The sequence below is a fragment of the Paraburkholderia lebeckiae genome (assembly GCF_014201005.1).
Lineage (GTDB): Bacteria > Pseudomonadota > Gammaproteobacteria > Burkholderiales > Burkholderiaceae > Paraburkholderia > Paraburkholderia tuberum.
Genome location: NZ_JACHDK010000021.1, coordinates 1 through 101,789 on the forward strand (window position 1 = coordinate 1; position 101,789 = coordinate 101,789).

89 protein-coding genes and 2 pseudogenes are annotated in these 101,789 nt (G+C 64.4%); 40 read left to right on the forward strand and 51 right to left on the reverse strand.

Features of this window, described 5'->3' with window-relative positions; all coding sequences use genetic code 11:
• The 6 genes from HDG39_RS27865 to gltS all read right to left on the reverse strand — a co-directional run.
• A partial coding sequence (locus HDG39_RS27865) for an electron transfer flavoprotein subunit beta/FixA family protein (protein WP_184010518.1) occupies positions 1-566 on the reverse strand: 566 nt, incomplete at its 3' end.
• Positions 567-637: 71 nt separating this feature from the next.
• On the reverse strand, positions 638-2,440 hold the full coding sequence (locus HDG39_RS27870) for an acyl-CoA dehydrogenase (protein WP_184010520.1): 1,803 nt from the start codon (positions 2,438-2,440) through the stop codon (positions 638-640).
• A 212-nt stretch (positions 2,441-2,652) separates the two neighbouring features.
• On the reverse strand, positions 2,653-3,657 hold the full coding sequence (locus HDG39_RS27875; RefSeq protein ID WP_184010522.1) for an AraC family transcriptional regulator: 1,005 nt from the start codon (positions 3,655-3,657) through the stop codon (positions 2,653-2,655).
• A 122-nt stretch (positions 3,658-3,779) separates the two neighbouring features.
• On the reverse strand, positions 3,780-4,241 hold the full coding sequence (locus HDG39_RS27880; protein ID WP_018424770.1) for a hypothetical protein: 462 nt from the start codon (positions 4,239-4,241) through the stop codon (positions 3,780-3,782).
• 131 nt (positions 4,242-4,372) lie between these two features.
• On the reverse strand, positions 4,373-5,233 hold the full coding sequence (locus HDG39_RS27885) for a class I SAM-dependent methyltransferase (protein WP_184010524.1): 861 nt from the start codon (positions 5,231-5,233) through the stop codon (positions 4,373-4,375).
• 42 nt (positions 5,234-5,275) lie between these two features.
• Complete coding sequence (gene gltS, locus HDG39_RS27890; RefSeq protein WP_184010526.1) at positions 5,276-6,478, reverse strand: sodium/glutamate symporter; 1,203 nt, start codon at positions 6,476-6,478, stop codon at positions 5,276-5,278.
• A 342-nt stretch (positions 6,479-6,820) separates the two neighbouring features.
• Here gltS and HDG39_RS27895 point away from each other — a divergent pair, with 342 nt between their 5' ends.
• Positions 6,821-6,973 (forward strand): hypothetical protein, encoded by a 153-nt coding sequence (locus HDG39_RS27895; protein ID WP_184010528.1) that lies wholly within the window; start codon positions 6,821-6,823, stop codon positions 6,971-6,973.
• Positions 6,974-7,048: 75 nt separating this feature from the next.
• On the opposite strand, the gene HDG39_RS27900 is transcribed toward HDG39_RS27895, so the two are convergent.
• The gene (locus HDG39_RS27900; RefSeq protein WP_184010530.1) at positions 7,049-9,433 is read right to left on the reverse strand and encodes a glucose/quinate/shikimate family membrane-bound PQQ-dependent dehydrogenase; all 2,385 of its coding nucleotides are present in this window, start codon (positions 9,431-9,433) and stop codon (positions 7,049-7,051) included.
• Between the two features lie 468 nt (positions 9,434-9,901).
• On the opposite strand from HDG39_RS27900, the gene HDG39_RS27905 reads away from it, so the two are divergent.
• On the forward strand, positions 9,902-10,291 hold the full coding sequence (locus HDG39_RS27905) for a DUF6232 family protein (RefSeq protein ID WP_184010532.1): 390 nt from the start codon (positions 9,902-9,904) through the stop codon (positions 10,289-10,291).
• Between the two features lie 113 nt (positions 10,292-10,404).
• On the opposite strand, the gene HDG39_RS27910 is transcribed toward HDG39_RS27905, so the two are convergent.
• The gene (locus HDG39_RS27910) at positions 10,405-12,858 is read right to left on the reverse strand and encodes a glycogen/starch/alpha-glucan phosphorylase (RefSeq protein ID WP_184010534.1); all 2,454 of its coding nucleotides are present in this window, start codon (positions 12,856-12,858) and stop codon (positions 10,405-10,407) included.
• Positions 12,859-13,636: 778 nt separating this feature from the next.
• Here HDG39_RS27910 and HDG39_RS27915 point away from each other — a divergent pair.
• Positions 13,637-15,007, forward strand: a complete 1,371-nt coding sequence (locus HDG39_RS27915; protein WP_184010664.1) for an MFS transporter — start codon at positions 13,637-13,639, stop codon at positions 15,005-15,007.
• 141 nt (positions 15,008-15,148) lie between these two features.
• On the opposite strand, the gene ltaE is transcribed toward HDG39_RS27915, so the two are convergent.
• From ltaE to HDG39_RS27930, 3 genes are all read right to left on the reverse strand, one after another.
• A complete protein-coding gene (ltaE, locus tag HDG39_RS27920; protein WP_184010536.1) occupies positions 15,149-16,156 on the reverse strand; it encodes a low-specificity L-threonine aldolase in 1,008 nt (335 codons plus the stop codon).
• Positions 16,157-16,342: 186 nt separating this feature from the next.
• Entirely contained in the window at positions 16,343-17,137 is a 795-nt protein-coding gene (locus HDG39_RS27925; protein ID WP_184010538.1) for a peptidoglycan DD-metalloendopeptidase family protein, read from the reverse strand.
• Between the two features lie 164 nt (positions 17,138-17,301).
• A complete protein-coding gene (locus HDG39_RS27930) occupies positions 17,302-17,613 on the reverse strand; it encodes a cupin domain-containing protein (protein ID WP_184010540.1) in 312 nt (103 codons plus the stop codon).
• Between the two features lie 230 nt (positions 17,614-17,843).
• On the opposite strand from HDG39_RS27930, the gene HDG39_RS27935 reads away from it, so the two are divergent.
• Positions 17,844-18,164 carry a hypothetical protein gene (locus HDG39_RS27935; protein WP_184010541.1) on the forward strand — a complete coding sequence of 107 codons (321 nt, stop codon included), beginning with the start codon at positions 17,844-17,846 and terminating at the stop codon, positions 18,162-18,164.
• Positions 18,165-18,318: 154 nt separating this feature from the next.
• Here HDG39_RS27935 and HDG39_RS27940 read toward each other — a convergent pair whose 3' ends face one another.
• From HDG39_RS27940 to HDG39_RS27965, 6 genes are all read right to left on the reverse strand, one after another.
• Positions 18,319-18,654 (reverse strand): DUF4148 domain-containing protein, encoded by a 336-nt coding sequence (locus HDG39_RS27940; protein ID WP_184010543.1) that lies wholly within the window; start codon positions 18,652-18,654, stop codon positions 18,319-18,321.
• Positions 18,655-18,916: 262 nt separating this feature from the next.
• Positions 18,917-20,326 carry an NADP-dependent phosphogluconate dehydrogenase gene (gene gnd / locus HDG39_RS27945; RefSeq protein ID WP_184010545.1) on the reverse strand — a complete coding sequence of 470 codons (1,410 nt, stop codon included), beginning with the start codon at positions 20,324-20,326 and terminating at the stop codon, positions 18,917-18,919.
• Positions 20,327-20,592: 266 nt separating this feature from the next.
• A complete protein-coding gene (locus tag HDG39_RS27950) occupies positions 20,593-21,201 on the reverse strand; it encodes a DUF938 domain-containing protein (protein WP_184010547.1) in 609 nt (202 codons plus the stop codon).
• A gap of 56 nt (positions 21,202-21,257) precedes the next feature.
• Complete coding sequence (locus tag HDG39_RS27955; RefSeq protein ID WP_184010549.1) at positions 21,258-22,127, reverse strand: NAD-dependent protein deacetylase; 870 nt, start codon at positions 22,125-22,127, stop codon at positions 21,258-21,260.
• A 29-nt stretch (positions 22,128-22,156) separates the two neighbouring features.
• Positions 22,157-22,435: an oxidoreductase-like domain-containing protein gene (locus HDG39_RS27960; protein ID WP_184010551.1), complete on the reverse strand. Its 279-nt coding sequence runs from the start codon at positions 22,433-22,435 to the stop codon at positions 22,157-22,159.
• A 102-nt stretch (positions 22,436-22,537) separates the two neighbouring features.
• Positions 22,538-23,302: an SDR family oxidoreductase gene (locus HDG39_RS27965; protein WP_184010553.1), complete on the reverse strand. Its 765-nt coding sequence runs from the start codon at positions 23,300-23,302 to the stop codon at positions 22,538-22,540.
• Positions 23,303-23,574: 272 nt separating this feature from the next.
• Between HDG39_RS27965 and HDG39_RS27970 the strand changes: the two genes are divergently transcribed.
• Positions 23,575-24,408: a polysaccharide deacetylase family protein gene (locus HDG39_RS27970; protein ID WP_184010555.1), complete on the forward strand. Its 834-nt coding sequence runs from the start codon at positions 23,575-23,577 to the stop codon at positions 24,406-24,408.
• Positions 24,409-24,443: 35 nt separating this feature from the next.
• On the opposite strand, the gene HDG39_RS27975 is transcribed toward HDG39_RS27970, so the two are convergent.
• On the reverse strand, positions 24,444-25,856 hold the full coding sequence (locus tag HDG39_RS27975; RefSeq protein WP_184010557.1) for a DUF2252 domain-containing protein: 1,413 nt from the start codon (positions 25,854-25,856) through the stop codon (positions 24,444-24,446).
• A gap of 491 nt (positions 25,857-26,347) precedes the next feature.
• Here HDG39_RS27975 and HDG39_RS27980 point away from each other — a divergent pair, with 491 nt between their 5' ends.
• Both HDG39_RS27980 and HDG39_RS27985 read left to right on the forward strand, forming a co-directional pair.
• The gene (locus HDG39_RS27980; protein ID WP_409259212.1) at positions 26,348-26,848 is read left to right on the forward strand and encodes a Pr6Pr family membrane protein; all 501 of its coding nucleotides are present in this window, start codon (positions 26,348-26,350) and stop codon (positions 26,846-26,848) included.
• A gap of 181 nt (positions 26,849-27,029) precedes the next feature.
• Complete coding sequence (locus HDG39_RS27985; RefSeq protein ID WP_018424751.1) at positions 27,030-27,296, forward strand: CsbD family protein; 267 nt, start codon at positions 27,030-27,032, stop codon at positions 27,294-27,296.
• A gap of 96 nt (positions 27,297-27,392) precedes the next feature.
• On the opposite strand, the gene xth is transcribed toward HDG39_RS27985, so the two are convergent.
• A complete protein-coding gene (gene xth / locus HDG39_RS27990) occupies positions 27,393-28,202 on the reverse strand; it encodes an exodeoxyribonuclease III (RefSeq protein ID WP_184010559.1) in 810 nt (269 codons plus the stop codon).
• Positions 28,203-28,583: 381 nt separating this feature from the next.
• On the opposite strand from xth, the gene HDG39_RS27995 reads away from it, so the two are divergent.
• Together HDG39_RS27995 and HDG39_RS28000 are read left to right on the forward strand one after the other, a co-directional pair.
• Entirely contained in the window at positions 28,584-28,928 is a 345-nt protein-coding gene (locus HDG39_RS27995) for a zinc ribbon domain-containing protein YjdM (RefSeq protein ID WP_184010561.1), read from the forward strand.
• Between the two features lie 89 nt (positions 28,929-29,017).
• Positions 29,018-29,855 (forward strand): annotated as a pseudogene (locus HDG39_RS28000) (spermine/spermidine synthase domain-containing protein).
• A gap of 25 nt (positions 29,856-29,880) precedes the next feature.
• On the opposite strand, the gene HDG39_RS28005 reads toward HDG39_RS28000, so the two are convergent.
• Together HDG39_RS28005 and HDG39_RS28010 are read right to left on the reverse strand one after the other, a co-directional pair.
• The gene (locus HDG39_RS28005; protein WP_184010563.1) at positions 29,881-30,066 is read right to left on the reverse strand and encodes a ribbon-helix-helix protein; all 186 of its coding nucleotides are present in this window, start codon (positions 30,064-30,066) and stop codon (positions 29,881-29,883) included.
• Between the two features lie 81 nt (positions 30,067-30,147).
• Positions 30,148-30,809 (reverse strand): annotated as a pseudogene (locus HDG39_RS28010) (YoaK family protein).
• A gap of 194 nt (positions 30,810-31,003) precedes the next feature.
• Here HDG39_RS28010 and hyfB point away from each other — a divergent pair.
• From hyfB to HDG39_RS28070, 12 genes are all read left to right on the forward strand, one after another.
• On the forward strand, positions 31,004-33,010 hold the full coding sequence (gene hyfB / locus HDG39_RS28015) for a hydrogenase 4 subunit B (protein WP_184010565.1): 2,007 nt from the start codon (positions 31,004-31,006) through the stop codon (positions 33,008-33,010).
• A complete protein-coding gene (locus HDG39_RS28020) occupies positions 33,004-33,954 on the forward strand; it encodes a respiratory chain complex I subunit 1 family protein (RefSeq protein WP_184010567.1) in 951 nt (316 codons plus the stop codon). The genes hyfB and HDG39_RS28020 overlap by 7 nt, the downstream gene beginning before the upstream one ends.
• A complete protein-coding gene (locus HDG39_RS28025; RefSeq protein ID WP_184010569.1) occupies positions 33,955-34,614 on the forward strand; it encodes a formate hydrogenlyase in 660 nt (219 codons plus the stop codon).
• The gene (locus tag HDG39_RS28030) at positions 34,607-36,070 is read left to right on the forward strand and encodes a hydrogenase 4 subunit F (RefSeq protein ID WP_184010571.1); all 1,464 of its coding nucleotides are present in this window, start codon (positions 34,607-34,609) and stop codon (positions 36,068-36,070) included. The genes HDG39_RS28025 and HDG39_RS28030 overlap by 8 nt, the downstream gene beginning before the upstream one ends.
• Before the next feature lie 3 nt (positions 36,071-36,073).
• Positions 36,074-37,633: a hydrogenase large subunit gene (locus HDG39_RS28035; RefSeq protein ID WP_184010573.1), complete on the forward strand. Its 1,560-nt coding sequence runs from the start codon at positions 36,074-36,076 to the stop codon at positions 37,631-37,633.
• On the forward strand, positions 37,633-38,142 hold the full coding sequence (locus HDG39_RS28040; protein WP_184010575.1) for an NADH-quinone oxidoreductase subunit B family protein: 510 nt from the start codon (positions 37,633-37,635) through the stop codon (positions 38,140-38,142). The genes HDG39_RS28035 and HDG39_RS28040 overlap by 1 nt, the downstream gene beginning before the upstream one ends.
• Positions 38,143-38,410: 268 nt before the next feature.
• Positions 38,411-39,133, forward strand: coding sequence for a (2Fe-2S)-binding protein (locus HDG39_RS28045; RefSeq protein WP_184010577.1), 723 nt, complete (start codon positions 38,411-38,413; stop codon positions 39,131-39,133).
• Positions 39,134-39,144: 11 nt separating this feature from the next.
• Positions 39,145-40,146, forward strand: a complete 1,002-nt coding sequence (locus tag HDG39_RS28050; protein WP_184010579.1) for an FAD binding domain-containing protein — start codon at positions 39,145-39,147, stop codon at positions 40,144-40,146.
• Positions 40,143-42,356: a xanthine dehydrogenase family protein molybdopterin-binding subunit gene (locus HDG39_RS28055; protein ID WP_184010581.1), complete on the forward strand. Its 2,214-nt coding sequence runs from the start codon at positions 40,143-40,145 to the stop codon at positions 42,354-42,356. Before HDG39_RS28050 ends, HDG39_RS28055 begins: the two co-directional genes overlap by 4 nt.
• A 131-nt stretch (positions 42,357-42,487) precedes the next feature.
• Positions 42,488-43,075 carry a nucleotidyltransferase family protein gene (locus tag HDG39_RS28060; RefSeq protein WP_184010583.1) on the forward strand — a complete coding sequence of 196 codons (588 nt, stop codon included), beginning with the start codon at positions 42,488-42,490 and terminating at the stop codon, positions 43,073-43,075.
• 422 nt (positions 43,076-43,497) lie between these two features.
• Complete coding sequence (locus HDG39_RS28065) at positions 43,498-44,205, forward strand: PIG-L deacetylase family protein (protein ID WP_184010585.1); 708 nt, start codon at positions 43,498-43,500, stop codon at positions 44,203-44,205.
• A 128-nt stretch (positions 44,206-44,333) separates the two neighbouring features.
• Positions 44,334-44,486 carry a hypothetical protein gene (locus HDG39_RS28070; RefSeq protein ID WP_018424744.1) on the forward strand — a complete coding sequence of 51 codons (153 nt, stop codon included), beginning with the start codon at positions 44,334-44,336 and terminating at the stop codon, positions 44,484-44,486.
• 46 nt (positions 44,487-44,532) lie between these two features.
• Here HDG39_RS28070 and HDG39_RS28075 read toward each other — a convergent pair whose 3' ends face one another.
• The 3 genes from HDG39_RS28075 to aepX are packed head-to-tail and all read right to left on the reverse strand — an operon-like array spanning position 44,533 to position 48,514.
• Entirely contained in the window at positions 44,533-45,600 is a 1,068-nt protein-coding gene (locus HDG39_RS28075) for a 2-aminoethylphosphonate aminotransferase (protein WP_184010587.1), read from the reverse strand.
• 23 nt (positions 45,601-45,623) lie between these two features.
• Entirely contained in the window at positions 45,624-46,787 is a 1,164-nt protein-coding gene (gene aepY, locus HDG39_RS28080; RefSeq protein WP_184010589.1) for a phosphonopyruvate decarboxylase, read from the reverse strand.
• Positions 46,784-48,514 (reverse strand): phosphoenolpyruvate mutase, encoded by a 1,731-nt coding sequence (gene aepX / locus HDG39_RS28085; RefSeq protein WP_184010591.1) that lies wholly within the window; start codon positions 48,512-48,514, stop codon positions 46,784-46,786. The genes aepY and aepX overlap by 4 nt, the downstream gene beginning before the upstream one ends.
• A gap of 550 nt (positions 48,515-49,064) precedes the next feature.
• Between aepX and HDG39_RS28090 the strand changes: the two genes are divergently transcribed.
• A complete protein-coding gene (locus HDG39_RS28090; protein WP_184010593.1) occupies positions 49,065-50,606 on the forward strand; it encodes a methyl-accepting chemotaxis protein in 1,542 nt (513 codons plus the stop codon).
• Between the two features lie 321 nt (positions 50,607-50,927).
• A complete protein-coding gene (locus tag HDG39_RS28095; protein WP_184010595.1) occupies positions 50,928-52,667 on the forward strand; it encodes a peptidoglycan D,D-transpeptidase FtsI family protein in 1,740 nt (579 codons plus the stop codon).
• Positions 52,668-52,694: 27 nt separating this feature from the next.
• Here the strand turns inward: HDG39_RS28095 and HDG39_RS28100 are convergent, their stop codons facing one another.
• Positions 52,695-53,810 carry a GGDEF domain-containing protein gene (locus HDG39_RS28100; RefSeq protein ID WP_184010596.1) on the reverse strand — a complete coding sequence of 372 codons (1,116 nt, stop codon included), beginning with the start codon at positions 53,808-53,810 and terminating at the stop codon, positions 52,695-52,697.
• A 343-nt stretch (positions 53,811-54,153) separates the two neighbouring features.
• Between HDG39_RS28100 and HDG39_RS28105 the strand changes: the two genes are divergently transcribed.
• The gene (locus HDG39_RS28105; protein WP_018424737.1) at positions 54,154-54,408 is read left to right on the forward strand and encodes a DUF2866 domain-containing protein; all 255 of its coding nucleotides are present in this window, start codon (positions 54,154-54,156) and stop codon (positions 54,406-54,408) included.
• Positions 54,409-54,424: 16 nt separating this feature from the next.
• Here HDG39_RS28105 and HDG39_RS28110 read toward each other — a convergent pair whose 3' ends face one another.
• The gene (locus HDG39_RS28110; RefSeq protein WP_184010598.1) at positions 54,425-55,054 is read right to left on the reverse strand and encodes a 2-hydroxychromene-2-carboxylate isomerase; all 630 of its coding nucleotides are present in this window, start codon (positions 55,052-55,054) and stop codon (positions 54,425-54,427) included.
• Between the two features lie 111 nt (positions 55,055-55,165).
• Positions 55,166-55,792 (reverse strand): LysE family translocator, encoded by a 627-nt coding sequence (locus tag HDG39_RS28115; protein ID WP_013091224.1) that lies wholly within the window; start codon positions 55,790-55,792, stop codon positions 55,166-55,168.
• Between the two features lie 170 nt (positions 55,793-55,962).
• Between HDG39_RS28115 and HDG39_RS28120 the strand changes: the two genes are divergently transcribed.
• From HDG39_RS28120 to HDG39_RS28135, 4 genes are all read left to right on the forward strand, one after another.
• Positions 55,963-56,547, forward strand: a complete 585-nt coding sequence (locus tag HDG39_RS28120) for an IMPACT family protein (RefSeq protein WP_187613627.1) — start codon at positions 55,963-55,965, stop codon at positions 56,545-56,547.
• Positions 56,548-56,697: 150 nt separating this feature from the next.
• Positions 56,698-57,279: a hypothetical protein gene (locus HDG39_RS28125; protein ID WP_184010602.1), complete on the forward strand. Its 582-nt coding sequence runs from the start codon at positions 56,698-56,700 to the stop codon at positions 57,277-57,279.
• Positions 57,280-57,388: 109 nt separating this feature from the next.
• A complete protein-coding gene (locus HDG39_RS28130) occupies positions 57,389-58,009 on the forward strand; it encodes a LysE family translocator (protein ID WP_184010604.1) in 621 nt (206 codons plus the stop codon).
• A 257-nt stretch (positions 58,010-58,266) separates the two neighbouring features.
• Entirely contained in the window at positions 58,267-59,244 is a 978-nt protein-coding gene (locus HDG39_RS28135) for a 2-dehydropantoate 2-reductase (protein WP_018424732.1), read from the forward strand.
• An 86-nt stretch (positions 59,245-59,330) separates the two neighbouring features.
• Here HDG39_RS28135 and HDG39_RS28140 read toward each other — a convergent pair whose 3' ends face one another.
• The 3 genes from HDG39_RS28140 to oxlT all read right to left on the reverse strand — a co-directional run bounded on the left by HDG39_RS28140 (position 59,331) and on the right by oxlT (position 63,244).
• Positions 59,331-60,782 carry an aldehyde dehydrogenase family protein gene (locus HDG39_RS28140; RefSeq protein WP_184010666.1) on the reverse strand — a complete coding sequence of 484 codons (1,452 nt, stop codon included), beginning with the start codon at positions 60,780-60,782 and terminating at the stop codon, positions 59,331-59,333.
• A gap of 92 nt (positions 60,783-60,874) precedes the next feature.
• The gene (locus HDG39_RS28145) at positions 60,875-61,858 is read right to left on the reverse strand and encodes a LysR family transcriptional regulator (RefSeq protein WP_184010606.1); all 984 of its coding nucleotides are present in this window, start codon (positions 61,856-61,858) and stop codon (positions 60,875-60,877) included.
• Between the two features lie 30 nt (positions 61,859-61,888).
• Complete coding sequence (oxlT, locus tag HDG39_RS28150; protein WP_184010608.1) at positions 61,889-63,244, reverse strand: oxalate/formate MFS antiporter; 1,356 nt, start codon at positions 63,242-63,244, stop codon at positions 61,889-61,891.
• Positions 63,245-63,615: 371 nt separating this feature from the next.
• Here oxlT and HDG39_RS28155 point away from each other — a divergent pair, with 371 nt between their 5' ends.
• On the forward strand, positions 63,616-64,563 hold the full coding sequence (locus HDG39_RS28155) for a LysR family transcriptional regulator (protein ID WP_184010610.1): 948 nt from the start codon (positions 63,616-63,618) through the stop codon (positions 64,561-64,563).
• A gap of 96 nt (positions 64,564-64,659) precedes the next feature.
• Positions 64,660-64,980, forward strand: a complete 321-nt coding sequence (locus HDG39_RS28160) for an HAD family hydrolase (RefSeq protein ID WP_184010612.1) — start codon at positions 64,660-64,662, stop codon at positions 64,978-64,980.
• Positions 64,981-65,063: 83 nt separating this feature from the next.
• On the opposite strand, the gene HDG39_RS28165 is transcribed toward HDG39_RS28160, so the two are convergent.
• The 6 genes from HDG39_RS28165 to HDG39_RS28190 form a co-directional block, all read right to left on the reverse strand.
• Positions 65,064-65,918, reverse strand: coding sequence for an NAD(P)(+) transhydrogenase (Re/Si-specific) subunit beta (locus tag HDG39_RS28165; RefSeq protein ID WP_260328308.1), 855 nt, complete (start codon positions 65,916-65,918; stop codon positions 65,064-65,066).
• Between the two features lie 53 nt (positions 65,919-65,971).
• Positions 65,972-66,787: a fumarylacetoacetate hydrolase family protein gene (locus tag HDG39_RS28170; protein WP_184010614.1), complete on the reverse strand. Its 816-nt coding sequence runs from the start codon at positions 66,785-66,787 to the stop codon at positions 65,972-65,974.
• 9 nt (positions 66,788-66,796) lie between these two features.
• Entirely contained in the window at positions 66,797-68,044 is a 1,248-nt protein-coding gene (frc, locus tag HDG39_RS28175; RefSeq protein WP_018424724.1) for a formyl-CoA transferase, read from the reverse strand.
• 24 nt (positions 68,045-68,068) lie between these two features.
• Positions 68,069-69,832, reverse strand: a complete 1,764-nt coding sequence (locus tag HDG39_RS28180; protein ID WP_184010617.1) for a thiamine pyrophosphate-binding protein — start codon at positions 69,830-69,832, stop codon at positions 68,069-68,071.
• 456 nt (positions 69,833-70,288) lie between these two features.
• On the reverse strand, positions 70,289-71,008 hold the full coding sequence (locus tag HDG39_RS28185; protein WP_013091210.1) for a GntR family transcriptional regulator: 720 nt from the start codon (positions 71,006-71,008) through the stop codon (positions 70,289-70,291).
• Positions 70,986-71,204 (reverse strand): hypothetical protein, encoded by a 219-nt coding sequence (locus HDG39_RS28190; protein WP_184010619.1) that lies wholly within the window; start codon positions 71,202-71,204, stop codon positions 70,986-70,988. The genes HDG39_RS28185 and HDG39_RS28190 overlap by 23 nt, the downstream gene beginning before the upstream one ends.
• A gap of 374 nt (positions 71,205-71,578) precedes the next feature.
• Between HDG39_RS28190 and shiA the strand changes: the two genes are divergently transcribed.
• The 3 genes from shiA (at position 71,579) to HDG39_RS28205 (ending at position 74,857) form a co-directional block, all read left to right on the forward strand.
• On the forward strand, positions 71,579-72,898 hold the full coding sequence (gene shiA, locus HDG39_RS28195) for a shikimate transporter (RefSeq protein ID WP_184010621.1): 1,320 nt from the start codon (positions 71,579-71,581) through the stop codon (positions 72,896-72,898).
• Positions 72,899-73,314: 416 nt separating this feature from the next.
• Positions 73,315-74,718, forward strand: coding sequence for an L-lactate MFS transporter (locus HDG39_RS28200; RefSeq protein WP_184010623.1), 1,404 nt, complete (start codon positions 73,315-73,317; stop codon positions 74,716-74,718).
• A 10-nt stretch (positions 74,719-74,728) separates the two neighbouring features.
• Entirely contained in the window at positions 74,729-74,857 is a 129-nt protein-coding gene (locus tag HDG39_RS28205) for an MFS transporter small subunit (RefSeq protein WP_184010625.1), read from the forward strand.
• Positions 74,858-74,931: 74 nt separating this feature from the next.
• Here the strand turns inward: HDG39_RS28205 and HDG39_RS28210 are convergent, their stop codons facing one another.
• From HDG39_RS28210 to HDG39_RS28220, 3 genes are all read right to left on the reverse strand, one after another.
• On the reverse strand, positions 74,932-75,966 hold the full coding sequence (locus tag HDG39_RS28210) for an SGNH/GDSL hydrolase family protein (RefSeq protein WP_184010627.1): 1,035 nt from the start codon (positions 75,964-75,966) through the stop codon (positions 74,932-74,934).
• Positions 75,967-76,098: 132 nt separating this feature from the next.
• Complete coding sequence (locus HDG39_RS28215) at positions 76,099-76,524, reverse strand: DUF3830 family protein (RefSeq protein ID WP_184010629.1); 426 nt, start codon at positions 76,522-76,524, stop codon at positions 76,099-76,101.
• Between the two features lie 300 nt (positions 76,525-76,824).
• Entirely contained in the window at positions 76,825-77,736 is a 912-nt protein-coding gene (locus HDG39_RS28220) for an AraC family transcriptional regulator (RefSeq protein WP_184010631.1), read from the reverse strand.
• 182 nt (positions 77,737-77,918) lie between these two features.
• Here HDG39_RS28220 and HDG39_RS28225 point away from each other — a divergent pair, with 182 nt between their 5' ends.
• Positions 77,919-78,920 carry a helix-turn-helix transcriptional regulator gene (locus HDG39_RS28225; protein ID WP_184010633.1) on the forward strand — a complete coding sequence of 334 codons (1,002 nt, stop codon included), beginning with the start codon at positions 77,919-77,921 and terminating at the stop codon, positions 78,918-78,920.
• A gap of 82 nt (positions 78,921-79,002) precedes the next feature.
• Here the strand turns inward: HDG39_RS28225 and HDG39_RS28230 are convergent, their stop codons facing one another.
• The gene (locus HDG39_RS28230; protein WP_184010635.1) at positions 79,003-79,764 is read right to left on the reverse strand and encodes an ABC transporter permease; all 762 of its coding nucleotides are present in this window, start codon (positions 79,762-79,764) and stop codon (positions 79,003-79,005) included.
• Entirely contained in the window at positions 79,761-80,687 is a 927-nt protein-coding gene (locus HDG39_RS28235; RefSeq protein WP_090810431.1) for an ABC transporter ATP-binding protein, read from the reverse strand. Before HDG39_RS28235 ends, HDG39_RS28230 begins: the two co-directional genes overlap by 4 nt.
• Before the next feature lie 326 nt (positions 80,688-81,013).
• Between HDG39_RS28235 and HDG39_RS28240 the strand changes: the two genes are divergently transcribed.
• Positions 81,014-81,472, forward strand: coding sequence for a hypothetical protein (locus HDG39_RS28240; protein WP_184010637.1), 459 nt, complete (start codon positions 81,014-81,016; stop codon positions 81,470-81,472).
• Positions 81,473-81,571: 99 nt separating this feature from the next.
• Here the strand turns inward: HDG39_RS28240 and HDG39_RS28245 are convergent, their stop codons facing one another.
• Together HDG39_RS28245 and HDG39_RS28250 are read right to left on the reverse strand one after the other, a co-directional pair.
• Complete coding sequence (locus HDG39_RS28245) at positions 81,572-83,266, reverse strand: tannase/feruloyl esterase family alpha/beta hydrolase (RefSeq protein ID WP_184010638.1); 1,695 nt, start codon at positions 83,264-83,266, stop codon at positions 81,572-81,574.
• Positions 83,263-84,378 carry an OpgC domain-containing protein gene (locus HDG39_RS28250; protein WP_184010640.1) on the reverse strand — a complete coding sequence of 372 codons (1,116 nt, stop codon included), beginning with the start codon at positions 84,376-84,378 and terminating at the stop codon, positions 83,263-83,265. The genes HDG39_RS28245 and HDG39_RS28250 overlap by 4 nt, the downstream gene beginning before the upstream one ends.
• 385 nt (positions 84,379-84,763) lie before the next feature.
• Here HDG39_RS28250 and HDG39_RS28255 point away from each other — a divergent pair, with 385 nt between their 5' ends.
• The gene (locus HDG39_RS28255) at positions 84,764-85,888 is read left to right on the forward strand and encodes an acyltransferase family protein (protein ID WP_184010642.1); all 1,125 of its coding nucleotides are present in this window, start codon (positions 84,764-84,766) and stop codon (positions 85,886-85,888) included.
• A gap of 155 nt (positions 85,889-86,043) precedes the next feature.
• Here the strand turns inward: HDG39_RS28255 and HDG39_RS28260 are convergent, their stop codons facing one another.
• Positions 86,044-87,942 carry an ATP-dependent metallopeptidase FtsH/Yme1/Tma family protein gene (locus HDG39_RS28260; RefSeq protein ID WP_184010644.1) on the reverse strand — a complete coding sequence of 633 codons (1,899 nt, stop codon included), beginning with the start codon at positions 87,940-87,942 and terminating at the stop codon, positions 86,044-86,046.
• A gap of 565 nt (positions 87,943-88,507) precedes the next feature.
• Between HDG39_RS28260 and HDG39_RS28265 the strand changes: the two genes are divergently transcribed.
• Together HDG39_RS28265 and HDG39_RS28270 are read left to right on the forward strand one after the other, a co-directional pair.
• Positions 88,508-89,356: a shikimate dehydrogenase family protein gene (locus HDG39_RS28265; protein ID WP_184010646.1), complete on the forward strand. Its 849-nt coding sequence runs from the start codon at positions 88,508-88,510 to the stop codon at positions 89,354-89,356.
• Positions 89,357-89,484: 128 nt separating this feature from the next.
• Complete coding sequence (locus HDG39_RS28270) at positions 89,485-90,108, forward strand: ABC transporter ATP-binding protein (protein WP_184010648.1); 624 nt, start codon at positions 89,485-89,487, stop codon at positions 90,106-90,108.
• A 48-nt stretch (positions 90,109-90,156) separates the two neighbouring features.
• Here HDG39_RS28270 and HDG39_RS28275 read toward each other — a convergent pair whose 3' ends face one another.
• Positions 90,157-91,164, reverse strand: coding sequence for a zinc-dependent alcohol dehydrogenase family protein (locus HDG39_RS28275; RefSeq protein ID WP_184010650.1), 1,008 nt, complete (start codon positions 91,162-91,164; stop codon positions 90,157-90,159).
• Between the two features lie 129 nt (positions 91,165-91,293).
• Entirely contained in the window at positions 91,294-91,608 is a 315-nt protein-coding gene (gene hmuQ / locus HDG39_RS28280) for a heme-degrading protein HmuQ (RefSeq protein WP_018424703.1), read from the reverse strand.
• A 189-nt stretch (positions 91,609-91,797) separates the two neighbouring features.
• On the opposite strand from hmuQ, the gene copM reads away from it, so the two are divergent.
• Positions 91,798-92,193 (forward strand): CopM family metallochaperone, encoded by a 396-nt coding sequence (gene copM / locus HDG39_RS28285; RefSeq protein ID WP_184010652.1) that lies wholly within the window; start codon positions 91,798-91,800, stop codon positions 92,191-92,193.
• A 13-nt stretch (positions 92,194-92,206) separates the two neighbouring features.
• Here the strand turns inward: copM and HDG39_RS28290 are convergent, their stop codons facing one another.
• The 5 genes from HDG39_RS28290 to prpC all read right to left on the reverse strand — a co-directional run bounded on the left by HDG39_RS28290 (position 92,207) and on the right by prpC (position 99,374).
• Entirely contained in the window at positions 92,207-93,448 is a 1,242-nt protein-coding gene (locus tag HDG39_RS28290) for an MFS transporter (RefSeq protein ID WP_184010654.1), read from the reverse strand.
• Positions 93,449-93,583: 135 nt separating this feature from the next.
• Positions 93,584-94,198 (reverse strand): class I SAM-dependent methyltransferase, encoded by a 615-nt coding sequence (locus HDG39_RS28295; protein ID WP_184010656.1) that lies wholly within the window; start codon positions 94,196-94,198, stop codon positions 93,584-93,586.
• A 10-nt stretch (positions 94,199-94,208) separates the two neighbouring features.
• Positions 94,209-95,396 carry a 2-methylaconitate cis-trans isomerase PrpF gene (prpF, locus tag HDG39_RS28300; protein WP_184010658.1) on the reverse strand — a complete coding sequence of 396 codons (1,188 nt, stop codon included), beginning with the start codon at positions 95,394-95,396 and terminating at the stop codon, positions 94,209-94,211.
• Between the two features lie 98 nt (positions 95,397-95,494).
• Positions 95,495-98,092: a Fe/S-dependent 2-methylisocitrate dehydratase AcnD gene (gene acnD, locus HDG39_RS28305; protein WP_184010660.1), complete on the reverse strand. Its 2,598-nt coding sequence runs from the start codon at positions 98,090-98,092 to the stop codon at positions 95,495-95,497.
• A gap of 112 nt (positions 98,093-98,204) precedes the next feature.
• The gene (gene prpC / locus HDG39_RS28310) at positions 98,205-99,374 is read right to left on the reverse strand and encodes a bifunctional 2-methylcitrate synthase/citrate synthase (protein ID WP_090809234.1); all 1,170 of its coding nucleotides are present in this window, start codon (positions 99,372-99,374) and stop codon (positions 98,205-98,207) included.
• Positions 99,375-99,610: 236 nt separating this feature from the next.
• Between prpC and prpR the strand changes: the two genes are divergently transcribed.
• Positions 99,611-101,569 carry a propionate catabolism operon regulatory protein PrpR gene (gene prpR, locus HDG39_RS28315; protein WP_184010662.1) on the forward strand — a complete coding sequence of 653 codons (1,959 nt, stop codon included), beginning with the start codon at positions 99,611-99,613 and terminating at the stop codon, positions 101,567-101,569.
• Positions 101,570-101,789 lie beyond the last annotated feature (220 nt).

The window sequence follows — 101,789 nt, forward strand, 5'->3', positions numbered from 1 at the left end:
GGCAGCGTTACGTAGCGCGGCTCGTTCAGGCGCAGATCGGTCGTGACCACGGCCGGCAACGTCAGCGACAGCGTTTCCGCGCCGCCGTCCACTTCACGCGACACCGTCGCCTTGCCGTCCGCCACGACAAGCTTCGACGCGAATGTCGCCTGCGGCAGATTCGCGAGCGCGGCGAGCATCTGGCCGGTCTGATTGGAGTCGTCGTCGATCGCCTGCTTGCCGAGGATCACCAGTTGCGGCTGCTCCCTGTCGACGAGCGCCTTGAGCAGCTTCGCGACGGCGAGCGGCTGCAGGTCTTCGTTCGATTCGATCAGGATCGCGCGATCCGCGCCGATGGCGAGCGCCGTGCGCAGCGTTTCCTGCGCCTGCGCAACACCGGCCGACACGGCGATCACTTCGGTCGCGACGCCCGCTTCCTTCAGACGCACGGCTTCTTCAACCGCGATTTCGTCGAACGGGTTCATCGACATTTTCACGTTCGCGATATCGACGCCCGTACCGTCCGATTTCACGCGGACCTTCACGTTGTAGTCGACCACTCGCTTGACTGCTACAAGAACTCTCACGACACTCTCCTTCCCACACCGATAGGGCCGAGCCCTACCGCTTTGAATGACACATTACGTCCGTTGATCGATCAGAACTGGTCTTCGCGCAGCGCCAGCGCGCCTTCGCCATCGCGAGCACCGCGAACCGCCGCTTCGAGCGCGATTGCACGAGGCAGCACCTGCGTCGCGTAGCTATGCGCGGTCGCGATCTTCGCGTCATGGAAGGACGGATCTTCGTCGCGCTTGTCGGCCGCCAGCACGAGCGACCGTGCGACTTGCCAACCCGCGAGCACGATACCCGCGAGCATCAGATAGGACACACTGCCGGCGAACACCGCATTCGGATCGCTTTTGACGTTCTCGACCACGTAGCGCACCGCGCTGTACAACGCCTCGCGGCCGGCGGACAGATGACGATGCATCGCCTGAAAAGCCGCGCTCGAACCATACGAGGGGTGCGCTTGCACCGCGGCCAGGGTCGCGTCGATCTGCGCGAGCAGTATCCCGGTCACCTCGCCGTTGTCGCGCATGGTCTTGCGGCCGACGAGGTCGTTGGCCTGGATCGCCGTCGTGCCTTCGTAGATCGGCAGAATGCGCGCATCGCGGTAGTACTGCGCGGCGCCGGTTTCCTCGATGAAGCCCATGCCGCCGTGCACCTGCACGCCGAGACTCGTCACCTCCAGCGACATCTCCGTGCTCCAGCCCTTCACGATCGGCACCAGGTATTCGTAGATCGCCTGATGATTCGCACGCGTCGCGCCGTCCGGATGACGATGCGCGAGATCGCAGTGCGACGCCGACACATAGGCCAGAGCGCGTGCGCCTTCGGTCAGTGCGCGCATCGTCGAGAGCATGCGCCGCACGTCGGGATGCTGGATGATCGCGACCGACTGCTTCGCGGAACCATCCACGGGACGGCTCTGCACGCGCTCCTTCGCATACGCGACGGCGTGCTGGTACGCGCGATCCGAGATCGCCACGCCCTGTACCCCCACGGCAAAGCGCGCGGCGTTCATCATGATGAACATGTACTCCAGACCGCGGTTCTCCTCGCCGACGAGCTGCCCGATCGCGCCGCCGTGATCGCCGAACTGCAGCACGGCGGTCGGGCTCGCCTTGATGCCGAGCTTGTGTTCGATCGATACGCAGTGCGCGTCGTTGCGCTCGCCGAGCGAACCGTCTTCGTTGACGAGGAACTTCGGCACGACGAACAGCGAAATGCCTTTCACGCCTTCAGGAGCGCCCGGCGTGCGTGCGAGCACCAGATGCACGATGTTTTCCGTCATGTCGTGCTCGCCCCAGGTGATGAAAATCTTCGTGCCGAAGATCCGGTACGAGCCGTCGCCCTGCGGCTCGGCGCGGGTGCGCACGAGCGAGAGGTCGGAGCCGGCTTGCGGCTCGGTCAGATTCATCGTGCCGGTCCATTCACCGGATATCATCTTCGGCACGTAGCGCTGCTTCAGCTCCTCGCTACCCGCCGTCAGCAGCGCTTCGATCGCGCCGTCGGTCAGGAGCGGGCACAGCCCCAGCGACAGGTTGGCGGCGTTGAGCATTTCGATGCAGGGCGTCGACAGCAGCTTGGGCAGATCCTGACCGCCGTATTCAGACGGATGTTGCAAACCCTGCCAGCCGCCTTCGCTGAACTGGCGAAACGCGTCCTTGAAACCGGCCGTGGCGGTCACCACGCCGTCCTTCCAGGTGCTCGGGCTGCGGTCGCCGTCGACGTTCAGCGGCGCGAGCACGCCTTCGTGCAGCCGCGCGGCCTCTTCGAGCACCGCGCGAGCGGTGTCGGCGGTTGCGTCCTCGCAGCCGGGCAAGCCCGCCAGTTGGTCGATTCCAGCCAGTTCCGTGAGTGCAAACAACATTTCTTTGAGAGGCGCGACGTAGCTCATTACCATTCTTCCGATCAGATAGTCCGTAGGGAAAGTCACCCGTCTGGCACCGATGCGGCCGGGGTAACGTATGGCTGAATCGTAGCGTCGGACAGGCCCTGCCCGGTTGTCCAAACCGGACGATCTATTGACATCTCTGGCCACGTCGGAGGGAGTAAGCGCCCCGTGGGAACTGCGTCGGCGGGTGTTGCCGACGCATCGATATGACGCGATCAGCCACCCCGGCGATAGGCCGCCGGGGTGCTGCCGGTCCAGTGACGGAACGCTCTGTGGAATGCGGTGGGGTCGCCGAAGCCGACGTCGCCCGCGATGATGGCGATGGGCTCGCGCGTGCCCGTCAGGCGCTGGATCGCGATGTCGCGACGCAATTCGTCCTTGAGCACCTGGAACGCCGTGCCCTCGGCGGCGAGATGACGGCACAGCGTTCTGACCGAGCAGTGCAGGCCTTCCGCCGCCTCTTCGATGGACGGGACGTCGGGCAGCCGGGACGCAAGATGTTCCCGCACGCGATGACTGAACAGCTGCTCGTTGAACGAAACGAAGATCCAGTCTTCCGGCGCGCGAGCGAGAAACCTGCGCAGGTTCGCCTTGCGCTGACGCACGGGCAGGTCGAAATAGCTGCTGCTGAACTGCATCGAGGTCTGAGCGCAGTCGAACTTCGCCGGTCCGGGAAACAGATAAAGATACTCGAGCGCGTGAGCGGGACGGGGAAAGGCAAACTGCACCTGCAACAACGCAATCCGCTGACCGATCAGCCAGGACGCGATCCCATGCGCGAGCTTCAGCACCAGCTCCTGGCCCAGCATGCCGGGTGGCGCTCCCGTGCTTCCCGGACGCAGCGCCAGGCTCGCGACGAGGTCGCCGCGGCGCGACTCGAAGCGGAAGTCGTCCAGCACGAGATGGAAGAACTGGCCGAACCGGCGCATCGCGGTTTCGAGATTCGGCGCATCCAGCAGGCTCAGGCAGAGAAACTTGAGCGCGCCGCTGCGCAGCGGGCGCGAGAAAACGCCGGGCATCTCATCGTCGAGTTCGATCGCGAGCGAGCGGTAGAGCGTGGAGAACTGTTCCTCGGTGACGCGCGCTCCAGGCTGGTCCAGAAGCGCGCGCGGAATGTTCGCGCCCGACAGATGCCGGTCGACGATATCCGGCCGCGTCCCGACGCTGCCGAGGAACCCGTTGACGAGCGAGATCGGTACGGTTGCGCCAGGAGCTTGCATGAGAAGGTTCCGCGAGGCGAAGACGCATCAGCATAGCGCCTCCAGCCGCATCGTGGCGGGGGTTCAGCGAATCGCTACGCGAGTGCCGCGTTCGGGGCCCCGTGGTTCCGGTAGCTTGCCGCCTATTGCGCCGATGCGTGCGAGCGCAGATATGGCACGTAGCCGTTCTGAATCTTCAGGATCTTCTCGGCGCAGGCGTCATAGTCGTCGCCCTTCGCGCTGTCGGGCCCATACATGCCGCGGCACTGCGCGAACAGCGACAGCGTCGCGCCGCCCGTGCTCTTGTTCGCGCGGGTCGCTGAGAAAGCGGCTTTGCCCGAATCGTCGGGCACGTCGGTATCGATCGCGACCGCGTCCGCGCGGATCACGTGCGTGTCGGAATGCTGCTCGATATAGCGTTTCGTCGCCGCCCACGCGGCATCGCAATTCGCCGGTGTGCAGTCGATCACCGCGTCGCGTTGCGCGGCGCGGAGGTTCGGCTCGCTATGAAGGATCTCCTGCTGGGCGCGTTGCGTCTGCTTTTCCGGGGACGAGCAGGCGGCGAGCGCACATGCGACGAGTGCGAGGGCAGCGATCTTTTTCATGAGAAGACTTCGGAGGCCATGTTCGAGCGCGATTATAGCGGTGCGGGGAAAGAGATTGCGTATTCACCACTCACATGCTGGGTTGGTAACTTCAATTGGCGTCGTCGCCGCAAAACACAGTTCAGAGACCCCTAGGTATTCGCCACCAGCAATTCCTCCGCATTGCCCGGCGGCCGCAGCCCATCCGTCCGGTCCGCGAAATAGCGCTGCGTCAGATCGGCCGCGGACACGTGCCGCGCCTCGTCAAATCCGGCTTCGCGCGCCATGGCGATCATCTGCTGCGGCATGAAGAAGCTGATGAACGGTGTACCGCTCGCACGCGCGCCCTTCTCTGCCATTTCGAGTCCGGGGCGCACGTCCGGGTCCGCCATCTCCAGTGGCAACAGGAACGTCATCGCGAACGTCGAGCCGCGCGCCAGCCCGGCCACTTCGCGCAGCGTCGCCGCATTCGCCTCTTTCGTCAGATACATGCTGACGCCGGTCGACACGACGACGGCCGGCCTGCTTTCGTCGAAGCCTTCGGCGACGAGACGCTGCCGCCAGCTATCGCCCGCTTCGAAGTCGACCGGCACGAAACGCAGCCAGTCCGGCAGGCCGAAACCAAGCTCGCCGAGCCGCTGACGCTTCCACGTTTGCGGACCCGGCGGGTCGACCTCGAACACGGTGAGCCGCGACGCAATGTCGGGCCGGCGTTGCGCGAAGCTGTCGAGACCGGCGCCCAGAATCACGTATTGATCCACACCGCACCCGGTCTGCTCGACGACCAGATCCTCGATAAAGCGTGCGCGCGCGACGATCGACGCGCGAAACGGCCGCGTGAACCGCGGGTCCATGTCGCCACGGCTGCGCCAGTCTTCGGCGGGTGCCAGCAACTGCAAGCCGACTTCGTCTTCGAGCACGTGCGGCGGCGCGTCGGCCTGCACGTGCAGCGCACGCCATAACGCGACGCGCGCGGCGGTACTGTCGGGTGCGATGTGTCGTTGATCGCTCATGGTATTTGCCCGCTTGGGTTGATGTGCCAATGCCACCGCGGCTCAATGGAGAAACGGCAGCGCGAGAAACAGTTTGATGACGATCGCGTTGACGATGTCCATGAAAAACGCGCCCGTCATGGGCACGATCAGGAACGCGAGATGGGAATGGCCGAAGCGGTTCGTGATCGCCTGCATGTTCGCGATCGCGGTCGGCGTGGCGCCAAGTCCGAGCCCGCATTGCGCCGCGCACAACACGACCGCGTCGTAGTTACGGCCCATCGCGGGGAACGTGACGAATACCGCGTAGAGCGCCATCAGCAGCGTCTGTGCCGCGAGGATCGAGATGATCGGCACCGCGAGCGCGGCAAGCCCCCATAGGTCGAGCCGCATCAGCGCCATCGCGAGAAAGAGCGCGAGCGCGACGTTGCCGACAAGCGCGACCGCGTGCTGGTCGATCCGCACACGCACGAGCGGGAGCACGTTGTTCAGGATCACGCCGATGAACAGCGTGCAGACGAACGTCGGCAATTCGAACGCGGTGTCCGCGATCCAGTCGGCAAACATTTCGCCGCCCGCGAGGCAGATCGAGATCAGCGCGAGCGTCGTGATGATCGCGGCGGGCGTGGTGGCCTGCTGCGCCTTCGGTTCTTCGAAGACCAGCGTTTCGTCCTTTAGCTGTTTGACGCGCAGCAACTCGTCGGCGCTGATCCGCCGCATCAGCAGCCGTGCGATCGGACCGCCGAGCACGCCGCCCATCACGAGTCCAAACGTCGCGCAGCCGATCGCGATCTCGGTCGCCGACTCCAGTCCGTGACGCTCGGTAAAGACCTGGCTCCACGCGGCGCCAGTACCGTGGCCGCCCGACAACGTGACCGAGCCGCCGAGAATCCCAAGCAGCGGATCGACGCCGAGGGCGAAGGCGAGCAGCAAGCCGACCGTGTTCTGCAGGATCAGCAGCCCGCTGACCAGCGCCAGAAAGCGGATCAACACCGGACCGCCCGCCTTCAAACTTGATAGATGCGCATTCAGACCGATCGTCGAGAAGAACGCGAGCATCAGCGGCGCCTGCATCGTCGAATCGAACCTGACCTGCACGTGGGTGGTGAGGCGCGTGATCAGCACGCAGATCGCGACGATGAGCCCGCCTGCCACCGGCGCCGGAATCGAATAGGCCCTTAGCACGCCGATCCACTGCACGAGCTTTTCGCCGAGCAGCAGCACGAGCGACGTCGCGACCAGCGTGGCATATACGCCAATAGTCATGAATGGCCTCCGAGCGGGAGCGTGATAACGTTTTCTGTTTTCCCGGCGCGACGCCGCGGCGCATCGGGATGCGGCAAGGCTTTGTAATCATCCGGAGCGCGCGCGACCTTGCGACATCTTAGCCAATCCGTCCAGGCAAAGTATGATTTTCCTTGGGTTTTATCTGGCAAGGTCGGAGCCCAGATTGGGTTTCTCAGTACACGGAGTGACCGACAGATTCTCGCACTGACGTGAATTCAAAGTAGCGGGAATAGGAGATGCGTAGCTCTGCAGGATAGCCCGACGGGCGCTGTCTGATTGCGTCGCAAGTATTGATCGGATGCCACTCAACCAGGAGATGTCATGAAACCAATCCTCTACCGCCGGCTTCTCGCGAGCGCGATCACGATCGCTATCGCCGCGATGTGCGCGGGCTGCAAGCCCGCCGATAAGGCGGGTGGAACAGCCAACGCGGATTCGGCGGCGAGCAGTTCGCCGTCCGCCGCAAGTCAGTGACAAACAGATGACCGCATTGCCGTGCGTGGACGTGGCGGTCCAGTCCACGCACGTCCACCCTGCTTCACCGCTTTGCTATTGCGGCAACGCATAGGCAATCACGTAGTCGCCGAGCTTCGTACCGAATGAGCCGTGACCGCCCGCCGCAATCACCACGAACTGACGTCCGTTGACCGAATAGCTCATCGGCGTTGCCTGCCCGCCGGCGGGCAGACGCGCCTGCCAGAGCTGCCTGCCGTTGTTCACGTCGAAGCCGCGAATGTAGTTGTCGGCCGTCGCGCCGATGAACGCCACGCCGCCCGCCGTGATGATCGGGCCGCCGAGCATCGGCATCCCCATCTTGAACGGCAACGGAAGCGGCGAGCTGTCCCGCACCGTTCCGATCCGCTTCTTCCATACGATCTGGTTGGTCTTCAGATCGATCGCCGAAATGAAGCCCCAGGCAGGTTGCTTGCAAGGAAGACCGACCGGCGACATGAACGCATTCAGTGTCACGCCGAACGGAACGCCGTATTGCGGCTGAATTCCGGTCTCCGTCCCCGAACCTTTCGCGCCCGGTACCGGCTGAATCGGATTGCCCGGGCCACGCGGAATCAGCCGCGAAACGAACGGCAGCGCAATCGGATTGGCGAGCGCAATCTGGCGATCTGTGTCGACCGCCATGCCGCCCCACTCGAACATGCCGAGATTGCCCGGAAAGACCAGCGTTCCTTGCTCTGATGGAGGTGTGAAGGTGCCTTCATAGCGCAGCTTGTGGAACATGATCCGGCATACCAGCTGGTCGTACATCGTGGCGCCCCACATGTCGGCATCGGTGAGATCCTTCGATGGCCGGAAGGTCAGTCCGGAGAACGGCTGGGTAGGCGAAACATGGTCGCCGGGCGCCGCACCCTGCGGCACCGGACGCTCCGGCGCCGGCACCACCAGCACGCCCGTGCGCCGGTCGAGCACGAACAGGTTGCCGGTTTTGGCCGGCGCATACACGACAGGCACGGTATTGCCCTTGACGTCGGTAATGTCCGCGAGCGTGGGCTGCGATGGCAGGTCCATGTCCCACAGGTCGTGGTGGACCGTCTGATAGAACCACGCGAGCTTGCCCGTCGACGCGTGCAGCGCGAGCAGGCCGCTCGCGAAACGCTCCTGCTCCGCCGTCCGGTTGCCGCCCCAGATGTCCGGCGTGGTCACGCCCATCGGCAAATAGACGATGTCCAGCTTGGGATCGTATGCAGCGGGCGCCCACGAGTTCGGGGACGTGAGCGTGTAGTGACCGCCGGCGGGAGGATTCTGATTCGGGTCCTTCGCGCCCGGGTCGAACACCCACAGCAGTTCGCCGGAACGCACATCAAAGCCGCGGATCACGCCCGACGGCTCGCGCGTCGAATAGTTGTCCTCGACCGCGCCCGCGACGACGATCACGTCGTTCGTGATGACCGGCGGCGAGGTCGGCTCATACATGCCGGGGGTCGTCACCGGCTGGTTGTGCTGGAGATCGAGATCGCCGCCGTTGGCAAAGGTTTTGCACAGCGCCCCTGTCTCCGCGTCGAGCGCATACAGGTGGCCATCGTTGACGGGCAGATAGATGCGGCGCGTGCAGGCCGCGGCCGATGCGCCCGAGGGCTGATCAGCCGTCGGCGCGGGACCGGCCGCGGAAAGATCGACGTAAGCCACACCACGGCAGGTCACGTGCTGGAACGACGGATCGGCCTTCAGTTGCGGATCGAATTTCCATTTCAACTTGCCGGTCCGCGCATCCAACGCCCATAGGATCTGATGCGGCGAGCATAGAAACAAGGTCTCGCCGATCTTGATCGGCGTGACTTCGTCCGTAATCTCGACGGGGTCGTTGGGGCCTTTGCTATCCCCGGTCCGGAAGGTCCACGCGACCTGTAAGTCCTTGACGTTTGCAGGCGTGATTTGAGTCAGCGGGGAATAGCGGGTACCGGCCTGGGTGCGCGCGTAGGCCGGCCAGTCGGCGGCGCTATCACCGGTCTCTGCGGGGGCCGCCGATGCCGCACTGAAGCTCCCGTTGACCGTTTGCGGGTCGTTGAAGTTCGCGTAGATGAGCACGCCCGCCCAGACAGCCAATGCAACGACGAGCGAACCAATGCCGAGCCCGCGTGCGCCCTCCATCCGCCAGCTCACGAGCAGCAGTAGCCACACGCCGAAAATGACCAGCACCCCGGAGCGCGGAGCCAATGCCCAGAAGTCCGTGCCGGACTCCCACAGTGCCCAGACCGCCGTCGCAATCATCACGAGCGCATAGAGAACGAGCGCAGCGGGCTTGCGCCGGTAAAGCAACCACGTCACTACTGCGAGCAGCAGGCCCGTGATCAGGTAGTACCACGACCCGCCTACGGCGATCAGCCATGCTCCGCCGATCACGAGGTAAAGCGAAGTGAGCGCGAGAAACACAAGTGTGATTGCACCGATGACGACTGACCAACCGGGCTGTCTCGACATGATGATCTTCCACCCTAATCAAGAACGACGTGCGCGCGCAGACCGCAAAAGATGGGCCTGGTCTGTCCTGTTGTTCGATGCAGGCGCCTGACTTCTCGCGGGTTATCGCGCGTGCAGCGATGAGATCGAACCTGCCGCGGACATGCAACCGATACCTCGCTATCTGACCTGTTGGCCCAAGTGGTCGAGAGCGTAGCGTCGGCAATGCTCAAGATATGCCGCTTCGTTGGCGACGGTCAATTGAATCATGCTGCGCCACAGCGATGATGACGCATCGAGCGATCTGGGCCCCTTGCCTGTCAGCCCCGCATAAAAGCCCTTGGCGCCCGCGGGGCAGGAGGCCGGAGATCTTTTGAGGGCGCTTTTTTCACACAACACGGGCCTGAGAGGGGATAGAAAAGTCCGCAACTTTAGGAATTTGAAGGAAGTCTGCTACGCTGCGCGCTTCACCACCCTCGCATTGAAACGATGGAAACGCCTTTCAACGATCGCGGCGTGTCGGTCACGCGCAACGCCCTCTCATCCGCAGGTCAGGTCTTCCCGCTGCGCGATATCGTCGACGTGCGGGTCGTGACCGTGCAGAAGAACAAGTTCGTGCCGCTCGTGATCTCGGTGGCCGGGCTGATCGGCGCAATCGTCGGGGGCGTGCTGCACTCGGCGTCGGGACTCGTATGCGGGGCGATGCTGATCGTGGTCGGTTGGCTTACCTGGGTGACCCAGGACATCACGCATCGGCTGATGGTCAAGACGGCCGACGGCGAGCGCGAAGCGCTGATGAGTACGGATCGCGAGTTCGTCGAACGCGTCGGCGAGGCAGTGCATCGGGCGAAGGCCGCGGCTGCCGCGCCGAAGGCTTGACGCGGAGCGACGATCGAACATGACGAAGCCGTGCGCGACTGATCAGCACCAGCCTCGCACGGCTTTCGATCTGCTTTCCCGCAAGCAACGACTACGTTGCCGTCATCTCGCGCTCAGCCGAGACTGAGCGGACTCACGCGCCAGATATTGCGCGCATACTCGCCGATCGTTCGATCCGACGAGAACTGCCCCATCCCCGCGACGTTCTCGATCGCGCTTTCGGCCCACGCGTGCTTGTCGACGAAACGCGCATCCACTTCGTTCTGCGCCTTCGCGAACGCGTCGAAATCGGCGAGCACCATATAGTGATCGCCCCAGTCGACCAGCGTGTGAAAGATATCCGAGAAGCGCAGCGGATCGTCCGGCGAAAAGAAGCCCGTGCGAATCTGATCGAGCGCGGTGCGCAGTGTTTCGTTTTCCTCGTAAATCCGCCGCGGCCGATAGCCGCTTGCGCGCAAGTCGTCCACCTCGTCGGCGGAGTGACCGAAGATGAAGATGTTCTCGCGCCCCACCGCGTCGCAGATCTCGATGTTCGCGCCGTCCATCGTGCCGATCGTCAATGCGCCATTGAGCGCGAGCTTCATGTTGCCGGTGCCCGACGCCTCGGTGCCGGCCATCGAGATCTGCTCCGACAGATCGGCCGCCGGAATGATCAGCTCGGCCACGCTGACGCCGTAGTTCGGCACGAACACGACCTTCAGCCTGTCGCCGATCAGCGGATCATGATTGACCTTCTCGCTGACGTCGCCGATCAGCTTGATGATCGTCTTGGCCATCCGGTACGCGGACGCGGCTTTGCCCGCGAACAGCACGACGCGCGGCACCCAGTCGCGCTCCGGATTCGCGCGAATCTCGTTGTAGCGTACGATCACGTGCAGCAAGTTCAGCAACTGGCGCTTGTATTCGTGAATGCGCTTGACCTGCAGATCGAACAGCGCGTCCGGATCGAAGTGCTGCTTCGTGTGATGTGCGAGCCGGTGCACGAGCCGCAGCTTGCTCTGTCGTTTGGCCTCGCGGAACGCTTCGACGAACTCGTCGTCCTTGCGCAGATTACGCAGCTGCTCGAGCTCGAACAGATTGCTGCGCCAGTGTGTGCCGATGCGCGCGTCGATCAGCGACGACAGCGGCGGACTCGCCTGCGCGAGCCAGCGGCGCGGCGTGATGCCGTTGGTCACGTTGGTGAAGCGATCCGGATAGATGCGCGCGAAGTCGGCGAAGATGTCGCGCGTCATCAGCTGCGAATGCAGCTTCGACACGCCGTTCACCTTGTGACTCGCGACGATCGCCAGATACGCCATGCGCACGCGCCGCTGCCCATATTCATCGACGAGCGAAATGCGGCGGATCATCTCGGCGTCGTGGCCCGAGTGCTCGCTGACGTGTTTCAGAAACTGCGCGTTGATTTCGAAGATGATCTCGAGATGCCGCGGCAGCAGGCGTGACAACATTTCGACATCCCAGGTTTCGAGCGCCTCGGGCATCAGCGTGTGATTCGTGTACGAGAAGATCTGCGTCACGTGTTTCCACGCCTTGTCCCACGGCACATGATGCTCGTCGACGAGCAGGCGCATCAGCTCTGGAATCGCGAGCACCGGGTGCGTGTCGTTCAGATGCACCGCGACCTTCTCCGAGAAGCGCCCGAACGTGCTGTGCGTGCGCTGATAACGGCGGATCAGATCCTGCATCGTCGCCGACACGAAGAAGTACTCCTGGCGCAACCGCAACTCGCGGCCAGCCGGCGTCGAGTCGTCCGGATAGAGCAGCCGCGACACGTTCTCCGACATGTTCTTGGTGTCGACCGCGTTGCGGTAGTCGCCGCGGTTGAAAGCGCCGAGGTCGAGTTCCTCGGTCGCGCGCGCGGACCACAGGCGCAGCGTGTTGGTCGCGTCGGTCGCGTAGCCGGGGATCACGGTGTCGTACGCGGTCGCGTTCACATGCTCGGTGTCGATCCATTCGGTCTTGTCGCCGCGCTGCACGGTGCGGCCGCCGAAGTGCACCATGTACTTGATTTCGGGTCGCGGAAATTCCCATGGATTGCCGGCACGCAGCCAATAGTCGGGCGCCTCGACCTGCTCGCCGTTGACGATTTCCTGACGGAACATGCCGTACTGGTAACGGATGCCGTAGCCGAAGCCCGGAATGCCGAGCGTCGCCATCGAGTCGAGAAAGCACGCCGCGAGCCGGCCGAGGCCGCCGTTGCCGAGCGCTGCGTCGGGTTCGAGATCGATCAGTGCGTCCATGTCGACGCCGAGGCTCGCGAGCGCCTCCTTCATCTGATCGTGAATGCCGAGCGCGAGTAGCGCGTTGGTAAAGGTCCTGCCGATCAGAAACTCCATCGACAGGTAGTAGACCCGCTTCACGTCCTGCTCGTATTGCAGGCGCGTGGTCTTCATCCAGCGTGCGACGAGCCGGTCGCGCACGGCCAGCGCGGCCGCGTGCAGCCAGTCGTGCGGATGAGCGGTGACGGCGTCCTTGCCGACGCCGTACATCATGCGATTCGAAATTGAGCGCCGTAGCGCGTCGACGGTACTGTTGAGCTGGTCGAATTCCAGATCGACGGCTGTCATCGAAGCCTCCGGGAAGGTCGACATGGCAAACGCGAACCGCACGGGAGACGGACGGGAGGTGCGTGCCTGTCGGAGCGGTTTAAAAAAACAGAGTAGGACATTTTGGGGATCGCGCACACTGGCGCGCGAGAGGACGATGACGCATACGGCGTGCCCGGCGAGCTCGCCCGCTGCCGCGCGACCGGGCCGCGGCGGGTGCCCGGACACGGTGCAAAGCTGCGTGGCAGCGGCACTGTGGGTGGGCATCGGCGCGCGTGAGTCGGGTGACGAAAGCAGGTTAGGCATACGCCCGAAGCATCTGCGAGCCGCACATCGATTATTTTTCCGATGCGTGACGGGCGGATGAAGCTCCGAATAGCCTGATCTTGTGATCGAATCGGGCGGCCCGTTCTGCCGGGCGATTCTGTCGTATGCGTGTTGGATTTTGACGCGAAAAGCGCGCGCGCCGATTTGGAGATGGCGGGCGGGACTGGCGGTTAGTTGCGTTTCATTGAGATCAAAGCGCCTCATCTTCAAGCCGCCTCCCGGTCCCTGCCCGCCTCCCTGCACGATCGTGCCGTCTCTGCAACAATCGCGACGTTGCGCCGCACAAGCCGCCACGCTGATCCGCCGTGGACCGACCGCGCGCGCCTCACCCACGACGAAACCGCCGCCCGAGCGCGTCGCCTCCCCGGAAGCGACCGACACCGGCATGCCCAACCCCACGAGCCACGCCTTGTCCGATAAGCTCAGCCCCGCCGTCGGCGTCCCCACGCCGACTCTCCCCGCCGACGGCCCGATGTCGGCCGCCAACCGCCGCGCGATGGCCGCGATCATGCTCGCCGTCGCGCTCGCCACGCTGGATACCGCGATCGCCAACACCGCGCTGCCCGCGATCGCCGGCGACCTGCACGCGGCGCCGGCCGCCTCGGTCTGGATCATCAACGCATATCAGCTCGCGATGGTCGCGACGCTGCTGCCGCTCGCCGCGCTCGGCGATATCGTCGGACATCGGCGCATCTATATCGGCGGCATCGCGCTGTTCACGCTGAGCTCGCTCGGCTGCGCGATGGCGCCGACGCTGCCGCTGCTCGCCGCCGCGCGCATCGTGCAGGGCTTGGGCGCCAGCGCGATCATGAGCGTCAACACCGCGCTGATCCGCTATCTGTACCCGTCGCATCGGCTCGGTCGCGGGCTTGGCACCAATGCGCTGATCGTCGGCGTGTCGTTCGCGGTCGGGCCGACGGTGGCGTCGCTGATTCTGTCGGTCGCGACGTGGCCTTGGCTGTTCGCGGTCAACGTGCCGCTCGGTGTACTCGCGCTGAGCTTCGCGATGCCGGCGCTGCCGCATACCGCGCAGAGCCGGCACCCGCTCGATCCGGTGGCGGCGCTGCTCAACGTGGTCACGTTCGCCGCGCTGATCTTCGCGCTCGGCGAGGCGGCGCAACGCGCGTCGCTGCAGATCGTGCTCAGCGCCGCGGCGATCGCCGGCGTGTTCGGGCTGCTGCTGATCCGCCGCGAGGCGGGCCACCCCGCGCCGATGCTGCCTGTCGATCTGTTCAAGCGGCCGGTGTTCGCGCTGTCGGCGGTGACGGCCGTGTGCTCGTTCGCCGCGCAGGGCCTCGCGTTCGTGTCGCTGCCGTTCTATTTCGAGGACGTGCTGCTGCGCAGCCAGGTCGAAACCGGCTTCCTGATGACGCCGTGGCCCGTCGTGGTCGCGCTCGCCGCGCCGCTCGCGGGCGGCCTGTCGGACCGCTACCCGCCGGGGCTGCTCGGCGCGATCGGGCTCGCGGTGCTGTCGGCGGGGATGGCCTCGCTGGCGATGCTGCCCGCCCATCCGCACGTGCTCGACATCGGCATCCGTATGGCGATCTGCGGCGCGGGTTTCGGCTTTTTCCAGTCGCCGAACCTGAAGGCGCTGATGGCGAGCGCGCCGCCGGAGCGCAGCGGCGGCGCGAGCGGCATCGTGGCGACCGCACGGCTGCTCGGACAGGCGACCGGCGCGGCGCTGGTCGCGCTGTGCTTCGGCATTGCCGGCCGCCAGCATGGGCCGACGCTCGCGCTCGGCCTCGGCGCGTTCTTCGCCGGCGCGGCGAGCCTGGCGAGCGGCTTGCGGCTGCTCGCGCCGTCGCATCGCGCGGGCGTGCAGGCGAAGGCAGCGGTCAAGTGAGATATGCGCCGGACGGCGCGTGAGGCAGGGATGAAGCCTGAATGAAGCGCGCCTCGAACGAGCGCGCACGAGTTGAAGCCTGTGCGGGAAGACGAGGCAGCAACCACGGGAGCCGTCTCGCTTACGACCCATGCGGCGCGATCAACGCGCCGCGAAATACCCCTTCACCGCGGCAATGAACGTGTCGATATCGTCGCGCGACACATCCATGTGCGTGACGAAGCGCGACGCATACAGCATCTGCGTGAGGATGCCGCGCTCCTTGAGCCACGCCTCGAGCGGCGCGCAATGCTGCTGCGGAAACTGCGCGAACACCATGTTCGTCGCGACCGACTGCACCTTCACCTGCTCGATCGTCTCCAGTCCCGCCGCCAGATGCGCGGCGTTCGCGTGGTCGTCGGCGAGCCGCTCGACGTTGTGATCGAGCGCGTACAGGCACGCCGCCGCGAGCACGCCAACCTGGCGCATGCCGCCGCCGAGCACCTTGCGCCAGCGATGCGCGACGTCGATCAGCGCGCGGCTGCCGACCAGCACCGAGCCGACCGGCGCGCCCAGCCCCTTCGAAAAGCAGATCGACACCGAATCGAACGGCTCGGCCAGCGTCGCGACCGGCTTGCCCGACGCGACCGCCGCGTTGAACACGCGCGCGCCGTCGAGGTGAGTGGCGAGGCCGCGCTCGCGCGCGAGCCGCGTCGCGTCGGCGACGTACTGCGCCGGCAGCACCTTGCCGCCGATCGTGTTTTCCAACGCGAGCAACCGTGTGCGTGCGAAGTGATCGTCGATCGGCTTGATCGCGGCGGCGATCTTGTCGAGCGGGATCGAACCGTCGGCGGCGTTTTCGAGCGGTTGGGGCTGGATGCTGCCGAGCACGGCCGCGCCGCCGCCCTCGTATTTGTAGGTGTGCGCGAGCTGGCCGACGATGTACTCGTCGCCGCGCGCGCAGTGCGCCATCAACGCGGCGAGGTTGCTTTGCGTGCCGCTCGGGAAGAACAGCCCCGCTTCCTTGCCGGTGCGTTCGGCCAGCGTGGCCTGCAGCCGCAGCACGGTGGGGTCGTCGCCCCAGACGTCGTCGCCGACTTCGGCCGTCGACATCGCCGCGAGCATCGGCGGAGTCGGACGGGTAACGGTATCGCTGCGCAAATCGATCATTGTGTGTTCCTGTGTGTCCATGAATGACAGCCTACGGCAACCGGCCGCCCGTGCATTCCGGGAGGAACGCGCGCGCCGGCAAACGAGCCATACAGTGTATTCAATTCAGACGACGCTGAAAATCGGCGCATCCCGGAGAAGCGCGCCGATCCGGCTGCGATGATCCAACAGACGCGACGGGGACGCTCAGCCGCCAGGCTTCGGCAACCACTGGAGCGGATCGACCGGCTGGCCGTTCTCGCGCACTTCGAACTGGATCGACGCGACGCCGCGGCTATCGACACCGACCTCGCCGATCGTCTGCCCTTGCGCCACCGCGTCGCCTTCCTTGACGAGTAGCTGGCTGTTCTGGCCGTACGCGGTGATCAGCGAATCGTTGTGCTTGATGATGATGAGTGGGCCGTAGGCTTCGATGCCGCTGCCCGCGTACACCACGCGGCCGGTCGCCGCGGCCTTGACTGGATCACCGGCTTGGCCGCCGATCACGATGCCGTTGGATTTGCCCGGCGCGAACGCGCGCAGGATCGGTCCGCGCAACGGCCATTGCAGCACGCCCTGCTGCGGCACGGCGGCAAGCGCCGGCGCACCGGGTACGGCGCCCGGCGGCAGGTTCGCCGTCGCGCCCGGCGCACCCGGCGCCACCGCGACCGGCGGCGTGACCACGCTGCCCGAGGCCAGCGGCGGCGAAACGCGCAGCACCTGGCCGGGCGCGACCGCCGCGTTGACCGGCAAGCCGTTCCAGGCCGCGATTTCCTGCGGCCTTCGTCCATAGGCCGAAGCGATGCCGGACAGCGTATCGCCCGGATTGACGCGATAGTAGCCGGCGGGCACCTGGACGGTCGCGAGGCTGGTCGTGCTCGACGGCGCGTTGCTGTAGAACGGCGTGCTTTCCCACGGCATCGTCGTGCAGCCGGCGATCGCCACGCCGAACGCTGCCGCCGTCAGCAGGCGGATCGCCGTCGGTTGCCATTCTTGTGTCATCTGATTTTCCTCGACGTGTGTCTCAATCCGGTTCAATCGACGCCGTAGCAATTGCCGTGCCGTCACGCTTGCAGAAGGTCGCGGCTGTCCGCAGCCGCCTGGATATTATGCGCGACTGCCACACGCGCGCCGCGCTAGCGTGCGCCGTCCAACTGCCGTGTTCTTCAGACGCTGCCCTGCGCTTCGACGACGAGCACGCGTACCGCGCCGAGCGGATGCGCGACGTGCTCGGTGCCGACCGACGCATGGAACACGTCGCCGGTTTCGAGAACCGTCGTGCGTTCGACGCCGTCTTCGCGATAGCGCATTTCGACGCGGCCGTCGAGCACGGCGAATACCTCCTCGCCGTCGTTCACGTGCCACTTGTACGGCTGGTCGGTCCAATGCAGACGCGTGGTGATGCCGTTCATGTTCGCGATGTCGAGCGCGCCCCAGGCACGCGACGCGGTGAAGCTTCTGCTGCGGATGATCTTCATGGTCGATGAGCAATTGGCAAGCGCGCAAGCCCGGCGGGCGGCGCCGTCCGCCCACGGCGACGACGCTCGCGCGGCTGGCCCTATTATAGGTCGCGTGGCCCGCGCGTCTGGACGAGCAAGCCGCCACGGCCGTTCCGTCCGATAATTGCAGGCGATCGACCATCGCCTATACTCAGTCAAGCCGCGCGGAGCAGCTCACGACAACGTTGGGATTCTGGGAGGAATCGAGGATGAACAAAGCCACCTTTCTGGCCGTGCAACTCAACGTCGACGATGTGGCGGCGTCTGCCGGCCTCGTCGAACTGCTGAACACGCATCTGATCTTCGCCGCCGACGTCGCCGAGGCCGCCGATGCGCTCGTGCAACTGGCGAGCATCGCGAGGCTATCGAGCGGGGTCGAGGCGAGCGTCGAGCTGCCGGCGGTGGCGCTCGAACGGCTGCGCGAGGCGCTCGACAACCTGAGCGACTACGACGAATCGTGGCTCCTGGCGCTGGAGCCGAGCCGCGCGCTGTTCGATGACATCGGCCGGCGACAGCGAACGCTGCATTGACGGGAACCGTCGCAGCACGGCGCCGTAAACGACAAAACGCCATCCGATCGAACTGGATGGCGTTTTTTCTTGCCCGCCGCGTTCGCGCTATTCCACGAAGCGGCGTCTACAGCGCACTACAACTACCCACTACACCTGCGGACTTCTACTGCGATCAGTTGCCGAAGTACACCGAGTCACGGTTGGCTTTCGCCGGGAGGACAGCGTGGCCAGCTTGCGACGTGCCGGCAGCCGGAGCGCCGTAGCCGCTGGTGTCTGCGGGGTTGGCCGCGATGGCCGTGCCGCGTTGCGCATCGACGCGTGCTTGCGCTGCCTGGATGTCGGACGGGTAGTTCACGTCGTTGGCGCTCGGGTTGTAGCCGGCCTTTTCGAGTTGAATCAGTTCAGCGCGAACCTGAGCACGGGTCACCGGCTGATTCGCTTGAGCGAACGACGCGACGGGAACAAAGAGGGCGGCGGCGATAGCAACTGCGGAAATCAGGGTCTTCAAGATTAACCTCCAAAGGACTTGTTGTGGTGCGCTTCGGGGTTTCTGCTTATCCCTCAGCGATTGAAAACAAGTTTAGAGGTGTCTCGATCTAGGGTAAACCCTTAAACCAGTGAAACTATATTGCTGCCACCGCAATAATCATTTGAGTCAGCGTTTAGCCCGCGAGATATCTGGTAATAATGCGGCGTTTCCTTGCTGATCCAAACGCAGCAACGGCCGGCGCGCCCTATCACCATTGCGCGCCGGGCCGTTTTTCAACCGCTCAGCTCCACTGCGCGTGGAAGCTGCCCGGCTTGTCGATGCGTTCGAACGTATGCGCGCCGAAGAAGTCGCGCTGCGCTTGCACGAGGTTCGCGGGCAGACGCTCCGAACGGTAGGCGTCGAAATACGCGATCGCCGACGCGAATGCCGGCACCGGCACACCCGCCTTGACCGCGGCCACCACGACTTCGCGCAGCGCCGCCTGGTAGTTCTTCGCGATGTCGCGGAAGTACGGGTCGAGCAGCAGGTTCGCGAGCGCCTTGTCCTTCGAATAGGCGTCGGTGATCTTCTGCAGGAAGCGTGCGCGGATGATGCAGCCCGCGCGGAAAATCTTCGCGATCGTTCCGTAGTCGAGATCCCACTTGTACTCTTCCGACGCGGCGCGCAACTGCGCGAAGCCTTGCGCGTACGAGATCACCTTGCTGAAGTACAACGCGCGGCGCACCGATTCGATGAACGCGTCCTTCGCGCCTTCGGGCGGCCTGGCCTGCGGACCTTCCAGCACCTTGCTCGCGGCCACGCGCTGCGTCTTCAGCGACGACAGCACACGCGCGAACACCGCCTCGGTGATCAGCGGCAGCGGCGCGCCGAGGTCGAGCGCGTTCTGGCTGGTCCACTTGCCGGTGCCCTTCTGCGCGGCACGGTCGAGAATCACGTCGACGAGGTCCTTGCCGGTTTCGTCGTCCTTCTTGCCGAAGATCTTCGACGTGATTTCGATCAGATAGCTGTCGAGCTCACCCTGGTTCCACTCGGTGTAGACCTTGCCGAGTTCCTCGTTCGACAAACCGACTACCTGCTTGAGCACCGCGTAGCTTTCGGCGATCAGCTGCATGTCGCCGTACTCGATACCGTTGTGCACCATCTTCACGAAGTGGCCCGCGCCGTCCGGTCCCATGTACGCGACGCAGGGCTCGCCGTCCGGCGCCTTCGCGGCGATCTCGGTGAGGATTGGCGCGACGAGGTCGTACGCGTCGCGCGGGCCGCCCGGCATGATCGACGGGCCTTTCAGCGCGCCTTCCTCGCCGCCCGAGACGCCGGTGCCGATGAAATGCAGACCGGCCTTGGCGAGTTCCTGATTGCGGCGGATCGTGTCGGTGAAAGGCGTGTTGCCGCCGTCGATCAGGATGTCGCCTTTTTCGAGCAGCGGCTTGAGCGAGGCAATGGTTGCGTCGGTCGGCTCGCCGGCCTTGACCATCATCAGAATGCGGCGCGGCTTTTCGAGCGAGTCGACGAACTCTTCCAGCGTGAAAGCCGGCACCAGTTTGCGGTCCGGAAATTCGGCGATGAGTTCGTCGGTTTTCGCGCGGCTACGGTTGTAGACCGACACCGCGTGGCCGCGGCTCTCGATGTTGAGCGCCAGATTGCGGCCCATGACCGCCAGCCCCACCACGCCGATTGCCTGTTTGCCCATTTGAATTCTCCAGAGTCCAAAAAATGTCGTGGCGCCGCGCCATGAAAACGGCGGCGCGGCGTCGAGGGTGAAAGGATAAAAGAAATGCGCGCTTGCCGCTTGGGAGGGGGCAAGCACGCCAGTTGCCCGTGCTCCTGCCGTGCCCCTGATTGCGCGTGACGACAGGTATTGTGCGCGCGTCGGCGTTTGCGCGGCGGGTTCGGTTTGGGTTCGGACTGAGGTTAGGCGGAAGGCGTGGACGAATGCGCGGCCTGTCGGTGCACCCGCTACCCTGCCCGCTTCGTGAACACCAGGCTGAAGTTGTTCGCGGGCATCGCGACCACCCGCTCGCAGGTGAGCCCCGCCGTGTCGCCGAGTGCGACGACCGCTTCCATATCGCGCACGCCCCATTCGGGATCGCGGCTCTTCAACCATTGATCGAACGCTTCGTTGCTCGGTGCCGTGTGCGCTCCGCCGCGCCGGTAAGGACCGTATAGATACAGCACGCCGCCGTCGACGAGGCGCCGCCCCGCGCCGTCGAAAAGTGCCTGCGCCGCGCTCCACGGCGAAATGTGGATCATGTTGATGCAGACGACGGCGTCGAGCGCATCGACGCCCCAGTCCGGCTGATGCACGTCGAGCGCGAGCGGCGCGCGCACGTTCGCGAGCCCCGCGTGCGCGGTCCACGCGGCAATCGACTCGCGTGCTTCTTCGTCGGCATCGCTCGGCTGCCAGTCGAGACCGGGCAGCGCGCCGGCGAAGCAGATCGCGTGCTCACCGGTGCCGCTCGCGATTTCGAGCACGCGGCCGCTCGCCGGCAGCGCCTCGCGCAGCACGGCGAGGATCGGTTCGCGATTGCGTTCGGCGGATGGCGAATGTTGCCGGGAGTCGGTCATGATCGGCTCTGGGTGTTCCTGAGGTTTTGACAGTGATCCGTGGAGTCTACTCATTCTCAATCGCCAGCCAGCAGACCGGCGAGCGCGCTCAAGGTATCGCCGCACGGCGCGGCCACCTTCAGCGACAGCAGCGGATCGGCGCGCGTGCGGCCGAGGTTGATCGCCGCGATCGGCTTGCCCTGGCGCTGCGCCCACACGCAGAAGCGGTAGCCCGAATACACCATCAGCGACGAGCCGGCCACGAGCACCGCGTCGGCCGCATCGAGCGCATGCGACGCCGCTTCGACGCGCGCCTTCGGTACGTTCTCGCCGAAGAACACCACCGACGGCTTCAGCAACCCGCCGCAGTTCGCGCATGCCGGCACGCGAAAACCGCCGAGATCGTGCCACTCGAGATGCGCGTCGCCATCGGCGGCGGCTTCGGCCGTGACGTCGAGCAGAGCGGGGTTGTCGGCTTCGAGCGTCTGCTGGATCGCCGCGCGCGAGTGCTGCATGCCGCAGTCGAGACAACTGACGCCGTCGATGCCGCCATGCAGTTCGATCACGTCGCGGCTGCCCGCGCGCTGATGCAAGCCGTCGACGTTCTGCGTGACCAGCGTCGGCACGTGACCGGCCGCTTCGAGCCGCGCGAGCGCGACATGCGCGGCATTTGGCTGCGCGCGCGCGACGAGCGGCCAGCCGACCATGCTGCGCGCCCAGTAGCGCTGGCGCATCGCCAGCGTGCCAAGGAACTCCTGCAGCGTGATCGGCGGCGAGCGCTTCCATGCGCCGTTGTCGTCCCGGTAGCCGGGGATGCCGGAGTCAGTGCTGATGCCCGCGCCGGTCAGCACGAACAGGCGCGGATGACGCTGCACGAAACGATGCAGATCGTCGAGCGTGTGCGGATCGGTGAGAGATTCGGTCGGCGTGAGCTGAAGGTCGGTCATAACGGGGACGGTGGACGATCGTGCGCGAATCAGCGGCGAGGGCTCGGTTTGCCGCGCGTGGGTGTCGAGCGACGCGCGTCGGCTTGCGGTTTCGGCTTCGCGCCCTGCGTGTCCGATCGCCGCGCTGCTGGCCGCGCTTTCTGCGCCTGCCGCTTGTGCCACGCAGCCAGCGCGAGCTCGTAGCGCTCTAGCGCTTCGTCGTAGAGATCGAACACACACTGCGTGCAGCCGCTATGACAGCAGTCGTCGAGATCGGGCCGCACGGGCGGCTGCGGCGGCGGGTCGTCGCTGGATGTGGCACGGGGCACGGCGGCTTGCTTTGCGTGGAAAGACGGCGGAGCGCCCAGTATAAGTTGAACGCGCGCGCCCCGCTCCCCGCCCCGGCGTTGTGAGCCGGTGCCGCGCGCCGCTCAGCCGCGCCCGACGAACGGCATCTTGCTCGCCATGATCGTCATGAACTGCACGTTCGCCGACAGCGGCAGGCTCGCCATATGCAGCACCGCGTCGGCGACGTGCTGCACGTCCATCAGCGGCTCGACCGCGATCTCGCCGTTCGCTTGCGGCACGCCGCGCGCCATTCGCGCGGCCATCTCGGTCCCTGCGTTGCCGATATCGATCTGACCGCACACGATGTCGTACTTGCGGCCGTCGAGCGACACCGCCTTCGTGAGTCCGGTAATCGCGTGTTTGGTCGCCGTGTACGCGGCGCTGTTCGGACGCGGCGCATGCGCGGAGATCGAGCCGTTGTTGATGATGCGGCCACCGCGCGGGTTCTGCGTCTTCATCAGGCCGAACGCCGCGCGCGTGCACAGGAACACGCCGTTCAGATTGGTATCGACGATGGAACGCCATTCGTCGATGCTCACTTCGTCGAGATCGACGGGCGAACCGTTGCGTCCCGCGTTGTTGAACAGCACGTCGAGCCGGCCGAAGCGCGCGCGGATCGTGTCGAAAAGCGCGGCGACGCTATCGGCGTCGGTCACGTCGCACGATACCGCGAGCGCGTCGCCGCGCAGCGCCCGCGCTTCTTGCGCGACCGCATCGAGCGCGGCCTGGCGGCGGCCGGCGAGCACCACGCTATAGCCGTGCTGCGCGAGCGTCAGTGCGCACGCGCGACCGATGCCGCTGCCCGCGCCCGTCACCAGCGCCACTTTTCCATTTTCTGTTTCCGACATCACGCATCTCCTGTTGTGTTGGGTAGCGACGCGAGTTATGTGCGGCGATCAGTCCGATCGCCATCGACACGCGCGACTCTTTTCGCCCCGCACCATACAACAGCGAATCGGCGATCGCAAACCGCGCGACGTCTTTCAGCGCGCTTTCACCGCATACGTGGCCGCCGAACGGCAGGTCGACGAGCGCAACAGTGGTATCGTTCGCGGTTGCGCATCGCGCAAGATTCACGGCCTTCCCGGGACGGAAGGAAGGCGTACTGGAAGCACGTTCGATGAATGAATGCCCGAACCCGCCGCGCCGCTGGCCGCGTAGCCGCAACTCCGCACTGCTGAACGGCACGATCGGCTGGCACGTGATCGTGCTGATCGGCGTGGCTGTCGCACCGGCCGCGTGGCCATGGTGGCTCGCCGCGATCGTCGCGAACCACGCGCTGTTCACGATCGCCGGACTATTGCCGCGCACCACCCTGCTCGGGCCCAACTGGACCCGCCTGCCCGCGAACCCGCGCAACGCGGACGCAATCGCGCTGACCATCGACGACGGTCCCGATCCTGTCGTCACGCCGCAAGTACTCGATCTGCTCGACGCGTTCGACGTGCGCGCGACGTTCTTCTGCATCGGCGCGAAGGTCGAGCGTTATCCGCAACTCGCGCGCGAGATCGTCGCGCGTGGGCATGGGCTCGAAAATCACTCGCAGATGCACGTGCATACGTTTTCGGTCGCGTTTCCGCGCGCGTTGACGCGCGAGATCGCCGCCGCGCAACGCACGCTCGAAACCGTCAGCGGCGCGCGGCCGATGTTTTTCCGCGCGCCCGCCGGCCTGCGCAACCTCTTCCTGGAGCCGGTGCTGCGCAAGCTCGACCTACGTCTCGCGGCCTGGACGCGGCGTGGCTACGATACGCGCGAGCGTGACCCTCACATGGTTGCGCGGCGGCTGCTCGATGGTCTCGCCGCGCGCGACATCCTGTTGCTGCACGATGGCAACGCCGCGCTGACGATCGATGACCAGCCGCTGATTCTCGCGGTGCTGCCGAGCGTGATCGAAGCGGCGCGCGAGCGCCATCTGCGTTTCGTCACGCTGCGCGAAGCGCGCGCCGATGCTTGACGGTGCGCGTGAAGTGAGGCCATGCGCACGCAGCGCTACACACGGAAATCCGCCGCCATGTCCTCGTCGGTGCGCGCTTCGAGCTTGCCGTCGCGGCACGCTTTCATGAACACGTCGTAGTCGCGCTCGACCTGATCCGCGTAGGCGCTCGCGTAGCCGCTCAGCGCTTCGCCGAACTGATCGCCGCGGCCGATGTACGCGCTGATCTCGAGCGCCTGGCCGCTCGCCTTCGCATGCGCGCGCGCCATGATCCAGCCGCATAGCCGCGCATAGCCGTCGAGCAGATCGCTGTCGAACAGCTCGATATTCGCGGACAGCTTCATGTCGCGCAGCTGGCGGAAATAGAAATGCCGCCCGAGCGGCCCGGTCCCCCAGCCGAGGAAGACGTCGCTCGCGGCCTGCAGCAGCCGCTGTCCTTGCACGACGCGCTCGCCCTGATGCTTGACCGCCGGCGACTTGTAGAACTGCGCAATGACCGACGGCCGCGCCTCCTTCAATTGCAGGAACAACGGCTTGCCCATGTGATCGACGAGCAGCACGACCAGACAACGCGTGCCGACGCTGCCGACGCCGACCGCCTTGAACACGACGTCGTGCCTCGTGAAGTGATCCAGCAGTTCGCGCCGATCGTGCGACATCGTCTTGCGGTACTCGTCCCACACCTGCTCGACCATCTTGTCGACGTTGCCGGTCCGGTAGGTTTCGGTTTGCTCGGCCGTCAACAGCGTGTTCGCACCGTGCACGTGAAACAGCGCGGGCGGCGCATCGTGGATGGTCCAACGATTGCCTTCGAACGAGGCCATTTTTTCGAGCAGGCTTTCATGCGTGCGGCTCGCGGCCTTCTCCATGCCGCGCCGCACCGCGCGCCGGCGCTCGGGCGTCAGTGCGATCTCGGCCATGCGGTCGAATGTGATGCGGTCGTACCACAGGTCGAGCGCGCCGAACTGCGCGTATTGCGCGACGCGATCGCGATACGAGCCGACCGCCGTCATCACCAGACTCTCGGCGGTGCCGCGGCTCAGGCGCATCTGGCGCGCGGCCACGACGAGGCTCGCGCACAGGCGTTTCAGGTCCCATTCGAACGGGCCGATCGAGACTTCGTCGAAGTCGCTCAGGTCGAAGACCAGTTGCCGCTCGGGCGTCGCGAAGCCGCCGAAATTCATCAGATGGCCGTCGCCGCAGATCGGCATGGTGAGGCCGGTGTCGTGCACCTTGCTCAGATCGTGCGCCTGCAGAATCGCGCTGCCTCGAAAGAACGAGAACGGCGAGACAGCCATGCGCCCATAGCGCAGCGGCACCAGACTCTCGACGCGCTCCGCGCTGCTCTGTTTCAGCAGCTCGATCGGATCGCGGTACAACTCGCCGACCGCCCGGTGACTCGAGCGTTTCGAATGCTCGCGCGCGGCGCGGCCGCGCGCTTCCCGTTCGGCAACGGTGCTGGCTTTCATGCTTTCTCTCCGTTTTGCGAGTCTTGAACCGGCGCTGACAGAGACTGCTTGCCGCGCACGGCGTCGTTAACATCGAGGGCTGCAGTCGCGATCATAACGGGTTGAAACACACGATGAATCGCCGCCAGTGAGTGCGGCGCTTGCAGCCGTGGCGGCGAGCTTGCAACCGGCTTTACAGCCAGCCAGTAGCTCGCGTAGTACGCCGTAGTATTTTGCCAACGCCGGCTCGCGTGGACGCGAAAGCCCATGCAGCCGCGCGCGCACCGCGCGTAGAATCGAGCGCATGCGCCCTACCCTCGTTCCGCAGCGCGAACCCGAGCTGCCGCTGCATACGCCCAGTGTGTCGTCGCTGACGTTGGCGGCGGTCATTGCGCTGATCGCGTGGATGGCGATCCTCGCGCAAGCCGACCTGACGATCGATCGTTCGCTCGCGCGCGGGCTCACCGTGTTCGCTCGCGCGCGGGCTCACCGTGTTCGACGCGCTCGCGCGCATGAGCAGCTACCTGACCAATCTGACGGTGCTCGCCAGTGCGCTCTGCTTCACCTGCATCGTGCTGTGGAAGCACCGCTCGCCGCTCGTGCGCTTTTTCCGGCAGCCCACGGTCGTGACCGCGGTGGTCGCGTACATCGTGTTCGTCGGCATCGCGTACAACCTGCTGTTGCGCGGACTGTGGCCGCTGTCGCCCTACCGGCGCCTGCTCAACGAGTCGCTGCACAGCGTGCTGCCGATGCTCGCCGCGCTCTACTGGGTGCTGTTCGTGCCGCGTTTTCATCTGCGGTTGCGCCACGCTCCGCTGTGGCTCGTTTATCCGCTCGCCTATCTCGGCATCACGTTCTGGCGCGGCAGCCTGTCGGATTTTTATCCGTATCCGTTCATCGACGTCGAAACGCTCGGGCTGCGCCAGGTGCTCGTCAATGCCGCGCTGCTGTTCGGCGGTTTTCTGATGCTGCTGGCCGTGTTCGTCGGCATCAATTTCGGGCGCCGACGATGATGTTGCAGCACGTCCCGTTTAGCCGGATGCATGGCGTCCCGTCGCCGGGCGCACTTCTTGCACCCCTTTCGTCACTGACGCAGGCTCACGCCGCACTGGCACGGCTTGCGCGGCGCCCTTGTGCGAGCGCGTTGCAATTGCAGCGGACCCGCACGTAAATATGACAACAGGAGCGATGCATATGGATACGAATTCAGCGGCAGGCGCGGTAAAGGAAGTCGCGGGCAAGGTGCAAAGCGCGGTCGGCGATGCAGTCGGCGACACCAGCGCGCAGGTGGCGGGCAAGGCGCGCGAATTGAGCGGCAAGGCGCAACAGTTATGCGCGAATACGACGAGCCTCGTGCGCGATGCGACGGCCGAAAACCCGTTCACGACGCTGGCCGTGGTTGCTCTCGCCGGGTTCGTGATGGGCGCGCTGTGGTCGCGCGGCGGTCGCGACTACGACTGAAGCAGGCACGGCGCCGGATCATAGGCGCCGATCAACAGCGCGAAGCAGTCGCGCCAAAGCGGGCGATCCGCCGCAAGCGGATCGCCCGCCGCTTCACTAGCCGCTCTTCTTCTTGCGGCCGGCGCCCATTTCCAGTTCGATCCACGTCGGCGCGTGGTCGCTGGCATGCGGTTCGCCGCGCACCCAACGGTCGACGCCCGCATCGCGCAGGCGCGGCGCGAGGTCGGCGCTCAGCAGCAGATGGTCGATGCGCAGCCCCGAATTCGTATCCCAATGACGGCGGAAATAGTCCCAGAACGTGTACACGCGTTCGTCGCCGAAATGCGTGCGCAGCGCATCGGTCCAGCCTTGCGCGAGCAGCCCGCGATAACGTTCGCGGCTCTCCGGCTGCAGCAGCGCGTCCTTTAGCCACGAGCGCGGGTTGTAGATGTCTTCGTCGGTTGGCACGACGTTGAAGTCCCCAGCGATCACGACCGGGTGGCCGCTCTGGTAGAGCTGCGCCGCATGCGCGATCAGATGATCGAACCACGCGAGCTTGTAGTCGAACTTGGGGCCGGGCTGCGGATTGCCGTTCGGCAGGTACAGACACACGATCAGCACGCCGCCGACCGCGGCCTCGATGTAACGGCTATGCGTGTCGTCTTCGAAACCGGGCAGACCGCGCCGACGTTCGAGCGGTGCGTCGCCTTTGGCCAGAATCGCCACACCGTTCCATGCGCTCTGGCCTTGCCACACGGCGCCATAACCGGCGTCGCGCAATGCGTCGACTGGAAATGCGTTATCCACCGCCTTCAGTTCCTGCAGGCAGACGACGTCCGGCGCCTCGCGCTCGAGCCATTGCAATAGCGCCGCCTGCCGCGAGCGGATACCGTTGATGTTGAACGTCGCAATGCGCAGCTTCGCCATGATCATCCCTCCCTCGCCTATTGCGCCGCGACGTCGCGATACTCGGTCGCCCGCGAACGCGCGCGGCAATCAGGTGTTATCCCCGATCGGTTTTGCTCATAGCACCGACTCCATTTTGGCCCGGTTGGCCAGTTCCAAATTTATCACCCGCAAAGCGGACATTTTCCATCCAGTTCAAACCTGTCGACATCCGCGGCGAAGCTACCCGTAAGTCTGATGAATGGGACTGAAAGTCAGATGATAATTGGACGGTAAGAGAATGTGTATTGCATTATAATTTTGTGCACCCACGAGCCGCCGGCACGACGACCGGCTCAGGCCTGGCGGGTTGCTCGCCTGTTTTTTACTGACTGACTCAAAATCGTTTCAATGGAAGCTGCAATGAACGCTGCCCCTTCATGCCCGCAATGCACAATGGAAAACACTTACCCTGACGGCACGCTGTACGTGTGCGCGGACTGCGGTCACGAATGGTCGGCGAACGCTGGCGCCGACGCGAGCGATGAACCGGCGGGCAGCGTCGTCAAGGATGCGAACGGCAACGTGCTGTCGGACGGTGATTCGGTCGTGCTGATCAAGGATTTGCGCGTCAAGGGCTCGTCGATCACGCTGAAGATGGGCACCAAGGTGAAAAGCATCCGGATCGTCGGTGGCGATCACGAAATCGACTGCAAGACGGACGCCGGCAGCTTCATGCTCAAGGCCTGCTTTCTGAAGAAGGTCTGACGGGCCGTTCCCCGTTGGCGGCCCCGCCCGGAAGCGCGGTCCGCAGTGCATGATTCAATCGACTGTCTGGCTACCCGAGCATACCGAGAATGGCTGAGGATCGAACCTCGTACGACGCGTTCGTCAAATTCATGTCCACGCCGATCAATAATGAGCAACCGTTTGTGCTGGAGACGCAGCACGCGGTGTCGCTACACTTCGATCACTTCGCCACTCAGAGCTTCATGTCGCTCAGGAATCCGGAGAAGCTCACCCTCGGCTATACACGCGCGATGATGGGATTTCTGCTGCTGCAGCCAGCTCCCACGCACATCTGCATGATCGGACTAGGCGGGGGATCGCTGGCGAAGTATTGCTATCGGCATCTGCCAGAGGTCGCGATCGACGCAGTCGAGATCAGCCCCGAGGTGATCGCGCTGCGTGACGTGTTCAGGATTCCGGCGGACGACGCGCGGTTCAAGGTGGTTTGCGCCGATGGCGCGGACTACTTGACGAAGGATCACATCCGCACGGACGTGATCCTGCTTGATGCGTTTGGTGCGGAAGGGATGGCGAGCCGGTGTGCGGACATCGCGTTCTTCGCCGCCTGTCGCGAGCGTTTAACCGAGACGGGCGTCCTCGTCATCAACTTTACGGACGATGATCCGGCCATACCGCGGCACCTCGAGCGGCTGAAATCGGTATTTGGCGTTTCCTATGCGATCGTTCGGTGCGGCGACGACAGCAACTTAGTCGCGTTTGCCTGGAAAAGCGGGCGTCGTTTGCCGCCCCAGACAGGTCCTGTTCGAGCGCGCCCTCTCGTTTGGCTTTGCAGGCGAACTCAAGCTGTCCGTCACTGCTCGCCACCTGAAAGCGGGAGAGCGCCTCGATCCGAAGCGGCTGATCTGGCATGCGCAAGGGCAAGGGCACTGGGAAATCGGCGGTTGACCGGCACCACGCCTCGACCTGGGCGTCACTTTCCCCGCTTGGCGAGTGGACTCTTGGTCTTGTAGGTCACGCCGTGACTCTCGAGATACTCGCGGATCAGTTGGCGGACGACTTGTGACGGCGTCAGATCTTGCGCCGAGCAGAGCATTTCAAATGCTTCTTTCTTGGCGGGGTCGATCAGGACGGTCAGGCGTGCGGTTTTCGTTTCCATTACAAGGACGGGTCGGCGAATATGCTAACCAAATTATAATGCATTTGCTTTCGACGAGGATTCACCCCGCCTCCTATGAGGTCAGTGCCTGCGCTCGAACCGATAGAGATAGGCCAGCACATCGTCGGCGACGGGCACGATCGCGAGTGTGACGAGCACGCCGGCGAGCGGCACGGTCGACACGTAGCCCACATGCTTGAAACCGATTGCGCCGATCAGGCCGCCCACGAAAAACGACGCGAGCATCGTGCCGTGGATCTTCAGCTTCGCGCGGTTTGCGATGACCGCGTGCGCGTCGTCAATGAGCGCCGATCGATTCCAGTAAAAAAGCTTACCCAACTCAATTCCGAGGTCCGTGACGATGCCGGTCATGTGTGTGGTACGGATCTCCGCGCCCGACAGCTTGGTGATCATCGCATTCTGCAGCCCCATGATGAAGCACAGCAGGATCACGGTCACGGGGACGAAGAACGCTTCGCGTAGCGCGAGGTGGCTGCCGAGCAGACCGAACAGGAGCAGCAGCGCGGACCGATGCCAGCCAACACGAGCCGGATGTCCCCGAGCGCCGTCTGGTCCGCGATCGCCGACACGATGCCGCTCATATGGGACGTGTATTGCTTGACCGCGAGGAAGCCGCCGGCATTGGTGGCGCCGGCCACGAAGGCAAGAGACAACCCGAGCTGACGGTTCGCGGTCGTGCTGCGGTGTCTTCCCGTCAGGCTTCGAAAGTACTGCGCAGGCATAGGATCTTCACTCAATGAGCTGCGCACAGAGGCGCCCGATTCGCTCTAACATGTGTTTCACATGATAACGCCATTATCATATCCTGTTATCCGGATTGGTTTTCTGATGTCATAATGCGGTTTGAGTGAGCCCGGCAAGCCGGAGCTCATTCCATGCTCCTCGTCCCAATCCGAGCGTACTGGAGAAAATCCGGATGGCACCCTTCACGGTCGTCCATTTCGTCCTGCTGGTCGCGGCCGCCTGGCTTGCGACCGGCACGATAGGTCTCGGAGTACTGCATCGCACGCGATTCGTTGCACACGGGCTGTTTCCGCTCGGCGCGCTGGGAGGGCTGCTGCTGGGCGCGGCGGGACTCGCCGGCATCTTCTCCGAACCGGCCACCGCGGTGCTGCCGATCGGACTGCCCGGGTTGCCGTTCCATCTGCGCGTCGATGGGCTATCCGGCTATTTCCTGTTCGTGCTTGGTGTCGTCAGCGCGGGGATCGGCGCCTTCTCCGCCGGTTATTTCCGTAAGGGCGAAGGGTCCGCGCCGGGACTCATCTGCTTCGAATACCACGTTTGCATCGCGAGCATCGCGCTCGTGCTCATCGCCGACGATGCGTATGTGTTCATGGTCGCCTGGGAAACGCTGACGCTGTCCGCGACGTTCCTCGTGATGACCAACCATCGGATCGCCGAGATCCGTCGCGCAGGTTACCTGTATTTCCTGATCTCCCACGTCGGCGCGCTCGCGCTGCTGCTTTGCTTCGGCATCCTGCAGGCGCGCACCGGTGACTACACGTTTGCCAATCTGCGCGCGCAGTCGCCCGACGCGTTGTGGGCATCGCTCGCGTTCCTGTTCGCGCTGGTTGGATTCGGTGCCAAGGCGGGCGTGTTCCCGTTGCACGTGTGGCTGCCGGACGCCCATCCCGCGGCGCCGTCCCCGGTATCGGCGCTGCTCAGTGGATTCGTGCTGAAGGTCGGCCTGTATGGCCTGATCCGAACCGTGTTCGACCTGCTGCACGTGCAACTCGCCTGGTGGGGCGTGCTGCTGCTCGTGCTGGGTATCGGCACCGCGCTGCTCGGCGTGGTGTTCAGTACGATCCAGGTCGATATGAAGCGCCTGCTCGCGTATTCGTCGATCGACAACGTCGGCCTGATGATCGTCTCGCTCGGGCTCGCGGTGCTGTTTCGCGCGTACGGGATGACGGCCCTGTCCGCGCTTGCGCTGAGCGCGATGCTCTACCAGATCGTCGCGCATGCGGCCTTCAAGAGCCTGCTGTTCCTCGGCACCGGGGCCGTGCTGCACGCCACCGGGGAGCGCAATCTCGGCAAGCTTGGCGGCCTGATCCGTGTCATGCCGTGGACCGCCTGGGCCGTGCTCACTGGCGTCGCAGCCAGCGCCGGCTTGCCTCCGATGAGTGGTTTCGTCGCGGAGTGGCTCCTGCTGCAAAGCTTCCTGTTCACGCCGGGTCTGCAGAATTCCGTGCTGGCGATGACGGTGCCGATTGCGGCCGCGCTCGTCGCGATGACGGCAGCTCTCGCCGGTTACACGATGGTCAAGTTCTACGGCATCGTCTTCCTCGGGCAGCCGAGAGAAGCGAAACTGAGTCGCGCACACGACGCGAATACCTGGGAACGGCTCGCGTTCTGCTGGTTCGCGGTGGCCGGTGTACTGCTCGGACTGATGCCTACGCAGTTCGTCAAGGTGCTGGACCGGGTCACGCGCGTGCTCGTCGGTGCCGGGATCGGCGCGGAAAATCATGGCTGGCTGATCTTCGTGCCGGTGTCGACCGCGCGGGCGAGTTACATGCCCGTCGTGTTCATGCTGTTTTTCGTCGCTTGCTGCGGCCTTGCGTGGGTGCTGGTACGGCGCTTCTACCACGGTCGGCTGCGACGGGCCGCGCCGTGGAGTTGCGGCTTCCCGTTTACGACCGCGCGGATGCAGGATACGGCGGAAGGCTTCGGGCAACCGATCCGGGAGATCTTCGCGCCGCTGCTGCGCATCGAGCGGCAACTGCCGACGCCGTTCGACGCACAGCCGGCTTACCGGGTCTCGGTCGCTGACCGCACGTGGTCGATTCTCTACGACCGTATCGCGGCACTCACGCAACGCGCGGCGGAATGGGCGAGGCGACTGCAGACGGGCAAGATTGCCGTGTACCTGACCTACAGCTTCGCCGTGCTGATCGTGCTCCTGCTTCTGGTGAGACGATGGTGACCGTATCCGGCGTGCTATCGCAAACCCTCGAGATCGTCCTGGCGCTTGCCGCGGCGCCACTGCTCACGGGCTGGGTCAACCAGTGCCGCGCGTGGCTGCAGAACCGGCGCGCGCCCAGCATCTGGCAGCCGTACCGGATGCTCCACAAGCTGTTCAACAAGGAATCCGTCGTCGCTTATGGCGCGAGTCCGGTGTTCCGTGGCGCGCCCTATGTGGTGTGGGCGGCGATGACGCTCGCCTGTGCAATCGTGCCGACGCTGTCGACCGAATTGCCGCTGTCTCCCGCCGCGGATGCGATCGCGCTCGTCGGCCTGTTTGCGTTCGCGCGCGTCGCGCTGTCGCTCGCGGCGATGGATATCGGCACGGCGTTCGGCACGCTCGGCGCGCGCCGCGAGATGCTGGTCGGTTTCCTGGCAGAACCGGCCTTGCTGATGGTGCTGCTGTCGGCCTCGCTGATCACGCAGTCGACCCTGCTCACGAGCATCGTCGCGACGCTCGGACACAGCGAGCTGACGATCTATCCGAGCCTGGCGTTCGCCGGCATAGCGTTCACGCTGGTGTCGCTCGCCGAGAATGCGCGGCTGCCCGTCGACAACCCGACCACCCACCTCGAGCTGACGATGATCCACGAGGCGCTGATCCTCGAATATTCGGGGCGGCACCTCGCGCTGATGGAATGGGCGGCCAGCCTCAAACTGTTCGCCTACTCGTGCATCGGCATTGCGCTGTTCATGCCGTGGGGGATCGCCGCGGCGGGTAATCCGCTCGCGCTGCTGCTCGCGGTGCCGGCACTCTTCGTCAAGCTGATGGCGGGCGGCGCCGCGCTGGCCGTGGTCGAGACCGCCAACGCGAAGATGCGGATTTTCCGGGTCCCGGAGTTCCTCGCGACCGCCTTCCTGCTCGCGGTGATCGGCATGCTCGTTCACCTGCTACTGGGAGCATGAATGCACACCTACGCGACGCAACTGATCAATTTTCTCGCGGCGGTGCTGCTGATGCTGTCGTTCGCGATGCTGAGTCAGCGTCGCATCCTGTCGCTGATCCACCTCTATACGCTACAGGGTGTCGCGCTCGTTCTGGCCAACCTGATCCTCGGTTTCGTGACCGGTGATGCGCATCTGTACGTGTCGGCCGGACTGACGCTCGTGCTGAAGGTCGGCGTGATTCCGTGGCTCCTGTATCGCCTCGTGCGCAAGCTCGACATTCAGGCCGACGTCGAGCCGCTCATCAACATTCCGACGACGCTGCTGATCGGCATCGTGCTCGTGATCGTCGCGTTCAACGTCGCGTCGCCGATCAGCCAGCTCGCGACGTCGGCCGCGCGCGGCACGCTCGGGATCGCGCTTGCGTGCGTGCTGCTGTCGTTCATGGCGATGATCACGCGCGCGAAGGCGATTCCCCAGGTGATCGGCTTCCTGTCGATGGAGAACGGGCTGTTCTTCGCCGCAACGGCCGCCACCAATGGCATGCCGATGATCGTGGAACTCGGTATCGGACTCGACGTGCTGGTCGGGATTCTGATTCTGGGCGTGTTCATGTTCCAGATCCGCGAGCAGTTCGACAGCCTGGACATCCGTCACCTCGAGACACTCAAAGATGAATGACGCCCACGTCGTGCTCGCCGTGCTCGGCATTCCGCTCGTGGCGGCCGCCTCTCTTGCGGCCGTGCGACCCGCTCATGTCGCGCGCAACCTGAACGCCGGCTTCAGCGCCGTGACGTTCGCGGCGACGCTCGTGCTCGCCGCGCGTACCGTCGAACATGGACCGTCGTTCGCGTTCGAACGCGCATTCTTCGTCGATCCCTTCAACGTGTACCTCGTCGCGCTGACTGCGTTCGTCGGCTGGACGACGTCGCTGTTCTCGCGGCCGTACATGCAGGTCGAAGAGGCGCGCGGCCGGATGACGGCGACGCGCATGCGCCTCTATCACAGCATGTACCAGTTGTTCATGTTCGCGATGCTGCTCGCGCTGCTGACCAATAACCTTGGCGTGCTGTGGGTCGCGATGGAAGGCGCCACGCTCGCGACCGTGCTGCTCGTCAGCGTCTATCGGACCGCCGCGAGCCTCGAAGCCGCCTGGAAGTACTTCATCCTGTGCGGTGTCGGCATCGCGCAGGCATTGTTCGGCACGATCCTGCTGTACCTCGCCGCGAGCCGGCAACTGACCGACGGCGATGCGCTGCTGTGGACGAGCCTTGCCGCCGTCAAGACGCACCTCGACCCGTCCATCGTGTCGATCGCCTTCGTGTTCCTGCTGGTCGGCTACGGCACGAAAGTCGGACTCGTGCCAATGCACAACTGGCTGCCGGACGCGCACGCCGAAGGCCCGACCCCGATTTCAGCGGTGCTGTCCGGGCTGCTGCTGAACGTCGCGCTGTACGCGGTGCTGCGCTGCAAGGTGCTGGCGGACGGTGCGCTTGGCAACGGCCTGCCGGGGCGATTGCTGGTCGGGTTCGGGCTCGTGTCGGTGCTGATCGCCTCGTTCTCGCTGTTTCGGCAGAAGGACGTCAAGCGGCTGTTCTCGTATTCGTCGATCGAGCATATGGGATTGATGACGTTCGCGTTCGGCCTCGGCGGCCCGGTCGCGACGTTCGCCGGTCTGCTGCACATGACCGTCCATTCCCTCGTCAAGTCGGCAATCTTCTTTGCGGTTGGCCACGCGACGCAGAAAGCCGGTACCCAGGCGATCGAAGGCATTCGCGGGCTGCTGCAGGTCAGCCCGACGGTCGGCTGGGGCATGCTGCTCGGCGCGCTCGCGATTCTCGGCCTGCCGCCGTTCGGTGTGTTTGCAAGCGAATTCCTGATCCTGACGACCGCGATGAACACGATACCGTGGACGGCGCCGTTGTTGCTGCTCGGCCTCGCCGTCGCATTCGCGGCGATCTTCGCGCGCGTGCAGCAAATGGTGTTCGGTGAAACGACGACGGCCAAACCGCTCGAGCATCGCCCCGCGCCGCTGCCGGTATTCGTGCATCTGGGTTTGGGGCTGATGCTTGGGCTTTATGTGCCACCCTACCTGGCGACGTGGTATCGCCAGGCCGCAACGATGTTGTCGGGGTGACGGATGCGACTCGAATCGATGCAAATTGCCGCCACCCGCCTCACGCACCGTGCGGGCCAGATTCCAGCGCATGTGGTGAGCGCCGATGAATCAGTGTGGCTCGAGCTGGCGCGAACCGCGAGATCCGAGCAGCGGCGCCTCGTTGCAATGTGGGGCAGCGAAGCAGGCGAAGACGGTTTCTCGGTGAATGCCGCGTACGAATGCGATGACGGCATATTGTGGGTACGCCTCGCGATCGGGCGGAAGCAGGATGCCGGTGGAGACTATCCCGATCTCGCCACCGTTTTCGCGTGCGCGACTCGCATGCAACGGGCGATCTTCGATCTGCTCGGCCTGCGGGCGCGTGGCGCCCAGGACACGCGGCCGTGGCTCAATCACGGCAACTGGCCCGAAGATTATTTCCCGCTGCAACGGCAGGCGACGGGTGTCGAAGACTTTGATTCGAGCGAGGCGGACTACCCATTCGTGCAGGTTGCGGGCGATGGCGTACACGAGATCGCTGTCGGGCCGATTCATGCCGGCATCATCGAACCGGGGCATTTCCGCTTCTCGGTCGTCGGCGAGAAGGTGTTGCGCCTTGAAGAACGTCTCGGCTATGCCCACCGCGGCGTCGAGCGTCTGTTCGAGCGTACTCCTGCATCGCGCGGTCATCGGGTGGCCGCCAGGATTGCGGGCGACTCGACCGTCGCGTTCTCATGGGCCTTTTGCATGGCGCTCGAGCAAGCCAGCGGCACGATACTGTCGAAGCGCGCACTGTATCTGCGTGCGCTTCTGCTGGAACGCGAGCGCGTGGCCAACCACCTCGGCGACCTCGGCGCGCTGGGCAACGACGCCGGGTTCGGCTTCGGACTCGCGCAGTTCTCGCGGCTCAAGGAGGACTGGATACGGATGAACGCCCGTACATTCGGACATCGGTACCTGATGGATCGGATCGTGCCGGGTGGCGTATCGATCGACGTTCGCCCCGACGACGCGGCGGTGCTGGCGGAGCAATGCGAACGCATCGAACGCGAGGTCCACGTCATGCGCAAAGTCTACGATGACCAGTCCGGGCTGCAGGATCGATTCCTCGGCACAGGCCGATTGACCCCCGCTGTCGTCGAGCATTTTGGCGTGCGTGGCATGGCCGCCCGCGCCAGCGGTCGAACCTTCGACGTTCGCGCCAACTTGCGGCCCGCTCCGTATGACGACATAGCGGTCAATGCGGTCAGTGACGCGCGCGGCGACGTTGCCGCGCGCGTCGCGGTGCGCTTCGCCGAAATCGATGAATCCCTGCGCCTGATCCGCACGCTGCTGTCCAATCTTCCGGATGGTCCGGTGGTCGTCGCCACGACGCCTGCAACGGCGCCCGCGCAAGGCATAGGCTGGGTGGAAGGTTGGCGGGGGGACGTATTCGTCGCCCTCGATCTCGCCCCCGGCAACGTCATCACCCGATGCCATTGCCACGATCCGTCGTGGCAGAACTGGCCGGCGCTCGAGCACGCGATCATCGGCAACATCGTTCCCGATTTCCCGCTGATCAACAAGTCGTTCAACCTGAACTACGCGGGGCACGATCTCTGATGTGGCAACTGATCCGGCAATTCGCGCGCACCGATTTTCCCGGCGAACCCGCACCGGCGGCAGAACACGCGTGGCATCACGAGGAGCGACGCATTCGCGAGGATATTCTCGATCTGCTCGGGCGGGCGCTGTGCATCCGGCAGATCGACGCGGGTTCATGCAACGGTTGCGAACTGGAGATTCACGCGCTGAACAACCCGTACTACAACATCGAAGGACTTGGAATCAAATTCGTCGCGAGTCCGCGGCATGCCGACCTGCTGCTCGTGACCGGGCCGGTGACGCTGAATATGCGAGCGGCCATGCTCGCCGCGTACGACGCGACACCCGCCCCGAAACTCGTCGTTGCCGCAGGCGAATGCGCGTGCACGGGCGGCATTTTTGCCGACAGTTACGCGGTGTGCGGCCCTGTTTCGTCGATCTTGCCGGTCGACGTGACGATCCCCGGATGTCCGCCGCCGCCGATCGATTTGCTGCGAGGCATCCTGGCCGCCTGCCGGGCGCGTTGAGCCCGGAGCTCGATCTCGCATTTCCCCGTTGCAATGTGCAACTTTTGCCCGTGTTTGCGCGGCTCCAGCCGGGCTCCATCCCTATCATTGCGCGTATTGGCCTGCGTTTATTGCACAGATCGGCTTTGCGCTTGCAGCGAGTTTTTAATACCGTGGTAGCTGCAACGGCATTGAAATTGCTGCGCAATAGTTTTGCTTCAGCGCGATGCGTTGGACATCGACGCGTCGTCAGCCTGCATTGACCTTTCAGTGGAGTCAACAGATCGCCATGACTACGCCTACAGAATGTCAGCATTGCGGGGACACCCCCGCATCGGAGTCCACCGCCGAGCCCACCACCACGCCTTCCCAACTGTCACGACGCCGCTTCCTGCAATCCGCGGCGGCCGCCGCGACGATCGGTGCGGCGCCGCATCTGCGCGCGCAAACGCAAGCGCCGGCGCCCGCCTCACCCGCGCCGCAAAGCAACCCCGTGGTGCCGCCGCGCCCCGTCACGTTGACCGTCAACGGCCGCGCGTACACGCTGCAGCTCGAACCGCGCGTAACGCTGCTCGACGCGTTGCGCGAATACGCGGGACTGATGGGCACGAAGAAAGGCTGCGACCGCGGTCAATGCGGCGCCTGCACGGTGCTCGTCGACGGCCGCCGCATCAACTCGTGTCTGACGCTCGCGGTCATGCATGAAGGCGAGAACATCACGACCGTCGAAGGACTCGCGAGCAACGGCGCGTTGAGTCCGGTGCAGGCCGCGTTCATCGAACACGATGCGTTCCAGTGCGGCTACTGTACGCCCGGGCAGTTGTGCTCGGCGACCGCCCTGCTCAGCGAATTCCGCAACGGCACGGCGAGCACCGTGACCGCCGACGTGCGCGCGCGTCCCGCCGCGCTCACCGACGACGAAATCCGCGAACGCATGAGCGGCAACATCTGCCGCTGCGGCGCGTACGTGAACATCGTCGCCGCGGTCCGCGCCGCGCACGACATCGCCTGACGGAGACCGACATGGATGCGATCTCCTACGAACGCGCCGGCGACGTCGCCAGCGCGGTGCGCGCCGCGCAACAGCCGGGCGCGGTATTCATCGGCGGCGGCACGAATCTGCTCGATCTGATGAAGGGCGGCGTCGCGCGGCCGGTGCGGCTCATCGATATCACGCACATCGGCGGCCTCGACTCGGTGACGACGCTGCCCGGCGGCGGCATCCGCATCGGCGCGCTGGTGCGCAACAGCGACGCGGCCAATCACGCGCTGGTGCGCGAGCAGTACCCGCTGCTGTCGCAAGCGCTGCTCGCGGGCGCGTCGGCGCAGTTGCGCAACATGGCGACGGTCGGCGGCAATCTGCTGCAACGCACCCGCTGCGGCTACTTCTACGACACCGCGTTCACGCAGTGCAATAAGCGCCTGCCCGGCAGCGGCTGCGCGGCGCTCGACGGCCATAACCGCGCGCATGCGATCCTCGGCGCGAGCCCGCAATGCATTGCGGTCAACCCGTCGGATATGAGCGTCGCGCTGGCCGCACTCGATGCGCTGGTGCGCGTGAGCGGTCCCAAGGGCGAGCGCACGATCGCGTTCGCCGATTTCCATCGGCTGCCGGGCGACCGGCCCGATGTCGATACCACCTTGCAGCCCGGCGAGCTGATCACCGCGGTCGATCTGCCGCCACCGCTCTTCAGCGCGCATTCGCACTATCTGAAGGTGCGTGACCGCGCGAGCTACGCGTTCGCGCTCGTATCGGTCGCGGCCGCGTTGCAGATGGACGGCGAGCGTGTTCAGAGCGCGCGCATCGCGCTCGGCGGTGTCGCGCACAAACCATGGCGCGCGAACGTGGCCGAGCAGATGCTGAGCGGCCAGCCGCTCAGCCAGGCCACGCTGAAGAACGCCGCCGCGGCCGCGTTGAGTGGCGCGCAGCCGCGCCACGACAACGCGTTCAAGGTGCAGCTCGCGCAACGCGCGATCGTGCGCGCGGTCAACCAGGCCGCCGGTAACGCGGGAGGTGTCGCATGAATCTGATCGGACAACCGCTCGATCGCGTCGACGGTCTGCTGAAGGTGACCGGCGACGCGCGTTATGCAGCCGAATTCCCCGGGGCGCGCCTCGCGCATGCGGTGCTCGTGACGAGCACGATCGCGGCCGGCACGATCGCGTCGATCGACGCGAGCCGCGCCGAGGCCGTGCCCGGCGTGCTGCTCGTGATGAGCTACCGGAACGCGCCGCGCCTGCCGAATGGCGGCCGGCCCGCGCTCGCGCCGCCGGCCGCCCGGCGTCTGTCGCTTCTGCAGGATAACGAAGTGCACTACAGCAACGAGCCGATCGCGGTGGTCGTCGCCGATACGCTCGAACATGCGGCCGATGCCGCTCGCCAGCTGCGCATCGCCTATCAACCGGGCGCCGCGGCGCTCGACTTCGAGCAGGCGAAGGCGCACGCGCATGCGCCGGACAAGCCGCAGGGCCGCCAGACCGACACGCAGCGCGGCAGCTTCGAGGACGGCATGCAAAGCGGCGACGTGCATATCGAAGCGACCTATACGACGCCGATCGAGCACCACAACCCGATGGAGCCCCACGCGACGATGGCGCAATGGGACGGCCCGCAGTTGACGGTCTACGACTCGACGCAGGGCGTGAGCGGCGCCGCGCAGGTGCTCGCGAAGACGTTCGCCATCCCTGTGTCCGACGTGCGCGTGATCTCGCCGCTGATCGGCGGCGGCTTCGGTTGCAAGGGCTCGTCGTGGTCGCACGTGTCGCTGTGCGCGATGGCCGCGCGGCAAACCGGGCGGCCCGTGCGGCTCGCGCTCGAACGCCCGCAGATGTTCGGCCCGGTCGGCGCGCGGCCGCGCACCGAGCAGCACTTCGTGATCGCCGCGCGGCATGACGGCACGCTGACCGCGATGCGTCACGACAGCATCTCGAACACGTCGATGATCGAAGACTGGACCGAGACCTGCTGCATGGTCACGCGCATGCTGTACGCGGTGCCCAACCAGATAACGACGCACCGGCTCGTGCAACTCAATGTCGGCACGCCGACCTTCATGCGCGCACCCGGAGAAACCACCGGCTCGTTCGCGCTCGAATCGGCGATGGACGAACTCGCCGTCGCGCTGAAGATGGACCCGCTCGCGCTGCGCCTGAAGAACTACGCGGACAGCGATCCGCAGGAGCACAAGCCGTGGTCGGGCAAGTCGCTGCGCGAGTGCTATCAGATCGGCGCCGAGAAGTTCGGCTGGTCGCGCCGCCCGCACGCGCCACGTTCGAGGCGCGACGGCAACACGCTGATCGGCATGGGCATGGCGACCGCAACCTATCCGGCCAACCGCAGCGAGGCGTCGGCGCTTGCGCAGATTCTGCCGGACGGCACCGCGATGGTCGCATCGGGCACGCAGGACATCGGCACCGGCACCTACACGGTGATGACCCAGGTCGCCGCCGATGCGCTCGGCTTCACGCCCGAGCAGATCCACTTCGCGCTCGGCGATTCGTCGCTGCCGCGTGCGCCGGTCTCGGGCGGCTCGCAGTCGGCGGCCAGCGTGTCGCCCGCGGTGCGCGACGCGGCGAGCCAGGCGCGCAGCCAGTTGATCGCGCTGGCGCTTGCCGATGCGGCGTCGCCCGTGCATGGCCTGCCGCTCGATGACGTCACCGTCGCAAGCGGCTGGGTCGTGAGCCGCTCGCAACCGGGCAAGCGCGATCCGGCCGCGGCGATCATCGCGCGCGCGGGCGGCAAGCCGATCGAGGCGAGCGCGACCGTGAAGCCCGGCGACGAGAAGCAGAAGTACTCGTTCCACTCGTTCGGCGCGGTGTTCGTCGAGGTTCACGTCGATGCCGAGCTCGGCACGATCCGCGTGCCGCGCGTGGTCGCGGTGTACGACGTCGGCCGCGTGCTGAACCAGAAGACCGCGCGCAGCCAGATGATGGGCGGCATCGTATGGGGCATCGGCGCGGCGCTGCAGGCGGAAAGCACGCTCGATGCGCGCTTTGGACGCTTCACGAACGCGAACCTCGCCGAGTATCACGTGCCGGTGAATGCCGATATCGGCACGCTCGACATCACCTTCATCGACCGGCCCGATCCTTATATCAACTCGCTCGGCGTGCGCGGTATCGGCGAGATCGGCATCACGGCCGTGGTGGCCGCGATCGCGAACGCGGTGTACAACGCGACCGGCGTGCGGGTGCGCGATCTGCCGATCACGCTGGACAAGGTGGTGCGGACCTGAACCGGCGGCAGTGCCGGAATTGGAGTGAAAGCGAAAGCGGCGGGCGGCTTGCATCGGGCGTGCCTTGTCGCTTGCTTCGCGCCCCGTTGCATCGCACAATCTGGGGCATTCCTGTCTACCGGTATCCGCCGATGGCCTACGCCTCGCTCGCCACTGGTGTGTTGCTCGCCGCCGGTTTCGGCTCGCGCTTCGATCCGCACGGGCTGCACGACAAACTGCTCGCACGTATGCCCGACGGCACGCCGGTTGCGCATGAAGCCGCGCATCGGCTGCTGCGGGTCGTGACGCGGGTGCTCGCTGTCGTGCGGCCGGGCTCCGACGCGCTCGCCCGCGCGCTGAACGATGCCGGCTGTGATGTCGTGTTTGCGGCGAGCGCCGAGCGCGGCATGGGCGCGAGCCTCGCCGCCGGTATCGAGGCGAGCGGTGACGCCGAGGGCTGGATCGTCGCGCTCGCCGATATGCCGCGCATTGCGGTTCCGACGATCGAAGCGGTAGCCCGCGCGCTCGACAACGGCGCGCCGCTCGTCGCGCCGTTTTACGACGGCCAGCGCGGCCATCCGGTCGGCTTCGGCAGCGAGCATCGCGACGCGCTACTCGCGCTGGACGGCGACACCGGCGCGAAAGCGCTGCTCACGTCACACGCGCTGACGCGCATCGACGTCGACGATCCCGGCATTCTGCGCGACGTGGACACGCCGGACGATTTGCGCACGCTCTAGCCGCCAACATCAGCCTCGCCGAGACTGGCTGCCCGCAGCCGGTCGAAATCGATAATCTTGCCGGACAAGGAAAGGAACATTGATACGGCATGAAGCCCCTGGATCTGACGCGTTTCGATCTCAACCTTCTGGTTGTACTTGAGCCGTCGAGATGGCGACTCACACCAAAAACGTGCGCTTCAAGGGCCCCTGACGGCGGCGCGCGACGAGCCGGAAAGTCACGGCCGTCACTGGATGGACGGATCGGGAGTTCGATCCGCGGCCTTCCAGGCACGCGCTTTGCGCGCCGCAAGTTTCGCGCGCAAGCCGCGCCAATTGCGCCTAAGCTGAGGTGACGCCACGTTTTTTGCGCATGCGGCGCCTTGACGACCGGCAGCCTCGATGCCTCATCCGTCCCGCCTCGAATCCCCATACGTAAGCCCATGAGCGAAACCACCCCACGCCTTTTCATCGTCTCGCCCCATTTCGACGACGCCGTCTTCAGTTGCGGCGCCTTGCTCGCCGCCCATCCCGACGCCGCCGTCTGCACCGTGTTCGCCGCTCCGCCCGAACACGACATGCACACGGAGTGGGACGAAAAAGCGGGCTTCGCGAACGCCCATGAAGCGGTCCGAGAACGCACGATCGAAGACAACCGCGCGCTCGAAGTGCTCGACGCGATCCCGCTGCGCATGCCGTTTCGCGACAGCCAGTACGCCGACTCGCCGTCGATCAGCCAGATGGCCGCGGCGCTGGAGGAAACGATTTACCGCACGACCGCGAACACGCTGCTGATGCCGCTTGGCCTGCATCACGACGATCACGCGCGGGTATTCGAAGCGTGCTGCGAGATCCTGCCGCGGCTCACGCATCTGGACTGGTTCGGTTACGAGGAAGCGATTCACCGGCTCACGCCGGGCGCGGTGCAGGCGCGGCTCGCCGATCTCGCGCAGCGCGGCATCGTCGCGACGCCGGCAACGCCGAGCGCGGGCCACACGATCGACGTACAGCGCCGCGCGCATCTGAAACGCGAAGCGGTCAACGCGTACGCGAGCCAGTTGCGAGCGTTCGGCGCCGGCAATTACGACGACGTGTTCGCGATCGAGCGCTACTGGCAGCTCAGCGCCGGCCGCAAACGCGCCAAGAAATAGCAAAAAGGAGCGAGCAGGAAGCGCGGCGAGCGCCTACGCTTGAAGACAGATAGACGATGTGGCGGCATACATCGGCGGTATCAAGCCGCTTACGCCGGACCCGCGCATTTCAACCGCAGGGTGACGCAATGAGCTACGAAATGCACACCAGCCCGATTCCCGACCCGAACGCCGATCCGAACCGCGACCCGGAAGCCGACCCGCTCGTGCCGCCGTCGCCGGGGCATCATGTCGAGGAGCCGCAGCGGCCTGACGGGCCGCCGGACAAGGATCCGGTGTAAGGGGAGCCGCGAGCGGCGCGGTCGCGGCGCGCCGCTCGGCGCAGCGTCAGCACGTCAAGTCGCTGAAGCCCTGCAGCAGGCGGTCGATATCGGCCGCGTGAATGTTGCCCATCGTCGAGATGCGGAACAGCTCCGCCGACAGCCCGCCCTGCCCCGCATAGATCACGAAGCCGCGCGCCTTCAGCGCGTCGTGCAGTTGCGGATACGCGATACCGTTGGGCAAGCGGTACGCGCGCAACACCACCGACGACTGCCCGGCCGGCAACACACTGTCGATGCCGCGCGCCGCCAGCCCCGCGCGTACCTGCTCGGCAAGCGCCGCATAGCGCGCGTGACGCGCGCGCCAGCCGCCTTCGTCGGCGAGCTCACGCAGCGCCTCGACCAGCGCGTAATACGCGTGCACCGACGGCGTAAACGGCGTGTTGCGCTGATCCTGCAAACGCGCGAGCCGCGCGAGATCGAGGTAGTACGTGCGGCTCGCCGCGCGCGCGAGCGCCGCGCGCCGCACCAGCACGAACGACGCGCCCGGCACGCCATGCAGGCACTTGTTGGCGGTCGCGGCGAGCGCGTCGAGGCTCGCGTCCGCGAAATCGATCGTTTCGGCGCCGAAGCTGCTGACACCGTCCACCAGCAGACGCAGGCCGCGCTCGCGACACAAGGCGCCGAGCGCCGCGATGTCGTTCAGACGGCCCGTGGTCGTTTCATGATGAATCACCGCGACGTGCGTGAACGACTTGTCGGCGTCGAGACGGTCGGCGATCTTCGCCAGATCGGGTGCGTCCATCCAGTCGTGCTTCAGCGCTTCGTGCGCGATGCCGTATTGCGCGGCGATTTGCGCGATACGCTCGCCGTACACACCGTTTTCGACGACCAGCAGTTTGCCGTTGCGCGGCACCAGCGCGGCCGTCATGCTTTCGACGGCGGCCGTGCCGGAACCGGTCATCAGCACTGCCTGCCATTCGTTCGGGTCGAGCCCGTACACGTCGACGAGACGCGTGCGCGCCTCTTCCTGGAGATCGAAAAACTCGCTCTCGCGATGGCAGAGATCCGTCTGCAACAGGCTGTTGCGGACACGTTCGGTGAGCGTCACCGGGCCGGGGTTGAGCAGCAGCATGGGCGCTCCTGTTGGCGTTGGGTTCAGATCGCGCCGATGTGGCGCATCAGGCGCGTCTTCACATCGGGCGGCGTAATGGTCGGGCGCGGCAGGCCGCCGGGCGTGCCGCGGCGGATCGTCAGGCGCGCGAAGCGCGGCCCGTCGAGCGGCGGCGCCGCGAACAGCTCGTCTATGATCGCAGGATCGTCGCTCTCGAGCGCCGACGCGTAACCGCACGCGGCCGCCACGCCCGCGAACGACACCTGCGACGATACCGTCGCCTGACCGCCGGTCGAGTCGTGCGCGCCGTTATCGAGCAGCACGTGCGCGAGGTTCGACGGGCCGTACGCGCCGAGCGTCGCGAACACGCCCATGCGCATCAGTGCGGCGCCGTCGCCGTCGAGCGCGACCACGCGCAGATCGGGGCGCGCGAGCGCGAGGCCGAGCGCGAACGGCGTCACGCAGCCCATCGAGCCGACCATGTATAGCTGGTTCGCGCGATCGTCGATCGCATAGAGTTCGCGGCCGCAAAAGCCGGTCGACGCGAGCACCACCGTCGAGTCGAGCGGCGTATGCGCGATCACCTTTTGCAGCGCGTCGTGGCGCGTCGCGAGTTGGTTCGCGGCGCTGTCGCGAAACCGCGCGCGAGGCTCGACCGGCGTGCGCCGCCTGGGCGCGCCGCCGTCCCTCAGTTCATATGGCGCAACGCTGCCCTTCTGCATCACGAGCGCGTACGGACGGCCGGTTGCGTCCATGTGCGCGATCGAGCGATCAAGCGCCGGACCGATCGCGTCGGCCTCGGTCGGGAACGTCTCCCACGGAATTTCCATCATGTCGAGCATCGCCGGCGTGATCGGGCCCATCAGCGCGTGCTGCGGCTCGTCGGCAACGCCGGGCTGGCCGCGCCACGTGACGATCAGCAGTTGCGGCAAGCGGAAGGTCCACGTCAGCGACGTCAGCGGGCTGACCGCGTTGCCGAGCCCGGAGTTCTGCATCATCGTGATGCCGCGCCGGCCGTTTTTCGCGCCGAGCGTAACGCCGGCGATCAGCGCGACCGCGTCGCCCTCGTTGGCCGCCGACACGTAGTGCAGCGATTCGTCCTGCAGCACGTAGTTGATGAACGGCGTCAGATAGGAACACGGCACGCCCGCGTACCAGTCGAAACCGCGCTCGCGCGCCGCCTCGACGAACTGTGCTGCTTCGATCATCGCGCGCCTCCGTGTGCATCGCTCGTCGTCGCCCCGCCGCCGACGGCCGTCGCGAACGGCGCCTGCGCGTGCGCGAAGTCGCCCGCGCGGCGGAAATCGTCGAGATCGTTGACGCCGCGCCAGTGGCCGTGCACGTATTGCACCTCGATCGACTCGCCCGCTTCGATCAACGCGTTCAGCAGCGCGGGCATGTCGAGCGACGCGAAATCGTCGCGCGTCCGCAACTCGTGCATGACCGCCCGCAGGCGCTCGCGACCCGCGCCGCGCACGTTCAGCAGACCCACCCAGCGGCCATGCGGCACTGGGACGATGCCCGCCGCCGACGACTGCTCCCGCCCGCTCGCGACATGCCGCAGCACGATCTTATGGCCGAACAGACCGCGGTCGTCGGCGGCCGAGCACCACGCGAAATCGCGCACGCTCGCGTTCTCCGCATCGGTCAGCGACGAATCGACGACCACGCTGAACGCGGCCTCGCTTTCCACCAGATCGCGCAGGATGTAGCTGCGAAACAGCAGGTCGCCGTACGAAATGACCGTGTCGCCGGTCAGGTGGTCGAGTGCGCACGCGAGCGAGGCAAGCTCGCCGGTCTGCGCGTGCCGCTGGTTGACCACGAGGCGGATGCCCGCGGTGTCGATCGCGTCGGCGCGATAGCCGCCGACCACGGTGATGTCGTTGACGCCCTGCTTCTTGAACGCGTCGACGAGCCAGCGCAGCAGCGGTTTGCCGGCGATCGGCAGCATCACCTTCGGACGGTCCCCGGTCACCGCTTCAAGGCCTTTGCCGCGGCTCGCGGCGAGCACGACGGCCGAGCCGGCCGCGCGGCCGCTCGACAGATAGCGGTCTTCGGCTTCCGAATATTCGTCGGCGTCCTGCAAACGGAAGATTTCGTTGACGGCCGCGATGCTGTCCTCGACGTTGACGAGCGTCTCGCTCGAATGGATTTCCTTAACGACGGCCTGCATCGCCGAGGTCGCCGCGCGGATCAAATGGTTCGCCCAGATCACGGTGCTGATGCCCGCTTCGCGGAACACCTCGGTCGGCGTGCTGTAGTACTTGGTCGGCACGATCACGAGCGGCGCGCGCCCGGCCCATTCGCGCGCGAATTCGAGAATCTCGTCGGGGCGCGACAGCTTGCTGTGAATCAGGATCGCATCGGCACCAGCTTGGGCGTACGCTTGCGCGCGGCGCAGCGCCTCGTCCATGCCCCAGCCCGCGATCAGCGCCTCGACGCGCGCGACGATCGAGAAATGCTCGTCGTTCTGCGAGTCCTTGCCGGCCTTGATCTTGCCGCAGAATTCGTCGATATCGGCAAGCGGCTGCGCCTCGCCGTTGATGAAGCTGTTGGTCTTCGGAAACTGCTTGTCCTCGATGCACACGCCGGCGATGCCGCGCTGTTCGAGCTTGCGCACGAGGCGGCGCACGTTGTTGAAGTTGCCGTAGCCGGTGTCGCCGTCGAGCAGGATCGGCAGATCGCTCGCGTCGGCCATGAATTCGAGCGTATCGACCACCTGCGTCCAGCTCGCCTCGTTGTTGTCGCGCACGCCGAACTGCGCAGAGATCGCGAGGCCCGAGCCCCAGATCGCCTTGAACCCAGCTTCGCGAACGATGCGCGCGGACAGGCCGTTATGCGCCTCCATCATGAATTCGAGTTCGCTGCTGACGAGCATCTGGCGCAGGCGCGCGCTGCGGGACTGGGAAACGAAAGCGGGTTCGCGTGCATTCATTCTTCGGGACTCCTGGTGGCGGGCTTATTGGCGTTCTTCTATGCCAGGCTGGCAATCGGAAAAGGGCGACTATAGCGGAATTTTTTATGACGAGTCTTTGAAGGTCTCAGCGATCTTTCGGGGTTGCGCTCAAGTGGAAAAATGTGTTGTTTTTTGCATCCGTGACCATTTAACGGGATTTTTGGATTTGATTGGCGTTTTGTGGGATGTTGGTGCGAGCCTTTCTGGATTGGGCTAAGCAGGTTTTACGCAGACCAGAACCGGCATTTTTCATGTCGATTTTCTCGCGCATTTTTCAATCGCTGCGATTTACTGAAAATCGCCAGTTAATTCAGATCCGTTAATCATGCACACAAGTCTTTTTCGAATCGCGCGCCTGAAATCCGCTTAAAACGCTCGATAAATCCGCCTATTAATCAGATGAATAGCGATGTCAAAACAGCGGGTTTTCCCTGCCTCGATCAACGCCATTTCGCGCCGTAAACACAGCGAGCGGCATCCCACCGCAATTCAACGGACCCTACTGGCCAAAACGCCTATTCCCATCGCTATGACTCTGAACCGAAAACTGGCGTCCATGATCGCCGTTCTGTGGGTCGGCCTGATCCTGATCGGCGCGTTCGGCGCGTGGCAGAACCGCGCATCGATGATCTCGGACCGACGCGAGCAATTGCGCTCGTTGATCGAAGAGGCAAACCACGTCGTCGGCCACTACTACTCGCTCTCCCAGCAGCATGCGCTGTCCGAGGACGAGGCGAAAAAGCAGGCGCTCGCGACGCTCGGCGCGATGCGCTACGGCAAGGACGGCTACTTGTCGATCAACGACTCGCAGCCGGTCATGCTGATGCATCCGATCAAGCCCGAACTGATCGGCAAGAACCTCGCGCAGTTCACCGATCCGGCCGGCAATCATCTGTTCGTCGATATCGTCAACTCGGGCAATCACGACGGCGGCGGCTTCGTCGATTATTTGTGGGCGAAGCCCGGCAGCGAGCATCCCGTCGCGAAGACCAGCTACTCGATGCACTTCGCGCCGTGGGACTGGTACCTCGTGACCGGCATGTACATGGACGACGTGCAAAGCGCGTTCTACCGCAACCTGCTGCGCTGGCTGGCGATCACCGTCACGCTCGGTACGCTCTCTACGGTCGTGATGCTGATCGTGCTGCGCAGCATCCGCCGCTCGCTCGGCGGCGAACTCGAAGTGGCCGTCGAGCACGCGCGGTTGATGGCGCAAGGCAACCTCGCGACGCCGGTGCCGATCGAGCCGCACGACAGCGGCAGCCTGCTGCATGCCCTGCGCACGATGCAGGCGGGACTCGTCGACACGGTCTCGCGAGTGCGCCAGGGCACCGAGAACATCAACGTCGGCGCGACCGAAATCGCAGCGGGCAACACCGACCTGTCGCAGCGTACCGAGGAGCAGGCGGCGGCGCTCGTGCAAACCGCGTCGAGCATGGATCAGATGACGGTGAACGTGAAGCAGAACGCGGACAGCGCGACCCAGGCCGCGCAACTCGCGAGCGACGCAGCGAACGTCGCGACGCGCGGCAGCCGCGTGGTCGACGACGTGGTGCGCACGATGGGCGAGATCACCGCGAGCTCGCGGCAGATCGGCGACATCATCGGCGTGATCGACGGCATCGCGTTCCAAACCAATATCCTCGCGCTGAATGCCGCCGTCGAGGCGGCTCGCGCCGGCGAACAGGGTCGTGGCTTCGCGGTGGTCGCGGCCGAAGTGCGCAGCCTCGCGCAGCGCTCGGCGACGGCCGCCAAGGAGATCAAGGCGCTGATCGAGACCTCGACCGATACCGTCGAGACCGGCGCGTCACTGGTCGCCAACGCGGGCGCGACGATGGGCGAGATCGTGCAGTCGGTGCGGCGGGTCAACGAGATCCTCGAAGAAATCAGCCACGCGTCGCGCGAGCAGAGCGCGGGCATCGAACAGGTCAACCGCGCGGTCGGCGAGATGGATCAGGTCACGCAGCAGAATGCGGCACTGGTCGAACAGGCCGCGGCCGCCGCGCATTCGCTGAAGGACCAGGTCGGCGTGTTGCGCGACGCGATTGCGAGTTTCGCGTTGCCGGCCTGAGCTTGCCCTGCCGCGCCCGCAACGGGCGCGAAAAAAGAAGGCGCCCCACAGGCAGGGAGCGCCTATTCAACACGCCGCGTCGGAGTCGACGCATCAATCGAACGAATCAGCCGCGCGGATTTTGCAAGTCCGCGCGGCTTTTCGTTATCAAGCTTCGGCTCGGCTCGCCTTTGCTCCAGCTCGAACGCGCCTCCTTTCACACTCCTCGCATTTAAATTACGTTTTATTTACAATCGGCCCGGCGACAGTCCTTGCCGCCAGGCCTCGTGGCTTTGGCGGCCTCGTTCAATCGAAGGTACGTCACGTCCGCTGCCCGCCGCCATGATCCGCCAGAAAAAACCGCCATCGTCCGATCCCTATGCCTTAGCCGCGAAGAACCCGCTGCTCGATGCGCGACTACCCGCGTGGCGCTCGAAGTTCGTCGTGCTGCTCGTGTTCGGCGCGTTCGCGACGCTCGCGCTCCGCGCGTTCTGGGTGCAGGTCGTGAATCAGCACTTCTACGTCGACCAGGGGCAGAAGCGCTATCAGCGCCTGCTCGAACTCGACGCGACGCGCGGCCGGATCGTCGATCGCAATGGTTCGATGCTCGCGGTCAGTCTCGCGACCTACGAAATCTGGGCCACGCCGAAGCTCGTCGACGAAAGCGCGTTCGCGCCGCTGGCAAAGCTGCTCGATCTGCCGCTCGCGGAACTGCGTCGGCGTCTGAACGGCGAGCGCAGCTTCGTGCTGCTCAAGCGCCAGGTCGATGCCGACACTGCCGGGCATCTGTCGCGCCTCGGGCTCGCCGGGATCACGCAGATCGCAGACACCAAACGCTTTTATCCCGAGGGCGAGTCGGCCGCGCACGTGGTCGGCTTCACCGACATCGAGGACAACGGCCAGGAAGGCGTTGAACTCGCCGCCAACGCACAGTTGCAAGGCGCGCCCGGCCACCGCGAGGTGATCCGCGACCGGCTCGGCCGCGTGATCTCGGAGACGCGGCCGCTCGTGCCCGCGCGCAACGGCGCCACGATCCAGCTGACGATCGACCGGCGCATCCAGCAACTCGCATACACACAACTCAAAGCGGCGATCGCGCAGCACCGCGCCGAAGCGGGCAGCGTGGTCGTGCTCGATGCGCGCAACGGCGAGATCCTCGCGCTCGCCAACTACCCGAGCTTCGATCCGAACGACCGCACGCACCTGTCCGGCCGGCAGCTGCGCAACCGCGCGGTGATCGACACGTTCGAACCGGGTTCGACGATCAAGCCGGTGGTCGTCGCACTGTCGATCGACGAAGGCAAGGTGCGGCCGCAGAGCATCATCGATACCGCGCCCGGCTGGTATCGGATCGGCCCGGCCGTAATTCACGACACGTCGAATCACGGCGCGATGACGGTCGCCGAGGCGGTGCAGAAGTCGAGCAATATCGCGCTGGCAAAGCTCGCGCTGAATCTGCCGGCCGAGACGATCTGGACCAAGTATCGGCAATACGGGCTCGGTCTGAAGCCCGAGCTGCCCTTCCCTGGCGTAGCCGCCGGCAAGCTGCGGCCGTATCAACGCTGGCGCCCGATCGAACAGGCCACGATGGCGTATGGCTACGGGCTGTCGGTATCGCTGCTGCAAATCGCGCAGGTCTACACCGCCTATGCGGGCGACGGCGCGCTGAGGCGCGTGAGCCTGCTGCGCGAGCCGCTCGACGCGGACGGTCCCGCGTCGTTCGCCGACCGCGGCGAATCGGTCACGACGCCCGGCACCGCGCGCGCGATCCGCAACATGCTCGAAATGGCCACGGGCAACGGCGGCACCGGACGCGCCGCGACCGTGGCGGGTTATCGCGTCGGCGGCAAGACCGGCACCGCGCGCAAGCAGATCGGCGCGGGCTACGCGAAGAACCGCTACCGCGCGCTGTTCGTCGGCATGGCGCCGATGAGCGATCCGCGCCTGATCGTCGCCGTGATGATCGACGATCCGGCTGGCAAGGCGTTCTATGGCGGCACGGTCGCTGGACCGGTGTTCAGCGGCGTGATGGGCGGCGCGTTGCAGCTGCTCGGGGTGCCGCCGGATGCGGCAGGAGTGTGACGCGTAGTTAGTGTTAGTTACAGTCGTTCAGCCCTGCCCATCGAGCGCATCGACCTGCGCCTCGATACGATTGCGGCCGTTGCGCTTGGCCTGATACATCGCGCGATCGGCCTCATCCATCATCGCCTGACCGAGCGACATCGCCTCGGCCGGGCTGCCGGCGACCACGCGCCCGGCCACGCCGATCGACACGGTCAATGCAATGAGCTCGCCGTGCTCGTCGCGCACGTCGAGATTCTCGACCGCACGCCGCACGCGTTCCGCGACGGTCAACGCGTCGCTGCGATCGCCTTGCAGCAGCGCGGCGAACTCCTCGCCGCCATAGCGCGCGACGGTGTCGCCAAGCCGCACCTGCTGTCGCACGCAGGCGGCCACCGCCGCGAGCGCGCGGTCGCCGGTCTGATGGCCGTGGCTATCGTTGATGCGCTTGAAACGGTCGATATCGATGAAAAGACATGCGACCGGCGCGCGATAACGGGCCGCGCGCATCAACTCCTCGCGCAGCCGTTCGTCGAAATAGCGGCGATTCGCGAGGCCGGTCAGCGAGTCGGTCATGCCGAGCTGCTTGAGCCGCTCGCGATGCGCGACGTTGTCGAGACTCGCGGTGACGACGCTCGCGAAGCGCTCGAGAATGTCGGTGGCCATGCCGGCGCCGAAGCGCGCGGGGTCGTCGCTGCCGAGGCATAGGTAGCCGCTGACGCGCGTGCCCGCGACGAGCGGCAGCAGGATCGCGCTGGCCGGCAGGTGAGCTGGCGCGGCACCGAAGAACGCGTGGCGCGTGTCGTCGTCGAGTTCGCCAGGGCGGCCGAGCCACGGCCGATCGTCTTCGCACAAGGATTGCGCGACGAGACCGCCCTCGCGCGACGTCTTCAGCTGCGCATTATCGAGCGCGCGCAGGTTGCCCGGCTCGAGCAGTTCGAGCAGCATTGGCGCGCGCTCGTCGAGCCACAGCATCACGTTCGCGAGCGAGAACTCCCGCGGCAGATGGCTGAACAACGTATCGAGAAACGATGCGAAATCCTGCGCGCCGATCAACCGCAACTCGACGTTCTGGAAGCGGCGCAACGTGCGCTCGTTGTGCTGCACGGTGTCGACGAGCGCGCGAAGGCGCTCGGAAAGCGGCGTTTGGGCGAGATTCGTCACGGTATCAGCAAGGCGGCCCTGAAGGCGAAGCGGGGTCGACGCCCCAACCCTACTGATAACGGCCGATCCGCCGGGGTCTTGAGGGCAGGCTCGCGACCTGTCGGCCGGCCTGCGAGCGTTCATGCCCACTGTTGTCAGCTCTCGCTTGCATTCACTTACCCTCGCTTACACGCAGTGAGATCCGCTTGCGTAATGATTGCGGTTCTTAAGTTTCGCTTAATTGTTCCCTGCAAGTATGTAGTTCATCCCCTGTTGAGCCGCCAGAACATCGGCGGCACTTTTTCTTGAGGGGTGCCAGAAGCGCGACCGAAAACGGTTACGCGCAAGAAGAAGGAGGTAAATCATGGTTGAAGAGATGGTAGTCGAACACCTGCGTGCGATGCCCGGCCATGAATGGACTCGCCAGATTCATTCCTGCAAGGTCTCCGATCCGCTGCAACCGCCCTGGGGCCGTTCATACCGACTCGTCGAATGGACGATGAAGCACGCGCCCGAATCGAGCCGTCGCGTCGTTCCCGCCGAAAGTACTCCGCTCGAAATCGCCCAGGCCGTGGTCTCTCACGTGCCGGGTCGGCGCTTCTGTCAGCAGGCTGACTAAGCGCTCCCGCTGACGTTCAATGACGCGCCGCGATCGCGTCGCAGTGGTCCAACGCGTCCTCCAGCCTGTCATTGCCCCAGAACATCTCCCCGCCGACAAAAAACGTCGGCGCACCGAAAATCCCCTTGCTGATGGCCCGTTCGGTCTGCTCGCGCAAGCGGAGCTTGTTCGCGTCGCTTTGCGCGGCGTCGATCACGCTCTGCGCCGGTAAGCCAAGCGAGTCGAGCGCGTGACCGACGACATCGATTGAACCGATGTCGCGGTCGTCGACGAAATTCAACTGCATGATCTTGCGGCACCAGGCACCGATCCACGGCTCATTCGCACCCAGCAGCGCGACACGCATCGCGAGAAGCGCCGCGCGCGGAAACGTGCTGGGGCGCGTGAGCGCAATGCCGTATTTGCGGCATTGACGCTCCATGTCTTTCCACACGTACGCGCCTTTTTCTTTCTGCAGTACGAAGGGCGAGTTGTCGAAACCGAGCTGGCGAAATACCGGACCGAGCAGAAACGGCCGCCAGACGATGGTCACGTTGCGCGCGGCCGCCAACGCTTCGATCCGCATCATGCTCAGATAGCTGTAGTTGCTGCCGAAGTCGAACCAGAACTCGATTGCGCGCGCCGTCGAAGTTGCGTCTTCATTCATCGCTGTCTCCTGAATCGCGCGTGCCATGGCATCGTGGTCTTGCAATGCTTAACAGGCGCGTGGTTGGGTCGCTGATCCTGCTGGCGTCGTCCTGAACTCGCGCTTCGGGACTCAGCGTGTTTGCACTGCCACACGCAGGCCGAGCGAAATGAACAGCACACCGATGAGCTTGTTCTGCCAACGCGTCAACCACGTCAAACGCTTCACGAGTTTGCCCAGCGGCCGCATCGTCAGGACGATCAGCGTCGTATAAAGCGCGCTCATGGCAACGAAAATAAGCCCGAGTGTCGCGAACTGCAGAAACGTCGAGCCATGTTCGGGGCGCACGAATTGCGGCAGAAACGCAAGGAAAAACAGCGCGGTCTTCGGGTTCAGCACTTCGGCAGGAATCGCCTGCAAGAACGCCTTCGAACCCGACACCGGCGCGACGACCGGCAGGTGCGCACTCGCCTGCTTTTCGCGCAATGCACGAATGCCCAGATAGACGAGATACGCGGCACCGACGAATTTCACCGCATTGAAGGCCAGCGCGGACGTCATCAGCAGCGCGGAGAGGCCAACCGCGGCGCCCAGCGTATGCACGAAATCGCCAGCTGCGATACCGAGACCGGTCAGAATGCCGGCTTTACGTCCGCCGTGCATGGTGCGTGTCAAAACTAGCAGCACGGCCGGGCCTGGAATCAGAAAGAGCCCGAGCACGACGGCAACGAACGTCCCCAACGTGGATAGGTCAAGCATGTCGACTCCTAGCGACGCGCGGGGTCGAATTGATGGGCGCGCGTTCAGCGGACCATTGTAGACGAACCCGCGAAGCGGCCCTTGCGCCTCGCTGGCACCGACGATCCGTTACCATGACGGACATCGCCCCGCCTACCTCGTGCTTCTTTTCATCCACCGACGTTTCCGCCTTGCCCACCTATACCCTGCCCGCGCCACTAAGCGCGGAACTCGAGATTCGCAAGAGCCGCTTCATCGCGCATGCGATTCCGGTCGCCGATCGCGATGCCGCGATGGCCGAATTGCAGCGTCTGCGCGACGAACATCCTGCCGCGACGCATGTGTGCTGGGCGCTGCTCGCGGGCGGCCAGTCCGGCATGTCCGACGACGGCGAACCGTCCGGCACCGCCGGTCGGCCGATTCTCGAAGTGCTGCGGCATCACGATCTGGATGGCGTGCTTGCGGCCGTCGTGCGCTATTACGGCGGAGTGAAGCTCGGCGCGGGCGGTCTGGTGCGCGCGTACACCGATGCGATAGCGTCCGCGCTGCTCGACGCGCCGCGCGTCGAGAGGATTGCCCAGGTGTTGCTGGGCGTCGAAGTGAGTTATGCCGACGAAGCCAAAGTCCGTCGATGGATGGACGCCGAAGGCTATGCGCTCGTGGACAGCGCCTACGGCATGCTGGTGAAGATGACGATGCGCGTGCCCGCCAACGCACTCGACGACGCCAAGGCGACGCTGATCGATATCACGCAAGGAAAGGCAGGCTTTTTTTGAACGGCTCAGGTCCGGGCCTGGCGCGGGCAATTCCGAAAACATCCGTTTGAAACTTCGACGGTCCAGTTCGCTGATACCATGCTGTTCTTCACCGGGATGACTCCACTGAAAAGGGCAACTCCTCTGACTTCGACCGCCGCTTTCTCCCGCATGGCTGCTGCGCGTTCGCCGTTGAGATCCGTCGTGCTCAAGGGCTGCGGCGCCATACTGCTGCCCACGCTGCTGTCCGCGTGCTCATGGTCATGGTTCGGCCTGAACAGCAGCGCCAGCGCGACGCACGCGAAGACCCACGGCACTGGCTCGCTCAGCGTCGCCCCTGCACGCGACTTCGCGTATCTGCCCGCGCGCGACGGTCATATCTCGCCGAACCGCATCGAAAATACCGGGATGACCGGGCTCGTGCTGAAGGACGACGTCAGCCTCGTGGTGCGCAATGGCGTCGCGAATAGTCTGCGAGTGGCCGGTTTTCGTATCGACGACGACAAACGCGTGCTCAGCGGCAGCATCGAAACCTTCACGGTGGACGATAGGCGCTCGCCAGCGCTGTGGACGCTGAAGATGCATTACGTGGTTATCGATGCGGCGACCCAAAAAGTCATGTACACGACCACGCGCACCGTGAAGCAGAAGTCGCCAAAATTCACCAGCAACACGATCGCGATCGAAGACACGGTCAACCTCAGCGTCGATACATTGATTGGCGATCCAGGCTTTATCAAGGCGGTGAACTGAGCACGCGGCTGGCCGAGGCGCGGCGCGGTTTCGCTACAATCCCGGCAACGCATCGCGCGCGATTCTCCGCGCAGTGCATCGTGATCTCCCGTTCGGAATGCAAGCCGTCATGTCCCTTACCGCCTGGCTATTCTTTTTACCCGCCTGCTTTGCCATCAACCTCGCACCCGGGCCCAATAACCTGCTTTCGATCAATGTGGCCGCCCGTCATGGCTTCATGAAAGCGTTCGTCGGCGGCAGCGGCCGGCTGCTCGCCTTCGCGATGATGCTCGCACTCGCCGCGACCGGTCTCGCGGTCGTGCTGCATGCGTCCGAGTGGATCTTTCTGGCGATCAAACTCGCGGGCGCCACTTATCTGATCTGGCTCGCGATCCAGTTGTGGCGCAGCGACGCACCCGCAATCGATACGTCGCAACCCCAGGAGGCCGCGCTCTCGCGCATCGCACGACACGAGTTTTTCGTGGCGGCGGGCAATCCGAAGGCGATTCTGGTCTTTACCGCGTTCCTGCCGCAATTCGTCGACGTCGCGCAGCCGATACTGCCGCAATTCGCCGCGCTCGGCGCGAGCTTTCTGGTACTCGAATGGGTGGCGATTGCATTGTATTCGTGGGCCGGCATGTATCTCGGCAAATGGCTGATGCGCGCGCAGATCCGCCGCTGGTTCAATCGCTGCTGCGGCGGATTTCTCGCGGCAATCGGCGTGAGTTTTCTGCTGGTTCGGCGCGGCTGAGGTATCTAGGGCCTGTTCACGCGCGCGGAAAGGCACGTTCGCAAGCCCGTTATTAGCGTGAACAGGCCCTAGGCTCTCCGACAGTCGAAGCAGCATTCACGTCGCGGTCTTGTCATAACGAATAACTAATACATCGACGGAGAAACTTTAACTATCAGCATTCGTCGCGCCACCTTATGCTCGAACCGTGACCGGGCCGCGGATTACTGCAATGCGGCATTGGGCGAACGGCTTTTTCATCGTCACGGAGCGACATCATGAAGATCTGCATCTTCGGAGCGGGAGCGATTGGCGGTTTAATGGGCGTGCAATTGGCACGCGCCGGCGCGGACGTCAGCTTCATTGCGCGCGGCCCGCATCTGGCCGCGATGCGTGAACACGGCGCGCGCCTCATCATGGACGGCGAAACGTTCAGCGCGCCGGTGCGCTGCACGTCCGATCCACGCGAACTCGGCGTCCAGGACTTCGTCATCGTGACGCTGAAGGCGCATTCGCTGCCTGGCGTGGTCGATTCCATGCAACCGCTACTCGGCAAGCACACGGCGATCGTTACCGGCGTCAACGGCATTCCATATTGGTACTTCTATCAGCACGGCGGGCGCTTTGCCGGCACTCGGCTGACGAGCGTCGACCCCGACGGTTCGCAATGGACCAAGCTCGGACCCGAGCGCGCGATTGGCTGCGTACTCTATCCGGCGGCGGAGATCGTCGAACCGGGGGTGATCAAGCACGTGTACGGCAAGAAGTTTCCCATCGGCGAACCCAGTGGCGAGCGCACCCCGCGCATTCAGCAATTGCACGAGATCATGCAGGCGGCCGGCTTCGAAGCGCCGATTCGCGACAACATTCGCGACGAGATCTGGCTCAAGCTATGGGGTAATCTGTGCTTCAACCCGATTAGCGCATTGACGCATGCAACGCTCGATGTGCTCACGAGTGACCCGGGCACGCGCGCGGTTTCACGCACGATGATGCTCGAAGCGAAGCGAATCGCGGATCAGTTCGGTGTGCACTTTCGCGTCGATGTGGAAAGGCGTATTGATGGCGCGGGTGCGGTCGGTGCGCACAAGACATCAACGCTCGTCGATCTCGAGCACCGCAGGCCGATGGAAATCGATCCTTTATTGACCGTCGTGCAGGAAATGGGGCGACTCGTTGCCGAACCGACACCCACTATCGACGTCGTGCTCGCACTGATCAAATTGCGCGAGAAGATGGCTTTACAGGGCAATTGACCGAGTACTCGTCAATTCCTTTTCGTCTTGCAACACGACCTGAAGGATCGGATGCGATGCATCCGATCCTTTTTTCACATTGGACGTTATTGATCTATCGCCACCCACACCGCCTTCGGCTCCGTGAAGTTCTCGATCGCGACATCGCCATGCTCGCGACCGAAGCCCGAATCGCCAGCACCGCCCCACGGCAAACGCACGTCCGTATAGCCGTAGGTGTTGATCCACACCGTGCCCGCCCTCAGGTCGCGCGCCACGCGATGCACGCGGCTCAAGTCAGCGCTCCACACGCCTGCCGCGAGACTGTACGAAGTGCCATTGGCGATTCGGATCGCGTCCGCTTCGTCGTTGAAACGGATCACGCTCGCCACGGGCCCGAAGATTTCTTCCTGCGAAATGCGCATTTCGTGCTCGACATTCGCGAACACGGTTGGCTCGACGAAAAAGCCGCGATTGCCGACGCGCGCGCCACCCGTCACGAGCGATGCGCCTTCCGAGCGTCCCGTGTCGACATAGCTCAATACGGTCTTCATCTGCGCGGCCGAAATCAGCGGTCCCATCGACGTTTCGCGCAGCGCGGGATCGCCGACCTTGATCGACTTCGCGCGCGTGGCCAGACGCTCGACCACTTCGTCATACACGTCGCGATGCGCGAGTATCCGCGACCCGGCGGAGCACACTTGCCCCGTATTGAAGAACACGCCCGACGCCGCGGCTCGCACCGCATTGTCGAGATTCGCGTCGGCAAAAATCACGTTGGCCGACTTGCCGCCGAGTTCCAGCGTCACGCGTTTGAAGTTGCCCGCCGCGCCCTGCAGGATGCCTCGTCCCACCGAAGGCGAACCGGTGAACGTGACCTTGTCGATACCGGGATGCGAGACCATCGCGTCGCCCACCACGCTGCCTTTGCCGGTGACGATGTTGAGCACACCCGGCGGCACGCCCGCTTCGAGCGCCAGCTCGCCGATGCGCAACGCGGTGAGCGGCGTGATCTCGGCGGGCTTGACGATCAGCGTGCAACCGCATGCGAGCGCGGGCGCGATCTTCCACATGCCGATCATCAGCGGAAAATTCCACGGCACGATTGCGGCGACCACGCCGACAGGTTCGCGCAACGTATAGGTCAATGCATCGGGACGCGTCGGCACCACCTGGCCGTTGATCTTGTCGCACCAGCCTGCGTAGTATTCGACGGTATCGATCGCGGCGGGCACGTCCTGACGCATCACCGCGGCAATCGGCTTGCCGCCGTCGAGACTTTCGAGCGCGGCGAGTTCTTCCATGTTCTCGCGCATCAGGCCCGCGAGACGTTGCAGGATGCGCCCGCGTTCGGCGGCCCGAATCGAATTCCATACTTTCAATGCGCCGCGCGCGGCGCGCACCGCGGCATCGACGTCGGCGGCGCTGCCTTGCGCCACCAGTGCGATCGGCTCCTCGGTCGCGGGGTTGATGTCGACGGAATATTCCCCGGTGCCTGGCGGCATGCGCTTGCCGTCGATCAGCAGATCATGGTGCCTGAGATCGGTCTGGATTTCCATCATGAAGCTCCTTGAGTAGGACATTATGTGGTTGACTGACGGCGCATCGATCGAATGCCGCGCGTCGCGCAAGCTTTTCGGTCGGCCCCTGCCTAAGGTTCCGGCAACAGGCTTTGCCGCACGGACCGCCAGTTGAAGCTTGGCGTCGCGGCTGCGGCAGGCGCTTCGTTCGCGATCGGCGAATGATCAGTCGTCGACGCGACAAACTGCCCCCACGCAACAGCCGCATTGGGACGCAGCGAGCGATTTCTGCGGTGCACGAGTACCGTCGTCAATGCCGTTTCGGGGACCAGCGGACGACTCACCAACGAAGCGCCCGGCGAAGGCCAATGCGCATCGACAGGCAATACGCCGACACCCAGTCCCAATTCGACCATGCGCGCTACGGCCGCGACGTGTCCGAGTTCCTGCAACGGCAGGCGCTTCGATCCGTTCGCGGCGAGTACCGGTGCAAGCGCGGCGCGCACGCCAGTATCGGCATTCAGCGTTATCAGCGGACATTCTCGCAACGCGTGCCATCCGATGCTGTCTTGCCGCGCCAGCGGATGCGCGGACGGAAACACTGCATGCAGTGGCGTAGTGAAAAGTACCTGAGCGTGCAGTAGAGGACTATCGACAGGTGCAGTCACACAGACCACGCCGAAATCCACCTCGCCCTGCTCGACACTGGCCAGTACGCTGCTTTGAGGCTGATCCTTGACCGACACGACCAGCTCGGGAAAAACCGACGCGCACTGCGCCAAAGCCCGCGGCACCCAGCCCGATGACAACACCGGATTACTCGCGAATAAGACGACGCCCGTGTGTCCGTCGAAAGCAGCGCGCTCTTCGAGCAGCGTCAATTCGATTTCGTCGAGCAGCCGGCCAATTCTTCTCTCGAGACTCGCACCCGCATTCGTCAGTTCGACCTGGCGTGTCGTGCGATCGAACAGCTTCAATTCGACCGCGTCTTCCAGTTCACGCACGCAACGGCTCACGGCCGACTGCGTCAGATCGAACTCGCGCGCCGCGCGCGTGAAACTCCGCTCGCGCGCGACCGCGACGAATACCTTGAGCTGCTGCAGCGAAACATTCATGGCGTCGGTTCCGGGCGCGCGACGCTCACGTTATTCGCCAGACTGTCCGGGCCAGTGACTCATTCGCGACGCATTGCCATTGCCATTGCCATGACCCGCGACGGCCAGCGCGCCCTGAGGTTCGTTGTGCGATTCGATCCAACGCGCGCGCATCGGCTCGAGGATGAACTTCGCCGAAATGCCGGCTGCGATCGTGATGACGGCGGCAAAGACGAAGACAAGGCTCCAGCCGCCCGTCGCCGCGAGTACGGACGCGATCGGCACCAGCAACGAGGCCGTGCCCTTCGCGGTGTACAACGTGCCGGCATTGGCGGCCGCGTACTTGCTGCCGAACGTATCGGCGCAAGTCGCCGGGAAGATCGAGAAGATCTCGCCCCAGAACAGGAAGATCAGCGCGGCAAAGACCATGAACGCATACGGATTGCTGCCGAACTGCATCATGCCGAGCAACGCGAGCCCCTCGCCGATGAAGATCACGAACATCGTGTTTTCACGGCCGATCTTGTCGGAGATGAAGCCGCACAGCGGACGCGTCAAGCCGTTGAAGATATTGTCGATCGACAGCGTGAGGGTCAGCAGCGGCAACGTCGCGCCGAAGACCGTCATCGGAATGCGCGCTATGCCCCAGTCTTTCGCGATCGGGCCGATTTGCGCGGTCGCCATCAAGCCGCCCGCCGCGACCGCGACGAACGACGCGTAGATCACCCAGAACACTGGCGTTCTGATCATCTGGCGCGAGGTGAAATCGACCTTCGACACCGCGAAGCGGCTCTTGCGTACCCCCGGCTGACGCAGGATCGGCCGCGTCAGGAGCAGCGCGAGCAGCAGAATGCTGACGCCTTGCACGATGCCGAAGAACAGGAACGTCTCTTCATAGCCGCGGCGCGTAATCATGTTCGCAATCGGAATCACCGTCAGCGCCGCGCCTGCGCCAAAGCCCGCGGCCGTCAAACCCGCGGCGAGACCGCGCCGGTCGGGAAACCATTTGAGCGCGTTGCCGACGCATGTTCCATACACACCGCCCGCGCCTATCCCGCCAATCACCGCGGCGAAATACAACATGCCGAGCGTGGTCGCATGCGAATTGAGAATCCACGACAAACCCGCGCATACCGCGCCGGCTGCCACCACCGGGCGCGGCCCGAATCGATCGACGAGCCAGCCCTCGAACGGCACGAGCCACGTCTCGGTCAGAATGAAGATCGAGAACGCGAGCTGGATCGACGCCTCGCTCCAGTGATGCCGCGCATGCATAGGAGCCACGAATAACGTCCACGCATATTGCAGATTCGCCACCAGCGCCATGCATACCATGCCGATGACGAGTTGCCACCATCGGTTACGCCAGGACATACGGGTCGTCGATTGCTGGGTGATATCGTTCATGAGCCTTGTCTCCACTATTTATTTAGTGCAGCCGGCTTACGCGCCGCGCTGGATGTGTCCCGCCTTATCGTTATGGCCCGAGAACTTTCGCTATTCGGGATAAATCTCAATCGACGCTTTTGCGTTTCCGCAGATCCCCGAACTCGTCTTCTATAAAATTCTTGCTTTATTCCGACCAGAACCACGCTTCAGCCGGTAAGCATTACGGGTTATTCCCCGCTATTGAGTCCGCCACACCACATCTCTATGCGTTAACCCGCGTATTACAGCGGCTATTCGGCTTCTTATAGGTTTCATGCTAGGGTCATTGCTGAATTACTCATAATTAAAGTTTGTTATTATGTTGATTCACGTTTCCTTATACATCGACCATGACGATGCGCAATGCAACTCTGCGGCAACTGAAGGTCTTTGAAACGGTAGCGCGCCACCTGAGTTTTTCGCGCGCCGCGGAAGAATTGCATCTGACTCAGCCGGCCGTTTCCACCCAGGTCCGGCAACTCGAGGAACATGCGGGGCTGCCTCTGTTCGAGCAACTCGGCAAGAAGATCTATCTGACGCCGGCCGGCACGGAAATGCTCCACTACAGCCGCGCGATCATGCAGCAGTTCCATGAAGTCGACGAAGCGATGAGCCAGTTGAAGGGCGTCTCCGGCGGCAAACTGAATGTTGCGGTGATTAGCGCGGGCGACTATTTCTTTCCGCGCCTTCTCGCCGAATTCACGCGTCGCTATTCGGGTGTGGATCTCAATCTCGCGGTACACAACCGCGAAGAACTGCTTCATCAACTGGCGACCAATCAGACCGACCTCGCGGTCATGGTGCGTCCGCCGCACGAAACCGACGCGACCAATGAACCGTTCGCTCCGCACCCGTACGTGATCGTCGCGGCGCCCACTCATCCGCTTGCGCACAAGCGCAATATCCGCTTCAGTCAACTCGCGAACGAAGCGTTCATCGTGCGCGAACGCGGCTCGGACACGTGGAATTCGATGGAAGAAGGTTTTGCCGGCCGGCTGTCCAATCTGAAGATTGCGATGGAGATCAAGAGTACCGAGACGATCAAGCAGGCGGTCATCGCCGGCATGGGCATCGCGTTTCTGTCCGCCCATACGATCAGCCTCGAATTGCAACTGCGTCATCTGGTCGTGCTCGACGTCGAAACCTTTCCGGTCATGCTCAATTGGTATGTCGTGCATCGGAAGAACAAGCGTCTGCCGCCGGTTGCCGTCGCCTTCAAACGCTTCCTGATGGAGGAAGGCGCCAATCTGATCGAAAAGATCACCCGCGTGAAGGAACTGAGCGTGCATAAGCCGTAGGCTATGGAAAGCCAATAAAACTTTAACTATTGCAAATCGATCGCGACTTCTATGCTGCAAGCGAGTTCTTTCACTTGCGAGCCGAGGAGGCCGATCATGAACCACGCTCCGGTTGAATCCCGTATCAGTACACGCAACGCTCGCACAGCGGCGGCGGATCACGAAGACCAATCCGACGATGCGCATCTGAGCGCCTACAATGCCGCGTTCAGCGAACTTGGGCTGCGGTTTCGCTGGGACCGTGCGACGTTCGACATGCTGAAAGAGTTCAATGGCGAGTTGGCGCGAATCACCGCTTATATCGAGCGCTATCACAGCCACCTGCATCGGGCGTACGATGCCGACTTTCTCGCGCAACTGATTCTGCATAGGAAGACGCAGTACTACAGCGAATTCGCCGCGACCGTGGGCGAATAGAAGCATTGAAAAAGACTCGGGCGGCGGGATCATCGTCCCGCCGTCTTTGCTATTGGCAATCTGGTCTCCTGGCGGCGCATGCATCATTGATCAGAGCGACGTGTAGTGAAATGAACCGGCCGCTTGTGCGCGCATTGGCGTGCACAGTCGCGCTGGCGGCCGTTTCCGCGTCTACCGTCACGTCCATCTCGACTATCTGCAGAGGCACGCACGCGCATCACCGCCGGCGTGACATCGCGAAGCGCCCACGTCTGCTCTTCCCCGCCATGCCACTCGATGTTCGCGAGCAGGCCCGGCTTGCCGATCGCCAGGCCATCGCTACGCGCGGCGAAGGCATACATGCGCGCTGCGCAACTGACGCGATTCGCCGCGTGAGCTGGATTGGCCGAGTACTCGCGGCTCAGCATCAGATGCACGCCCATTGCCAACGCCAGCGCGCCCGTCGCGAGCAATGCGGCGAGTCCGAATGGCTGTGCCTGTTCAGTGACGAAACCGTAACCGAGCCATCCGCATAAAAACAGCGCAAACAGATTGACGACGTGATGTCCCGGCCGCGCGACCGCCTTGAGTTGCAATGCGCCGCGCAGCTTGCAGAACGCAATCGCCGAGATCGCAAAGAGCAGCGCGCCGATCAACACGGCTGCAAACAGTTCGATGCGTTCGGTGTTCTCGCGCGCCGCTGCCAACAGGTAGCGCGTAAAGCCTATCGACGCGACCGCCAAACCGATGCCGCTGCCAAGCAATGCAAGCATCCGGGGCCTGCGTGTCAGATCGCGTTCGCGCACGCATGAATACCGATGCGCCGACCGTCGGCCGAACTGTCGTCGCGAGAGCGCGGCCAACGCCACCAGCAGCACCGCAACCAACGCAGCGGTGACAGCCACGGCGAGCAGCAACAACAGGTCCATCCACACGGCACTCCCACAAGCTTGCAGCATGCGTGATCCTCCGTGATGCGATGAAAAGCAAGAGCCGCGAGGCCCGGCCCTCGTCAACCGACGGTCGCGGTATCGCCCGATCGCCGTGGCTCGTCGCGCTGCGCCGCGCTCAAGGTATTGGTCAGCGTGCCTATCCCATCGATCGTGATCGAGACCGTTGCACCGTCCTTGATCGACCCCACGCCCACCGAGGTGCCGCACGCAATCACGTCGCCGGGTTCGAGCGTCAGATCCTGCGATATCAGACTCACCTGCTCGGCCGGCGAAAAGACCATGTCGGCGAGCGGATAGTTCTGACGCTCGGCGCCGTCGAGCGTGGTCAGGAGGCGCGCCGCCCGCCAGTCGAAACCGGAGACGATGGCCGGACCCAGGCAACAGAAGGTATCGAAGCTCTTCGCGCGACACCACTGAGGAAAATGCGGATTCTCGTTAAGCAGATCGGCGGCGGTGACGTCGTTGACGAGCGTGTAGCCGAAGATCGCCGCCTCCGCCTGCTGCGCATCCACGTCGCGGCAACGCTGGCCGATCACGATGCCGAGTTCGCCTTCGTAGACGATCTTGCCCGCGTAGTGACGCGGCCGGCGGATCGGCTCGCCCGCGCCGATCACCGACGCCGCCGGCTTCAGCAGAAACAGCGGATGCGTGGGCACGGGTTTGTCGAGCTTCGCGGCGAGCGCGTGATAGTTATTCCAGAGCGCGACGATCTTGCCGGGCGAGCACGGCGCCAACGGCGTCAATGCGCGCAGCGACAGCACTGCGCCGGTCGGCACCGGCTGCGCGAGACTTTCGTACTCGTGCAGATAGGCGCCTTCGACACGGCCGAACACGATGCCGCCGTCGCCCGACATGAACCGCATCCACGTCTGCATGCCTCGCTCCTAGATTGCGCCCGCCGTGCGCAGTGCCGTGATCTGCTCGGCCGAATAGCCGAGCTCGGCCATCACTTCATCGGTATGTTCGCCAAGCAGCGGCGAGCGTTTGACGTCGGTCGGGCTGTCGGACAGCTTGATGGGATTGCCCACTGTCAAATACTTGCCGCGCTTCGGATGATCGACTTCGACGATCGTGCCGGTTTTGCGCAGCGACGGCTCCTCGGCAATTTCCTTCATCGACAGGATCGGGCCGCACGGAATGTCGTATTCGTTCAGGATCTGCATCGCCTCGAACTTGGTCTTCGTCATCGTCCAGCGTTCGATTTCGGCGAAGATCTCCTTCAAGCGCGGCAGGCGCGCGGGCGCCGTCGCGTAGTCGGGGTCCGTGGCCCATTCCTCCTTGCCGATCACGTTGCAGATCTTCGCCCACACGGGCGCCTGCGTGATGAAGTAGATATAGGCGTTGGGGTCGGTCTCCCACCCTTTGCATTTCAGAATCCAGCCCGGCTGGCCGCCGCCCGACGCATTGCCCGCGCGCGGCACCGCTTCGCCGAAGGTGCCGTTCGGATATTGCGGATACTCCTTCATCACGCCGGTACGGTCGAGCCGCTGCTGGTCTCGCAGTTTGACGCGGCACAGATTGAGCACGCCGTCCTGCATGGCCGCCAGCACGCGCTGGCCGCGTCCGGTATGCGTGCGTTGATAGAGCGCAGTGACGATGCCGAGCGCGAGATGCAGCCCCGTGCCGCTGTCGCCGATCTGCGCGCCGGTCACGACCGGCGGGCCGTCGTCGAAGCCGGTGGTCGACGCCGCGCCGCCCGCGCATTGCGCGACGTTCTCATAGACTTTGCAGTCCTCGTAAGGTCCCGGGCCGAAACCCTTCACCGATGCGACGATCATGCGCGGATTCAATTCCTGAATCCGCTCCCACGTAAAGCCCATCCGGTCGAGCGCGCCCGGTGCGAAGTTTTCGACCAGTACGTCGCATTTCTGGATCAGCGATTCGAGCACCTGCTTGCCTTCCGGATGCTTGGTGTCGATCGTGACCGAGCGCTTGTTGTGATTGAGCATCGTGAAGTACAGGCTATCCACGTCGGGAATATCGCGCAGCTGCTCGCGCGTGATGTCGCCCGCGCCTGCCCGTTCCACCTTGATCACGTCTGCGCCGAACCATGCGAGCAATTGCGTGCAGGTCGGCCCCGATTGCACATGCGTGAAATCGAGGATGCGCACACCGTCGAGTGCCTTGGCCATGTCGTATCTCCTGAACGATGAGGGTTATTTGTACATGGTCTGGTTCTTCGTGCCCGGTGCGTACTCGCGCGGGTCGACCCAGATGTTGACCACCGCCGAGCGGCCGGTGCGATGAATCGCTTCGCGCGCACGCTGTAGCGCGCTCGCGATCTGCGCGGGATCGCGCACTTCTTCGCCATAGCCGCCGAGCATTTCGGCGAATTTGCTGAACGGCACGTCGCCGAGCAGATTGCCGACGTTGCCGCGTTCTTCGCCGTATTTGGCAAGCTGGCCGTAGCGGATCTGGTTCATCGCCGAGTTGTTGCCGATCACCGCGAGATACGGTGCGCCGAAGCGGTTCGCGGTTTCCATGTCGAACGCGGTCATGCCGAACGAGCCGTCGCCGTAATAGCAGAGCACTTCCTTGTGCGGATGGGCGAGCTTCGCCGCCAGCGCGAAGCCGGTGCCGACACCGAGCGAGCCGAGCGCGCCGGGGTCCATCCACTGGCCGGGGCGGCGTGGGCGCACCGCTTGCGCGGAGATCGTCACGACGTCGCCGCCGTCGCCGATATAGACGGTGTCGTCGGACAGGAACTCGTTGAGTTCGTACGCCACGCGATACGGATGAATCGGCGTGCTGTTCGAGCGGAACAGCGGCATCAGTTTTTCGGTCGCGCTCGCTTCGGCGTCGCGCAACTGCGCCATCCATTTGCGGCGCGCCTGACGCTTGTCGTCCTTGATACGACCGCTCGCGGCCTGCAACACCGCGGCGAGGATCGCGCCCGGATCGCCGACCAGGCCCAGATCGATATCGCGATTCTTGCCGACGGTTCGATAGTCCATATCGATCTGCACCAGCGTCAATTCCTTGCTGATGCGTCGGCCGTAACCCATGCGGAAATCGAACGGCGTGCCGACCACGATCAGCACGTCGGCATTCGCAAACGCCTGCGAACGCGTACGATCGAAATGATGCGGATCGCCCGGCGGCAGCAGCCCGCGGCTCGCTCCGTTGAAATAGCCGGGAATCTCGATGCCGCGCAGCAGCGCGATCGCTTCCTCGTGACCGCGCGCGGTCCACACCTGCTGGCCATACAGGATCGCGGGGCGTTCCGCATCGACGAGAACGTCCGCCAGTTTCTCGATGTCGCGCGGGTCACCGATCGATTTCGTCGACGCGCGATAGCGGCCCGGCTGTGGCACGACCGCGCGCGTCGCCTCGACTTCGCGGTCGAGCACGTCGCGCGGAATTTCCAGGTAGGCGGGACCGGGCGCGCCGTTGAAGCATTCGCGCGCGGCCATCGAGATCATGTCCGCCACGCGCTCGGTACTCGACACGCTCGCGGCGAACTTCGTGATCGGCGCCATGATGTCGACGTGCGGCAGGTCCTGCAGCGAGCCCATCTTGTGCTGCGTCAGCGCGCCCTGCCCGCCGATGTGCAGGATCGGGCTTTCCGAGCGGAACGCGGTCGCGATGCCGGTCACCGCGTTCGTGCAGCCGGGGCCGGCGGTCGTCACCACGCAGCCGAGCTTGCCGGTCTGGCGCGCGTAGCCGTCGGCCGCGTGCGCGGCGACCTGCTCGTGGCGCACGTCGATGATGCGGATGCCTTCGTCGACGCAGCCGTCGTAGATATCGATGATGTGGCCGCCGCACAGCGTGAAGATCGTGTCGACCCCCTCGTTTTTCAGCGCCTTTGCGACCAGATGGCCGCCTGACACGACGCCCGATTCGCGGGTCTTCTGCTTGAGCGTGTCGTCGGCGGTCGTGGTGGCCGTGGCCGGACTCAGGGATGAAACAACTGCAGACATGGTCATCTCCTCATCAATCGGATGTGCAACGGTTATCGACGGACGCGTCCGCTTCGGTATACGTCCGGTTGCACCGACGTCTCACGGCTTCGAAGATACCGTATGTGATATATCACATTCCTTCAAGGCCAATTTCGAGACATAGACGGCGCGAAGTTTGTGCTGCTCGAGCTTGCCAGCCGCAGCTTTGCGCCGAATCTACAAGGCTCTGCGGCAGTCATCTCGAGGGAAAACACCAGGTCGTGCTTACACCGGTCGCTGTTGATATATCACATACCATATTTTCAGGACCGTCAAGCAAGGTTTATCCCGCAGCGCGGCGGCGACCTCGTTTTGTTTGCCGTTCGCCGCCGCGCGACCTGCGCATCGCTCGAAGTGCGCGCACGCAAAAAAGCCCGCGGTGCATGCACACGCGGGCTTGTCGCAATCAGCAGCCAGGCAGCGTCTACGCCGACATCAATCGAGGAAATCGCAATTGGCTTCGACGAACGCCGCGAGATCGAGCGAATGCTGGCGCGTGAGCCGCTCGGCGAGTTCGGTATCGCGCTTTTCGAGCGCCTCGATGATGCGCAGATGATCGACGATGGAGCGCGCGGCCCGGTCGCTCTGCGAGATGGTCATGCGCCGGATCGCGCGCACGTGGATGAAGATGTTCTTGATCGTGTCGAGAATGATCTGCGACTTCGACAGCTCGACGATCGCTTGATGAAACGCGATGTTCGCGTCCGAATACTCGGCGATATGCTCGGCCGGCGTCGTGTCGCGGAAATTGTCGAACATATGGCGCAAGCGGCCGATTTCCTCGTCGGTCGCGTGCAGCGTGGCGAGCCGCGCGGCCATGCTTTCGAGCGCGGCCCACATCTGGATCATCTCGACGATTTCGCGTTTGCTCTTGCGCACGATGTAGATGCCACGCCGCGGCACCATGCGCAGGAAACCTTCCTGCTCGAGCAGCGTCATCGCTTCGCGCACCGGCGTGCGGCTCACGCCGAGCGATTCGCTGAGCACGCGCTCGTCGAGACGGATTTCTTCGCGATTCTGGTAGATATCCGCGTCGGCGATTGCCTGACGGAGCATCGCATAAGCCTGATCGCGCAAGCTCGCGCTCGCGCCGATTGGCTGCAACGACAGGGTCAACGGGGTGGCCACTGTTTCAGTTGGAAGTTCTGACGACATTCATCGCCTCTGCTTGAACACGCGCGCGATTCGGCGCCGCCGTTTTGCCGCGCTGCTCGCCCAGACCCACGAAGCGGCCATGTTGCGATGCAGGCGCAGCGACCGATTCGGGAATCCAGTCGGTCAGCAGAACGGTGGCGGCACAGCCCAACCCAACGACGGCCATGGCGAACAGCGCAAGAGGCACGAATTCCACGTGTAACTCCGGATGATTGAGAAGATTGATCCCTCAATCATATGCTGCAACGCCGCATTTTTCAATATTCGGTATGTAGTATATCAATACATGTTGTTTTTAAGATTACTTTCACGTTAGCACGCTGCGCGCTGCGTGGGTTCGTACACATCATTCCCCGCGACGGTTCTCCGTGGCGCTCGGTGTAAACACGCAAAACGCGCGCTATTCGCGCAGCCGCGTGCGATCATCGCGCATTTTCTCCATCACGCCGATTGTGGATTCCGGGTCGCGTCATTAACCTTCCGGACATTCCCTCCGCGGATCGATCGCGTCGAAAGCCTTGCCCGGGCGGCGCGATCGATTAAAGCACATATCACATTGAAGGAGACTCGATGAGCACCGCCCATCCGCAAGCCACAGTGGCCACTCACCGCAATGCGCGCAGTCAGGCTCGCAAGGCCGCGCTCGGCAGCTTTATCGGCGCCGTGGTCGACTGGTACGACTTCCTGTTGTACGGCATCGTCGCCGCGCTCGTGTTCAACGCCGAGTTCTTCCCGAACGTCGGCCCGGCGATGGGCACGCTTGCCGCGTTCGCGACCTTCGGCGTCGGCTTTCTGTTCCGGCCGCTCGGCGGTTTCGTGTTCGGCCATTACGGCGACCGGCTCGGACGCAAGCGCATGCTCGTGCTCACCGTGATGATGATGGGTCTGTCGACGGCCGCGATCGGTCTGCTGCCGGCGTTCTCGACGATCGGCTGGTTGGCGCCGGTGCTGCTCGTCACGCTGCGCGCGATCCAGGGCTTTGCGGTCGGCGGCGAATGGGGCGGCGCAGCGTTGATGGCCGTCGAGAGCGCGCCCGAGAAAAAGAAGGCGTTCTACAGCAGCGGCGTGCAGGTCGGCTACGGCGTCGGGCTCGTGCTGTCGACGGGACTCGTCGCGCTGATCAGCCGCTCGATGGACAACGCCGCGTTCCTCAGCTGGGGCTGGCGTCTGCCGTTTCTGTTCAGCGTCGTACTGGTGCTGATCGCGCTGTGGATCCGCTCGAGCATGGAGGAATCTCGGGAGTTCGTCGAGAAAGTCGGCCAGCATGGCGAGCGCCGCGTGCGCCTGCCGATCGTCGAAGCGCTGCTGCGCCATCCGACGGCCTTCCTGCTGATCATCGCGCTGAGGCTCGCCGAGCTGTTCACGATGTACATCGTGACCGCGTTCGCGCTGAGCTACTCGACCACGAACCTGCACATGCCGCGCGAGTTTTTCCTGACGATCGGCTTCGTCGTCGGCGCGCTCAGCTGCGTGACGATTCCGTGCTTCGCGTGGCTCGCGGATCGCTTCGGCCGCCGTCGCATCTATATGATCGGCGCGCTGGTCGGCGTGTTCAGCGCGGTGCCGTTCTTCCTCGCGCTCGAAGCGCGTTCGACAGTATGGATCGTCGTGTTCGCGGTGATGCTTGCCAACATCGCGCACGACATGGTCGTCAGCGTCCAGCAGCCGATGTTCACCGAGCTGTTCGGCACCGAGTACCGCTATAGCGGCGCCGGTGTCGGCTATCAGGTGGCGAGCGTGGTCGGCGGCGGCTTCACGCCGTTCATCGCGGTCGCGCTGGTCAGCTTGGCGGGCGGCTCGTGGCATCCGGTGGCCGCGTATCTGGCGATCGGCTGTCTGATTTCGGTACTCGTTGCAGCACGCATGAAGACCGGGCGCAAGATCGATTGACACCGGCGGAACTCGCCGTCGATACACGACGGGCCGGCGCGGCGAAGAAGCCGCGCCGGCCCGTTTCTTTTTGTGCCGCGCGTCGTGCGCGGCTCGCTTATTGGCGAATTTGCATAGTGGCTCTAGTCGGAAGTACGGAGCAACCGGCTCCGAGCGTCCCACGATTTGCACGATCGCGTGAAGAATATCCGCGTTTCACCAGGTTCACACCTTATGTCCGCGTGCTTCATATTGCGGAGCCATCGTTCACGTCCTATTGTTCGAGCCAGGCACGATTTTGGGTGCGTGGATCCGGATCTTATGAAATAAAAGTACATATAGCGATGACGCGACGGCCTGCGCAAAGTTACACTCCGCCGCCTCAAGGTAAATGCACGAAGCGCCGATAAACAGAACAACTGTAAGGAGACCCACTTATGAGTAGCATCAGCGAGCCGGGCGGCCAACGACGTTCAGCCCCATTTTTTTCCAAACAGGCCACCGTCGCACAGCCCGGCTTTTCGCGCTGGATGGTGCCCCCCGCGGCGCTCGCCGTGCATCTGTGCATCGGTCAGGCCTATGCGTTCTCGGTATTCAACGGACCGCTGACCAAAGTGATCGGCATCACGCAGTCCGCGCCCGATGACTGGTCGCTGACCGCGCTCGGCTGGATCTTTTCGCTCGCGATCGTGTTCCTCGGTTTGTCGGCGGCATTCGCGGGCAAATGGCTCGAACACGTCGGTCCGCGCCGCACCATGTTCACGGCAGCATGCTGTTTCGGCGGCGGGTTCCTGGTGGCCGCGCTCGGCGTCTATCTGCATCAGATCGTGCTGCTATATCTCGGTTACGGCGTGATCGGCGGGATCGGGCTGGGTCTCGGTTATGTGTCGCCGGTGTCGACGCTGATCCGCTGGTTCCCGGACCGCCGCGGCATGGCGACAGGCATGGCGATCATGGGCTTCGGTGGCGGCGCGATGATCGCGGCGCCGTTGTCGGTCGCGCTGATGAACCACTTTCATAGCGCAACGAGCGTGGGCGTCGCGGAGACCTTCATCGTGCTCGGCATCGTCTACTTCATCTCGATGACGATCGGCGCGCTCGCGATCCGTGTGCCGCCCGCCGACTGGAAGCCGGCCGGCTGGACACCGCCCGAAGTCACGCAGCACCGGCTGATCTCGCGCAACCATGTGCATATCGATCAGGCGTTGAAAACACCGCAGTTCTATCTGATCTGGTTCGTGCTGTTCCTGAACGTGACGGCCGGGATCGGCGTTCTCGGCCAGGCCTCGGTGATGATCCAGGAGAGCTTCAAGAACACCGTGACGGCGTCGGCTGCGGCCGGCTTCGTCGGATTGCTGTCGCTGTTCAACATGGGTGGACGTTTCGTGTGGTCGTCGGCGTCGGACTGGATCGGTCGCAAGAACACCTACGCCATCTTCTTCGTGCTCGGCGCGGTGCTCTACTACTTGGTGCCCAGCTTTGCCGCGAACGGACAGATCGCGCTGTTCGTGCTGACGTACTGCATCATCCTGTCCATGTACGGCGGCGGCTTCGCGACGGTGCCGGCCTATCTCGCCGACATGTTCGGTACGGCGTTCGTCGGCGGCATTCATGGACGGCTCCTGACCGCGTGGGCGGCGGCGGGTGTAGCGGGTCCGGTGCTCGTCAATTACATCCGCGCATATGAAGTCGCGAACGGTGTCGCCAAAGCAGACGCGTACACGATGACCGTGCATATCATGGCCGTGCTGCTCGTAATCGGCTTTATCTGCAACCTGCTGGTCAAGCGTGTGGATGAGAAGCACCACATGACCGATGCACAAGTCGCCAAGGGCGCGTGAGGAGATCCGTATGTCGACCGTTCAAACCGTACATCCGACCAACAAGGTGATGCTCGTGGTGTTCTGGGTGTATGTGATGATTCCGCTTGCCTGGGGGGTGATCAATACGCTCACGCAGGCGATGAAGTTGTTCAGGTGATGACCTGATGGGGTGCGCACCCCGGCCTGGTTGAGGGGCGGGGTGCCGATAGCGCGCCCCGCCTTAGTCTTCCCTCACCGCCCCAACCCGCTATGCGCGATCTGCTGCTCGACGAACTGCGCAAACAACGCGTGCATATGCGTCGTCGGATGCAAGTCATCGGCGAACATGTAAGTCTGATCCGCATTGGCGCTCACATAGGTCGCCGGCGAACATAGCAGCGCGGTGTCATCGGGCGTTTTCTTCGGATCGCAGGCCTGCCCCGTATTCGACACGGTAAAACCGTTCGCCTGAAAGCTTCCGATCACCTGATTCGTCCACGTGTATGAATCGACCTCGATCACCTTCGACTGCAGCCCATCGGTTTGCAACGCGGTATTCAACGTAGCGTTGAAAAGCTGCGACAACTGCGTGAGGTTCGCGCCACCATCGGCCGAAGCGAGCCCCTTCGGCGACAGCCCGATATTCGGCAGATTGATCACCACCACATGCGTGCCGCCGTTCTGCACGATCTGCCCGACGAGCTGGGCGAGCGTCGTGGCCGCCGCCTGCACGATCGGCGCCGCCGCGGGCAGGTTGCCGGCACGGAGCACATCGTTCGCGCCCACCCACACGAGCACGAGCTGATTGGCGTTGAAGCTGCCGTGAGCGCTCAGATAGCTCGACAGTTGCTGATTGACCGGCATTTCGATGTCGCCGATGACGTCGCTCAGATAGTCGTACTGGTTCGCCGGCGTCGCCACCGTCGAGCCCCCTTCCGCGTAACCAAAGCCGCTCTGCGCACTCAGCTTATGCGTGAAATCGATCGTGAACGCGGCGCTGAGCGTATCGCCGTAGTATTGCGCGACCTGCTGGGCCCACACCTGGCCGGGATTGGTCGTGAAACGCCCGCCTCCCGCCGCGCTCGCGAGCGGCGCATAAGTCCCGACGTCCGACAGGCTGTCGCCGAACGACACGACCTGCAGCTTGACGCCGCCAGGCGGCTCGGCCGCCGTGCCGCCGCCGCTACTCGACCCGCCGCTGCCGTCACCGCCCCCGCCGCAAGCCGAGAGCAGCACGATCGACATGGCAAAAACTACAGCGCAGACCTTGTCATTTATTCCTCGCATTTGCTCCTCCTCGCCGGGCGGGCCTGACGGTGTCGAGTACGTCACCTGCGTGATCGCTGCCGGATTGGCGCCCGATCGCCGACGGCTCTTGGAACAAGCATCACATATGCCCAGCAAGGAAATGCGGCTCGCTCAAAGCCTCTCGAACACCACCTCCTGCGCGCCTTCCCACAGCACCTTCGTGCCGAGCTCGCGCAGTTTTTCCTTGCCTTCGACGATCGTCAGAAAATGATTGCCCGCGAGTTGCCCCATCTTGCTCGCGAAGCAGCATGAGCCATATGCGAGGATGATCTCGGTCTCGCTATAGCCGCCCGGATAGAACAGGATGTCGCCGACCGATGGATGGCTCGTGTGATTCTCGAAGCCGACCGCGACGCCGTCGTTCTCGAGCTTGAATTCGCCGAGCGGCACCCAGCAGCCCTCACCGCTCCAGCGCACATGGATCAGCTTCTGCCGGTACGGCAGCAGCTTCAGGAAGGCGGCCACGGTCTGCGGCGCATCGGAATGGGTTTCGGCGATGAAGGCGTGGCCGCAAGCGGTCATCTTGAGTCGGGTCATGGCGCGTTATCCGGTATGTGGGGTTCAAAAGCGGTTCGATTCTGTCGTCCGATGCAAGGTTTCGACAGATACAGTTGTCGGCGCCGCGGTCAGTCCAGTTAGACCACGTCCGATCGCGGGCGGCCGGTCGAACCGCGAAGCCTTGCGCCACCTGCCATGCCAGTTTGCACCGCGCGCCGCCACGAAAGTTCGTAGTTTGCAAGCCGCGCAATGCAAAGCACACTGCGCGAGTGCATGATTCCGACTGTAGAAAGGCGAGCCGTTACGGCGTGCGCAGGCAAGCATCAGCCGGCGTGCATCTCAACCGCGCAGCCGGTAGGCGAGCGGCGTCGCACCATAGCCACGCTTGAACTGCACGGAGAAATGACTGGCATTCTCGAAGCCAACTTCGAGCGCGATTTGCAGCACGGTTCGATCCGTGGCGCGCAGCAGCCTCGCCGCTTCCTCGAGCCGCAAGCGCGTCACGAACTGATGCGGCGTCTCACCGGTCTCGCGGCGAAACACCCGAGCAAAATGAAAGCTGCTTAGGCCGGCCTGCTCGGCCAGTTCGGCGATCGCCAGATCTTCGGCGAGATTGGTGCGGATGTAGTCGGTCACTCGGCGGATCCGGCGCGGCACCAGCCGTTCGGGCCGCGTCGCGCCGCCGCGCCGCGCGTCGTTGCCGCTCGAATAGTGCTGCAGCAGGTGCGCGGCGAGCGCGTGAGCCAGCGTATCGACATACAGACGCGAATCGGCCGGATCGCGGGCGGCGCGATGCAGCGCGGCAAGCATCGCGGCGATCAGCGGATCGTTGAAGCGCATCGCGTCGCCGAGCGACAGTTCACGCGACGCGTCGAGCCCCATCTGTTGCGCGACGCTGTCGATCAATTCGCGCTCGATGTGCACGTGCAACGTAGACAACGGCTCGTCGCTGATCGAATGCCAGCGCCACGAGATCGGCGCGGGCGGCACGAACCACAGGTCGTTCACGCGCATATCGGCGCTTTCCCAAGCACCGCCGAGGTTGCGTTCGAGATGCTCGGCGCCGCTCGCGAGCGTCATCAGCGTGAAGTCGCGCAAACCGGGCGCCTCGAGCAGGTCTTGCCGCACCGGCTCGAGATACGAGCGCAGCACCAGATGCCGCCACTCGCGATCCACGCTCGACACGAGTCGCTGGCCGGCCATGTAGCGGTCGTAGGCGAGCGTCGTCGTGAGCTTGGGAATTCGTGCCATCACATCCCCTCGAAGGAGGTGCCGTATGGAAGGAGAAACACCGCCGTACCCGTATTGCCGGTCCACTGTCAGCGCAAGATCACAAAAATGATAGCAAGGAACCGGCTACCGACATTTCACGAAATCGCTAATCATTGAGGTTGTCGTCTTTCACGCGTTTAGAACGCCGGAGCTACCGTTTCATGGAACATGAATGCGATACGCTGCCGCAGTGGCTGACCGGCTCGCCGCAAGGCGAAGCCGGGCACGCGTCGGCAGCACACCCGAGAGCGGCATCCGCCCAACCGGCTTACCCGGCCGGCGCGCGGCACGCCGCGAAATCAGCCCACGCGGCTGAAGCAGTGAAGATGTCTCCCCGCGCCGCGAATGGTGCGGGCAGCAGTGGCTTTCTCACTCTGTTCACCGAGGAAGAGATCGGCACGCCCTCGCCCGCGGCGCGGCGTTCCGCGCCGCTGATCGGTCCGCTCGGACGGTTCGGCAGCGCGCAGGACCGCATGGAGTTCGTGCGTCAGCGCATCAGGCAATTGGGCTTCGACTCGTTCAGCTATACCGCCACGCGCACGTCGTCGCATCACAAGACGATGTTCGTGTTGACGAGCTACGAGTCGCAGGCATGGCTCACGCGCTATTTCCGCGAGCGCTATTTCGAGCTCGACCCGCGCGTCGCGCTCGCGTCGCCGACCGGCATGCCGTTTCTGTGGAATACCGCCGACCTGCGCGCCGATCTGCCGCGCGCGCAGCTGCGCAGCGAGCGGCTCGGCGCGCTGATCGACATGCTGGAGGCTACCGGCCGCAAGAGCGGGATTCTCACGCAGATGCCGCTGCCGGAGCCCGAGCTGAGCGCGAGCCTGTGCTTCAATTCGGAGATCGGCAACCCGCGCTGGATGACCGAATCGATCGTCGCGGAAACGCTGATGTTCGCGCACTCGATTCATGAGTTCATCTGGATGCACGCGAAAAGCGTGATCGGCATCGCGCCCGCGCAGCAGCAGTGCATCGCGCTGAGCAAGCTGCAGCACGCGGTGCTGAAGGCGGTCGTGCAGGGGCAGCGCGACAAGGAAATCGCGTATTTCCTCGGGCTGTCGCCGCATAACGTCGACTATCATCTGCGGCGCTTGCGGCAGCTGTTCAACGTGCGCAACCGCGTGCAGTTGATCAATGTCGCGCAGGCGTATCTGTCGTAGTTGTAGTCGGCGTCTGCGCGTATCGATGAAGAGGGCGCGACGGCTTTTCGCTGTCGCGCCCTCTGCCAATCGCGCGGTCTTATCAGCTTTTCAATCGATAGCCGGTCCTGAAGATCCAGCCGACGATCACGAGGAACACCGCGAGGAACAGCAGTGTCATGCCGAGACTCAGGCCGACGCCGACGTCGCCCAACTCGTAGAAACTCCAGCGAAATCCGCTGACCAGATAAACGATCGGATTGAACAGCGTGACGGCGTGCCAGAACGGCGGCAGCATGTCCACCGAATAGAAGGCGCCGCCGAGAAACGTGAGCGGCGTGACGATCAGGAGCGGCACTAGTTGCAGCTTCTCGAAGCTGTCGGCCCAGATGCCGATGATGAAGCCGAGCAGACTGAACGTGACCGCCGTCAGCACGAGAAACAGCACCATCCAGAATGGATGCATGATCTGCAACGGCACGAACAGCGCGGCGGTCGCGAGAATGATGAGCCCGAGCAGGATCGACTTGGTGGCCGCCGCGCCCACATAGCTGACGACGATCTCCAGATACGATACGGGCGCCGACAGCAGCTCGTAGATCGTGCCCGTGAAACGCGGGAAGTAAATCCCGAATGAGGCGTTCGCGACGCTTTGCGACAGCAGCGACAACATGATCAGACCCGGTACGATGAACGCGCCGTAGCTGATGCCCTCCACTTCCTTGATACGCGAGCCGATCGCCGAGCCGAACACGACGAAGTACAGCGACGTGGAAATCACCGGCGCGATGATGCTTTGCATCAGCGTGCGCCACGTGCGCGCCATTTCGAACTTGTAGATCGCGCGCATTGCGTAGATGTTCATGGGTTCCCCCGCAGCAGACTGACGAAAATGTCTTCGAGAGAACTCTGCGTGGTGTGCAGGTCCTTGAAGCGGATACCGGCGTCGTCGAGCGATTTCAGCAGCGCGATGATGTCGGTGCGCCCGCCCTCGCCTTCATAGGTGTAGGTCAGTTCGTTGCCGCCGTTCGCGACCGCGAGCCCGTAGCCGGCGAGCGAAGCCGGCACCGTGTCGAGGGGGCTCTCCAGTTGCAGCGTCAACTGCTTCGTACCGAGCTTGCGCATCAGCTCGGTCTTCTCTTCGACCAGCATGATTTCGCCCGCGTTGATCACGCCGATGCGGTCGGCCATCTCCTCGGCTTCGTCGATGTAATGCGTGGTCAGGATGATCGTCACGCCGCTCGCCGCAAGCGAGCGCACGAGCTTCCACATGTCGCGCCGCAGCTCGACGTCGACGCCGGCGGTCGGCTCGTCGAGAAACAGCACGCGCGGCTCGTGCGACAGCGCCTTCGCGATCAACACGCGCCGCTTCATGCCGCCCGACAGCGTGATGATCTTGTTGTCGCGCTTCTCCCATAGCGACAGGTCGCGCAGCACTTTCTCGATGTAAGCGGGGTTCTTCGGCTTGCCGAACAGGCCGCGGCTGAACGACACGGTGGCCCAGACGGTTTCGAACGCGTCCGTGGTCAACTCCTGCGGCACGAGGCCGATCAGCGAGCGGGCGGCGCGATAGTTGGAGCCGATGTCGTGGCCGTCCACCGTCACGCCGCCTTCGCTCGCGTTGACGATGCCGCAGACGATGCTGATCAGCGTGGTCTTGCCCGCGCCATTCGGCCCGAGCAGCGCGAAGATTTCTCCACGGTGGATCGCCAGATTGATGTTCTTCAGTGCCTGAAAACCGCTGGCATAGGTTTTCGACAGATTCGTGACCGAAACGATTGGCTGCATGGACTCGATGATGGCAGACACCGCTGTTGAATGAGGGGAAACGGCGCGAAGGAACGCGCCGCATCCGCAATGTAATGGAAAGTGCGAAAGCGTGCAGCGGCGATTTCCCTGCGGCGCAAGACATTTCGGCCCTGATGGGTCGGGGCGCAGACCGAGGCTCGGCGCGGCGACGGCTTTTTACGCCGAGGTGCTGCGGTGCGCGCCCGGAACGCGGCTTGCAATCACGTTCGACAGATTCACGCCGAGGTTTCAGCAACGTGAAAGCCCCCCAAGGCACACCCCTTGCGACGCCTGCATCACATCAACCCTTTTCGTGGAGGTAAATCATGAAACGCATGACCCGGACGATTTTTGCTTCCGCGCTCGTGATAGCGTTGTCGGGCGGCGTGTACGCGCAGGCGGGCGGCGGTGCGGGTGGTGGTGCCGGCGGTAGTGCGGGAGGTGCGGGTGGCGGTGCTGCCGGCGGCATGAGCGGCGGTGGCGGGGCCGGCAACGGCATCGGCGCAGGTGGCGGCACGACCGGCGGCGCAGCGGGTACGGCCACCCCGGGCGTTGGCCCCGGCTCGGTCCGCACGCCGGGCAACACCGGCTCCGGCTACGGTTCGCCGGGTGTGACCGGCACTGGCGGCGGCATGGGCACCGGCACCGGCGCGACCCCGAATAGCCCGGCGACCAATGGTTCGACGGGCGGCATGGGTAATAACATGAACAACGGCATGCGCAGCGGAACCGGCAATGGCATGAACAACGGCATGAACAACGGCACGATGCAGAACGGGCAGTAACCGCTGTTGGGCTTCGTCGGGCGACGCGGTATCGAGTTGCCGCGTCGCCGTTTTCTTGCGCGGCTCGCCGGTCAAACAGGCGCTGCGACGACTCAGACCTCAGGGCTGCGCACAGACAAAACTACTCGCCAGATTTTCATTGCCTCTGCCGACATAGCGCGGAAACCCGGGATAGCGGCACAGCGGCCGCGAGCGTCCATTCGTCGCCGCGGCGAGATCTGTGGCCATCAGCGTTTCGGGTGCGACGCCGCGCGTGACCCACGCGTCGAGCGCGCCGAGCAGATCGACCGATGGAATGAACACGCCGTTGCCATGCTGAAACCCCGGCACCATGTACAGCCGCATGAAGCGATCGACCTCGTCCTTGCCGAAACGCGCGACTAGCGCGTCGTGATATGCGATCGTCTGGTTCGGGCTGATCACTTCGTCGGCGAGACCCTGCAGCGTGATCAGCTTGCCGCCGTGCGCGATGTAACGCGACAGGTCGGGGTTCATCGAGCCGATCGTGCCCGACAGCGCGATCAGTTGCGCGCGATATTTGCCGGGGCGTTGCGGATCGAACGTCAACGAATCGAAGCCCGCATCGCGCGCGACGAAGTAGCGCAGATAGCCGTCGCCTTGCGCGAACAGATAGCCGTTCGCATAGAAGGTCGGCACCGGTTGACGCCGCGGCTGATGCGCGAGCCCGAGCGAGCCGGTCAGTTGCGTGCCCTGGAACACGTTGTAGCCGCGATAGCCGCTCACGTCCCACGCGAGCCGATACGGCAGCGACAGCCCGTCGCGCATCGCCAGCAAGGTGGCCAGTTGCGCGTCGGTCAGACACGCATCGTCAGACGAAGGGCGCAGCGCGCAACGCAGCGAATCGACAATTTGCGCTTCGTGCGCGCGACATGCTTCGACGTCGCTGACGATGCCGTCCGCCATGCCGTCGAGCCGGTCGCATACCTCGAGCGTGCGTTGATAGACGCGGTCGAGCAGCGCCGGCGGCACGAAGCCGCCCGGCGTCCCGTACTCGGCCTGGCCGAGCTTCACGCCGATCAGCCGCACGCCGGAAAAATTCAGCGCGGGCGCATTGGCGATCACGCCGTCGTAGTCGTCGGGGAAGCGCTGCATCACCGTGTAGCCTTCGCGGCCCCCCGTCGAGCCGCCGGCAAAATACATGCGCTGCGGCGGCCTGCCGTACGCGTGCGCGATCAACGCGAGCGCGACGTCATGGGTTTTCTTCAGATGCGCGTAGCCGAAGTTCGTCACCGCTTCATCGACGAGACCAAACGCCGCGAGCGACGAATCGCCGACATGCCCCGAGTCGTCACCGAAGGTCGCGTAGCCTTGCGCGAGCGGCGCGCGATCCGGCGAGAACGGCATCACGCCGGTGCCGCTGACAACCACGCCGTTGTACCCGCCGCCGCCGATCTGCAACGCACGGCCATTCCAGCGACGCGGCAGATTCAGATCGAAGCGGATGTCGGGCGTCGTCCGATTCAGTGCCTTGATGCGGCCCGTGATGCGGCAATACTCGCCGCCCTGCTGATTGCCCGGCGCGGTCGCGCCGATCATCGCCGCGCTTTCGATCAGCGCGCCGGCCGTCGGCATCTCGATCAATTCGGGCGACAGCACCGCGCCCGCGAACTCCGCGCAGTGCATCGCGAACGGTGTCTCTTTGGCCTGCGCGGCCGTGCGATGCATCGCGAGCCACGCGAGCACGACGACGCTCATCACGGTTGCAAGTCCAACGAGCTTGCGCGTCGTGGGCATCGTGGTCGTGATGCGCCCGCGGCGCTCGCCTCGTGTCATCCGCAACCCGCGCCATTCGCCTGTGCGCCCGACTGCTGCCCTTTCCAGCCGCTCCAGCCGCGCGCGATCATCAGCAGCGCGCCGATCGCCGCGAGGTCGCCGCCGAGCCCGACCAGCACCGCGCGAAAACCGTGAAACGTGTGCGGTGTCGCCGTGTCGATGATCAACGACACCAGCGTGCCGGTGACGAAGCACACGAGTCCGGTGCGCCCCACCGTCACGACGGCGGGCAGCCGCCTCGCTAGCCACGCGATGCTGCCCATCCGCACGAACTGGGCGGCGAGCCACGCGATGACGATGAAATTGATCACACGTTCCACTGAAAGATTCTGCTTGTGCGTGCCGGGCAATGGCTGCGTCAGCACGAAAAGTTTGACCATCGCGAAGCCAAGCACCGCGACCACCGCGACGCGCGTGAGCCACTGCGCGGCATAGCTCGCATGAAAACGTTCGCTGATCGGCTGCACGCGGCACAGCATACCGAGCACGAACATCAGTTGCCACGCAAACGGATTAAAAGCCCAGTCGGCGACATCGTCAATGCTGAATAACGCGGCAAGCGGCCGCGCGACGGCCCACACCGCGACGCTCACCGCGAGCGCGAGCGATGCGGAGCGGCGCGCGAGCGGCACCATCACGGGCACGCATAGCGCGAACAGCACGTACATCGGCAGCACGCTGGACAGATACGGTTGCCGGCGCAACAGCGCGATATCGAATGCTTGACGCCATGGCTGCAACGCGAACGGCGGCCAGCCGGTCATTTCTACCATCGGCCGGTTCAGATCGAGCAGCGCGAGAATCGCGCCGGACACGAGCGTCAGCATCGCCGTCAACAGATACGCGCGATAGATTTCCCCGCAGCGTTTGACGAAGCGCAGCTGCGCCGCGTGTTCGCCGCGATGCGCAAGCACCGCCGTATACGCCGCCGCCGATGCATAGCCGCCGAGAAACACGAACACCTCGGCCGAATCGCACAACGCGTACGCGTGCAGCATCAGATGCGATAGCGTGCTGCCGGGAATGTGATCGAGCACGATGACGATCAGCACGACACCGCGAAAGAAATCGACTTCGACCGATCGTCCACGGCCACGGCTTGGGGTTTCCATTCGTCTTCTCGAAGAATGCGCGCTGGCGGCACGCAAGAACGTGAATGGCCACGCATCAGCGTGCCGACCTGTGCGAACAACAAAAAACTCAATCGTTCAATGCATCACCTATGACGCAGGCAAAGGCGCTGACGAGTCGCCTCTAATGTTCGCTTTTCACAACGGCTATCTGAAATGGAGTCGTTGGCGACTGGTAATACTCGGCGCGTCTTTAGCGAACACGCGGAAAGTTTTGCGGCTTTTCATGCACGGAACAGGGACACCCGTCTTCATGGATGGACGCGAGCCTCGAAAATAAATAGTCGAACGCGCGCTGCGATTTTTTTCGCATTTTTTCCCCGTACGATGTTTTCGTGCTTTTCCGCCGCTTTGCGAATAGAGGTTTATGAAAAACAGAATTGCCGGATTCGATGGATTGCGCGCGATCGCCGTGCTGATGGTGTTTCTGCAACATCGACTCTTCGGCGACATCGGCGAAATCGGGCATCTCGGCGTGTGGATCTTCTTTGCGCTGAGCGGCTTTCTGATCATCGGCATCCTGTCGTCGCGGCGCGCGCGCATCGAAGAGGGCGACAGCCGTTTCCGCACCGAACTCGGGCGCTTTCTGTTTCGTCGCACGGTGCGCATCTTTCCGATCTATTACCTGATGCTCGTCGTGATGTGCGTGCTGATGGCATTCGGCCTCGCGAATTCGGAACTGGCGAGCGGCATGCCGTTTCACTTCGCGTATTTGTCCAACTTCTGGATCGGCTCGGTGCTGCGCTACTGGCCGGGCCGCTATTCGCACTTGTGGAGCCTCGCGATCGAGGAGCAGTTCTATCTCGTCATGGCGCCGCTTTTGCTGCTGCTTGCGACGCGGCGACATCGAGCGGCATGTTGGGCGATCGTGGCGCTAGGCCTTGCCTCGCTGTTCGCGATGCGCGCCGCGCATTGGGATGAGATCACGATCTATACGCACCCGTTGAGCAATGTATGGTTGCTCGCGTTGGGCGGCATCGGTGGTCTGGTGGTCGAGGACGATCGCGGCCGCGTGCGTGCCTGGCTCGGTCATGGCCTGACGCTGTTCGCGCTGAGTCTGGTCGTGATCGGTTTGTGCGCGGCCGAGCCGAAGTGGAACGTGCTCGACGATCCCTTGCTGTTTACCGCGATCAGCGCAACGTACGGGATCGGTATCGCGGCGCTGGTGGCTTCGATCGCGTGTTGCCGCAATGCTGCCGTGATGGGTCTGCTACAGACGCGTTGGCTCGCCGGTCTTGGGCGTATCAGTTACGGCTTCTATCTGTATCACAACCTGATCCCCGATCTGACGCGTAACCGTCACGCCGAGGCGTTGTTTGGCGGCAGCGTGCCGATGTGGGCACATATGCTTGGCATCGTCGCGTCGTTTGCGATTTCGCTTGGCATTGCGGTGCTGTCGTGGCGGTGGATCGAGGCGCCGATTCTGCGAGTGAAGACGCGTGGCGAATCGGTATTGAAAGCGGCGGAGAACGTCGCTTCCGACGTAGCCTGAAAGATCGAACCAGGTCCCCGATCTATCCGGCTACCCGCCTCACGCTATCATTCGGCGTCACCACCCGGCCGCCCCTCATCTGACGCACTCCACGGGACCGAACCGGCCGACCGACCCGGGATCGTCGGACTTCGCGTAGCGCATCATCTGGCCCGTCAAGCCGCCGCAGGCTCGTGCACGATCTTCAGCGTGCTCTTGTGCTCGGCGATGAGCCGATAAACGGTGTCCCCGGGTACGGTCTCGTGCTCGAGCAACTGGTCCGAGATGTCGCGCAGTACCGGCTCGTACGCGTGCAGTAGCCCGTAGCAAAGTTCGTTGAGCTCCTTGAGCAGCACATTCGCATGCTCGATTGCGCTCTTCATTTGCAGGCCCGCGTACTGCGACGGCAGCGCCGCGAGACTGAACAGATCGCCGTCGCTGTTGAAGCCGAACTTCGACACCATGTCGAGGCTGATACGCGAGGCCTCCTGCAAGTCCGACGCGGCGCCGCTCGATGCTTCTGAGAACATCAGAATCTCCGCGTTGCGTCCGCCGAGCAGCACCTGGATTTCGTTGCGGATTTCCGTTTCGCGGTACAGGTGCTTGTCCTGCGCCTTCGTGATCAGCGCGACGCCAAGCGCGCCGCCACGCGGCAGGATGGTCACTTCCTCGAGCACGCCGGTGTCAAGCAGCGCGGCGACCAGACCGTGCCCCGCCTCATGCACCGCGATCCGCTTGCGCTCGTCGTCGGTGAGCGCGCGCTCGGCGCCGCTCACGTCGCCGATGCGCGCGATCTTGATCGCTTCCATGAAATGCTTCGCGGCGATTTCGTTATCGCCCGCCTTGCGCGCGATCAGCCCCGCCTGATTCACGACCATCGCGACGGTGGCCGGCGACAGTCCAGTCGTCAAACGCGCGAGCTGGTCGTAGTCGATATCCGCCGCTTTCGACTTCAGCCGCTGCGCGTAGAAACGGAAAATCTTGGCGCGGTCCTCGCGATCCGGCAGACGCACCTGCACCGTGCGATCGAAACGGCCGGGACGGCGCAATGCTTCGTCGAGATTGTCGGGATGGTTGGTCGCGGCCACGACGATCACGCCCTCGTTCGACTCGAAGCCGTCCATCTCCGCGAGCAGCTGATTGATGATCCGGTTGCTTTCGGCTTCGACCGGACCACCGCCGGTGTCGGTTCGTTTCGCGAGACCGTCCGCTTCGTCGATGAAGATGACCGTCGGCGCGTTCTTGCGCGCGAGTTCGAACAGGTGCCGCACCTTCTGGATACCGACACCGTAGTACTTCGCACTGAAATAGCTGCCCGTGATCGAAATGAAGTTCGCGCCGCATTCGCCGGCCAGCGCCTGAGCGAGCCGCGTCTTGCCGACGCCGGGCGCGCCGACCATCAGGATGCCGCACGGCGCGCGCACGCCAAGCGACGAGAACTGCTTCGGATCGGACAGGTAACCGCGAATGTCGGCGAGCGCGGCCTTCGCTTCGTTCGCGCCGATCACGTCGTCGAAACGCAGCGTCGGTGTTTCGCTGAGCAGCTTCGCGCCGCCCTTCATCTCGCGTCGCATGAACCACGCCATGCCGCCGATCAGCGCGAGCGGCAGCAGCACGCTCAGCGCGTCGCGGAACTGTTCGAACAGTTGGGTCCAGCGTGCGCCGTCGCTGTGGATGTCGACGTCGGGCAGCCATACGAGCTGATACGCGGCGGCGTCGGAGCGCTCGCCCAGCAGCAGCGCGTGCGAGAAGGTTGCGTTGTGATCGGTGACGAAGTACTTCGAGCCGTCACGCAGCGACACCAGAATCGCGTTGGGACTCACGCCGATCGCCGCGACGTTGGTGTCGTGAATGTCGCGCAGCATCGTCGACGCATCCTTCTCCGCATGCGTCCACGCGGATGCATCGTGACGCATCTGGCTCGCGATGCCGCTCAGCGCCGGCGCCTGCGGCTCGGCGCGATGCTGGACATACCAGACGCCCCAACCTACCAGCACCGCGATCAGCGCCGCCACCGCCGCCACCGCAATTTTGCGTGCGCGCTTTTTACCAAGCGAATTGTTTCCCGGCTTCATGAGTCATTTCCAAAATGCGGACTTGAACAAGCCCTTACTTAATCAAGCTGTCTGTCAAAATTACCTGTCGAAATCGGAAGGCGGAGTCTGCGGAAAATCGGCTGGGGCGAAGCGCCACGCGGCGAGGCTCAAAGGACAATTCAGAAGGACGACGACCTGTGCGTCCCGGTGAGCCGGGTTACCCGAAGGCAGTATGCCAGCGGTACGCGTCTGTCAAATTCGCGGAAAAGGCCCATTTTGTACCGTCTATCCAGCCATCGACACGCCGGAAGGGGACGCGGCAAGCGCGCGTAGGGCGTCGCTGCCTTGACTCCGCGCACAGTTTATCAGCGTAAAAAGCGGCGCGTGTTTTTAAATGTCTATATCTAACCGCACCCCAATTAAAATCAGTCACAATTACTGACAAAAGCGCCATTTAGACGGACCTAAACGATCCGAAAATAGGCCACGATTAAGTCAGGATTTTGGAATCAGCTGGCAATACCGGCGGATGAACGAAGGTTCTCCGCGGACCCGTTCGCGGCATCGACGGTTCTTTCCTACGCTGCACTCAGGAGGTTCGACTATGCAGCGCGATGAAACCCCTTCGTTCGCGGCGTCGCTCGACGCGGGTCTGAGCGGCGCGACGCGCGTGTATTTCATCGTCGGCGATCCGATTGCGCAGGTGCGCTCGCCAACCGGCGTGACCGCCGCGTTGCGTTCGGCCGGCCGCGATGCGCTGGTGGTGCCCGCGCACGTCGCGCCCGCCGGTCTGCCGGCTTTTTTCGCGGGCATCGTGCCGATGCGCAACGTCGACGGCGTGATCATCACGGTGCCGCACAAATTCGCCGCGGCGAGCTATTGCGCGACGCTCGCCGAAGAAGCCGCGTTCCTTGGCGCGGTCAACACGCTGCGCCGCAACGCCGACGGCGGCTGGCATGGCGGCATGTTCGACGGCACCGGCTTCGTCGCGGCGCTCGTCGCGGCGGGCTGTGAACTACAGGGCAAGCGCGCGCTGCTGATCGGCGCGGGCGGCGCGGGCTCGGCGATCGGCCATGCGCTGATTCAGCGCGGCGTCGGCTCGCTCGACGTGCGCGACAACGACGTCAAACGCACCGGCTCGCTGACCGCACGGCTCAATGCGCTCGGCCGAGGCACGGCGCGCGGTGCGGCGGCCGACCTCGACCCGAGTACGTATGACGTGGTCGTCAACGCGTCGCCGCTCGGCATGCGCGCGGGCGATTCGTTGCCGATCGACGTCGCGCGCTTGCCGGCCACGACTTTTGTCGGCGATGTCGTAACGAAACCGCCACTTACGCCGCTGATCGAAGCGGCGCGCACGCGCGGTTGCCCGACCGTGACGGGCACGCAGATGTTCGAACGCGTGTGTGATCGGATGGTGGAGTTCTTTCTGGAGACGCCGACGTCTGCGTAACGGCGCGAAGAAACCAGGCGCACGCTGCTACACTGGCGCGAAATTGCCGTGCCGGAGATCCCGCACGGCATGCACGAGGCGTGGCGCGAACCTGCGCCGCGTTCACATCGCCCTCTGCGCGCCAACCCATGCTTCGATTCGACAACCTCAGCAAGCGCTATAGCGACCGCGTCCTGTTCGAAGGACTGCACTTCGACGCGACGTCGGGCTGCGTCGCGTTGAACGATGAATCCGGCAGCGGCAAATCGACGTTGCTCGCCATCCTCGCCGGCGCGCTCGAACCCGCCAGCGGCGACGTATGGCTCGGCGGTCATTCGCTGCGCGCCGCGCCGCATGCCGCGCAAGCGCTGCTCACGTATGTGCCGGAAGACAGCATGAGCTGGCCCGATCAGACCGGCCGCGATTATCTGCGGCAAGTTGCGGCGGCGCGGCACACCGCGCTGACCGACGACGTGCTCGCGCTCGCCGGACGCTTCGGCCTCGCGCCGCATCTGGACAAACGTTTCGAGCAGATGTCGTATGGCAGCCGCAAAAAGGTGTTTCTGACGGCGGCCGCGCTCGGCGAAACCCGCGTGCTGATCGCCGACGAACCGGCCGGCGGACTCGACGCGTCGGCGCGCGCGGTGCTCGCCGAGCTGTTCAGAACGCTCGGCACGACGCGCGCGGTGTTTTTCACGAGTTACGACGAAGCGTTCACGCAAGCCTGCGAGGCGACGAGTGTCCGTTTCGCGGACCTCGCGAGGCGCATTTGAGTAGAGCGATCCCGCGGGTCATGCGGGCCGGGCGCGAGCGTTGAATCCTCAGATCGCCACACAAATCTTGCCGAAGTGCGCACCCGATGCCTCGTGCCGGAACGCGTCGGCGAGCTTGTCCAGCGCGAACGTGCTGTCGATCACCGGCTTGATGCCCGTGATCTCGAGCGCGCGCACCATATCGATCTGATCCTGCCGGCTGCCGACGATCAGCCCTTGCAGACGCTGTTGCCGCGCCATCAGATGCGCGGTCGGCACCGGACCCGCGCGGCCGGTCAGCACGCCGATCAGCGCGATGTGCCCGCCGATGCGGCATGCGGTGATCGACTGCGGCAGCGTGCCGGGACCACCCACCTCGACCACGTGATCGACGCCGCGCCCGTTGGTGATGTGACGCACTTCTTTGCCCCACTCGGGATTGTCGCGATAGTTGATCGTATGGTCGGCACCCAGTTCGCGCAGCTTCGCGAGCTTCGCATTCGACGACGACGTCGCGATCACCGACGCCCCCATCGCCTTCGCCATCTGCAAGCCGAAGATCGACACGCCGCCAGTGCCGAGCACGAGCACGCTGCTGCCTGCCTTCAACTGACCATCGACGACCAGCGCGCGCCACGCGGTCAGCCCCGCCGTTGTGAGTGTCGCCGCTTCGGCGTGGCTGTAGCCGGCCGGCGCGCGCGTGAAGTAGTGGCTCGGCAGCACGACGACTTCGCGCGCGTAGCCGTCGACGCCGTCGCCGGGGGTGGTCGCAAAATCGCCGATCGCGGGCGAACCGTTTTCCCAGTGTGGGAAGAAGCAAGACACGACGTGATCGCCGGCCTTGAATTCGCGCACGCCTGCGCCGACCGCTTCGACGACGCCCGCGCCATCGGCCATCGGGATGCGGCCCGCTTCGGCCGGCAGATTGCCGCAGACGACCCCGTAGTCGTGGTAGTTCAACGAACTGGCGCGAATGCGCACGCGAATCTGCCCGGCTTCTGGCTGACCGGGATCGGCGAGGTCGACGACCTGCAGGCTATCGACTGTGGCGGGCGAACCGATTCTGACGGCTTTCATGTTTTCGATCCTTGGTGAGTGGTGCGCTGCCGTGAGCAGCTCGATGTCAACGCGCGATGCGCGTCGGATGTGCATGCGCCATGCCCGCGCGAATGCGAACAGGCATGCAGGCGCCGCGCGAGCACCGCGCTATTTGACGGTCTGGATGACTTCGAAGCCTTCGAATTCCGGGTGGCCGAGATACAGCACGCGGTTTTCGTTACCGGCACTGCGATGCGCGGCACGAAACGCGTCGGACTTCGTCCATGCCTCGAACGATCCATGGTCGCGCCAGATCGTATGGCTCGAATAGAGGACGTGATCGTCCTTGCGCGGTCCCTTCAGCAAATGAAATTCCACGAACCCCGGCACCTCTTTCAGATGGGTGTCGCGGGTGGTCCACAGATGTTCGAAGGCGTCCTCGGAGCCAGGCGCCACCTTGAAGCGGTTCATCGCGATGTACATGCTGTCAGCCTCGTTGAGTGAGTGATGCTGCCCATGATGCTGGATTGGTCATCCGGTCGCGTTTCATTATAGGCGTGCATTGCTTTGCCTTCGCTTGACCTTACCACGGTGGGAAGCTACACGATGTCCGACGTGACCGTTAGAATCGCGCGGATCACGTCGCCATCTCTTCAATAACGGAAAATCAATATGAAAAACGTTCGCGCGTTGCGCGCTCTCTGTGTGTTCGGCGGGTTGGCATTCGCGGCGGCGGCACTGCCCGCTCACGCGCAACATCAGGGCATGCCCGGCATGGAGATGCCGGATTCGGCGCACACCGACGCGGGCGCATCGACGCAAGCCTTCAAGGCCGCCGACGAGCGCATGATGCATGACATGAGCGCCCCCGAATACACCGGCGACGCCGACCGGGACTTCGTCGCGCACATGATTCCGCATCACCAGGGCGCGATCGAGATGGCGCAGGCGGAGTTGAAATACGGCAAGGACCCGGAGATCAAGCGACTCGCGCGCAACATCATCAAGGCGCAGCATGACGAGATCGCGTTCATGCTGCGCTGGCAGGAAAAGCACGGCGGCAAGTAACGCACCGCGAGCATCACCAGCGTGGCTGCTTGCGCAACAGCGGCGTCATCGCGATCAGACCGATGATCGGCCCTGGCAGCAGCAGCCACGCGACGCGCACGTCGAGCCCGTGAAATGCGCTCGTCGACCACAGGATCGAGCAGGCGGACAGGAAAAAGCCGAAGCTGTTCTGCAGCGTCAGCGCGCCGCCGATCTTGTCGGCGGGACAGGCCTTTACGGACAGCGCCGAAAACTGCGGCGAATCGGCAATCACGCTGATGCCCCACACGAGTAGTAACCCGAGCTGCGCGGCGGTGCCGAGCCCGGTTGTCAGCGGATAAATCGCGCACAGCGTGCCCGATGTCGTCAGCGCAAGCGCGGCGGTGCGTGCGCTGCCGACCGACTGGCTGAGCCTGCCGCCGAACAGGCAGCCGAGCGCACCGATCGCGATGATCAGGAACGACCACAACGCGACGGTGCCCGGCGTCGCCGGCGCCCCGCTCGCGAACGCGCGCTGCACGAGCAGCGGTGTCAGCGTCCAGAACGCGTACAACTCCCACATGTGACCGAAATAGCCGAGCGCGGCCGAGCGAAACTCGCTGATGCGTACGACCTGCCCGACGCCCGCCGACAATCCGAAGCGTCGGTTGCCCAAGCGCCGCGCGTGCGGCCCTTCGCCGAGCACGAACACCAGCAGCGCGCCGATCACCGCGAGCCCCGACGAAGTGAGCACCACGGTTTGCCACGGCACGCTCGACAGCAACGCACGAATCGCATGCACCGAGGCCGTGCCGAGCGTCAGCATCGCAACGAGCAACGCGAGCGTCTGCGCGGCGCGGCGCGGGTCCCACGTAACGAGCAGCTTCATGCCGAGCGGATAGATGCCCGCAAGCGCGACGCCAACGCCGAAGCGGAACACGAGCGCCGACGCGAGCCCGCTGCTGCACAGCGCGAACAGCGCATTCAAGGTCGCGCCGAGCACGCCGCAGACGGCGAACACCTTGCTCGCCGACACGCGATCCGCGAGTCCGGTGGTCGCCGACAGCAAGGTCCCGACGATAAAGCCAGCCTGCACCGCATTCGTCAGCCAGCCGATGTCAGACGCGCTCAGTTGCCAGGCGATCTGCAGATCGCGCATCGCGCCGTTCGCGCTGAACCACAACGACGTACCGAGCAGTTGCGCAAGCGCGATCACGAGCACCGCGCGTCTCGCGCGCGCGATGTCGTGCGCCGCGTCGCCGGAATTCGTTGCGTCGGCGTCCAGCCTTTTCTGCATCGTGGCTCCTCTGCGTCGGGACTGAGTCGGCTGCCGGGCGTGGTTATGGGAGCGGCCGTTTCGAGCGGCCATTGTAGACGACACGTTGGTTCGCATCGGCGAATGGGCCGAATGCGGTGCGCTTGAATAGTGGTGTTACCGGAACACGAGTCGCGTCCAGGTCACGCCGCCATCGCGATTGGCCTGTTGAACGGATGACGTGTGCAACTCGCGCACGAGTCGCAGGCCTTGCTCGCTCGCAAGCCGGATCGTCTCATCGGGCGTGACGTCGAACATGCGGCGGCCGGCGGGAACCGGTCCATGCCGCAGCGACATGATCAACACGCCGCCGTCGCGCAACAACGACGCAATGCGCGGCATTGCGCGTTCGCGCTGCCGCGCATCGAGATGCATCCAGACGGCAGTGAGCATGACCACGTCGAAGGTGGCACGCTTCGGCTTCGCTAGCGCCAGAGCGAGATCCGGGAGGCTGTCGTCGAGCCATTCGATGCGCGTCGACGGATGCAGCTCGCGCGCCGCGTTGCGCAATGCGTCGACCGGTTCGACGGCGAGCACCGTATGCCCCATCGCCGCGAGCGCGGCGGCATCCGTGCCGATGCCCGCGCCGATATCGACGATCCGCGACGGCGCCTCCGGTATCCAGTCGAGAATCGGCCGATGCCGGTCGGCGAACGACAGCGTCCGCCATCGTTCGATCAGCGCTTCGGCCTGCTGCGCGTAGCCTTCCGTGCCGCTGACGTTGACCGACATCGGCGCCGCCTCAGCCCTGTTGCGGTACCCTGACCCACCCCTCCATCAACACGCGCGCGCTGCGGCTCATGATCGCCTTCGTGACGACCCACTCGCCGTCCTGCAGACTCGCCTGCGCGCCGACGCGCAACGTGCCCGACGGATGCCCGAAGCGCACCGACTCACGCTCGCCGCCACCCGCCGCCTGATTGACGAGCGTGCCCGCGATCGCCGCCGCGGTGCCGATCGCGACCGCCGCCGTGCCCATCATCGCGTGATGCAGCTTGCCCATCGACATCGCGCGCACCAGCAGATCGACGTCGCTCGCGCGCACCGGCTTGCCGCTCGACGCCACGTAATCGACCGGCTTCGCGACGAACGCGACCTTCGGCGTGTGCTGCCGCGTCGCGATCTCGTCCAGATGTTTGATCAGCCCCATGCGCAGCGCACCGTGGGCGCGAATGGTCTCGAACATCGCGAGCGCCTTCGCGTCGCTATTGATCGCGTCCTGCAACTCGGTGCCCTTGTAGCCGATCGCCTCGGCGTCGACGAAGATCGTCGGGATGCCCGCGTTGATCATCGTCGCCTTCAACGTGCCGACGCCCGGCACTTCCAGGTCGTCGACGAGGTTGCCGGTCGGGAACATCGCGCCGCCCGCGCCCTCTTCGTCGGCGGCCGGGTCCATGAATTCCAGCGGCACTTCGGCGGCCGGAAAGGTCACGCCGTCGAGCTCGAAGTCGCCGGTTTCCTGCACCGCGCCATCGCTCATCGGCACGTGCGCGACGATCGTCTTGCCGATATTGGCCTGCCAGATACGCACGATCGCGACACCGTCACGCGGCACGCGGCCCGCATCGACGAGGCCCGCACTGATCGCGAACGGTCCCACCGCGGCCGACAGGTTGCCGCAATTGCCGCTCCAGTCGACGAACGCCTTGTCGATCGACACCTGCCCGAACAGATAATCGACGTCGTGCTCGGGCCGGCTGCTGCGCGAAACGATCACGGTCTTGCTGGTGCTCGACGTAGCGCCGCCCATGCCGTCGATCTGCTTGCCGTACGGGTCGGGACTGCCTATCACGCGCATCAGCAGCGCGTCGCGCGCGGCGCCCGGTCGCTGCGCGGCCTCGGGCAGATCCTGCAGACGGAAAAACACGCCCTTGCTGGTGCCGCCGCGCATATAGGTGGCCGGAATCTTGATCTGGGGAAGGTGGGCCATGAAGGTGTCCTGAGGTGACATGTTCTTTGATGAAGGGCGACGCGGCCCGTCAAGCCGCATCGCCCTGGTCTGTTGTGACGTTCACTGCAAAACGCGCGTCAAGCCGCCGCTCTGGTCGACTCGAGAAAGTCCTGCGCGAAACGCTGCAGCACGCCGCCGGCTTCGTAGATCGACCCCTCTTCGGCCGTATCGAGCCGGCACGTCACCGGCACTTCGACGCGCTCGCCGTTGCGGCGATGAATCACCAGCGTCAGATCGGCGCGCGGCTTGCGCTCGCCGATCACGTCGAACGTTTCGGTGCCGTCGATGCCGAGCGTCAGGCGATTCACGCCCGGCTTGAATTCGAGCGGCAACACGCCCATGCCGACGAGGTTCGTGCGGTGAATCCGCTCGAAGCCTTCCGCGACGATCGCTTCAGTGCCGGCCAGCCGCACGCCCTTCGCGGCCCAATCGCGCGACGAACCCTGGCCATAGTCGGCGCCCGCGATCACGATCAGCGGCTGCTTGCGCTCCATATACGTTTCGATCGCTTCCCACATGCGCGTGACCTTGCCCTCGGGCTCGATACGCGCGAGCGAACCGGCCTTCACCTGGCCGTTCTCGACCACCATCTCGTTCTTCAGCGTCGGGTTCGCGAAGGTCGCGCGCTGCGCGGTCAAGTGATCGCCGCGGTGCGTCGCGTACGAATTGAAGTCCTCTTCGGGCAGGCCCATTTTCGTCAGGTATTCGCCGGCCGCGCTGTCGGGCAGAATCGCGTTCGACGGCGACAGGTGGTCCGTCGTGATGTTGTCGCCGAGCACGGCCAACGCGCGCATACCCTTCAGCGTTCGCTCGCCGGCGAGCGCGCCTTCCCAGTACGGCGGACGGCGAATATAGGTGCTTTCTTCGCGCCAGTCGTACAGCGGATTGGCCTTCGCGCCGGTGTCGGGGGAGACCGCGAACATCGGTTCATACACTTTGCGGAATTGCTCGGGCTTCACGCTCGCGGCGACGATCGCATCGATCTCCGCATCCGACGGCCACAGATCTTTCAGCGTGACCGCATGACCGTCCGCATCGACGCCGAGTACGTCCTTCTCGATGTCGAAGCGGATCGTGCCCGCGATCGCATAGGCGACGACCAGCGGCGGCGACGCGAGAAAAGCCTGCTTCGCGTACGGATGGATGCGGCCGTCGAAGTTGCGGTTGCCCGACAGCACGGCGGTCGCATACAGATCGCGCTCGATCACCTCCTTCTGGATCACCGGGTCCAACGCACCGGACATGCCGTTGCACGACGTGCACGCATACGCAACCACGCCGAAGCCGAGCTGTTCGAGTTCAGGCAAGAGCCCTGCCTCTTCCAGATATAGCGTGACCGCCTTCGAGCCCGGTGCGAGCGAGCTCTTGACCCACGGCTTGCGCACGAGTCCGCGCCGATTCGCGTTGCGTGCGACGAGGCCCGCCGCAATCATGTTGCGCGGATTGTTCGTGTTGGTGCAGCTCGTGATCGCGGCGATGATCACCGCGCCGTCCGGCATCAGACCGGGCTCGTTCTCGACCTTGCCGCTGACGCCGCGCGCGGCCAGCTCCGACACCGGCAAGCGGCGATGCGGATTCGACGGCCCCGCGAGCGTGCGCACCACGCTCGACAGATCGAACTCGAGCACGCGCTCGTATTCGGCGTGCTTCAGCGTATCGGCCCACAAGCCGGTTTGCTTCGCATACGTTTCCACGAGTTTGACGAGTTCGTCGTCGCGGCCGGTCAGCTTCAGATAGCGGATCGTCTGCTCGTCGATGTAGAACATCGCGGCAGTCGCGCCGAACTCGGGCGCCATGTTCGCGATCGTCGCGCGATCGCCCAGCGTCAAATTCGCCGCGCCCTCGCCGTAAAACTCGAGGTACGCGCCGACCACCTTCTCATTGCGCAAGAACTCGGTCAACGACAGAACCACGTCGGTCGCGGTAATGCCCTCGCCCGGCTTGCCGCTCAGCTCCACGCCGACGATATCAGGCAGCCGCATGTATGACGCGCGGCCGAGCATCACGCTCTCCGCTTCGAGGCCGCCGACGCCGATCGCGATGACGCCGAGCGCATCGACCATCGGCGTATGCGAGTCGGTGCCGACCAGCGTGTCGGGAAACGCGACACCGTCCTTCACCTGCACGACCGGGCTCATGCGTTCGAGGTTGATCTGATGCAGGATGCCGTTGCCCGGCGGAATCACGTCGACGTTGCGGAACGCGCGCTTGGTCCAGTTGATGAAATGGAAGCGGTCTTCGTTGCGGCGATCTTCGATCGCGCGATTCTTCGCGAACGCATCCGGATCGAAACCGCCGCACTCAACGGCCAGCGAGTGATCGACGACCAGTTGCGTCGGCACCACCGGATTCACGAGCGCCGGATCGCCGCCTTGCGCGGCGATCGCATCGCGCAGACCCGCCAGATCGACGAGCGCGGTCTGGCCGAGAATGTCGTGGCACACGACGCGCGCCGGGAACCACGGAAAATCGAGTTCGCGCTTGCGCTCGATGATCTGTTTCAGCGAAGCGGTCAGCGTCACCGGATCGCAGCGGCGCACCAGGTTTTCGGCGAGCACGCGTGACGTGTACGGCAGCTTGTCGTAGGCGCCGGATTTGATTGCGTCGACCGCGGCACGCGTATCGAAGAAGTCGAGCTTGGTGCCCGGAAGGCGTTTGCGGTTGGCAGTATTCATGGCGTAGGGACAGGACGGTTATCGGCCGCCGGACAGGATGCCGGCGGCGTCCGGCGGCGCTTCTCGCGCGCGGCCGGTTGGACAGTGCAGGCAGTTTAGCTCGCTGCTCGCGTCAAACGCGCTTCGCCAGCGGCACGAACGGCAGATCGTCCGGACCGGTGTAATTCGCGCTCGGACGGATGATCTTGTTGTCGACGCGCTGTTCGATGATGTGCGCGCTCCATCCTGCCGTACGCGAGATCACGAACAGCGGCGTGAACATCGCGGTTGGCACGCCCATCATGTGATACGACACCGCGCTGAACCAGTCGAGGTTCGGGAACATCTTCTTCGCGTCCCACATCACCGATTCGAGCCGTTCGGCGATCGAGAACAGTTTCGTGTTGCCCGCTTCCTTCGACAACTTCTTCGCGACTTCCTTGATGATCTTGTTGCGTGGGTCCGAGATCGTGTACACCGGATGGCCAAAGCCGATCACGACTTCCTTGTTCTCGACGCGGCGGCGGATGTCGGCTTCGGCTTCGTCAGGCGTCTGGTAACGCGACTGGATTTCGAACGCGGCTTCATTGGCGCCGCCGTGTTTCGGGCCGCGCAGCGCGCCGATCGCGCCGGTGACCGCCGAGTACATGTCCGAGCCCGTGCCCGCGATCACGCGGCCGGTGAACGTCGACGCGTTGAACTCGTGCTCCGCATACAGGTTCAGCGACACGTGCATCGCATCGACCCACGCCTTCGACGGCTCGACGCCGTGCAGCAGATGCAGGAAATGACCACCGATCGAATCGTCGTCGGTTTCGACCTCGATGCGCTTGCCGTTGTGCGAGTAGTGATACCAGTACAGCAGCATCGAGCCGAGCGAAGCCATCAGCTTGTCGGCGATATCGCGCGCGCCGGGCAGGTTGTGATCGTCTTTCTCCGGCAGCACGGTGCCGAGCACCGACACGCCGGTGCGCATCACGTCCATCGGATGCGCGGCGGCCGGAATCCATTCGAGTGCGGCTTTTACGTTGGCGGGCAGGCCGCGCATCGACTTCAGCTTCGTCTTGTACGCGGTCAGTTCGGCCTGCGTCGGCAGCTTGCCGTGGACCAGCAGATAAGCGATCTCCTCGAATTCGCACGCCTCGGCGATGTCGAGAATGTCATAGCCGCGATAGTGCAGATCGTTGCCGGTCTTGCCGACCGTGCACAGCGCGGTGTTGCCCGCGGTCACGCCCGACAGCGCGACGGATTTTTTTGGTTTGAAAGCGCCTGCGTTCGGCGTGCTGTTGTCTGCTTCGCTCATCGATTGTCTCCAGAAAGGGTTGGAATTTGGCCATTGCTTCGACTGGGCTGCCTTGTACGCAAAGAACGGGCCAGCCCGCTCACCGCCAGCTAAGTGCCTGATTTGGCGGGAGTCCGGCGAAGCGATGACGCAGCCCGTCCGATGCTCGATTTCATTAATGAAACTCCGGATTTCAAATCGGCAATGAATGCTCGCATAATGGAGGTCCCGAACCATCCCGTCGCGAGCCGTCCGCCTTGAGCACGCCTCTTTATGAACCGCCGCAGCGTCCGCGCGTCTGGGCGCTCAGCATTAGCCGCCTGCGCGATCTGTTCTTCGACATCGCCGGCGAATACGTGGAACGCGCGGATGTTCGCATCGTGTCGCACGCCTTCGAAGACGCGGTGCGCGAAATCGAGGCCGCGGGCGCCGCGCGGCCCGACGTCGTGCTCGCGGGCGGCTCGAACGGCGCGTATTTGAAGACGCGCGTGTCGGTGCCGGTCGTGCGGATCAGTCCGACCGGCTACGACGTCATGCATGCGCTCGCCCGCGCGCATCGGGAAGGCGCGCGCGTCGCGCTCGTCACGCACGGCGACACGCCCGACGAAGTGCGGCGGTTCGCCGCCGCGTACGCGCTCGATGTCACGTTCGCGTCGTATCAGTCGGCGCAGGACGCGGAGAGCGTCGTGCTCGATCTCAGCGATCGTGGCATCGACGTCGTGGTCGGCCCAGGCATGGTCACCGACCTCGCCGCGAACGCCGGCATGGGCGCGGTGTTTCTGTACTCGCGCGCGTCGGTGCGGGCCGGTTTCGACACCGCGCTCGAAGTCGCGCAGGCGACGCGCCGCGAAACGGTGCGACGTCAGCGGCTCGACACGCTGCTGCAGCACCTGCGCGACGGCGTGGTCGCGCTCGATGCGCAAGGCCGCGTCGAACTGATGAACCAGCGGCTCGCGAGCGTGCTCGGTATCGATGCCGCAAAGGCCGTCGGGCGCGCGCTGCTCGAACTCGCGCCCGACCTCGCGGGCAGTCTGCCGGACGCGGAGGGCGACAGCTTCTGCACGGTGCGCGGCGCCAGCTATGTCGTGCATCGCGGGCCGCTCGCAAGCAGCGGCGCGGCGCCGGGCACCGTGCTGACGTTTCAGGAATCGCGCGCGGTCGAGCGGCTCGATCGGACGCTGCGCGCGCGTCAACGCGTGCAGCAGTTCACCGCGCGCTACCGGCTCGACGATATCGTCGGCGCGTCGGAATCGATCGAACGGGTGCGCGCGCTCGTCGTGCGTTATGCGAGGTCGGACGCGACCGTGCTGGTTCTCGGCGAAAGCGGCACCGGCAAGGAGATGGTCGCGCAGAGCATGCATCAACTGAGCGCGCGACGCGACTTCGCGTTCGTCGCGATCAATTGCGGCGCGTTTCCGGAGGCGCTGCTCGAAAGCGAGCTGTTCGGCTACGAGGAAGGCGCGTTCACCGGCGCGCGCAAGGGCGGCAAGGCGGGGCTGATCGAGGTCGCGCATCGCGGCACGCTGTTTCTAGACGAGATCGGCGAGATGCCGTTGCCGTTGCAAAGCCGCCTGTTGCGCGTGTTGCAGGAGCGCGAGGTGGTGCGGCTCGGATCGACGGAGCCGATGCGCGTCGATATCCGCATCGTCGCGGCGACGCATCGCGCGCTGACCGACGCCGTCGCAGCCGGCAGTTTCCGTACCGATCTGTACTACCGGCTCAACATCCTCAGCATCGCGCTACCGCCGCTGCGCGAGCGGCCGAACGACCTGCTGCCGCTCGCCGCCGAACTGTTGCGCCAGGCGGCCGCGCGCGAGCCGAGGCTGGCGGCGCGCGTGCCCGACGCGCAGACCGCCGCTCGCATGCTGGAGGGTTTGGGCGCGGCGTTGCGGCGCTATGCGTGGCCGGGCAATGTGCGCGAGTTGCAGAACGTGATCGAGCGGATCGTGGTTGAACTCGCCGATGGCGATGCGGACACCGATGCGAGTGCGGCGCTCGTCACGCGCGACATGCTGCGCGCGATCGCGCCGGAAGTCGTCGAGCCCATCGCGCGCGCGAAGCCGGCGGCGCTGACGCTGCGCGAGCGCAGCCGTCATGTCGAAGCCGATGAAATCCGCGCGGTGCTCGCGGTTCACGACGGTGATCGCGATGCGGCTTGCGCCGCATTGGGCATCAGCAAGACGACGCTGTGGCGCAAGTTGAATGCGGGGCGGTAGAGATCGCTACAATTTCACTGCCCGCACGATCACGCCGTCCCAACCGCCGGCCGCCGTCAGCCCGGCCGCGAAGCCAGTGGTCGCAGTCAGGCAAATTACTAGGGTCTGTTTACATTTGACGAAATCTTTCAATTACCCACATTTCTACAATGAATCCTGGTAACCTGGCGTGCGTCATGACGAGCGCGCGAGCAGAATGGCCGGGAAACGACAAGTAGAA

What these genes read in the sequence shown, in the direction of transcription:
- HDG39_RS28230 (WP_184010635.1), bottom strand. Translation starts at nt 79,764, where the DNA reads ATGAACATCTACGCAATGCGCGCGATCTACAAGTTCGAAATGGCGCGC.
- HDG39_RS28165 (WP_260328308.1), bottom strand. Translation starts at nt 65,918, where the DNA reads ATGCTGCAAGCTTGTGGGAGTGCCGTGTGGATGGACCTGTTGTTGCTG.
- HDG39_RS28240 (WP_184010637.1), top strand. Translation starts at nt 81,014, where the DNA reads ATGAAACGCATGACCCGGACGATTTTTGCTTCCGCGCTCGTGATAGCG.
- HDG39_RS28185 (WP_013091210.1), bottom strand. Translation starts at nt 71,008, where the DNA reads ATGTCGTCAGAACTTCCAACTGAAACAGTGGCCACCCCGTTGACCCTG.
- gnd (WP_184010545.1), bottom strand. Translation starts at nt 20,326, where the DNA reads ATGGGCAAACAGGCAATCGGCGTGGTGGGGCTGGCGGTCATGGGCCGC.
- HDG39_RS28115 (WP_013091224.1), bottom strand. Translation starts at nt 55,792, where the DNA reads ATGCTTGACCTATCCACGTTGGGGACGTTCGTTGCCGTCGTGCTCGGG.
- HDG39_RS28225 (WP_184010633.1), top strand. Translation starts at nt 77,919, where the DNA reads ATGGAACATGAATGCGATACGCTGCCGCAGTGGCTGACCGGCTCGCCG.
- HDG39_RS27965 (WP_184010553.1), bottom strand. Translation starts at nt 23,302, where the DNA reads ATGTCGGAAACAGAAAATGGAAAAGTGGCGCTGGTGACGGGCGCGGGC.
- HDG39_RS27935 (WP_184010541.1), top strand. Translation starts at nt 17,844, where the DNA reads ATGAACAAAGCCACCTTTCTGGCCGTGCAACTCAACGTCGACGATGTG.
- HDG39_RS28065 (WP_184010585.1), top strand. Translation starts at nt 43,498, where the DNA reads ATGAGCGAAACCACCCCACGCCTTTTCATCGTCTCGCCCCATTTCGAC.
- HDG39_RS27980 (WP_409259212.1), top strand. Translation starts at nt 26,348, where the DNA reads ATGAGCAGCTACCTGACCAATCTGACGGTGCTCGCCAGTGCGCTCTGC.
- HDG39_RS28205 (WP_184010625.1), top strand. Translation starts at nt 74,729, where the DNA reads ATGTCGACCGTTCAAACCGTACATCCGACCAACAAGGTGATGCTCGTG.
- HDG39_RS28215 (WP_184010629.1), bottom strand. Translation starts at nt 76,524, where the DNA reads ATGACCCGACTCAAGATGACCGCTTGCGGCCACGCCTTCATCGCCGAA.
- gltS (WP_184010526.1), bottom strand. Translation starts at nt 6,478, where the DNA reads ATGACTATTGGCGTATATGCCACGCTGGTCGCGACGTCGCTCGTGCTG.
- HDG39_RS28250 (WP_184010640.1), bottom strand. Translation starts at nt 84,378, where the DNA reads ATGGAAACCCCAAGCCGTGGCCGTGGACGATCGGTCGAAGTCGATTTC.
- copM (WP_184010652.1), top strand. Translation starts at nt 91,798, where the DNA reads ATGAAAAACGTTCGCGCGTTGCGCGCTCTCTGTGTGTTCGGCGGGTTG.
- aepX (WP_184010591.1), bottom strand. Translation starts at nt 48,514, where the DNA reads ATGAATGCACGCGAACCCGCTTTCGTTTCCCAGTCCCGCAGCGCGCGC.
- HDG39_RS28040 (WP_184010575.1), top strand. Translation starts at nt 37,633, where the DNA reads ATGTGGCAACTGATCCGGCAATTCGCGCGCACCGATTTTCCCGGCGAA.
- HDG39_RS27950 (WP_184010547.1), bottom strand. Translation starts at nt 21,201, where the DNA reads ATGACCGACTCCCGGCAACATTCGCCATCCGCCGAACGCAATCGCGAA.
- HDG39_RS27985 (WP_018424751.1), top strand. Translation starts at nt 27,030, where the DNA reads ATGGATACGAATTCAGCGGCAGGCGCGGTAAAGGAAGTCGCGGGCAAG.
- HDG39_RS28105 (WP_018424737.1), top strand. Translation starts at nt 54,154, where the DNA reads ATGGTTGAAGAGATGGTAGTCGAACACCTGCGTGCGATGCCCGGCCAT.
- HDG39_RS28005 (WP_184010563.1), bottom strand. Translation starts at nt 30,066, where the DNA reads ATGGAAACGAAAACCGCACGCCTGACCGTCCTGATCGACCCCGCCAAG.
- HDG39_RS28140 (WP_184010666.1), bottom strand. Translation starts at nt 60,782, where the DNA reads ATGGAAATCCAGACCGATCTCAGGCACCATGATCTGCTGATCGACGGC.
- HDG39_RS27930 (WP_184010540.1), bottom strand. Translation starts at nt 17,613, where the DNA reads ATGAAGATCATCCGCAGCAGAAGCTTCACCGCGTCGCGTGCCTGGGGC.
- HDG39_RS28135 (WP_018424732.1), top strand. Translation starts at nt 58,267, where the DNA reads ATGAAGATCTGCATCTTCGGAGCGGGAGCGATTGGCGGTTTAATGGGC.
- HDG39_RS28180 (WP_184010617.1), bottom strand. Translation starts at nt 69,832, where the DNA reads ATGTCTGCAGTTGTTTCATCCCTGAGTCCGGCCACGGCCACCACGACC.
- HDG39_RS28155 (WP_184010610.1), top strand. Translation starts at nt 63,616, where the DNA reads ATGACGATGCGCAATGCAACTCTGCGGCAACTGAAGGTCTTTGAAACG.
- HDG39_RS27975 (WP_184010557.1), bottom strand. Translation starts at nt 25,856, where the DNA reads ATGAAAGCCAGCACCGTTGCCGAACGGGAAGCGCGCGGCCGCGCCGCG.
- HDG39_RS27915 (WP_184010664.1), top strand. Translation starts at nt 13,637, where the DNA reads ATGTCGGCCGCCAACCGCCGCGCGATGGCCGCGATCATGCTCGCCGTC.
- HDG39_RS28295 (WP_184010656.1), bottom strand. Translation starts at nt 94,198, where the DNA reads ATGTCGGTCAACGTCAGCGGCACGGAAGGCTACGCGCAGCAGGCCGAA.
- HDG39_RS28235 (WP_090810431.1), bottom strand. Translation starts at nt 80,687, where the DNA reads ATGCAGCCAATCGTTTCGGTCACGAATCTGTCGAAAACCTATGCCAGC.
- HDG39_RS28055 (WP_184010581.1), top strand. Translation starts at nt 40,143, where the DNA reads ATGAATCTGATCGGACAACCGCTCGATCGCGTCGACGGTCTGCTGAAG.
- oxlT (WP_184010608.1), bottom strand. Translation starts at nt 63,244, where the DNA reads ATGAACGATATCACCCAGCAATCGACGACCCGTATGTCCTGGCGTAAC.
- HDG39_RS28160 (WP_184010612.1), top strand. Translation starts at nt 64,660, where the DNA reads ATGAACCACGCTCCGGTTGAATCCCGTATCAGTACACGCAACGCTCGC.
- hmuQ (WP_018424703.1), bottom strand. Translation starts at nt 91,608, where the DNA reads ATGTACATCGCGATGAACCGCTTCAAGGTGGCGCCTGGCTCCGAGGAC.
- HDG39_RS28125 (WP_184010602.1), top strand. Translation starts at nt 56,698, where the DNA reads ATGGCTGCTGCGCGTTCGCCGTTGAGATCCGTCGTGCTCAAGGGCTGC.
- HDG39_RS28130 (WP_184010604.1), top strand. Translation starts at nt 57,389, where the DNA reads ATGTCCCTTACCGCCTGGCTATTCTTTTTACCCGCCTGCTTTGCCATC.
- HDG39_RS27955 (WP_184010549.1), bottom strand. Translation starts at nt 22,127, where the DNA reads ATGACCGACCTTCAGCTCACGCCGACCGAATCTCTCACCGATCCGCAC.
- HDG39_RS27900 (WP_184010530.1), bottom strand. Translation starts at nt 9,433, where the DNA reads ATGTCGAGACAGCCCGGTTGGTCAGTCGTCATCGGTGCAATCACACTT.
- hyfB (WP_184010565.1), top strand. Translation starts at nt 31,004, where the DNA reads ATGGCACCCTTCACGGTCGTCCATTTCGTCCTGCTGGTCGCGGCCGCC.
- HDG39_RS28075 (WP_184010587.1), bottom strand. Translation starts at nt 45,600, where the DNA reads ATGCTGCTGCTCAACCCCGGCCCGGTGACGCTCACCGAACGTGTCCGC.
- HDG39_RS28070 (WP_018424744.1), top strand. Translation starts at nt 44,334, where the DNA reads ATGAGCTACGAAATGCACACCAGCCCGATTCCCGACCCGAACGCCGAT.
- HDG39_RS28200 (WP_184010623.1), top strand. Translation starts at nt 73,315, where the DNA reads ATGAGTAGCATCAGCGAGCCGGGCGGCCAACGACGTTCAGCCCCATTT.
- HDG39_RS27875 (WP_184010522.1), bottom strand. Translation starts at nt 3,657, where the DNA reads ATGCAAGCTCCTGGCGCAACCGTACCGATCTCGCTCGTCAACGGGTTC.
- HDG39_RS27885 (WP_184010524.1), bottom strand. Translation starts at nt 5,233, where the DNA reads ATGAGCGATCAACGACACATCGCACCCGACAGTACCGCCGCGCGCGTC.
- HDG39_RS27880 (WP_018424770.1), bottom strand. Translation starts at nt 4,241, where the DNA reads ATGAAAAAGATCGCTGCCCTCGCACTCGTCGCATGTGCGCTCGCCGCC.
- ltaE (WP_184010536.1), bottom strand. Translation starts at nt 16,156, where the DNA reads ATGATCGATTTGCGCAGCGATACCGTTACCCGTCCGACTCCGCCGATG.
- HDG39_RS28265 (WP_184010646.1), top strand. Translation starts at nt 88,508, where the DNA reads ATGCAGCGCGATGAAACCCCTTCGTTCGCGGCGTCGCTCGACGCGGGT.
- HDG39_RS28045 (WP_184010577.1), top strand. Translation starts at nt 38,411, where the DNA reads ATGACTACGCCTACAGAATGTCAGCATTGCGGGGACACCCCCGCATCG.
- HDG39_RS28095 (WP_184010595.1), top strand. Translation starts at nt 50,928, where the DNA reads ATGATCCGCCAGAAAAAACCGCCATCGTCCGATCCCTATGCCTTAGCC.
- acnD (WP_184010660.1), bottom strand. Translation starts at nt 98,092, where the DNA reads ATGAATACTGCCAACCGCAAACGCCTTCCGGGCACCAAGCTCGACTTC.
- HDG39_RS28110 (WP_184010598.1), bottom strand. Translation starts at nt 55,054, where the DNA reads ATGAATGAAGACGCAACTTCGACGGCGCGCGCAATCGAGTTCTGGTTC.
- HDG39_RS28170 (WP_184010614.1), bottom strand. Translation starts at nt 66,787, where the DNA reads ATGCAGACGTGGATGCGGTTCATGTCGGGCGACGGCGGCATCGTGTTC.
- HDG39_RS28270 (WP_184010648.1), top strand. Translation starts at nt 89,485, where the DNA reads ATGCTTCGATTCGACAACCTCAGCAAGCGCTATAGCGACCGCGTCCTG.
- HDG39_RS28255 (WP_184010642.1), top strand. Translation starts at nt 84,764, where the DNA reads ATGAAAAACAGAATTGCCGGATTCGATGGATTGCGCGCGATCGCCGTG.
- xth (WP_184010559.1), bottom strand. Translation starts at nt 28,202, where the DNA reads ATGGCGAAGCTGCGCATTGCGACGTTCAACATCAACGGTATCCGCTCG.
- aepY (WP_184010589.1), bottom strand. Translation starts at nt 46,787, where the DNA reads ATGATCGAAGCAGCACAGTTCGTCGAGGCGGCGCGCGAGCGCGGTTTC.
- HDG39_RS27995 (WP_184010561.1), top strand. Translation starts at nt 28,584, where the DNA reads ATGAACGCTGCCCCTTCATGCCCGCAATGCACAATGGAAAACACTTAC.
- HDG39_RS28050 (WP_184010579.1), top strand. Translation starts at nt 39,145, where the DNA reads ATGGATGCGATCTCCTACGAACGCGCCGGCGACGTCGCCAGCGCGGTG.
- HDG39_RS28030 (WP_184010571.1), top strand. Translation starts at nt 34,607, where the DNA reads ATGAATGACGCCCACGTCGTGCTCGCCGTGCTCGGCATTCCGCTCGTG.
- prpF (WP_184010658.1), bottom strand. Translation starts at nt 95,396, where the DNA reads ATGGCCCACCTTCCCCAGATCAAGATTCCGGCCACCTATATGCGCGGC.
- HDG39_RS27895 (WP_184010528.1), top strand. Translation starts at nt 6,821, where the DNA reads ATGAAACCAATCCTCTACCGCCGGCTTCTCGCGAGCGCGATCACGATC.
- HDG39_RS27970 (WP_184010555.1), top strand. Translation starts at nt 23,575, where the DNA reads ATGAATGAATGCCCGAACCCGCCGCGCCGCTGGCCGCGTAGCCGCAAC.
- HDG39_RS27925 (WP_184010538.1), bottom strand. Translation starts at nt 17,137, where the DNA reads ATGACACAAGAATGGCAACCGACGGCGATCCGCCTGCTGACGGCGGCA.
- prpC (WP_090809234.1), bottom strand. Translation starts at nt 99,374, where the DNA reads ATGAGCGAAGCAGACAACAGCACGCCGAACGCAGGCGCTTTCAAACCA.
- frc (WP_018424724.1), bottom strand. Translation starts at nt 68,044, where the DNA reads ATGGCCAAGGCACTCGACGGTGTGCGCATCCTCGATTTCACGCATGTG.
- HDG39_RS28260 (WP_184010644.1), bottom strand. Translation starts at nt 87,942, where the DNA reads ATGAAGCCGGGAAACAATTCGCTTGGTAAAAAGCGCGCACGCAAAATT.
- HDG39_RS27905 (WP_184010532.1), top strand. Translation starts at nt 9,902, where the DNA reads ATGGAAACGCCTTTCAACGATCGCGGCGTGTCGGTCACGCGCAACGCC.
- shiA (WP_184010621.1), top strand. Translation starts at nt 71,579, where the DNA reads ATGAGCACCGCCCATCCGCAAGCCACAGTGGCCACTCACCGCAATGCG.
- HDG39_RS28145 (WP_184010606.1), bottom strand. Translation starts at nt 61,858, where the DNA reads ATGAATGTTTCGCTGCAGCAGCTCAAGGTATTCGTCGCGGTCGCGCGC.
- HDG39_RS28290 (WP_184010654.1), bottom strand. Translation starts at nt 93,448, where the DNA reads ATGCAGAAAAGGCTGGACGCCGACGCAACGAATTCCGGCGACGCGGCG.
- HDG39_RS28025 (WP_184010569.1), top strand. Translation starts at nt 33,955, where the DNA reads ATGCACACCTACGCGACGCAACTGATCAATTTTCTCGCGGCGGTGCTG.
- HDG39_RS28275 (WP_184010650.1), bottom strand. Translation starts at nt 91,164, where the DNA reads ATGAAAGCCGTCAGAATCGGTTCGCCCGCCACAGTCGATAGCCTGCAG.
- HDG39_RS28035 (WP_184010573.1), top strand. Translation starts at nt 36,074, where the DNA reads ATGCGACTCGAATCGATGCAAATTGCCGCCACCCGCCTCACGCACCGT.
- HDG39_RS28060 (WP_184010583.1), top strand. Translation starts at nt 42,488, where the DNA reads ATGGCCTACGCCTCGCTCGCCACTGGTGTGTTGCTCGCCGCCGGTTTC.
- HDG39_RS28245 (WP_184010638.1), bottom strand. Translation starts at nt 83,266, where the DNA reads ATGACACGAGGCGAGCGCCGCGGGCGCATCACGACCACGATGCCCACG.
- HDG39_RS28210 (WP_184010627.1), bottom strand. Translation starts at nt 75,966, where the DNA reads ATGCGAGGAATAAATGACAAGGTCTGCGCTGTAGTTTTTGCCATGTCG.
- HDG39_RS27870 (WP_184010520.1), bottom strand. Translation starts at nt 2,440, where the DNA reads ATGAGCTACGTCGCGCCTCTCAAAGAAATGTTGTTTGCACTCACGGAA.
- HDG39_RS28090 (WP_184010593.1), top strand. Translation starts at nt 49,065, where the DNA reads ATGACTCTGAACCGAAAACTGGCGTCCATGATCGCCGTTCTGTGGGTC.
- HDG39_RS28020 (WP_184010567.1), top strand. Translation starts at nt 33,004, where the DNA reads ATGGTGACCGTATCCGGCGTGCTATCGCAAACCCTCGAGATCGTCCTG.
- HDG39_RS27910 (WP_184010534.1), bottom strand. Translation starts at nt 12,858, where the DNA reads ATGACAGCCGTCGATCTGGAATTCGACCAGCTCAACAGTACCGTCGAC.
- HDG39_RS28220 (WP_184010631.1), bottom strand. Translation starts at nt 77,736, where the DNA reads ATGGCACGAATTCCCAAGCTCACGACGACGCTCGCCTACGACCGCTAC.